The 111,541-nt window shown below is 65.4% G+C and carries 109 protein-coding genes, 1 tRNA gene, 1 other RNA gene, 1 pseudogene and 1 riboswitch (1 of these 113 only partly in view); of the genes and pseudogenes, 44 read left to right on the forward strand and 68 right to left on the reverse strand.

All coding sequences use genetic code 11. The features are described 5' to 3' along the window. A protein-coding gene (locus tag J2R76_RS30270; protein WP_076834886.1) for an MFS transporter crosses the window boundary here: on the reverse strand, positions 1-894 show its 5' portion. It extends 345 nt beyond the left edge of the window; 894 of the gene's 1,239 nt are visible here — the first part of the coding sequence; the start codon lies at positions 892-894; the stop codon falls past the left edge of the window. 226 nt (positions 895-1,120) lie between these two features. On the opposite strand from J2R76_RS30270, the gene J2R76_RS30275 reads away from it, so the two are divergent. Continuing rightward, entirely contained in the window at positions 1,121-2,368 is a 1,248-nt protein-coding gene (locus tag J2R76_RS30275; RefSeq protein WP_253625302.1) for a hypothetical protein, read from the forward strand. Between the two features lie 18 nt (positions 2,369-2,386). Here J2R76_RS30275 and J2R76_RS30280 read toward each other — a convergent pair whose 3' ends face one another. From J2R76_RS30280 to J2R76_RS30290, 3 genes are all read right to left on the reverse strand, one after another. Beyond that, the gene (locus J2R76_RS30280; protein WP_076834888.1) at positions 2,387-3,379 is read right to left on the reverse strand and encodes an ABC transporter substrate-binding protein; all 993 of its coding nucleotides are present in this window, start codon (positions 3,377-3,379) and stop codon (positions 2,387-2,389) included. A gap of 206 nt (positions 3,380-3,585) precedes the next feature. Then, positions 3,586-3,759: a hypothetical protein gene (locus J2R76_RS30285; RefSeq protein WP_194295436.1), complete on the reverse strand. Its 174-nt coding sequence runs from the start codon at positions 3,757-3,759 to the stop codon at positions 3,586-3,588. A 112-nt stretch (positions 3,760-3,871) separates the two neighbouring features. Next, complete coding sequence (locus J2R76_RS30290; RefSeq protein ID WP_076834889.1) at positions 3,872-6,136, reverse strand: TonB-dependent receptor; 2,265 nt, start codon at positions 6,134-6,136, stop codon at positions 3,872-3,874. 108 nt (positions 6,137-6,244) lie between these two features. Continuing rightward, a riboswitch (cobalamin riboswitch) is annotated at positions 6,245-6,443 on the reverse strand. Between the two features lie 112 nt (positions 6,444-6,555). Between J2R76_RS30290 and J2R76_RS30295 the strand changes: the two genes are divergently transcribed. The 3 genes from J2R76_RS30295 (at position 6,556) to J2R76_RS30305 (ending at position 9,385) form a co-directional block, all read left to right on the forward strand. Further along, positions 6,556-7,599: an iron ABC transporter permease gene (locus J2R76_RS30295; RefSeq protein WP_076834952.1), complete on the forward strand. Its 1,044-nt coding sequence runs from the start codon at positions 6,556-6,558 to the stop codon at positions 7,597-7,599. Next, positions 7,596-8,369: an ABC transporter ATP-binding protein gene (locus tag J2R76_RS30300; protein WP_076834890.1), complete on the forward strand. Its 774-nt coding sequence runs from the start codon at positions 7,596-7,598 to the stop codon at positions 8,367-8,369. Before J2R76_RS30295 ends, J2R76_RS30300 begins: the two co-directional genes overlap by 4 nt. A 200-nt stretch (positions 8,370-8,569) precedes the next feature. Beyond that, positions 8,570-9,385 (forward strand): ABC transporter substrate-binding protein, encoded by an 816-nt coding sequence (locus J2R76_RS30305; protein WP_076834891.1) that lies wholly within the window; start codon positions 8,570-8,572, stop codon positions 9,383-9,385. Between the two features lie 168 nt (positions 9,386-9,553). On the opposite strand, the gene J2R76_RS30310 is transcribed toward J2R76_RS30305, so the two are convergent. From J2R76_RS30310 to soxX, 8 genes are all read right to left on the reverse strand, one after another. Continuing rightward, complete coding sequence (locus tag J2R76_RS30310; protein ID WP_076834892.1) at positions 9,554-10,594, reverse strand: MBL fold metallo-hydrolase; 1,041 nt, start codon at positions 10,592-10,594, stop codon at positions 9,554-9,556. A 338-nt stretch (positions 10,595-10,932) separates the two neighbouring features. Beyond that, positions 10,933-11,388 carry a hypothetical protein gene (locus J2R76_RS30315; RefSeq protein ID WP_076834893.1) on the reverse strand — a complete coding sequence of 152 codons (456 nt, stop codon included), beginning with the start codon at positions 11,386-11,388 and terminating at the stop codon, positions 10,933-10,935. Continuing rightward, the gene (soxB, locus tag J2R76_RS30320; protein ID WP_076834894.1) at positions 11,385-13,133 is read right to left on the reverse strand and encodes a thiosulfohydrolase SoxB; all 1,749 of its coding nucleotides are present in this window, start codon (positions 13,131-13,133) and stop codon (positions 11,385-11,387) included. The genes J2R76_RS30315 and soxB overlap by 4 nt, the downstream gene beginning before the upstream one ends. Before the next feature lie 34 nt (positions 13,134-13,167). Then, on the reverse strand, positions 13,168-13,482 hold the full coding sequence (locus J2R76_RS30325; RefSeq protein ID WP_083715237.1) for a hypothetical protein: 315 nt from the start codon (positions 13,480-13,482) through the stop codon (positions 13,168-13,170). After that, positions 13,479-14,402: a sulfur oxidation c-type cytochrome SoxA gene (soxA, locus tag J2R76_RS30330; RefSeq protein ID WP_371852194.1), complete on the reverse strand. Its 924-nt coding sequence runs from the start codon at positions 14,400-14,402 to the stop codon at positions 13,479-13,481. The genes J2R76_RS30325 and soxA overlap by 4 nt, the downstream gene beginning before the upstream one ends. After that, a complete protein-coding gene (gene soxZ / locus J2R76_RS30335; protein ID WP_057021236.1) occupies positions 14,399-14,710 on the reverse strand; it encodes a thiosulfate oxidation carrier complex protein SoxZ in 312 nt (103 codons plus the stop codon). Before soxZ ends, soxA begins: the two co-directional genes overlap by 4 nt. Before the next feature lie 70 nt (positions 14,711-14,780). Beyond that, the gene (gene soxY / locus J2R76_RS30340; RefSeq protein WP_057021237.1) at positions 14,781-15,275 is read right to left on the reverse strand and encodes a thiosulfate oxidation carrier protein SoxY; all 495 of its coding nucleotides are present in this window, start codon (positions 15,273-15,275) and stop codon (positions 14,781-14,783) included. A 33-nt stretch (positions 15,276-15,308) separates the two neighbouring features. Continuing rightward, positions 15,309-15,599 (reverse strand): sulfur oxidation c-type cytochrome SoxX, encoded by a 291-nt coding sequence (soxX, locus tag J2R76_RS30345; RefSeq protein WP_076834955.1) that lies wholly within the window; start codon positions 15,597-15,599, stop codon positions 15,309-15,311. A gap of 265 nt (positions 15,600-15,864) precedes the next feature. Between soxX and J2R76_RS30350 the strand changes: the two genes are divergently transcribed. Next, positions 15,865-16,539: a DUF938 domain-containing protein gene (locus J2R76_RS30350; RefSeq protein ID WP_076834895.1), complete on the forward strand. Its 675-nt coding sequence runs from the start codon at positions 15,865-15,867 to the stop codon at positions 16,537-16,539. A 6-nt stretch (positions 16,540-16,545) separates the two neighbouring features. On the opposite strand, the gene J2R76_RS30355 is transcribed toward J2R76_RS30350, so the two are convergent. Continuing rightward, entirely contained in the window at positions 16,546-17,418 is an 873-nt protein-coding gene (locus tag J2R76_RS30355; RefSeq protein ID WP_076834896.1) for a protein-L-isoaspartate O-methyltransferase, read from the reverse strand. Positions 17,419-17,504: 86 nt separating this feature from the next. On the opposite strand from J2R76_RS30355, the gene J2R76_RS30360 reads away from it, so the two are divergent. The 3 genes from J2R76_RS30360 (at position 17,505) to J2R76_RS30370 (ending at position 20,932) form a co-directional block, all read left to right on the forward strand. Next, positions 17,505-17,996: a type II toxin-antitoxin system HicB family antitoxin gene (locus J2R76_RS30360; RefSeq protein ID WP_076834897.1), complete on the forward strand. Its 492-nt coding sequence runs from the start codon at positions 17,505-17,507 to the stop codon at positions 17,994-17,996. Between the two features lie 304 nt (positions 17,997-18,300). Beyond that, entirely contained in the window at positions 18,301-19,545 is a 1,245-nt protein-coding gene (locus J2R76_RS30365; protein ID WP_076834898.1) for an MFS transporter, read from the forward strand. A gap of 172 nt (positions 19,546-19,717) precedes the next feature. Further along, on the forward strand, positions 19,718-20,932 hold the full coding sequence (locus J2R76_RS30370) for an MFS transporter (protein WP_076834899.1): 1,215 nt from the start codon (positions 19,718-19,720) through the stop codon (positions 20,930-20,932). 180 nt (positions 20,933-21,112) lie between these two features. Here the strand turns inward: J2R76_RS30370 and J2R76_RS30375 are convergent, their stop codons facing one another. After that, positions 21,113-21,547 (reverse strand): helix-turn-helix domain-containing protein, encoded by a 435-nt coding sequence (locus J2R76_RS30375; RefSeq protein ID WP_057019001.1) that lies wholly within the window; start codon positions 21,545-21,547, stop codon positions 21,113-21,115. Positions 21,548-21,630: 83 nt separating this feature from the next. Between J2R76_RS30375 and J2R76_RS30380 the strand changes: the two genes are divergently transcribed. Continuing rightward, entirely contained in the window at positions 21,631-22,494 is an 864-nt protein-coding gene (locus J2R76_RS30380) for a class I SAM-dependent methyltransferase (RefSeq protein ID WP_076834900.1), read from the forward strand. Next, a complete protein-coding gene (locus tag J2R76_RS30385) occupies positions 22,487-22,990 on the forward strand; it encodes a DUF2938 domain-containing protein (protein WP_076834901.1) in 504 nt (167 codons plus the stop codon). Before J2R76_RS30380 ends, J2R76_RS30385 begins: the two co-directional genes overlap by 8 nt. A 366-nt stretch (positions 22,991-23,356) precedes the next feature. Here J2R76_RS30385 and J2R76_RS30390 read toward each other — a convergent pair whose 3' ends face one another. Together J2R76_RS30390 and J2R76_RS30395 are read right to left on the reverse strand one after the other, a co-directional pair. Then, positions 23,357-23,851 carry a VOC family protein gene (locus J2R76_RS30390; RefSeq protein WP_076834902.1) on the reverse strand — a complete coding sequence of 165 codons (495 nt, stop codon included), beginning with the start codon at positions 23,849-23,851 and terminating at the stop codon, positions 23,357-23,359. A 137-nt stretch (positions 23,852-23,988) separates the two neighbouring features. Beyond that, positions 23,989-24,534 carry a carboxymuconolactone decarboxylase family protein gene (locus J2R76_RS30395; RefSeq protein ID WP_038385649.1) on the reverse strand — a complete coding sequence of 182 codons (546 nt, stop codon included), beginning with the start codon at positions 24,532-24,534 and terminating at the stop codon, positions 23,989-23,991. A 170-nt stretch (positions 24,535-24,704) separates the two neighbouring features. Here J2R76_RS30395 and J2R76_RS30400 point away from each other — a divergent pair, with 170 nt between their 5' ends. Together J2R76_RS30400 and J2R76_RS30405 are read left to right on the forward strand one after the other, a co-directional pair. Beyond that, the gene (locus tag J2R76_RS30400; RefSeq protein WP_076834903.1) at positions 24,705-25,889 is read left to right on the forward strand and encodes an acyl-CoA dehydrogenase family protein; all 1,185 of its coding nucleotides are present in this window, start codon (positions 24,705-24,707) and stop codon (positions 25,887-25,889) included. Positions 25,890-26,041: 152 nt separating this feature from the next. Beyond that, positions 26,042-27,181: an acyl-CoA dehydrogenase family protein gene (locus J2R76_RS30405; RefSeq protein WP_253625303.1), complete on the forward strand. Its 1,140-nt coding sequence runs from the start codon at positions 26,042-26,044 to the stop codon at positions 27,179-27,181. 355 nt (positions 27,182-27,536) lie between these two features. Here J2R76_RS30405 and J2R76_RS30410 read toward each other — a convergent pair whose 3' ends face one another. The 9 genes from J2R76_RS30410 to J2R76_RS30450 form a co-directional block, all read right to left on the reverse strand. Further along, entirely contained in the window at positions 27,537-28,574 is a 1,038-nt protein-coding gene (locus J2R76_RS30410; protein ID WP_141339963.1) for an amino acid ABC transporter substrate-binding protein, read from the reverse strand. A 58-nt stretch (positions 28,575-28,632) separates the two neighbouring features. After that, complete coding sequence (locus J2R76_RS30415; protein WP_057018994.1) at positions 28,633-29,226, reverse strand: L,D-transpeptidase; 594 nt, start codon at positions 29,224-29,226, stop codon at positions 28,633-28,635. A 170-nt stretch (positions 29,227-29,396) separates the two neighbouring features. Next, positions 29,397-29,525, reverse strand: coding sequence for a DUF2474 domain-containing protein (locus J2R76_RS30420; protein WP_141339964.1), 129 nt, complete (start codon positions 29,523-29,525; stop codon positions 29,397-29,399). Continuing rightward, positions 29,525-30,526 (reverse strand): cytochrome d ubiquinol oxidase subunit II, encoded by a 1,002-nt coding sequence (gene cydB, locus J2R76_RS30425; RefSeq protein ID WP_057018993.1) that lies wholly within the window; start codon positions 30,524-30,526, stop codon positions 29,525-29,527. The genes J2R76_RS30420 and cydB overlap by 1 nt, the downstream gene beginning before the upstream one ends. After that, positions 30,523-31,929 (reverse strand): cytochrome ubiquinol oxidase subunit I, encoded by a 1,407-nt coding sequence (locus J2R76_RS30430; RefSeq protein ID WP_057018992.1) that lies wholly within the window; start codon positions 31,927-31,929, stop codon positions 30,523-30,525. Before J2R76_RS30430 ends, cydB begins: the two co-directional genes overlap by 4 nt. Before the next feature lie 191 nt (positions 31,930-32,120). Further along, a complete protein-coding gene (locus J2R76_RS30435; RefSeq protein WP_076834906.1) occupies positions 32,121-32,699 on the reverse strand; it encodes a thioredoxin family protein in 579 nt (192 codons plus the stop codon). Positions 32,700-32,715: 16 nt separating this feature from the next. Then, entirely contained in the window at positions 32,716-33,471 is a 756-nt protein-coding gene (locus J2R76_RS30440) for a cytochrome c biogenesis CcdA family protein (RefSeq protein ID WP_076834956.1), read from the reverse strand. Between the two features lie 411 nt (positions 33,472-33,882). Beyond that, positions 33,883-34,494, reverse strand: a complete 612-nt coding sequence (locus tag J2R76_RS30445) for a sigma-70 family RNA polymerase sigma factor (RefSeq protein WP_057018990.1) — start codon at positions 34,492-34,494, stop codon at positions 33,883-33,885. 246 nt (positions 34,495-34,740) lie between these two features. After that, a complete protein-coding gene (locus J2R76_RS30450) occupies positions 34,741-35,808 on the reverse strand; it encodes an acyltransferase family protein (RefSeq protein WP_076834907.1) in 1,068 nt (355 codons plus the stop codon). 211 nt (positions 35,809-36,019) lie between these two features. Here J2R76_RS30450 and hrpB point away from each other — a divergent pair, with 211 nt between their 5' ends. The 3 genes from hrpB to J2R76_RS30465 all read left to right on the forward strand — a co-directional run bounded on the left by hrpB (position 36,020) and on the right by J2R76_RS30465 (position 40,860). Further along, positions 36,020-38,488 (forward strand): ATP-dependent helicase HrpB, encoded by a 2,469-nt coding sequence (gene hrpB / locus J2R76_RS30455; RefSeq protein WP_076834908.1) that lies wholly within the window; start codon positions 36,020-36,022, stop codon positions 38,486-38,488. A gap of 219 nt (positions 38,489-38,707) precedes the next feature. Continuing rightward, complete coding sequence (locus J2R76_RS30460) at positions 38,708-40,159, forward strand: NCS1 family nucleobase:cation symporter-1 (RefSeq protein WP_057018987.1); 1,452 nt, start codon at positions 38,708-38,710, stop codon at positions 40,157-40,159. Positions 40,160-40,359: 200 nt separating this feature from the next. Then, the gene (locus J2R76_RS30465) at positions 40,360-40,860 is read left to right on the forward strand and encodes a TIGR02281 family clan AA aspartic protease (RefSeq protein WP_076834957.1); all 501 of its coding nucleotides are present in this window, start codon (positions 40,360-40,362) and stop codon (positions 40,858-40,860) included. A 276-nt stretch (positions 40,861-41,136) separates the two neighbouring features. On the opposite strand, the gene J2R76_RS30470 is transcribed toward J2R76_RS30465, so the two are convergent. Together J2R76_RS30470 and J2R76_RS30475 are read right to left on the reverse strand one after the other, a co-directional pair. Then, positions 41,137-41,526, reverse strand: a complete 390-nt coding sequence (locus tag J2R76_RS30470; RefSeq protein ID WP_141339966.1) for a hypothetical protein — start codon at positions 41,524-41,526, stop codon at positions 41,137-41,139. Between the two features lie 355 nt (positions 41,527-41,881). Next, complete coding sequence (locus J2R76_RS30475; RefSeq protein WP_076834910.1) at positions 41,882-42,373, reverse strand: hypothetical protein; 492 nt, start codon at positions 42,371-42,373, stop codon at positions 41,882-41,884. Positions 42,374-42,814: 441 nt separating this feature from the next. Between J2R76_RS30475 and J2R76_RS30480 the strand changes: the two genes are divergently transcribed. After that, positions 42,815-44,314 (forward strand): phosphomannomutase/phosphoglucomutase, encoded by a 1,500-nt coding sequence (locus tag J2R76_RS30480; RefSeq protein WP_076834911.1) that lies wholly within the window; start codon positions 42,815-42,817, stop codon positions 44,312-44,314. 120 nt (positions 44,315-44,434) lie between these two features. Here the strand turns inward: J2R76_RS30480 and J2R76_RS30485 are convergent, their stop codons facing one another. The 6 genes from J2R76_RS30485 to J2R76_RS30510 all read right to left on the reverse strand — a co-directional run bounded on the left by J2R76_RS30485 (position 44,435) and on the right by J2R76_RS30510 (position 49,334). After that, positions 44,435-45,901: a methyl-accepting chemotaxis protein gene (locus tag J2R76_RS30485; protein WP_076834912.1), complete on the reverse strand. Its 1,467-nt coding sequence runs from the start codon at positions 45,899-45,901 to the stop codon at positions 44,435-44,437. Further along, positions 45,882-46,193: a hypothetical protein gene (locus J2R76_RS30490; RefSeq protein ID WP_244559030.1), complete on the reverse strand. Its 312-nt coding sequence runs from the start codon at positions 46,191-46,193 to the stop codon at positions 45,882-45,884. The genes J2R76_RS30485 and J2R76_RS30490 overlap by 20 nt, the downstream gene beginning before the upstream one ends. 160 nt (positions 46,194-46,353) lie before the next feature. Then, positions 46,354-46,854 (reverse strand): Lrp/AsnC family transcriptional regulator, encoded by a 501-nt coding sequence (locus J2R76_RS30495; protein ID WP_016848075.1) that lies wholly within the window; start codon positions 46,852-46,854, stop codon positions 46,354-46,356. A gap of 76 nt (positions 46,855-46,930) precedes the next feature. Then, positions 46,931-47,878 (reverse strand): sugar kinase, encoded by a 948-nt coding sequence (locus tag J2R76_RS30500; RefSeq protein WP_057018982.1) that lies wholly within the window; start codon positions 47,876-47,878, stop codon positions 46,931-46,933. A 78-nt stretch (positions 47,879-47,956) separates the two neighbouring features. Continuing rightward, positions 47,957-48,907 carry an NAD(+) diphosphatase gene (gene nudC, locus J2R76_RS30505; protein ID WP_076834914.1) on the reverse strand — a complete coding sequence of 317 codons (951 nt, stop codon included), beginning with the start codon at positions 48,905-48,907 and terminating at the stop codon, positions 47,957-47,959. A 7-nt stretch (positions 48,908-48,914) separates the two neighbouring features. Further along, positions 48,915-49,334 carry an HIT domain-containing protein gene (locus tag J2R76_RS30510; RefSeq protein WP_028344138.1) on the reverse strand — a complete coding sequence of 140 codons (420 nt, stop codon included), beginning with the start codon at positions 49,332-49,334 and terminating at the stop codon, positions 48,915-48,917. A gap of 111 nt (positions 49,335-49,445) precedes the next feature. Here J2R76_RS30510 and ffs point away from each other — a divergent pair. The 5 genes from ffs (at position 49,446) to J2R76_RS30535 (ending at position 53,049) form a co-directional block, all read left to right on the forward strand. Further along, positions 49,446-49,542, forward strand: an RNA gene (gene ffs / locus J2R76_RS30515) — signal recognition particle sRNA small type. Positions 49,543-49,654: 112 nt separating this feature from the next. Continuing rightward, the gene (locus J2R76_RS30520; RefSeq protein ID WP_076834915.1) at positions 49,655-51,508 is read left to right on the forward strand and encodes a DNA polymerase III subunit gamma/tau; all 1,854 of its coding nucleotides are present in this window, start codon (positions 49,655-49,657) and stop codon (positions 51,506-51,508) included. A 23-nt stretch (positions 51,509-51,531) separates the two neighbouring features. Further along, on the forward strand, positions 51,532-51,852 hold the full coding sequence (locus J2R76_RS30525) for a YbaB/EbfC family nucleoid-associated protein (RefSeq protein WP_028335943.1): 321 nt from the start codon (positions 51,532-51,534) through the stop codon (positions 51,850-51,852). Continuing rightward, the gene (gene recR, locus J2R76_RS30530; protein ID WP_028335942.1) at positions 51,853-52,458 is read left to right on the forward strand and encodes a recombination mediator RecR; all 606 of its coding nucleotides are present in this window, start codon (positions 51,853-51,855) and stop codon (positions 52,456-52,458) included. Between the two features lie 147 nt (positions 52,459-52,605). Beyond that, positions 52,606-53,049, forward strand: a complete 444-nt coding sequence (locus tag J2R76_RS30535) for a hypothetical protein (RefSeq protein WP_371852196.1) — start codon at positions 52,606-52,608, stop codon at positions 53,047-53,049. Positions 53,050-53,348: 299 nt separating this feature from the next. On the opposite strand, the gene J2R76_RS30540 is transcribed toward J2R76_RS30535, so the two are convergent. Together J2R76_RS30540 and J2R76_RS30545 are read right to left on the reverse strand one after the other, a co-directional pair. Next, positions 53,349-54,719 carry an AmpG family muropeptide MFS transporter gene (locus J2R76_RS30540; protein ID WP_076834916.1) on the reverse strand — a complete coding sequence of 457 codons (1,371 nt, stop codon included), beginning with the start codon at positions 54,717-54,719 and terminating at the stop codon, positions 53,349-53,351. A 187-nt stretch (positions 54,720-54,906) separates the two neighbouring features. Next, positions 54,907-56,124: a DNA recombination protein RmuC gene (locus tag J2R76_RS30545; RefSeq protein WP_076834917.1), complete on the reverse strand. Its 1,218-nt coding sequence runs from the start codon at positions 56,122-56,124 to the stop codon at positions 54,907-54,909. 170 nt (positions 56,125-56,294) lie between these two features. On the opposite strand from J2R76_RS30545, the gene def reads away from it, so the two are divergent. From def to truA, 3 genes are all read left to right on the forward strand, one after another. After that, positions 56,295-56,822, forward strand: coding sequence for a peptide deformylase (def, locus tag J2R76_RS30550; RefSeq protein WP_038385628.1), 528 nt, complete (start codon positions 56,295-56,297; stop codon positions 56,820-56,822). 150 nt (positions 56,823-56,972) lie between these two features. Next, complete coding sequence (gene fmt / locus J2R76_RS30555; RefSeq protein WP_076834918.1) at positions 56,973-57,908, forward strand: methionyl-tRNA formyltransferase; 936 nt, start codon at positions 56,973-56,975, stop codon at positions 57,906-57,908. Next, positions 57,908-58,645, forward strand: coding sequence for a tRNA pseudouridine(38-40) synthase TruA (truA, locus tag J2R76_RS30560; protein ID WP_076834919.1), 738 nt, complete (start codon positions 57,908-57,910; stop codon positions 58,643-58,645). Before fmt ends, truA begins: the two co-directional genes overlap by 1 nt. 249 nt (positions 58,646-58,894) lie before the next feature. On the opposite strand, the gene dapE is transcribed toward truA, so the two are convergent. The 11 genes from dapE to rpmH form a co-directional block, all read right to left on the reverse strand. After that, the gene (gene dapE / locus J2R76_RS30565) at positions 58,895-60,061 is read right to left on the reverse strand and encodes a succinyl-diaminopimelate desuccinylase (RefSeq protein ID WP_076834920.1); all 1,167 of its coding nucleotides are present in this window, start codon (positions 60,059-60,061) and stop codon (positions 58,895-58,897) included. 17 nt (positions 60,062-60,078) lie between these two features. Next, positions 60,079-60,690: a DUF805 domain-containing protein gene (locus tag J2R76_RS30570; RefSeq protein WP_076834921.1), complete on the reverse strand. Its 612-nt coding sequence runs from the start codon at positions 60,688-60,690 to the stop codon at positions 60,079-60,081. A 241-nt stretch (positions 60,691-60,931) separates the two neighbouring features. Beyond that, the gene (dapD, locus tag J2R76_RS30575; protein ID WP_076834922.1) at positions 60,932-61,777 is read right to left on the reverse strand and encodes a 2,3,4,5-tetrahydropyridine-2,6-dicarboxylate N-succinyltransferase; all 846 of its coding nucleotides are present in this window, start codon (positions 61,775-61,777) and stop codon (positions 60,932-60,934) included. 255 nt (positions 61,778-62,032) lie between these two features. Next, positions 62,033-62,722 carry a pyrimidine 5'-nucleotidase gene (locus J2R76_RS30580; RefSeq protein ID WP_076834923.1) on the reverse strand — a complete coding sequence of 230 codons (690 nt, stop codon included), beginning with the start codon at positions 62,720-62,722 and terminating at the stop codon, positions 62,033-62,035. A 190-nt stretch (positions 62,723-62,912) separates the two neighbouring features. Further along, on the reverse strand, positions 62,913-63,899 hold the full coding sequence (locus J2R76_RS30585) for a DUF1036 domain-containing protein (RefSeq protein ID WP_076834924.1): 987 nt from the start codon (positions 63,897-63,899) through the stop codon (positions 62,913-62,915). Positions 63,900-63,958: 59 nt separating this feature from the next. Continuing rightward, positions 63,959-64,852, reverse strand: a complete 894-nt coding sequence (gene argB / locus J2R76_RS30590; RefSeq protein ID WP_016848093.1) for an acetylglutamate kinase — start codon at positions 64,850-64,852, stop codon at positions 63,959-63,961. A gap of 224 nt (positions 64,853-65,076) precedes the next feature. After that, a complete protein-coding gene (locus tag J2R76_RS30595) occupies positions 65,077-65,445 on the reverse strand; it encodes a DUF423 domain-containing protein (protein WP_141340928.1) in 369 nt (122 codons plus the stop codon). Continuing rightward, complete coding sequence (yihA, locus tag J2R76_RS30600; protein ID WP_028335928.1) at positions 65,442-66,095, reverse strand: ribosome biogenesis GTP-binding protein YihA/YsxC; 654 nt, start codon at positions 66,093-66,095, stop codon at positions 65,442-65,444. Before yihA ends, J2R76_RS30595 begins: the two co-directional genes overlap by 4 nt. Before the next feature lie 173 nt (positions 66,096-66,268). Beyond that, positions 66,269-68,164 (reverse strand): membrane protein insertase YidC, encoded by a 1,896-nt coding sequence (yidC, locus tag J2R76_RS30605; protein ID WP_076834926.1) that lies wholly within the window; start codon positions 68,162-68,164, stop codon positions 66,269-66,271. Positions 68,165-68,167: 3 nt separating this feature from the next. Next, positions 68,168-68,578: a ribonuclease P protein component gene (gene rnpA / locus J2R76_RS30610; RefSeq protein WP_057018968.1), complete on the reverse strand. Its 411-nt coding sequence runs from the start codon at positions 68,576-68,578 to the stop codon at positions 68,168-68,170. Positions 68,579-68,610: 32 nt separating this feature from the next. Continuing rightward, positions 68,611-68,745, reverse strand: coding sequence for a 50S ribosomal protein L34 (gene rpmH / locus J2R76_RS30615; RefSeq protein WP_008542748.1), 135 nt, complete (start codon positions 68,743-68,745; stop codon positions 68,611-68,613). Positions 68,746-69,110: 365 nt separating this feature from the next. Between rpmH and J2R76_RS30620 the strand changes: the two genes are divergently transcribed. Both J2R76_RS30620 and J2R76_RS30625 read left to right on the forward strand, forming a co-directional pair. Then, a complete protein-coding gene (locus tag J2R76_RS30620; protein WP_076834927.1) occupies positions 69,111-70,589 on the forward strand; it encodes a sensor histidine kinase in 1,479 nt (492 codons plus the stop codon). A 152-nt stretch (positions 70,590-70,741) separates the two neighbouring features. Further along, positions 70,742-70,818, forward strand: a tRNA-Arg gene (locus tag J2R76_RS30625). Positions 70,819-70,866: 48 nt separating this feature from the next. Here J2R76_RS30625 and J2R76_RS30630 read toward each other — a convergent pair. After that, entirely contained in the window at positions 70,867-71,388 is a 522-nt protein-coding gene (locus J2R76_RS30630; RefSeq protein ID WP_076834958.1) for an isoprenylcysteine carboxylmethyltransferase family protein, read from the reverse strand. Between the two features lie 259 nt (positions 71,389-71,647). Further along, positions 71,648-71,968, reverse strand: a pseudogene (locus tag J2R76_RS30635) (recombinase family protein); the annotation flags it as partial. A 230-nt stretch (positions 71,969-72,198) separates the two neighbouring features. On the opposite strand from J2R76_RS30635, the gene J2R76_RS30640 reads away from it, so the two are divergent. Genes J2R76_RS30640 through J2R76_RS30650 form a run of 3 tightly spaced genes read left to right on the forward strand, consistent with a single transcriptional unit; the run spans position 72,199 to position 73,707 of the window. Further along, entirely contained in the window at positions 72,199-73,008 is an 810-nt protein-coding gene (locus tag J2R76_RS30640) for a sterol desaturase family protein (protein ID WP_253625304.1), read from the forward strand. Beyond that, on the forward strand, positions 72,995-73,282 hold the full coding sequence (locus J2R76_RS30645; RefSeq protein WP_225161514.1) for a DUF5658 family protein: 288 nt from the start codon (positions 72,995-72,997) through the stop codon (positions 73,280-73,282). Before J2R76_RS30640 ends, J2R76_RS30645 begins: the two co-directional genes overlap by 14 nt. Before the next feature lie 50 nt (positions 73,283-73,332). Further along, the gene (locus J2R76_RS30650) at positions 73,333-73,707 is read left to right on the forward strand and encodes a hypothetical protein (protein WP_057018949.1); all 375 of its coding nucleotides are present in this window, start codon (positions 73,333-73,335) and stop codon (positions 73,705-73,707) included. Between the two features lie 116 nt (positions 73,708-73,823). On the opposite strand, the gene J2R76_RS30655 is transcribed toward J2R76_RS30650, so the two are convergent. From J2R76_RS30655 to J2R76_RS30680, 6 genes are all read right to left on the reverse strand, one after another. Further along, a complete protein-coding gene (locus J2R76_RS30655; RefSeq protein ID WP_076834928.1) occupies positions 73,824-75,320 on the reverse strand; it encodes a sugar ABC transporter ATP-binding protein in 1,497 nt (498 codons plus the stop codon). Then, the gene (locus J2R76_RS30660) at positions 75,317-76,414 is read right to left on the reverse strand and encodes a hypothetical protein (protein ID WP_076834929.1); all 1,098 of its coding nucleotides are present in this window, start codon (positions 76,412-76,414) and stop codon (positions 75,317-75,319) included. Before J2R76_RS30660 ends, J2R76_RS30655 begins: the two co-directional genes overlap by 4 nt. Then, positions 76,411-78,534 (reverse strand): SMP-30/gluconolactonase/LRE family protein, encoded by a 2,124-nt coding sequence (locus J2R76_RS30665; RefSeq protein ID WP_076834930.1) that lies wholly within the window; start codon positions 78,532-78,534, stop codon positions 76,411-76,413. Before J2R76_RS30665 ends, J2R76_RS30660 begins: the two co-directional genes overlap by 4 nt. 76 nt (positions 78,535-78,610) lie before the next feature. Further along, entirely contained in the window at positions 78,611-79,627 is a 1,017-nt protein-coding gene (locus J2R76_RS30670) for a sugar ABC transporter substrate-binding protein (protein ID WP_028340412.1), read from the reverse strand. Positions 79,628-79,669: 42 nt separating this feature from the next. Continuing rightward, on the reverse strand, positions 79,670-80,641 hold the full coding sequence (locus J2R76_RS30675) for an ABC transporter permease (RefSeq protein ID WP_076834931.1): 972 nt from the start codon (positions 80,639-80,641) through the stop codon (positions 79,670-79,672). Between the two features lie 20 nt (positions 80,642-80,661). Further along, positions 80,662-81,369 (reverse strand): TetR/AcrR family transcriptional regulator, encoded by a 708-nt coding sequence (locus J2R76_RS30680; RefSeq protein ID WP_076834932.1) that lies wholly within the window; start codon positions 81,367-81,369, stop codon positions 80,662-80,664. A 391-nt stretch (positions 81,370-81,760) separates the two neighbouring features. Between J2R76_RS30680 and J2R76_RS30685 the strand changes: the two genes are divergently transcribed. Next, complete coding sequence (locus J2R76_RS30685) at positions 81,761-81,937, forward strand: MJ0042-type zinc finger domain-containing protein (RefSeq protein ID WP_307720421.1); 177 nt, start codon at positions 81,761-81,763, stop codon at positions 81,935-81,937. Between the two features lie 68 nt (positions 81,938-82,005). On the opposite strand, the gene J2R76_RS30690 is transcribed toward J2R76_RS30685, so the two are convergent. The 5 genes from J2R76_RS30690 to J2R76_RS30710 all read right to left on the reverse strand — a co-directional run bounded on the left by J2R76_RS30690 (position 82,006) and on the right by J2R76_RS30710 (position 85,224). Next, a complete protein-coding gene (locus tag J2R76_RS30690) occupies positions 82,006-83,268 on the reverse strand; it encodes an MFS transporter (RefSeq protein ID WP_076834933.1) in 1,263 nt (420 codons plus the stop codon). Continuing rightward, complete coding sequence (locus J2R76_RS30695) at positions 83,265-83,594, reverse strand: hypothetical protein (RefSeq protein WP_016848133.1); 330 nt, start codon at positions 83,592-83,594, stop codon at positions 83,265-83,267. The genes J2R76_RS30690 and J2R76_RS30695 overlap by 4 nt, the downstream gene beginning before the upstream one ends. Next, positions 83,581-84,195, reverse strand: coding sequence for an isochorismatase family protein (locus tag J2R76_RS30700; protein ID WP_076834934.1), 615 nt, complete (start codon positions 84,193-84,195; stop codon positions 83,581-83,583). The genes J2R76_RS30695 and J2R76_RS30700 overlap by 14 nt, the downstream gene beginning before the upstream one ends. 41 nt (positions 84,196-84,236) lie before the next feature. Next, positions 84,237-84,689, reverse strand: a complete 453-nt coding sequence (locus tag J2R76_RS30705) for a MarR family winged helix-turn-helix transcriptional regulator (RefSeq protein WP_076834935.1) — start codon at positions 84,687-84,689, stop codon at positions 84,237-84,239. Between the two features lie 220 nt (positions 84,690-84,909). Continuing rightward, a complete protein-coding gene (locus J2R76_RS30710) occupies positions 84,910-85,224 on the reverse strand; it encodes a hypothetical protein (RefSeq protein WP_244559031.1) in 315 nt (104 codons plus the stop codon). Positions 85,225-85,472: 248 nt separating this feature from the next. Between J2R76_RS30710 and J2R76_RS30715 the strand changes: the two genes are divergently transcribed. The 9 genes from J2R76_RS30715 to J2R76_RS30755 all read left to right on the forward strand — a co-directional run bounded on the left by J2R76_RS30715 (position 85,473) and on the right by J2R76_RS30755 (position 91,790). Next, a complete protein-coding gene (locus J2R76_RS30715) occupies positions 85,473-86,543 on the forward strand; it encodes a histidine kinase (protein WP_076834937.1) in 1,071 nt (356 codons plus the stop codon). A 49-nt stretch (positions 86,544-86,592) separates the two neighbouring features. Continuing rightward, the gene (locus J2R76_RS30720; protein WP_028335911.1) at positions 86,593-87,249 is read left to right on the forward strand and encodes a response regulator transcription factor; all 657 of its coding nucleotides are present in this window, start codon (positions 86,593-86,595) and stop codon (positions 87,247-87,249) included. A gap of 139 nt (positions 87,250-87,388) precedes the next feature. Then, a complete protein-coding gene (locus tag J2R76_RS30725) occupies positions 87,389-87,775 on the forward strand; it encodes a hypothetical protein (protein ID WP_229161741.1) in 387 nt (128 codons plus the stop codon). A 1-nt stretch (position 87,776) separates the two neighbouring features. After that, on the forward strand, positions 87,777-89,528 hold the full coding sequence (locus J2R76_RS30730; protein ID WP_057018934.1) for an OmpA family protein: 1,752 nt from the start codon (positions 87,777-87,779) through the stop codon (positions 89,526-89,528). Continuing rightward, positions 89,528-90,028 carry a GTP-binding protein gene (locus J2R76_RS30735; protein WP_076834938.1) on the forward strand — a complete coding sequence of 167 codons (501 nt, stop codon included), beginning with the start codon at positions 89,528-89,530 and terminating at the stop codon, positions 90,026-90,028. Before J2R76_RS30730 ends, J2R76_RS30735 begins: the two co-directional genes overlap by 1 nt. A 281-nt stretch (positions 90,029-90,309) precedes the next feature. Continuing rightward, a complete protein-coding gene (locus tag J2R76_RS30740) occupies positions 90,310-90,714 on the forward strand; it encodes a DUF3597 domain-containing protein (protein ID WP_076834939.1) in 405 nt (134 codons plus the stop codon). 77 nt (positions 90,715-90,791) lie between these two features. Next, complete coding sequence (locus J2R76_RS30745; protein WP_141340903.1) at positions 90,792-91,076, forward strand: hypothetical protein; 285 nt, start codon at positions 90,792-90,794, stop codon at positions 91,074-91,076. Positions 91,077-91,154: 78 nt separating this feature from the next. Beyond that, entirely contained in the window at positions 91,155-91,574 is a 420-nt protein-coding gene (mscL, locus tag J2R76_RS30750; RefSeq protein WP_076834941.1) for a large conductance mechanosensitive channel protein MscL, read from the forward strand. Positions 91,575-91,622: 48 nt separating this feature from the next. Next, the gene (locus J2R76_RS30755) at positions 91,623-91,790 is read left to right on the forward strand and encodes a hypothetical protein (protein ID WP_168857300.1); all 168 of its coding nucleotides are present in this window, start codon (positions 91,623-91,625) and stop codon (positions 91,788-91,790) included. Between the two features lie 40 nt (positions 91,791-91,830). On the opposite strand, the gene J2R76_RS30760 is transcribed toward J2R76_RS30755, so the two are convergent. After that, on the reverse strand, positions 91,831-92,649 hold the full coding sequence (locus J2R76_RS30760) for a class I SAM-dependent methyltransferase (protein ID WP_057018929.1): 819 nt from the start codon (positions 92,647-92,649) through the stop codon (positions 91,831-91,833). Beyond that, complete coding sequence (locus tag J2R76_RS30765) at positions 92,636-93,100, reverse strand: Rrf2 family transcriptional regulator (RefSeq protein WP_076834942.1); 465 nt, start codon at positions 93,098-93,100, stop codon at positions 92,636-92,638. Before J2R76_RS30765 ends, J2R76_RS30760 begins: the two co-directional genes overlap by 14 nt. A gap of 324 nt (positions 93,101-93,424) precedes the next feature. Between J2R76_RS30765 and J2R76_RS30770 the strand changes: the two genes are divergently transcribed. Next, positions 93,425-95,515 carry a tetratricopeptide repeat protein gene (locus tag J2R76_RS30770; RefSeq protein WP_076834960.1) on the forward strand — a complete coding sequence of 697 codons (2,091 nt, stop codon included), beginning with the start codon at positions 93,425-93,427 and terminating at the stop codon, positions 95,513-95,515. Positions 95,516-95,522: 7 nt separating this feature from the next. Here J2R76_RS30770 and J2R76_RS30775 read toward each other — a convergent pair whose 3' ends face one another. Beyond that, positions 95,523-97,253 (reverse strand): ATP-dependent Clp protease adaptor ClpS, encoded by a 1,731-nt coding sequence (locus J2R76_RS30775; protein WP_253625305.1) that lies wholly within the window; start codon positions 97,251-97,253, stop codon positions 95,523-95,525. Between the two features lie 310 nt (positions 97,254-97,563). On the opposite strand from J2R76_RS30775, the gene J2R76_RS30780 reads away from it, so the two are divergent. Further along, positions 97,564-99,909, forward strand: coding sequence for a mechanosensitive ion channel family protein (locus J2R76_RS30780; protein ID WP_076834943.1), 2,346 nt, complete (start codon positions 97,564-97,566; stop codon positions 99,907-99,909). Positions 99,910-99,962: 53 nt separating this feature from the next. Here J2R76_RS30780 and J2R76_RS30785 read toward each other — a convergent pair whose 3' ends face one another. Then, the gene (locus tag J2R76_RS30785) at positions 99,963-101,126 is read right to left on the reverse strand and encodes an IS4 family transposase (RefSeq protein WP_057015126.1); all 1,164 of its coding nucleotides are present in this window, start codon (positions 101,124-101,126) and stop codon (positions 99,963-99,965) included. Between the two features lie 426 nt (positions 101,127-101,552). On the opposite strand from J2R76_RS30785, the gene J2R76_RS30790 reads away from it, so the two are divergent. Further along, positions 101,553-102,653: an LLM class flavin-dependent oxidoreductase gene (locus J2R76_RS30790; RefSeq protein WP_076831185.1), complete on the forward strand. Its 1,101-nt coding sequence runs from the start codon at positions 101,553-101,555 to the stop codon at positions 102,651-102,653. A gap of 109 nt (positions 102,654-102,762) precedes the next feature. Next, positions 102,763-103,317, forward strand: a complete 555-nt coding sequence (locus tag J2R76_RS30795) for a flavin reductase family protein (RefSeq protein WP_057018925.1) — start codon at positions 102,763-102,765, stop codon at positions 103,315-103,317. Positions 103,318-103,530: 213 nt separating this feature from the next. Here J2R76_RS30795 and J2R76_RS30800 read toward each other — a convergent pair whose 3' ends face one another. Continuing rightward, positions 103,531-104,007 (reverse strand): hypothetical protein, encoded by a 477-nt coding sequence (locus J2R76_RS30800; protein ID WP_057018924.1) that lies wholly within the window; start codon positions 104,005-104,007, stop codon positions 103,531-103,533. A gap of 392 nt (positions 104,008-104,399) precedes the next feature. Here J2R76_RS30800 and J2R76_RS30805 point away from each other — a divergent pair, with 392 nt between their 5' ends. Continuing rightward, positions 104,400-105,155, forward strand: a complete 756-nt coding sequence (locus tag J2R76_RS30805; RefSeq protein ID WP_141342809.1) for an SDR family oxidoreductase — start codon at positions 104,400-104,402, stop codon at positions 105,153-105,155. A 9-nt stretch (positions 105,156-105,164) separates the two neighbouring features. Here the strand turns inward: J2R76_RS30805 and J2R76_RS30810 are convergent, their stop codons facing one another. The 4 genes from J2R76_RS30810 to glgX all read right to left on the reverse strand — a co-directional run bounded on the left by J2R76_RS30810 (position 105,165) and on the right by glgX (position 111,470). Next, positions 105,165-105,569 (reverse strand): hypothetical protein, encoded by a 405-nt coding sequence (locus J2R76_RS30810; RefSeq protein WP_076831180.1) that lies wholly within the window; start codon positions 105,567-105,569, stop codon positions 105,165-105,167. Beyond that, positions 105,569-107,152, reverse strand: coding sequence for a hypothetical protein (locus J2R76_RS30815; RefSeq protein WP_076831177.1), 1,584 nt, complete (start codon positions 107,150-107,152; stop codon positions 105,569-105,571). Before J2R76_RS30815 ends, J2R76_RS30810 begins: the two co-directional genes overlap by 1 nt. Before the next feature lie 83 nt (positions 107,153-107,235). After that, positions 107,236-109,101 carry a sigma-54-dependent Fis family transcriptional regulator gene (locus J2R76_RS30820; protein WP_076831175.1) on the reverse strand — a complete coding sequence of 622 codons (1,866 nt, stop codon included), beginning with the start codon at positions 109,099-109,101 and terminating at the stop codon, positions 107,236-107,238. Between the two features lie 245 nt (positions 109,102-109,346). Beyond that, positions 109,347-111,470, reverse strand: a complete 2,124-nt coding sequence (gene glgX / locus J2R76_RS30825) for a glycogen debranching protein GlgX (RefSeq protein ID WP_141342810.1) — start codon at positions 111,468-111,470, stop codon at positions 109,347-109,349. Between the last annotated feature and the right edge of the window lie 71 nt (positions 111,471-111,541).

The raw sequence follows: 111,541 nt of genomic DNA on the forward strand, positions 1-111,541 counted from the left end.
CACAAGGGCGGCATTGACCGCGAAGCAGCCCGCGGCGACCTGGCTGTGGCGGTGGGTCCAGTCGGCGAGGTAGCCGCCGGCGAGCACGCCGGCCGCGCTGGCGCCGAGGAATGCGGTCAGCGCGATATTGGCCGTCGAGAACGACGCGCCGTAGCCGCCCATCAGTGCGACCACGCCGAAATTGTTGATGCCCGAGGTCGACAGGCTGAGCAGCGTGAAGAAGGCCGTCAGCACCATCAGCGCCGGCGTGATCACGCTCGCCTTCGGCGCGGCGCCCTCCTTTGCCTTGTTCTTGTTGGCGCCGGCATCGGGAATGCCGAGCACGATCAGGAACAGCGCCACCAGCGGCCCGACCGCACCGGCGACGATCAGCGCGCCGAGGCCGCCGATCGAGGCCACGAGCGCCGCCATGATCGCGGGCGCCACCGCGCCGCCGAGGAATCCGGCGAAGGTGTGGATCGAGAAGGCGCGGCCCATCCGCGCCTCGTCCATATGCGCCGAGAGGATCGCGTAGTCGGCCGGATGATAGACGCTGTTGGCGAGGCCCAGCAGCACCGCGCAGACGATCAGCGACGTATAGCTGAGATGCAGGCCGAGCCCGATCAGCGCGCAACCGCCGACGGTCAGTCCGATCAACAGGATCTTGCGCGCGCCGAAATGGTCGGCGAGGTAACCGATCGGCGCCTGGGTCAGCCCGGAGACCGCCGCGAACACCGTCAGCGCCAGGCCGAGCTCGACATAGCCGACGCCGAGCTGCTGCTTCAGGAACGGGAACAGCATCGGCAGCACGAAGATATGGAAATGGCTGACCCAATGGGCGACCGAAATCCCCGTCAGCGTGCGCAGCGCACTGTCGGCTTTCGCTTGCTGCGGTGCGGCCAGAACGTCGACCATGTCGTCGAAAACCCCAGTTCCATAGCGTTTTCAAGCGAAGTGGGTACCGGTTCGCGTGAAGAAAACGCGTCAAACAAAATGCCCGGCAGGGCCCGCCGAAAATAGAGATCGGCCGCTAATTGTCTATGAACGCGGGCGCATGGCTGCCCCCGGCGCGGGCGTGCCGGATCGACACATGCGGCATTAAATGCGGCGACAAAGCACGGCGGCACGGCGATGATCGGCCATGATCGACGCCAAAAAGCAGCTCCGCGTGCTGGTGTCGGAGGGCTCCAGCACCTCCGGCCGCGAGGCGATCACGATCCTGGGCCTGGCCGGCCATCACGTCGAGGTTTGCGACCCCTCGCGCTGGTGCCTGGCGCGCTACTCGCGCTTTGTCCGCAAATACCACCATTGTCCGCCGCTGCGGTCGGATCCGGCCGGCTTCCTGCGCTTCGTCGAGCGCCTGTTGGCCTCGCGGCATTTCGATGTGCTGCTGCCGACCCATGAACAGGGATTTCTGTTCGCCCGCGCCGCGGCGGGGCTGGCCTCACGCACTGGCCTCGCGCTGCCGGATTTCGCCAGCTATCGCGCCGTGCACAGCAAGGCCGGGTTCAGCCGCCTGCTCGACCGGCTCGGCCTGCCGCAGCCGCCGACCCGGATCGTGAACTCGGCCGAGGAGCTGCGCGAGGCGGTGCGCTTTCCCTCCGTTGTCAAAACGTCGGTCGGCACCGCCAGCCGCGGTGTCTGGTTCGTGCGCGACGCTGGTGATCTCAATCGCGCGCTCTACGACCTCGAATCCTCAGGCGATTTTGCCGGCGAGGTGCTGGCGCAGGATCTGGTCACCGGCACGGTCGAGAAGGCGCAGTCGGTGTTCTGCCACGGCACGCTCGTCGGCTTCCATGCCTACCGCCAGATTGCGGCCGGTGTCGGCGGCGGCGAGGCGATCAAGGAGAGCGTGAGCCGGCTGGCGATCCGCGCCGGCCTCGAGACCATCGGCGCGCATCTTGGTTGGCACGGTGCGCTCTCGGTCGACGTCATCATGCCGCTCGACAGCGCGACGCCGCTGCTGATCGACTGCAACCCACGGCTGGTCGAGCCGATGAACGCCTTTCAGTCGGGCGTCGATCTGGTCGACCTGCTGCTGCGCGTCTCGCGCGGCGAAACGCCGGCGCCGCTGGCCGAGGGGCGCGCCGGGGTGCGGACGCATCTGGCGATGCAGGCGCTGCTCGGCAGTGCGTCGCGCGATGGTACGCGGCGTGACCTGATCCGGGAATGCGGCCGCATCGCCGCGGGCGAAGGGCACTATTGGGGAAGCAGCGAAGAGCTGACGCCGGTGCGGCTCGACTGGCTCAGCGCCGTGCCGCTTGCGATGACGACAGTGCTGCTGCTGGCATCACCGCAGATCGCCTCATCGCTGGCGCGCGGCGGCTTTGGCGCGCATCTGCTCGATCGCGGCAGCATCAAGGCGATCGAGAATGGCGATTTCCGCTAGTATCCCTCCAGCGCGAATTCACCGCACGATCTTGTCTGCGCGCTTCAAGAGCTCCGGTGGAATCTCGACGCCCACGGCCTGGGCCGCCTGGAGATTGAATATCAGCTCTCGCTTGGTGACGACGCCGACTGGCAGGTCGCCCGGCTTCGCGCCCTTGAAAATCTTGTCGGCGAATGTCGCAAACTCGCGCCATGTATCGGCGACGTTGGCCCCATAAGTAATCACCCCGCCGGCGTCCGCCTGGCCGCCGGGAAACATTGCCGGCAAGCGGTTCTTGATGGCCAGTTCACCGACTCGTTTTCGATTGCTCCAGGGCACCGGCACTTCAAGGACCAGCAGCGCCTGCGCGCGCTCCTTTGCCATCCCGGCAATCGCGGCCTCCAGATCGTCTGCACCCTTGACCTTCACGATTTGCGGCTCCACCCCCTGGGCCTTGGCTGCTGCCTCGTTGGCACGATCAATCGGGGCGAGCCCGCGTTCATCCGCGCCGGGGATCGTTTGATCACTGAGAATCGCAACGCGCGTGATCCCGGGGAATGCCTCCTTCAGAAGCTTGAACTGGTCGCTGGCCTGCTGCGGATCGAGGTTGGTGAGGCCCGTGACGTTGCCTCCCGGTTTTTCCATCGAGGCGACAAGCTTCAACGCGACCGGATCGGTCACGATCGCAAAGATCACCGGGATCGTCGACGTGGCTTTCTGCGACGCGACCGACGCCGGGCCGCCGAGTGCGAGGATGACATCCACATTCGCACCGACCAGCTCCGAGGCGAGGCCCGGAAGGCGCTCGAGCTTCGATTCGGCAAATCGCGGTTCGATGACGATGTCGCGTCCTTCGAGATAGCCGCGCTCGGCGAAGTCGCTCAGAAGGTTCTTCTTGATGGAGTCGAACAGCGGCGACGGGCTGCCGTTGACGAGGATTCCTACTTTCCTGGGGGCCTGTTGCGCATCGGACGGGTCGCACATCGACGCGATCATGCAGAAGACCGTGAGCACCGCCTTCGCAAACCTCATGGCACCGCCCCCAGCAAGGACCCAGCGTCCATGCGAAGCCTAGCATCCAGGGGGTGGGCAACCAATCCGGAAGGGTGGTCCGGCCGATGACCTCGCTGCGACCTAATGTCTGCTTGGCGACGACGAGCCGGGCTCGGTAGCTCGCGAGCTACGAGGCCGCCGCGCGCGACTGCGCGCAGGATCTGTGGATCGATATTCGCCGGGCCTCACAACGGCTCGTCATCATTGCCGTAGCGGTCGAGCTTCGGTGTGGCGATATCGCCGTCCTCGTAATAATCATCGTCCTGTAGCGCTGCGGCTGGCGGAGGTTTCTTCGCCTTGTCGTCGGTCTTGTCTTTGGTCTTCGTGCCGCCCTTGGTCTGCTTCCCGGCCTTGGCCATGCGTTTCCCCTGCGCGGGTCAAATCAGCTGCCGGAACTCTACCCCAGTTTCGGTGCGTTTGTAATGTTCGGGGACGGTGCGGCGGGGCAGACCCGCCCCACCGGTTCACGCTCTAGAACGTCGCGCCGGCCTTTACCATGTAGGTGCGGCCGGGCAGCGGATAGGCCGAGAAGCGGCCTTCGGTGAACGTGCTCGCGATGGCGTAGTCGTAATAGAGCGCGTTGAACAGGTTGTTCACGCTCAGTGACCAGAAGAAGCGGTCAACTTGCCCGCTCAGCTTGATATCGGCGGTGGCGTTTCCGGGAATCCGGCTCTGGGTGTTGGCCTGATCGTTGTCCATGATGCGCGAACTCCAGGCCCGCACCGTGGCGTCGAACACCAGATAGTTCTGCCAGATATTCCAGGTGACGCCGAGATTGCCGGTGTAGCGCGACACCAGCGGCACGTCGTTGCCGGCCCAGATGCCTTCGCGGAACACCGCGCGGGTGATCGCCATGCCGCCGCGCAGGGTCACCGTATCGCTGAACTTGAGCGAGGCACTGGTTTCCGAGCCATAGCGGCGGGTGGGGTCGAGGTTGGTGTTGAAGAACAGCACCGGGTTGAAATGGATTTCGTTCTCGAGATCCATCAGATAGACGCTGGTCTGGACCTGAAACAGGTTGGTCCTGACGCGAAAGCCGCCCTCGACATCCTGCGAGGTCTGGGTCTTGAGCTGGAAATTCTGCGGGATCGGGGCGAAGGTCAGCGGGTCGAATGACGGACCCGACGCGACGCGTTCGTCGACATCAGGCGTGCGGAATGCGCGTGCCGCGCGGCCGAACACCGAGAAGGTGTCGGTCAGGCGATGCTCGGCGCCGACATGCAGGGCGTATTGCGTCTCGTTGCTGTCGAGCGGTGCCGCCTGCGTGTCGAACGCGAACGGCGCATTCGGGTCGTAGCGATCGCGCGCCGAGATGCTGGTATTCTGGACGCGCGCGCCGTAGGAGATGTCGGTCGTTGGCAACAGGCCCAGCGTATGTTGCCAATAGCCGGCCACGCTCTGCTGCTCGATATTGTAGATGTGGAACGGGTCGACGCCCTGATAGGCGCCGCGCGCCTCGCGGAAGCTCGAATCGTAATAGTCGATGCCGGTCAGGATCGTCGACGGCACGCCCAGCATCACATTCTTGACGCTGAGCCGCGGCGTCAGCGACCAGGTCTGCAGCGCGGCGTCATTGTAGGTCGAGGCGAAGCTGATGGTCGGCACCGTGCCGAAGAAGCCGCTCTGCGTCTCGCGCTGCCGCCAGCCGCCGTCGACGATGAGGTCGACGCCGTTCATCAGCGTCTTGGTGAAGCCGGCGGTGACGCTGGCGGTCTGCTGGTTGGCATAGTCGAAGGGCGTCGCGGCGCCGCGGCGATCGGTGAGCAGCTCGTTCACGCCGATCGACGGATCGACCAGCCGTCCGCCGGGTAGGCCGAGCTTCTGGTCGCTGCCGGTGACGGTCAGGAAGGCGGTGAGATCAGGCGTCGTGTAGTTGATGTTGCCGACGGCGTTGCGCTGGTCGAGCGCATTGTTGACGCGGTAGCCGTCCGACTTGATGCCGTTGCCGTAGAACGAGGTGGACCACGGGCCGGAATTGAGCGCCGCGGAGACCGCGGCCATGCGGGTGTTGAACGAGCCAACTCCGGCCTCGGCCCGCATCGTCGTCGGCGGGCCGCCGACGCCGGTCTTGGTGATGATGTTGACGACGCCGCCCACCGCGTTGTCGCCGTAGAGCACCGCGCCGCTGTTGCCGCGCGTGATCTCGATGCGCTCGATCGAATCGAGCGGAATCGTGGTGAGGTCGAAGCCGGCCTTGTCGACGTCGTTGAGGCGGCGGCCGTTGAGCAGGAAAAGGGTATTGTCGGTCGCGAATGCGCCGAAGCCGCGCAGGTCGACCGACGTCTTGGCGCCGTTCGGTCCGCCATAGGGCGTTTGCAGCTGCACGCCCGGCACCTGCGCGAGGATCTCGGGTAACGACTGCACCGGCGAATGCGCGATGTCGTCGGCGGTGATCACGGCCGAGGAGGAGCCGACAATGCCGGCGAACTGGCGGCCGCCGGTGCCGCCCGTTCCGGTGGCCACGCCGGTCCCTGTCGTGCCCGATCCGGCTCCGCTGCCTGTATTGTTGCCTTGCGAGGTGCCCGGCGCCGGGCGTCGCGGCGCCGGCGCTTCGTCAGCGGCCGGCCTGGCGCGCGTGACGTTCTGGTCGCCCGGCTTGGTGACTTCGATCGCCGGCAGCTGATCGGGAGCGGGTGCCTGCTGCGCCCGCGCTGCGGAGACAAGGATCGCCGGCGCGATCATCGTCGACGCGAGCAGAAGCGCGCGGCGCCGCCGATGGAAAGGGAAGGAGAACATAAGCAAGGCCTCGGCAACGTCAGTGGCACGTCACCGCGAACCAGTCTCACCATCGTGCTCACAGCATCAGGTGAAGCTCATGCCTGTACTCCCCGACCGGCAGCATCGCGTGTGACCACGGCTGACGGCAGGTCTCCTGGCTCGCGGGTCGTTACCCTTCGTCGCCTTCCCAGGACCGAGATTCCCAGTGGCCTGTGACGAAGGATTCACCGCATACAGTTGCGGGGGCAGCCGCGGCGTTGGGGAAGTTTCCCCGTACCGCATTCCCTTTTCATCTCATGAAAGAACCGTCATGTTCATCTAGGGTTCGGCCGGGTAGCAAAGTCAATCCGGCGGAAGTCGGGCGGCGGCCGCGCGGCCACGGTTTTTGTCGAGTGTCGCTTGTCTGCCACGGCGATCGCTGTAAGAGCATGGATCCGATGAGCGCGCAGGATTTTGCCTTGGCGGCCGAGGTCGCGGCGCGGCGCCGGTGGGGCGCCACGGCGGCGCTGCTCGCGCTCGTGGTCCTGCTGTGTGTGCTCTCGCTCGGCATCGGGCCGGTGCGGCTGTCGCCGCTCGCGGTGATCGAGGCGCTGTTCGGCGGCGGCAGCGATGTGGCGCAGGTGATCGTGCGCGAGATCCGCCTGCCGCGCACCATCCTGGCATTTGCGATCGGCGGCATTCTCGGGCTGTCCGGTGCGGCGCTGCAAGGGCTGCTGCGCAATCCGCTGGCCTCGCCGTCGCTATTCGGCGCGCCGCAATCGGCGGCGTTCGGCGCGGTGCTGGTGATCGCGCTGGGCCTCGCCGATGTGCGCTCCTACGCGCTGCCGGTGGTGGCGATCATCGCCGCCTTCGGCTCGGTGTTCGCGCTGCTTGCGATCGCCGGCAGCAATGCCGGGCTGTTGATCCTGATCCTCGCTGGGCTCGCGATCTCGAGCTTTGCGGGAGCCGCGACCGCACTGGTGATGAATCTCTCGAGCAATCCGTTTGTGGTGCTGGAGATCGCGTTCTGGCTGCTCGGCTCGCTGGAGGACCGCAGCTTCCAGCACGTGGCGCTGGCGCTGCCCTTCATCGTCGCGGGCGCCGCCATCCTGCTCAGCCAGGCGAGCGCCTTCCGCGCGCTGACGCTTGGCGAGGAGGCGGCGCAGAGCCTCGGCGTCGACGTCGGGCGGTTGCGGCTCTTCGTGATCACGGGCGTGGCGCTTGGCGTCGGCGGCGCGGTCGCAGTCACCGGCACGATCGGCTTCATCGGCCTGGTTGCGCCGCATCTGATGCGTCCCGTGATCGGTCACGATCCGGCGCGGCTCTTGGTGCCCAGTGCGCTCACCGGCTCGGCGTTGCTGCTCGCGGCCGACATCGCGGTGCGCATCATTCCCTCGACCTCCGACATCAAGGTCGGCGTGCTGACCTCGATCATCGGCGTGCCGTTCTTCCTCTATCTGATCATGCGCGAACGCCGCGCGCTCGGCGGAGGCGTGGCATGACGCTGCTCTCCGCCGCCGCTCTCAATGCCTCGCTCGGCAGCCGCAAGGTGCTGCACGATGTCTCGCTGTCGTTGCCATCGGGCCATCTGGTCGCGCTGGTCGGGCCGAACGGCGCCGGCAAGACCACGCTGCTGCGCGCACTCTCCGGGCTGATTCCGTCGGGCGGCGAGATCCGGATCGGCGGCGATCCGCTGGCGTCGCTGCCGCTGCGCGAGCGTGCGAAACGTTTTGCCTACCTGCCGCAGGGGCACATGGTGCACTGGCCGCTGCCGGCGCGCGACATCGTCGCGCTCGGCCGCTATCCGCACGGCGCGACCGATCCGGCGCGGCTGTCGCAGACGGATATGGAGGCGGTGCTGCGCGCGATGCAGGCGGTCGACGTCACTGAGTTCAGCGATCGCCGCGTCACCGAACTCTCCGGCGGCGAGCGCAGCCGCGTCGCGCTGGCCCGGGTGCTCGCGGTGGAGGCGCCGGTGATCCTCGCCGACGAGCCGACCGCCTCGCTCGATCCACGCCACCAGATCGACGTGATGCAGAAGCTGCGCAACGTCGCCGATGCCGGTGTGCTGGTGATCGTGGTGACGCATGACCTGGGACTCGCCGCGCGCTTTGCCGATCATGTGCTGGTGCTCGCGGAGGGGCGGCTGGCAGCGCAAGGCGCGCCCGTCGAGGCACTGTCGGAGAGCGTCCTCGCCAGCGTGTTCCGGGTCAGCGCCTATCGCGCCGAATTTCAGCGCGAAGCCGTCATCGTGCCGTGGGCGGACGTCTGATGTGGCCACGGCCTCACCACAAGCTCAGTTCACCTCTCCCGCTTACGGGGGAGGTCGCTGCGCTCGACGAGCGCAGCGGGTGGGGGCTCTCTCCACGATATGGCTCGCGGCGAAACCCCCACCCCAACCCTCCCCCGCAAGCGGGAGAGGGGGCGCACCTTCAGCGTGGCAGCCATCTCGCTTCGCTTCATCTTGGTGCGGTGGTCGCGATACTGCTGTGGCTTATTTCCGCCGGCGCCGCGTTCGCCGCCGGACCGCGCATCGTCTCGATGAATGTCTGCAGCGACCAGCTCGTGCTGTCGCTGGCCGATCCGGACCAGATTATCGGCCTCAGCCGCTTCTCGCGCGATGCCTGGCAATCCTGGGCCGCGGAGAAGGCGCGAAACTTTCCGCGCCTGTCCGGCGAGGCCGAGGACGTGCTGCTGCTCAAGCCCGACCTCGTCGTGGTCAGCCTGTTCGACAAGCGCGCGACCCGCGATCTGTTGAAGGCCCACGGGCTGCACCTCGTCGAATTCACCGTGCCGCGCACGCTGGACGAGGTGAAGGACCAGATTCGCGCGATGGGCGATGTGGTGCAGCATCCCGATCGCGCGGAGGCCGAGATCGCGCGCCTCGATGCGACGATCGCGCATGCGCGGGCGGCGGCAAGCGCGCATCATTACCGCGTGCTGCCGCTGGAGCGGCGCGGCTTTGTCTCGGGCGACCATAGCCTGGTCAGCTCGCTGCTGGCGGCAGCCGGCCTCGCCAACGCCGCCGGCGAACTTGGCGTCGGCGCAGGCGGGTTTGCTTCGCTGGAGGCGATCGTAAAACTCCGGCCGGATTTCATCCTGGTGTCGGAAGCCGGCGACCGCGCCGAGGATGACGGTCGCGCCTTCCTGCTGCATCCGGCGCTGGAGCGCTTCTATCCGCAAAGCAAGCGCATCGTGCTGCCGGAGCGGCTCACGGTGTGCGGCGGCGTGATGCTGGCGGATGCGCTGGATCGCCTGACGGAAGAGTTGCAGCGAGTGACGCAGTGACCTTCCAAACCCGTCATCCTGAGGAGCGGCGAAGCCGCGTCTCGAAGGATGCACGGCCCGGATACTTCCAGGAGTTCGCGGAAGGAGTGTGGCCGTCGCCCTTCGAGGCTCGCTTCGCTCGCACCTCAGACGGTGAGATATTTGCGAGCGGGCTAAAGGGTTATGAGACTATCCCATCACCACCGGCCCGCCGGCCTTCTTCCACGCATCGATGCCGCCATCGATATGCGCGGTGTTGGCCAGTCCCGCCTTCTTCGCGGCGGCCACCGCCATCGCCGAGCGCTCGCCGAAGGCGCAGAAGAACACGACGCGGCGGCCGGTTGCGGCGGCGACCTCGCGCAGCATGCCGCCGGGCTGCAGGGTGGCGCAAATCCCCGGATAGGGCGCGTGCAGCGCGCCCGCGAGCGTGCCGTGCTTGGCCCGCTCGCCGCTCTCGCGCAAATCGACCAGAAGGATATCGGGGCGGCCGAGACTCGCGATGGCGTCGCGCGCGCTGAGGGAGAGGCCTTCCTTGGCGAGTTCGTCCTGGTGCAGGCCGACATGCATGTTGGCGGGCACCACGACGTCCATCAGCTTCGGGTTCGGCAAATTGAGGTTGTTCATCAGCTCGACATAGTCGTCGATCGATTTGACCTGCAGCCGCGGATTGTAGCGCTTCTCCTCGCCGATGGTGGAGACGGTGTCGCCCTTGTAATCATGCGCGGGGAACACCATGGTCTCCTCCGGCAGCTTCAGCAGCCGGTTGAAGATCGAATCGTACTGCGCCCGCGCGCTGCCGTTCTGGAAGTCGGTGCGGCCGGTGCCGCGGATCAGCAGCGTGTCGCCGGTGAAGACGCGGTCGCCCATCAGATAGCTGTAGGAATCGTCGGTGTGGCCGGGCGTGTACAGCGCCTCGAGGCAAAGGCCCTCGATCGTCACCTTGTCGCCGTCGGAGACGCGCATCGACACCACGTCGGCCTTGCTCTGCTCGCCCATGATGGTGATGCACTGGGTGCGGTCGCGCAGCTCGCCGAGGCCGGTGACATGATCGGCGTGCAGGTGCGTATCGACGGCCTTGACCAGCCTGAGGTCAAGTTCCTGGAGCAGCTTGCAGTAGCGATCGGCCTTCTCCAGCACCGGATCGAGGATCAGTGCCTCGCCGCCGGCGCGGCTCGCGAGCAGATAGCTGTAGGTTCCGGATACGCTGTCGAAGAGCTGGCGAAAGATCATGACGGCTTACCTATTCTCCGGGCCGAGTCACATGGAGGATATTATTCCATAGATAGGGTCCGTTCAAAGCAAATCCATCCCCACCCCAGCCGGATCCCGTCACCCTGAGGAGCGCGCTCTTGCGCGCGTCTCGAAGGGTGGACGGCCCGGGTCTTTCCGCGAATGGGACAAGGCATCTGGGCCGTGCATCCTTCGAGGCTCGCTCCGCTCGCGCCTCAGGATGACGGGATATGCATCGAGGTCGTGGAAGAGACGAAGTTACGGCCGCACGTAACTCCAGCCTGCTCCTGCGGGCGCGCGTTCGCGCGACCCGTTGGCTCGCAATGACGACGGGGCCGTTACGGCCGGACCAGCGTGTATCCGTTCTCGGTGAGCAGCAAGATCTGCGCGACGCCGACCTGCACGGGGGTGGCGACGGCGATGTAGTCCGGCCGCTTGCCGCTGTCGCGTTCGATCGTGTCGACGGTGTTGAGGCAGATGTCGACCCGCGCGCCCTGCGCGACCAGGCTCTCGACCAGCTTGCGGTTCGGGTTGTCGGGCTTGAGCAGGTCGATGCCCGGGCCGAAGGCGACGATCTCGACCGCGACCTTGTCGGGGTCGTAGTGCTTCATCAGATTGTTGGCGACGCTGATGACGAGGCCTTGCTTCCTCGGATCGTTGTCGGAGAGCTGCAGCACGACCTTGTGCTCGGCGAACGGCTTGTCCTGCAACGGCGCCTGCTGGGCACGCGCGAGCGGCGTCGCCAGCGCGAGCGCAGCAAGGCCGAATGCCGCGATCAGCGCGCGGCGCGTCATCCGTGCCTCGCGATGCCCGGGTTGTCCTCGACGCCTTTCAGCGTCACGCCGGGTTCGTCGCGGTTCGGCGGCCGGCCGGAGCGCAGGTGCCTGGCGACGACATCCCAGATCGGCGCGCCGCTCTGCTGGTTGACCGAGGCCCAGCCTGCGACCTTGTAGTGCTTGCCGGCTTCGAGACGCTTGCCGTTGCCAAGCTTCAACTCGGAAATGCGCTTGCCGACAGTCTCGGCCGGCGTGCAGGTGTAGGCGAGGCCGCCGACGCGGACCATGTCGCCGCCCTGCTGATAATAGGGATCGACGTTGAACAGATTGTCGCAAACGTCTTCCAGCACATCCTTGATCTGGCTACCCGTCATCTTGGCGACGTAGGTCTCCGGATAGGTGATCGCGGTTTCCGACAGCACGTCTTCCATGGTCAGCGGCTGGCCGGCGAGCGTGGTGATGCCCCAGCGGAAGCCCGGCGACAGCGCGATCTCGGCGTCGAGCTCGTTCAGCAGCGCATCGCAGATCAACTGGTCGACGGTGCCGGAGAAATTGCCGCGGCGGTAGAGCAGCCGGTCGGCCGAGGCCAGCTTGTTGTTCCATTCGTCGGCATGCGGATCGCGCATCTTGTCGATCAGCGTCTGCATCGCAGGATCGGGCTTCAGCAGTTCGGCGAACACCGGCAGCAGCCGGTAGCGGACATTGGCGACCTTGCCCTTGGCAAGGTCGAGATCGAGCACGCCGATGAATTTGCCGTTGGAGCCGGCATTGGTCACCAGCGTGACGCCGCCGGCATTGGTCACCGTGATCGGGATCGGGATCGCGTCGTGGGTGTGCCCGCCGAGGATGACGTCGATGCCGGTGACGCGGCTGGCGAGCTTGAGGTCGACATCCATGCCGTTATGCGACAGCAGGATCACCGCCTCGACCTTGTCGTTGTTGCGATGGCCGTCGACGAGCTTCTGCAGCTCCTCGTCGCGGATGCCGAACTTCCAGTCCGGCGTGAAGCGCTTCGGATGCGCGATCGGCACGTAGGGGAAGGCCTGGCCGATGATCGCAACGCGATGGCCGCCGATCTCCTTGATGAAGGACGGCTTGAACACCCGTCCCGAAGCCGGGTCGAACGCCTTGGCGTCGTTGAACGCGGCTTCCTCGGTCAGGAACACGTTCTGCGCCAGGAACTCGCCCTTGAAGCGGGAGAGGTTGTCGCGCAGCACCTGCTCGCCATAGGTGAATTCCCAGTGCCCGGTCATCGCCTCGATGCCGAGCAGATTGGCGGCCTCCACCATGTCGGCGCCGTTCATGGCGTTGGCGAGCGCCGAGCCCTGCCAGAGGTCGCCGCCGTCGAGCAGGATCGAACGCTTTTCGCCGACATCGGCGCGCAGCTTGTCGACCAGTGTCTTCAGGTGGGCGAAGCCGCCGAGCCGGCCGAAACGGCCGGCGGCCTTCTCGAATTCGACGCAGGTGAAGGCGTAGGCGTCGGCGCTGTCGGGCCGGATGCCGAAGCGGTCGAGGAACGCCTTGCCGACGAGGTGCGGCGGCTGGCCGGCCATCGCGCCGACGCCGAGATTGACGCCGGGCTCGCGGAAGAACACCGGCTTCAGCTGCGCATGCGTGTCGGTCATGTGCAGGATGCGGGCGTTGCCGAACCGCTCGAGGTCGTAGACGCTGGCGGTATCGGCGCTGCGCGCAAGGCGGGGCAGGCCGGCCGTCAGCGTTGCGGCGGCCGCAGCTTTCAGGAATTCCCGGCGGCGGATGATCATCATTCTCTCCGCGCGGCCCCTGGCCTGCGCGCTCTTAACGAACTTCCATGTCCTTCCAGCGTTCCTTTTCGCTGGTGGCCTGGAAGATCGAGGCCTTTGCCAGCGCCTCGGCCTCCTTGGCCCTGGCGACTGCGGTGTCGAAATCACCAGCCTCACCGGCCTTTTTTGCGGCAGATAGTGTCGAGGCGGTGGTGGTCCACTGGTTGCGCAGGTTGCCTGCTTCCTTGTTGGCGGCTTCGGCGGCGGCGTAGGCGGCCTTGTAGTCGGCTTCGGAGGCGGCGAGGGCACAGGTCGCCGCTGCGATCAGCAGGGCTGATGCTGCGAGGACAGTTTTGATGGCCGCGCTCATGGCCGTGCTCCCGGACCCGAAATCGGCAGCCCGTTGCTGACATAGGACAGATAGTATTCGAGGTTGCGGTACTCGTCGTCCTGCGGATTGAGCGGCACGCCGCGGATCTGGCTGTTGCAGGTGGTGAAGCGGCGGCTGGTCGTGCCCATGCCGCTCCATTCCGAGCGGTAGATCGGCATCGCGTTCAGGATGCCGAGCGCCGGCGCCAGCACCTCGGCGCGGATCCGCTCGCCCGGGCTCTGGATGTGGCAGGTGGCGCAGGAGAAATTGAGCTGGCCGCGGCGGGTGTAGAAATACTCCTTGCCCTTCTGATAGGCCTCGAGCGCGCGCGGATCGTTCGGGATCTTGATGTCCATCGGGTTGCCGCGCGAGGTGAAGGCCATGTAGGCGGTGAGCGCCGCCATGTCGTCCTTCAGATAGGAGAACGGCGCCTCGCCATTAGCTTCGCGGCAGCGGTTGAGCGCGAGCTCGAGCGTGACGACCTTGCCTTCCTTCTCGTCGAAATAGGGATAGTTCTGGCGGATACCGATGCCCTTGTTCGGGAAGCAGTCGGCGTAGGTCTTGCCGTTCTTGAACGGCGTCGCGAACATCTCCTTGCCGGCTTCGAGCGAGAACTCGTAGGGCGGAAACTGCTCCTTCTCCTCCCACTGCCTGTGCAGGTCCTCATTCATCGAATAGGGACCGTTGACGAAATCCTCGAGCTTCAGCTTGGGGAATTTGCTGGTGAAGAATTTCTGGAAAGCGGCCTTGTCGGCGGCGGGATCGACGGTGTCGGCCGCCCGCGCGACCGGCGCGAGCGCCAGCACGCCGAGCGCGAACGTGGCAATTAGATTTTTGTTTTGACGCGTTTTCTTCACGCGAACCGGCGCCCACTTCGCTCGAAAACGCTCTAGAGCACGGATTGCGAGGCGCCGCGTCATTGAATCTTCGCCGTGGCGGTGTCGGTCGCGCCCTTGTTGTCGACCCAGCTGACCTTCAGATCGTCGCCCTTCTTGCCGCCCTTGAAGGCGAACTTGACATAGGGATCCTTGGAGACGCCGCCGCCCCAGTCGGCGACGAACACCGGCTTGCCGTCATATTCGAAGGTGAGCTGCTGGATGAAATGCGGCGGAATGATCTCGCCCTTGGCGTCCTTGACGAAGCCGGAATCCATCGGATGCTGGATCAGAGCCTGCACCTCGGTGGTGTCGCCGTTTGACGTGGCGCGCACGCGAATGCTCGATGCCATCTGATTATCCCTATTGTTTGCGCATGTTCTTGTCGGAAAACCGGTTCCCACTTTTCCGGATCATGCGTACTCAGCCGCCGCAGCCGCCGACGGTGACCTTGATTTCCTTTTTGGCGCTGTAGAGCTTGCCGCCGGCCTCGACGATCGCGGTGACGTTGCTGGTCTTCGCCATCTTGATGCGGTTGGAGACGGTCGGCAGCGTGCCGGCCGGAATCCTGTATGAGGCGACCAGCGAGATCGGATTCTCGCTCACCAGAAACGAGATCGAGGTGACGTCGGCCAGCGTCGTGGTGGCGGAGATCGGCACCACCGCGCCGTTCTCGGCGATCTCCGGCGCATCCATCTTGATCTTGTCCGACGGCTCGGCGGTCTTGCCATAGAGCGCCTTGATCGCGTCGGCCTCGTTCTTCTGCTTGAATGCGTCTTCGGGATATTTGTCGTTGGCGGCGGCGAGCGCCTGCGGCACGTCGAACGGAATGACCCCGAGGCCGATCAGCGCGGCGACGCCGGCGCCCTTCAGCACCATGCGGCGCGCTTTGAAAAATTCGCTGGTCGTGATGTTCATCGAAAAAAATCTCCTCAAGCGACGGTCGCGGCGTCACAGCGTCTGCAGGAAGTCCACCACCGCGTCGATTTCCTTCTCGCTCAAAATCCGGTTTCGGCCGAACGGCGGCATCACCGTCTGCGGATTGCGCCTGGTTTCGTCGGTCACGATCGCGATCAGCTCGTCACGGCTGTATTTGGCCTTCAGGCCGCTCAGCTCGGGGCCGATCGTGCCGGGCAGGTCGCCGCCCTTGATGACGTGGCAGGTCAGGCAATTGCCCTTGCCGCGGTCGAAGGCGAGCTTTTGTCCCTCGGCGGCGGATTGGGCCTTGGCGGGCGCGGCCATGGCGGTGCCCGCCAGCAGCGCCAGGACGAAGGCTGGCTTGGAGAAAGTGGCGATCAAGGACGTTTCCCGGGCTTCAATCTCGATGATCCCATCGCAATATAAAGCGTGGAAAGCACAAAGGCCATCGGCTGGCAACACGGAGAATAGGCGCGTTGCGACGGGGTTAATGCCACAGGGGCAGTCCGGCACTGGAGCGCATGTCCTGCGCCTTCCGCCTGTCATGTTTGTGCGGTTGAGATGTGGCTGAGGCGTAGGGAGAAGCGCGGTGGCGGAATTCGTGGCGGAGTTTGGCAAGGACGGCCGGCCGGTCGAGGCGGACGGGCGGCTCGATGCGCCCGCGTTCCATCGCAACCATAAGCCGATCTGGGCAGTTCTGAAAGATCATCTCGCCGGCCAATCCGGCGACGTGCTGGAAGCCGGCAGCGGCACCGGCCAGCATGTCGTCTATTTCGCCGGTCAGACGCCCGACATCACTTGGTGGCCGAGCGACCTCCATGCGGCGCACCTGCGCAGCATCGAGGCCTGGCGCGCGCATGCCGCCCTTCCGAACATCCGGCCGCCGCAGCCGATCGATCTGTCCGACCCGGCTTGGTCGCCGGCGCCGCCGGACGGCAAAGGTCCGGACAAACTGCTCGCGATCTTCTGCGCCAATGTGATCCACATCGCGCCGTGGCGCGTGGCCGAGGGCCTGTTCGCCGGCGCCGCGCGGCACCTGCGCGCCGACGGCCGGCTGTTGCTCTACGGCCCGTTCAAGCGCGGCGGCAAGCACACCGCGCTCAGCAATGCCGTGTTCGACACGTCGCTGCGCGAGCGCGACGCCGAGTGGGGGGTGCGCGATATCGCCGATCTCGAGACGCTTGCGGAGCGCGTCGGGCTCAAGCTCGCCGGCAGCTTCGAGATGCCGGCCAACAACATGATTTTGGTCTTTGCCCGCAAGTAGCCGCGCTCAATCGTAAGCCAGGCACCAGCCTGGCCCACGCAGCCAGCAACGTTCATCGGGGATCCCGGCGTCGCGATAGAGCCGCGTCACTTTCTGCCAGCCGCCGCGGGCGAAGGCTTCGGCGAGCGTTTTTTCGGACGTCTCGTCCCGGCCGCCGTCGCAGGGAATGATCGCGACCGGTGATATCCAGTCCGCCTGGTACGCTGCCTCCTCGCGCCGGATCCGGAACACGGCGCCGGATCGCGCCACCTGATCCGGCGCGCCGCCCTTGAATCCCTCATCCGAAGTCAGCGGCAGGATCAGGCGGCCGCCGGCGGCGAGCCCGTCGAGCCATCGCGTGGCAGGCCGGGTGCAGCCGGCGTTGACATAGATCACGTCGGCGGACTCGAACGCAACCTGTGTGCCGTCGCCCTGGATGATCTCGACATTTGCGTAAGCGGCGAGATTGGCGCGAGCGTCTGCCGCAAGGTCCGGATCGTATTCGATGCCGGTCACGCGGCCGGACGGTCCGACCAGATGCGCGAGGATCGCGGTGTAGTACCCCGTGCCCGTACCGATATGCACCACGTGCTCGCCGGCGGTGGGTGCGGCCTGGTGCATGAGATAGGCATGCAGCGACGGCTGGCCGTTGTTGAGACGTCGCTCGGGTCGCAAGGCGACGAGATCGTTGGTGTAGAGATAGATCGGGTCGGCATCGGGCGTCGGCGCATAGTCGCGGCTCCACCAGCGCAGCATCATCCATGGTCCCGGGCCGACGAAGTCCTCGCGGCGAATGGCGGCGAAGGCCTCCGTCAGCCGCGGATTGATGGTGTTGGCGGCGGCCAGGATCTGCTTGGCATAGGCCGCGCGGACGATGCGGAGTTCGGCTTGCGGGTCCATTGCCGCGCGCTCCCACGATGTCGCGTGTTGTGTGATTTGACACACCGAGGTGTGTGAAATAGCATACTGCGGCGACGGAGGCCAGAATGAAGAGACGGCTTTATCCGGCCGTGCTGGAGCGCGGGCCGCGCGGCGCGTTCGGGGCGTGGTTCCCGGACTTTCCCGGCTGCGTCGCCGCGGGACGATCGCAGGAAGACGCGATCGAGCGCGCCGAGCAGACGCTGGCGCAAACCGTCGACGGCTGGGTCGAGCAGGGCAAGCCATTGCCGGAGCCGACCCCGATCGAGCGCATCGTGGCGCCGAAGGGCTCGGACGTCGCCGCCTTCTTCATGGTCGGCGTCGATCCGCCCGACCCGTCCGAGCGCGTCAACGTCTATTTGCCGAAGAGCCTCATCGCACGGATCGACAAGCATGCCGCCGGACTCGGCATGAGCCGTTCGAGCTTTTTTGGTTTCGCCGCGACGCTTGCGCTTGAATGGCACGTTCACAAGCCGCACCTCGTCGGGCCGCGCTCCAAGGTGCACAAGACCGGCGCGTTGCGCGCCGAGAAGCGGATGGGCAAGAAGCCGGCGCGGTAGGCGATCGATCATCGAGCGACAGCTCTCTCACCGTCACCCTGAGGAGGCCGCAGAGCGGCCGTCTCGAAGGGTCGACGGTCCGGCTGTTGGCCGTGCATCCTTCGAGACGCGCTACGCGCTCCTCAGGATGACGGTACTGATAGAAGTGCCGGGCTGCTGTGACGTCACTCTGTGAGAGCAAGCGATCCCCTCGTGCGCCTCCTGCATGGCGTACGTCCGTTTGCGCCGGTTGATCGGCCTCGACCCGCTCTCCATAGTGCGCCCGATTGGGGGCTCCCGCCGGGGCTTCGGGGCGGGACCACCGATGATTGACGTGACGGCTGCGGATGAGGCGAGCGACGACGCGCGGGCGCGCAGCAATGTGTGGCGGCTTGCGGCGGCGCAGGCGCTGACCGGCGCCAATTCGGCGGTGATCTTCGCCACCGGCTCGATCGTCGGCGCGACGCTGGCACCCGACGTCTCGCTCGCGACGGTGCCGCTCTCGATGTATGTGCTCGGGCTTGCCGCCGGCACGCTGCCGACCGGCGCGATCTCGCGCGCCTATGGCAGGCGCGTCGCCTTCATCATCGGCACCTTCTGCGGCACGCTCACCGGCGCGCTCGGCGCCTGGGCGATCCTGCATTCATCGTTCTGGCTGTTCTGCGGCGCGACCTTCCTCGGCGGGCTCTACGGCGCCGTCGCGCAGTCCTACCGCTTTGCCGCGGCCGATGGCGCCAGTGTCGCGTTCCGGCCCAAGGCGGTGTCCTGGGTGATGGCCGGCGGCGTGTTCGCCGGCGTGCTCGGGCCGCAGCTCGTGCAATGGACCATGGACATCTGGCCGCCCTATCTGTTCGCGTTCTCCTTCGTGATGCAGGCGCTGGTCGCGCTGGTGGCGATGGCGGTGCTCTCGGGCGTCGACGCGCCGAAGCCTGCGGCGGCGGACCTGCATGGCGGCCGCCCGCTGCTCGAGATCGCAAAGCAGCCGCGCTTCATCGCCGCGGCGCTGTGCGGCGTGATCGCCTATCCGATGATGAATCTGGTGATGACCTCGGCGCCGCTCGCCATGAAGATGTGCGGGCTGTCGGTCAGCGATTCCAATTTCGGCATCCAGTGGCACATCGTGGCGATGTACGGCCCGAGCTTCTTCACGGGCTCCTTGATCGCGCGGTTCGGCGCGCCCGTGATCGTCGCGCTCGGGCTGGCGCTCGAGGCGGTCGCCGCGATGATCGGACTGTCAGGCGTCACTGCGCCGCACTTCTGGGCGACGCTGTTCGTGCTCGGGATCGGCTGGAATTTTGCGTTCGTTGGCGCTTCCGCGCTGGTGCTGGAAACGCACCGGCCGCAGGAGCGCAACAAGGTGCAGGCGTTCAACGATTTCCTCGTGTTCGGCATGATGGCGATCGGCTCGTTCTCGTCGGGCCAGCTGCTCGCGCATTACGGCTGGAATGCCGTCAACTGGGTGGTGTTCCCGCCTGTGCTGCTCGGCCTTGCCGTGCTTTCGTTCGCTTCATTCGCCAAGCGACGCGCGAAATTGCGCGCGGTGGAAGAAATCCCGGATCCCAGCATCTAAAGCTTGTCGTTTGACCATGGTCTGTTCGGAAAACCGCTTCGCACTTTTCCGGACCATGCTGCTGCCAATTGCTGACACTTCGATCGGCTTCGAAATGATCCGCTTGCAACGCTGTTCACATCATGGGATCGGGTTGGTCCGGCCATGACGATGTGAGAAGCAAAAGCAAGAAATGGACGCATCCTCAGCCACGCTGCCTGATGAATCCTCGCTTGGCTACGAAGGCTGGCGCATCGTCGTCGTCTGCTTCCTGCTCGCGACCTTCGGCTGGGGACTGGGCTTCTACGGCCAGAGCGTCTATGTCGCCGAGCTGCAGCGGCTGCACGGTTGGCCGGCATCGCTGATCTCGTCGGGCACGACCTTCTTCTATTTGTTCGGCGCCGCGCTGGTCGCCTTCGTCAGCGAGGCGATCAAGGCGTTCGGCGCGCGCAGCTGCCTGATCGCCGGCACCTTTGGGATGGCGATCGCAGCGGTTGCGATCGGCGAGGTGCGCGAGCCCTGGCAGCTCTATCTCGCCGATGCGCTGCTGGCGTTCGGCTGGGCCGGCACCAGCCTCGGCATCATCACCAACACGCTCGGCCTGTGGTTCGACAAGAAACGCGGCATGGCGATCAGCCTGGCGCTGAACGGCGCGAGCTTCGGCGGCATCGTCGGCGTGCCGCTGCTGGTGGCGGGGATCGGCACGTTCGGCTTCTCCGGCGCGATGATCGCGGCCGCGGGGCTGCTGATCGTGGTGATGGTGCCTGTCATCCTGATCTTCGTCGGGCAACCGCCGGTGCATCTGCACGCGGTCACGGCCGCCGCTGCCGACGCGCCGTCAGCGACCCAGGTGCGCAGCCGGGCGCTGCGCGACATCCGCTTCCTCTCGGTCTCGATTGCCTTCGCGCTGGTGCTGTTCGCCCAGGTCGGCTTCATCGTGCATCTGATCGCCTATCTCGATCAGGTAATCGGCCGCGAGCGCGCGACGGTGGCGATGGCGCTCTTGACCGCGATGGCCGTGGTCGGGCGCGTCTCGTTCTCCTTCGTGATCGACCGGCTCAACCAGCGGCTGGCATCGGCGCTGTCTTTTATCAGCCAGGCGGTCGCGCTCGCCGTCATCATCAATGTGCACAATGACGTGGCGCAGATCGCCGCCTGCGCGCTGTTCGGCTTCTCGGTCGGCAATCTGATCACGCTGCCGGCGCTGATCGTGCAGCGCGAGTTCGATCCGCGTGCGTTCGGCGTGCTGGTCAGCCTGATCACCGCGATCAACCAGATCACCTACGCCTTCGGCCCCGGCGTGGTCGGGCTGCTGCGCGATCTCTCGGGCAGCTATTCGCTGCCGTTCTACGGCTGCATTGGCCTGGAGCTGATCGCGGCGGCGACGATCATGGCGAAAGGGAAGTAGCTTTCCACCTCCCCTTGAAAAGGGGAGGTCGCTTTGCTCACAGAGCAAAGCGGGTGGGGATCAGCTCTCTCCATGAGCAGCATCGCCTGCGGCTGACCCCCATCCCGACCTTCCCCCTTTCAGGGGGAAGGGGAATAAAGACCTGTCCCCGGATGTCGCTTCCCTCATCCGGGCTACGTTCTACGACTTGCGGCGTGACTTCCGCGCCTTCTTCTCGCCGATCTTGCCGGCCGCCGCGACCCGCAGCAGGCGGCGGAAGGTCGGGCATTCCATGTGGCTCGGAGCCGGGCAGACGGCGGCGTGGCGCAGGCCGTCGCGCATCGCGTTGAGCCTGCGGATGGTGCGGTCGAGCTCGTCGGCCTTGGCAGAAAGCATTTTCCGGTCGATGCGTGGTCTTCCATCGGGCGCGAACATCCTTGCGATCTCGTCGAGCGAGAAGCCGGAGGCGCGCCCGAGCGCGATCAGCGCCAGCCGGTCGAGCACGGCCGGATCGAACAGGCGGCGCAGCCCGCGCCGGCCATGCGAGGCGATCAGACCTTTCTCCTCGTAGAAGCGCAAGGTCGAGGCGCGCACGCCCGATAGCTCCGCCACCTCCGCGATATCGATGTCCCGCATGGCCCTTGACCTCAAGTTCACTTGAACTGGCAGTATCCAGCCCTATCGGTTGCGTAAGGCAAGCATCAACAAGGACGAGAATCATGGGTGTCGCAGCGCAAGTCGACGACGAGCAGGTCAAACTCTGGAACGGCGCCGCCGGCCGCGCCTGGGTCGAGACGCGCGAGGTGCTGGAAGGGATGTTCAGGCCGCTTGAAGAGCTGCTCCTTCAGGCGGTGTCCGATGCCGCGGCAAGCCGGGTGCTCGATATCGGTTGCGGCACGGGCGCCACGACTTTCGCTGTGGCCCGCGTGCTCGGCCGTCAAGGGCATTGCACCGGCATCGACATTTCCGAGCCGATGATCGCGGCGGCGCGCGCCCGCGCGGAGCGGGAGGGGCGGCCGGTCAGCTTCATCTGCGCCGACGCGCAGACCTATCCGTTCGCGCCCGCGAGCTTCGACATGATCATCTCGCGCCTCGGCGTGATGTTCTTTGCCGATCCGGTGCAGGCTTTCGCCAATCTGCGCCGCGCGGCCCGGCCGGATGCTGCGATCCGCTTCATCGCCTGGCGCGGCGCCGCCGAGAACCCGTTCATGACGACGGCGGAACAGGCAGCGAAGCCGTTGCTGCCGGATCTTCCGCCGCGGCGTCCCGATGCGCCGGGGCAGTTCGGCTTTGCCGACCGGAAGCGGGTCGAAACTATCCTGGAGGATAGCGGCTGGGACGCGATCGCGATCGAACCGGTCGATGTCGCCCTCGGCTTTCCGGCATCACAGCTGGCCTGCTATGTGAGCTGGCTCGGCCCGGTCGGGACGATGCTGCAGGCGATGGAGGAGCCGCGCCGCACGCGAGTGATCGAGACCGTGCGCGGTGCGTTCGATCGCTACATCCACGGGACCGAGATTCGCTTCACCGCCGCCTGCTGGATGGTCGCGGCACGAGCGCCGGCGGAGGCCGCGCATGGTTGAAGCCGCGGAATTTGTGGCGAGCGCGGTGCTGACCGGGATCGGTGCGACCGTCGTGATGGACATCTGGGGGATGGTTCGAAAGCGCCTGCTTGGCATCCCGTCGCTGGACTATGCCCTGGTCGGTCGCTGGCTCGGCCATCTCGTATCCGCTCGCCTGCGCCACGACCGCATCGCCGCGTCACCACAGGTCGTGGGCGAACGGGTCATCGGATGGACCGCGCATTATCTGATCGGGATCGGCTTTGCCGGCGTGCTGCTTGCGATCTTCGGCCTCGATTGGGCGCGGCAGCCCACCATCGCTCCGGCTCTGATGGTCGGGATCGGCAGCGTGGCCGCGCCGTTCCTGGTGATGCAGCCCGCGATGGGCGCCGGCATTGCCGCGAGCCGTACGCCCCATCCATGGGCGGCGCGGCTGCAGAGCCTCGTGACGCACACGGTGTTTGGGATTGGGCTTTATGCGGCCGGCTGGCTCGCGCACCCGTTCCTGAACTCGTAGCCCGGATGAGCGAAGCGCAATCCGGGAACAGTATCACCCCACGGCGCCAACCCCGGATTTCGCGGAGCCTGTCATCGGGCGCGCGTTCGCGCGACCCGTTGGCTCCATCCGAGCTACCTCTTCACCTCCCCTTGGAAAGGGGAGGTCGCTTTGCTCGCAGACCAAAGCGGGTGGGGATCTGCTCTCTCCACTTGCAGCAGAGCCCGCGGCTAACCCCCATCCCGACCTTCCCCCTTTCAGGGGGAAGGGGAAAGCATTCGTAGCCCGGATGGAGCGAAGCGTAATCCGGGAGCAGTATTACCTCATGGAGCGAACCCCGGATTTCGCTGCGCTTCATCCGGGCTACGAAATTATCGCCTTGCGGAATTACGTCGCGCGCTGCTTCAGCAGGTCGTCCAGGTCCAGCCGTCGCGTGAACATCGCGAGCTTGCCGTCCGCGCTGCGCGGCCATTCGGTCTCGGGGCGGTCCCAATAGAGCTCGACGCCGTTCTCGTCGGGATCGCGCAGGTACAGCGCCTGGCTGACGCCGTGGTCGCTGGCGCCGTCGAGCTGGATGCCGGCCGACAGCACCCGGTGCAGCGCATCGGCGAGCGCCGGGCGGGTGGGATAGAGGATGGCGGTGTGGAACAGGCCCGTGGTGCCCGGCGGCGGCGGATGGCCGCCCTTGCTCTCCCAGGTGTTGAGGCCGATGTGGTGGTGATAGCCGCCGGCCGAGATGAAGGCCGCGTCCGCGCCCAGGCGCTGCTGCAGCTCGAAGCCGAGCACGCCGCAATAGAAGCCGAGCGCGCGCTCGAGATCGGCCACCTTGAGGTGAACATGCCCGATCCGGGTGCCCGCGATGATGGGGGGATTCTCTGGCATGAGCGGACCCCGTTGACGTCAATGCCCCTGCCATCAGGGGCGAGGTTTCGCCGCCTGATATAGTCCGGATTTGCCGACGCCGGAGCGTTCGATCCGGAAACGCAAGGTTTTCGAAAGGCGCCACGGTCCGCCGGCGTCTAGCAGAGCTCCGACAGCTCGCCGCCGGGCAGCTGGAACTCGAACGTGTTCAGCGTCATCGACACCATGGTGTAGTAGCCGCAGAGGCCGATCACCTCGACCAGGCCGCGCTGGCTCAGCACCTCGACCGCCTCGTCATACAGTGCCTTCGGCAGGCCGTGACCTTCGTGCAGCGCCTTGGCGACGTCGTAGATCACCCTGGCCTTGGGATCGTCGAACGTCGGCGTCCGGCGCACGCGAATGTCCTCGATGATCTTCGGGTCGAGGCCGCCCTTCAGCGCCAGGCGCTTGTGGGCATACCATTCGTAATGCGCGGTCCAGTGCCGCGCGGTGACGAGGATCGCGATCTCCGACAGCTTTGGGGGAAAGATCGTGTCGAAGCGCAGCACCTCGCCGAGCCGCGTCGCATGCCGTGCCATCTCCGGGCTGTTCAGCCAGGCCATCATCGGCGCCGGTGGCGCGCCGCGCTTGCCGGCGATCGACTCGTCGTAGGTTTCTTTCTGGGCGGCGTTCATTTCGCTAGGCGAAAGCAGCTTCAGCCGCATGTCCGTTTCCTCTTGTTTTTCAAGCGTTACCCCATCTCGGCGATACACCCGATCGCGCGCAGTGAGTAGCGACGCCAGAGCATGGCGCGGCCGCGAGGCATATTGAATTCGGCGGCTGCGTAGGTCTAAGGTCGAATCCAATTCGACGATTTTTTGACTGGAAACGCACCATGGCCGACCTCGAGAAATTCCGCGCGGAGACCCGCGCCTGGCTGGAGCAGAATTGCCCGGCGGAGATGCGCAAACCGATGACCTCGGATGGCGACACCTTCTGGGGTGGCCGCAACACGAAATTCTCGTCCGAGGCGCAGCGCGTCTGGTTCGAGCGGATGCGCGACAAGGGCTGGACCGTGCCGCATTGGCCGAAGGAATATGGCGGCGGAGGCCTCGACGGCGAGGAGGCCAAGATCGTGCGCCAGGAGATGGCTGCGATCGGCGCGCGTCAGCCGCTGACCTCGTTCGGCATCTCCATGCTGGGACCGGCGCTGCTGAAATACGGCACCGAGGAGCAGAAGAAGGAGCATCTGCCGAAGATCACCGCGGGCCTGATCCGCTGGTGCCAGGGCTATTCCGAGCCGAATGCCGGCTCCGACCTCGCCTCGCTGCAGACCCGCGCGGTCGGCGACGGCGACGATTACATCATCAACGGCCAGAAGATCTGGACGTCCTACGCCAACTACGCCGACTGGATCTTCTGCCTGGTGCGCACCGATCCGGCGGCGAAGAAGCATGACGGCATCAGCTTCATCCTGTTCGACATGACCTCGAAGGGCGTGTCGACCAAGCCGATTCTCCTGATCTCGGGCTATTCGCCGTTCTGCGAAACCTTCTTTGACAATGTTCGCGTGCCGAAGTCGCATGTCGTCGGATCAGTCAATCGCGGCTGGGATGTCGCGAAATATCTGCTGCAGCACGAGCGCGCGATGATCTCCGGCATGGGCGAGCGCGGCGTCGGTCGTCCGCTCGGCCAGATCGCCGCCGACTCGGTCGGTGCGGACGCGCAGGGCAAGCTCGATGACGCGCAGCTGCGCAGCCAGATCGCGAGCTTCGAGGTCGACGAGGCCGCGCTCGCTGCCGCCGCCGAGCGCGCGGTCGATCTTGCCAAGGCCGGGCAATCGCATCCGGCGTTCTCCTCGGCGATGAAATATTACGGCACCGAGCTCAACAAGCGCCGCTATGAGATCCTGATGTCGGCCGGCGGCATCGACGCGCTGGAATGGGAGAGCGACAGCTCCAAAGGCGGCGCCCGCCCGCGCGCCTGGCTGCGCACCAAGGCCAATTCGATCGAGGGCGGCACCTCGGAGGTGATGCTCGGCATCGTCGCCAAGCGCATCCTCGATTTGCCGGGCGCGTGATCGCTGCACCGTCGTTCCGGGGCGTCGCGAAGCGGCGAACCCTAATGCGCAGTTGCGCATTGTGGAACCTCGAGATTCCGGGTTCGATGCTGTCGCATCGCCCCGGAATGACGAACTCAGACCGTTGCTTAGAACGTTAGATCGGATTTCCTATGGCCCTCGTCCTCACCGAAGAACAATCCATGCTGCGCGACAGTGCGCGCGGTCTCATCAGCGACAAGGCGCCGGTGGCGCATCTGCGCGGCCTGCGCGATGCCAAGGATGCCACCGGCTTCTCGCGCGATCTCTGGAAGACATTTGCGGAGATGGGCTTCTCCGGCCTGCTGGTGCCGGACCAGTTCGGCGGCAACGGGCTCGGTTGCGTCGAGGCCGGCATCGTCATGGAGGAGATCGGCCGCACCTTGATGCCGTCGCCGTTCCTCGCGACCTCGGTGCTCGCCGCCTCGGCGCTGTCGCGCGGCGGCAGCGAGGCGCAGAAGGCGCAGCATCTGCCGAAGATCGCCGACGGCTCGCTGCTGGCGGCGCTCGCGATCGATGAGGGCGCCAAGCATCGCCCGCTGCAGACCAAGTTGCAGGCCACGCGCTCCGGCAACGGCTTCAAGCTGTCGGGCGACAAGGCCTTCGTAGTCGACGGCCACACCGCCGACCTCCTGATTGTCGCCGCGCGCGGCGCGGGCAGCGCCGGCGACAGGAACGGGCTGACGCTGTTCCTGGTCGATCCGAAGGCGAAGGGGCTCGCGGTCGAGCGCACCGCGATGGTCGATTCGCACAACGCGGCGCGCATCGTGTTCGACAATGTCGAGGTCAACGCCGACAGCGTGCTCGGCGAAGTCGATCAGGGCTTTGGGCTGCTCGAGGGCGTGCTCAATATCGGCCGCGGCGCGGTGGCGTCCGAAATGGTCGGCCTCTCCGACGAGGTGTTCGGCCGCACCGTGGCCTATCTGAAGGAGCGCAAGCAGTTCGGCAAGGCGATCGGCGAATTCCAGGCGCTGCAGCACCGTGCCGCGCAGCTCTACATCGATATCGAGATTACGCGCGCCGCTGTGTTGAAGGCGCTGCAGGCGCTCGACACGGACATCGACAAGGCGGCCACCGCGGTCGCGGTGGCAAAGGCCCGCGCCGGCACCACTGCGACGCTGGCCGTGCAGGAGGGCGTGCAGATGCATGGCGGCATGGGCATGACCGACCAGTTCGACATCGGCTTCTTCATGAAGCGCGCCCGCGTCTGCCAGGAGCTGTTCGGCGACAGCAACTTCCACACCGACCAGCTGGCGAGCGGCAAGGGGTATTGATCTTCGCCGCGTCATTGTCGCTACGCAACACGCTGTCATCGCCCGGCTCGCCGCCTTCGCTCAAGCTTCGGCGCGCCTGAAAGCGAAAGCCTCGTCGAAGCCTTGGCGTAGACGGGACCGGGCGTTCCAGTATTCCAGAGACGTCGGCGCTTGAGCCGAGAAGCCGCGGCGTACTGGATCACCCGCTTTCGCGCGGGTGATGACAGCGGTGAGGGCGGCTTGGCATAGGCTCGTCATTGCGAGCGAAGCGAAGCAATCCATCTCTCCACTTGTGGCGAAATGGATTGCTTCGTCGCTTCAGCGCAAAATTGCTTTGCAATTTTGTCGCGACCTCCTCGCAATGACGATGGAGAGTCTACCGGATCGGCGGCGCGTACTGGACGCCGCCGGCGTTCCAGAGCTGGTTCATGCCGCGCGGGATCTTCAGCTTGGAGTCTGCGCCGACGTTGCGGTCGTAGACCTCGCCGTAATTGCCGACATGGCGGATGATGCGCACCGCCCAGTCCTTGGTCAGACCGAGATCCTCGCCATAGCTGCCCTCGGTGCCGACCAGCCGCATCACCTCCGGCTTCTTCGACTTCAGCGCCTCGTCGATGTTCTTCGAGGTGATGCCGAGCTCTTCGGCGTTGATCATGGCGTACAGCGTCCACTTCACGATCATCATCCAGTCGTCGTCGCGCAAGCGCACCACCGGCGCCAGCGGCTCCTTGGAGATGATGTCGGCGAGGATCGTGTGGTCGCTCGGCTTGGCGAGGTTGAGCCGCAGCGCATAGAGCTGCGAGGCGTCCGATGTTAGCGTATCGCACTGGCCGGAGTTGTAGGCGTTCACGACGTCGTCCAGCTTGTCGAACTTCATCTCCGTGTACTTCATGTTGTTGGCACGGAAATAGTCGGCGAGATTGAGCTGCGTCGTGGTGTTGGCCTGCACGCAGACCTTGCTGCCGTTCAGGTCGAGCGCGGAATCGATGTTGCGCGAGCGTGGCAGCATGAAGCCCTGGCCGTCATAATAGGCGACCGCGGGGAAATAGAGGTCGTAATTGGTCTCGCGCGACATGCTCCAGGTGGAGTTGCGCGAGAGGATGTCGACCTTGCGGTTCTGCAGCTCCTTGAAACGCTCGCTGGCGTCGAGCGGAACGAACTTCGCCTTCGACGGGTCGTCGAAGATCGCCGACGCGACCGCGCGGCAGAAGTCGACGTCGAAGCCGGTCCAGTTACCCTTGTCGTCCGGGATCGAGAAGCCCGGCAGGCCCTTGTTGACGCCGCACAGCACGTCGCCGCGGCGGACGGTGCGCTTCAGCGTGCGGGTGTCGTAACGCTCATAGGTGATGGCGGCGGCCGCAACCAGCGCGGCGATCGCGAGCCCGATCGTCAGGCCGCCTCGAAATGTACGCATGGGTTCTCTCTCGCGAAGGATCGGGGAAATCAGGACGGATATCGAAGGCGGGTAGAGATCAGAGTTCGGGCTTCTGCCGGATGATCACCTTGGTGCCGACCGGAACGCGGTTGTAGAGATCGGCGACGTCGTTGTTGACCAGGCGGAAGCAGCCGGAGGAAACGGCGGTGCCGATGGTGTCGGGCCGGTTGGTGCCGTGGATGCGGTAGACCGTGGTGCCGAGATACATCGCGCGTGCGCCGAGCGGATTGCCCGGGCCGCCCGCCATGAAGCGCGGCAGATAGGGCTGGCGCGCGATCATTTCCGGCGGCGGCACCCAGTCGGGCCACTCGGCCTTACGGGTGATGCTCACGAGGCCCTGCCATTGAAAGCCTTCGCGGCCGACGCCGATACCGTAGCGGAGCGCGCGGCCATTGCCCTGCACCAAATAAAGATGGCGCTCGGCGGTCGCGACGATGATGGTGCCCGGCGCCTCACTGGTCCGGTAATATACGACCTGCTTCTGCCATTCCGGGTCGAGCTCGTAGCCGTCGTCAGCAACAAGGCCGGGCTCGTCGGCGTCCGGGCGGTTCTGGGCGAAGCCCTGCGACGTCGACAGCACGAGCGCGCCCGTCGCGATCAACATCCAGACCAGGTGACGAAACTTCGTCATTGAAAGCTCTCCTTGTTGGCACGCGGCCAAATGGTTGCTCCACCCGCAAATCAGGCAGCATCAAATCTCAGCGGCAGCTTGATGGCAAGCTTAGGGCGGCATCACAGGTATATCCCTGTAATGCTTCTGTTTTTTGTCATTGATTGTCGCGGCACGTTGCGCGGGCCGCCTCATTTCGGCGCGATCCAGAGTCGCAAGGCGAACGAGATCAGCGCCACGGTGCCGACGCCGCCGAGCCAGAGCGCTGCGAACCACAGCAGGCGCTGGCCGAGCGGCCGCTGATTCGGGCTCTCGGGCATCAGTGGTATCCGTGGCCGGGGCGCACCTTGCCGCGGAACACCCAATAGGCCCAGGCGGTGTAGCCGAGGATCAGCGGCACCAGGATCGAGACGCCGACCAGCATGAAGACCTGGCTGTTGGTCGGTGCCGCCGCCTGCCAGATCGTGATGCTCTGCGGCACGATGTACGGATACATGCTGATGCCGAGTCCGGCATAGGACAGCGCGAACAGCCCGAGCGTCAGGAAGAACGGCTGGTGGTCGTTCTTGTTGCTCAGCGCGCGCAGCAGCAGTGCGGTGACGGCGGCGACCGCGATCGGCACCGGCGCGGTGAGGATGATGTTGGGCCAGGCGAACCAGCGCTGGGTGTACTGCACGCTGAGGAAAGGCGTCGCGATGCTGACGGCGCCGATTGCGCCCAGCATCGCGACCAACAACATCCAGCTCAGATGATAGGCGCGGTCGCGCAGCTCGCCCTCGGTCTTCATCACCAGCCAGGTCGCGCCGAGCAGCGCGTAGCCGATCACCAGCGCGACGCCGGTCAGGACGCTGAACGGCGTCAGCCAATCCCACCAGCCGCCGGCGTATTGGCGGCCCTCGACATGGATGCCCTGCAGGATGGCGCCGAGCGCGATCCCCTGCGCCAGTGTCGCAAGCAGCGAGCCGCCGGCGAAAGCGATATCCCATTTGTTGCGCGCCTTCTGGGTCCGCCAGCGGAATTCGAAGGCGACGCCGCGGAACACGAGGCCGAGCAGCATCGCGATCATCGGCGTGTAGAGCGCCGGCATCAGCACCGCATAGGCCAGCGGAAACGCCGCCATCATGCCGCCGCCGCCGAGCACCAGCCAGGTCTCGTTGCCGTCCCACACCGGCGCCACCGTGTTCATGATGACGTCGCGGTCGGTCTTTTGCGGAAACAGTGGGAACAGGATGCCGAGGCCGAGATCGAAGCCGTCCATCACGACATAGACGAACACGGCAAAGGCGATGATGAAGGCCCAGATCGTGGCGAGATCGATCATCGCGCGCCCTCCACGGCTGCGCCCGCCGCCGGCGTGATGCCGGCCGCGCGGGCCGGAAGATCCTTCGTCGGGCCTTGCTCGCCGGGATGCGGCGGCTGCGCCATCAGCCGCAGGATGTAGATCACGCCCGCGGTGAACACGGCGAAATAGACGATGATGAAGGCGATCAGCGACGAGCCCACCGCGGGCGCCGCCAGCGGCGACGCCGAATCGGCGGTCCGCAGCAGCCCGTAGACCGTGAACGGTTGCCGCCCGGTCTCCGTGGTGATCCAGCCCGCGAGCACCGCGATGAAGCCGGCGGGGCCCATCAGCACGGCGAAGCGATGCAGCAGCGACGACTGGTACATCATCCCCCGCCAGCGCATCAAAAGGCTGAGCAGGCCGAGCCCCATGATCAGGAAGCCGAGGCCGACCATGATGCGGAACGACCAGAAGGTGATCGGCACCGGCGGCCAGTTCTCGCGCGGCACGGTGTCGAGGCCGGCCAGCGGCGCGTCGAGCGAATGCTTCAGGATCAGCGACGACAGTTTCGGCACCTCGATCGCATACTTGACCTTCGCTTCACGCTGGTCGGGCCAGCCGAACAGGATCAGTGGCGCGCCGTCCTTGTGGCTCTGGTAATGCCCTTCCATCGCCATCACCTTGGCGGGCTGGTGCTCCAGCGTGTTGAGGCCGTGCTGGTCGCCGGCGAGGATCTGGATCGGCGCCACGAGGGTGGCCATCCACATCGCCATCGAGAACATCACGCGCGCTCCCGCCAGATGCTGGTCGCGCAGCAGATGCCAGGCGCCGACCGCGCCGACCACGAGCGAGGTGGTAAGGTACGCCGCCAGCACCATGTGCACGAGGCGATAGGGGAACGACGGATTGAAGATCACCTTGAGCCAGTCGGCGGCGACGAACTGGCCATCGGCGTTGACGGCGTGGCCGGTCGGTGTCTGCATCCAGGAATTGGCCGACAGAATCCAGAACGCCGAGATCAGCGTGCCGATCGCGACCATCAACGTCGCCACGAAGTGCAGCCTGGGGCCGACGCGCTCGAGCCCGAACAGCATCACGCCGAGGAAGCCGGCTTCCAGGAAGAATGCGGTCAGCACCTCATAGGCCATCATCGGGCCGATCACCGGCCCGGTCTTGTCGGCAAAGGACGACCAGTTGGTGCCGAACTGGTAGGACATCACGATGCCCGAGACCACGCCCATGCCGAACGCGACCGCGAAGATCTTCAGCCAGTAATTGAACAGGTTGATGTAGACCTCGCGCCTGGTGGCAAGCCACAGCGCTTCCAGCACCGCGAGATAGCTCGCAAGCCCGATCGAGAATGCGGGAAACACGATGTGGAACGACATCGTGAAAGCGAATTGCGCGCGGGCGAGTACGACCGCATCCCAGCCTTCGAACATTACGCACCATCCGTCGTCGACCTGGCGTGGACCTTACCACGTCAGCTGTGACGACAAAGAGGGCGGATTGTCCGACTGGAGCGGGTTGAGTTTTGGCTGGATCGGCTTGGCGCGGTCCCGGTTCACCTCTCCCCGTCGGGGAGAGGTGAGCTTTCGACGCCGTTCCAGCTCAACCTGATTTTCATCAGGCTTTAGCTGTTGGCGTTGAGCAGCCGCGCGACGGTGCGGTCGATCTCGTCGTACTGTCCCTCGCCGGCGTGCTGGAACACGATCTTGCCGTTCTGGTCGATCACGTATTGCGCCGGCCAATACTGGTTGCGGTAGGCGTTCCAGGTCTGCGAATTGTTGTCCTGCGCCACCGGATAGAGGATGCCGTGCCGCTTCAGCGCCGCCTGTACGTTGGAGGCCGAATGCTCGAACGGGAATTCCGGCGTGTGGACACCGATCACGACGAGGCCGCGATCCCGGTACTTCGAATAGAGCTGGGTGACGTGCGGCAGCGTGTTGACACAGTTGACGCAGCCATAGGTCCAGAAATCCACCAGCACGACCTTGCCGCGCAGGTCGGCGAGCCTGAGCGGCTGCGAATTGAACCAGTTGCTGATGCCGACGAATTCGGGCGCGGTCTGGCTCTGTCCGGTTGTCATGGCGATCGCCCGCGGCACTGGCTGTGCCGGCGCGTCTGACTCGGTGCAGAGGCCGGGAATGACGGCGCCGCCGAGGCCAAGGCCCGTAACCAGAGCGGATACGGCAATCAAGCGCAGGGACATCGATATCTCCTTTGGCTTACAGGCCGATCTGGCCGTTGGGATAGAACTGGGTCAGCCACGCCACGATCAGCGTGTCGTATTGCAGGTAGGACAGCGCGGCGAATGCGACGATCACGACGCCGAAGCCCTGCTGCAGGCGCGGCGCGATCCGCGCCATGCTGCGCGCGCGCGTGGTGACGGCCTGTCCGCCATAGGCAATCGCAAGCATCGGGATCGCGGCGCCGATCGCGTAGGTGACGAGCTGCAGGCTCGCCCACGCGGTGTCCTTCGAGGTCGCGACGATGGTCAGGATCGAGCCGAGCACGGGGCCGGCGCACGGCGTCCACACCAGGCCGAGCGTAGAGCCGAGCACGAAGCCGCCGAACAGGCTTTGCGACGGCGCGGCATGACCGAGGCTGCCCCCTTGTTTGGACGTGTTTTCTTGACGCGAACCGGTATCCACTTCGCTCGAAAACGCTTTGGTAGCGCCGGTGAGCCGGATCGACAGCCATTCGAACGGCGCCGGCCAGATCATCAGGAGGCCGAAGCCCGCGAGCAGCACGGCCGCGCCGGTCCGCAGCACGTTCGGATCGAAATCGAAGGCGCGCGTGATCGCGCTCAGCAGCAATGCCACCGCAGAGAATGACATCACGAAACCGAGCGCGATCATCGCGGGCCGCGCCTTGCCGGTCTGGCCTATCGATACCCCGAGCAGGATCGGCAGCATCGGCAGGGTGCAAGGGGCGGCGACGGTGGCGACACCGGCAAGCAGGGCAAGGGCAAGGCTGAGCATCGTCATCCGTCCATCAGAGTCCCGGCGCGCCAGAGGGCCGTGCCGGGTACGCCTGATGTTCTTCGCGAGGACGGTTTGGCCGTTACGGCGGGCCGGTCGCGGGCCGCGTCACGTCTGTGTGAGGCGAGGTGCACTCGGCTTCACGACGTCGCGCCAAATACAGAGCGACCCGGCTGGGGGGCATCCCGGCCGGGTCGTTGGAGGCTACTTGGGAGGTTAGAACGAAGAGGTATCGAAATCGGTTCAGTGGATTGGAGTTGGGGTTGCGTCGTTGGATATAGGTATAGAGGTCGCGTTTTTCCGGGTGATGTCGTCGATTGTTTCAATTGTTTCGTCGCCTGGTTTTTTCGGCTTCGTGGATAATTGCCCGGGTCGCGCGATTTCCCTTTAAGGTATTGAATTTGCAGTCTTTTATGCGGCGACGCTATCCACGCCGGCACCCCGCAGGAGGTCGGCGAGCTGCTTGCGGGCATAGAACATGCGGGTCTTCACCGTGCTCTGCGGGATCCCGATGATCTGCCCGGCCTCCTCGACCGACTTCTCATGGTAGTAGACCAGATTGATGATCTCGCGGTGAGCCGGCGACAGCTTGGCCACGCAGGCGCGGAGGATCTCGCTGGTGGTGGCGCGATCGAGCGAGGTTTCCGGCGTGTCGGCGCCGTCGGCGATCTCCAGCACGTCGTCCTGGTCGATGTCCTCATGCTTGCGCTGGCGTAGCGCGGTCAGCGCCTTGAAGCGGGCGATCGAGAGCAGCCAGGTCGAGACCTGCGAGCGGCCCTCGAATTGGGCCGCGGTGCGCCAGACGTCCAGGAACACCTGGCTCACCAGGTCCTCGGCCATCGTGGTGTCGCGCACCATGCGGAGCACGAAGCGGTAAACCCGGACGTTATGACGGGAATAGAGCGTGTGCATCGAGGTGCGGTTATTCTTGGCGATACGCGCGAGCAGCGTTTCATCCGAGGTCGCGCGAGCAGCGTCGATATGCTTCGTGGCTGCAGAGTTGATGGCGATGACGTTCGGCATGACAGGCTCCCAGTTCGCCGTTGGGCGGCGGTTCGTTGGGAGAATTGTTAGTTACGGCCCGTTTCCGGATGTCTGCGCGAAAAGCGGAAAATGGTTTCGTGAACGGGAGAATTGTTTCGTCGCCGGCCCGACGACGAAACATCCGGGACCAAAAAGCCAATAATTTCAATGCGAGGAAAATTCGAACGGCCGGATTCCCGCCGTCGGAACGAATCCGGCTGTTATGACTTCTGGCACTGTCGGGGCTTATTCGGCCGCCTGCAGCGAGGGCGCCGCCTTTTTCGGGGCAATCCAGAACGCATCGGGCCGTTCGAACAGGAAATTGGCCCGCGCCGCCAGCGCCAGCCGCCAGATCACGAGCGAGCCGGCGACGCCGACCGCGGTCACGATCAGCGAGATCAGGCCGATGTCGTGGATGACGCCGAAGCGCAGCAGAAGGGTGCGTGACGCCGCCATCGGCAGGAAGAAGGCGAGATAGATCACGATCGAATGCTCGCCGCAGAAGCGCAGGAAGCCAAGCCAGTGCGCGCGCGCCAGCAGCGTGCCGGTCACGATGATCGCGCAGGCGCCGGCAAAGCCGAGTGCCAGCGAGACGACCGGCCATTCGCTCACCTCGAGCGCAACCAGGCCGCCATTGATCAGCGCCCAGAGCCCAAGCCCGAGCAGGGCAAGCGCAGGCCGTGCCCGCGCGCGGTCCGAGAGCGCGAACACGTAATCGGCGAGGACATAGCCGGTGTAGAAGTAGACGAAGCGGGAGCAGAACTCGTCGATCACGGTCCAGCCGGTCGCGACATGCGCGGTCTCCAGCGCTGCTGCGATCAGCCAGATCACGAGCGGGTGGACGTTGCGCGCGAGCTTGGTGACGACGAAGAAGATCGGCAGCAGATAGATGAACCACAGCGTGCCGAACGGCTCGATGAAGGATTCGAGGTATTGCAGTCCAACCTGGGGCCAACCGGTCTCGGCGGCCAGCGACGGCGCCTTGAAGCCGAACTGGATCGTCACCCAGAGCACGTAGAAATAGGCGAAGTGCATCACCTTGCGGTCGAGATAGGTGCGCCAGTCGCGATCGATCACGACCGACAGGAACAGGCCCGAGATCAGGAAGAAGTCAGGCATCCGGAACGGCTTCGCGAACATCACGACGTAATGCATGAAGCCGGTCTGCTCGGCGGCCTTCTCGACCCCCAGCACCGAATGCATCATCACGACCATGATGATGCAGATGCCCTTGGCATAGTCGACCCAGTCGACGCGTCCGCTCGCGCCTGGGGCGGAACGATCTGTCGCAGCGGCTGTGCCGTTCGTGGTCATCTTTGTCTCGTTTCGGCGTGATCGGGCCTATCATCGGCCCGATCGGTTGCTTTCTCCTTTATTGATACAAATGGTGTGCCACCAAACCGGACCTTTCCGCGGGTTTCCCGTAGCCGGCGAATGGTCTAAGAGGCCGAGGAATCCAAGAGAAGAGACCATTTGTTAACCATGGGACGCACCGGCCCGAGCGCCACTGCGATGATGAAAGTCCTTGCCGCGCCAATTCGATAGTCCGCTGCCGATCGACGCCGTGCTCGACGAGCTCGATCGCGCGCTTGAGGGCCACAACGCCGCGGTGCTGGTGGCGCCGCCGGGCGCCGGCAAGACCACGCGCGTGCCGTTGGCGTTGCTCGATGCCCCCTGGGCGAAGGGCAAGAAGATCATCGTGCTGGAGCCGCGCCGCATCGCCGCGCGCGCCAGCGCGGAGCGGATGGCGAAGACGCTCGGCGAGCGTGCCGGCGAGACCGTCGGCTATCGCGTGCGCTTCGGCTCGAAGGTGTCGCGCGCGACGCGGATCGAGGTCGTCACCGAAGGCATCTTCTCGCGCCAGATCCTCGACGATCCCGAGCTCAACGGCGTCGCCGCGGTGCTGTTCGACGAATTCCACGAGCGCTCGCTCGATGCCGATCTCGGGCTGGCGCTGGCGCGCGACGCGCAGACCGGCCTGCGCGAGGATCTGCGGATCCTCGTGATGTCGGCAACGCTCGACGGTGCACGCGTCGGAAAACTGCTCGGCGACGCGCCGGTGGTCGAAAGCGAGGGGCGCGCCTTTCCGGTCGAGACCCGTTACGTCGGCCGCAAGGTCGACGCGCCGCTGGAGCGGCAGATGGCCGAGACGATCGCGACCGCGCTGCGTGCCGATGCCGGCTCGGTGCTTGCCTTCCTGCCGGGCGCCGCCGAGATCCGCCGCACCCAGACCTTCCTCACTGAGCGTGTGCACGACGCCTCTGTCGAGATCGTGCCGCTGTTCGGCGCGCTCGATGCCAGCGTGCAGGATCGCGCCATCGCGCCGGCGCCGAAGGGCACCCGCAAGGTGGTGCTGGCGACCTCGATCGCCGAGACCTCGCTGACCATCGAGGGCGTCCGCATTGTGGTGGACTCTGGCCTTGCGCGGGTGCCGCGCTACGAGCCAGACATTGCATTGACGCGGCTCGAGACCGTGCGGGCGTCGCGCGCCGCGGTCGATCAGCGGCGCGGCCGCGCCGGCCGCATCGAGCCCGGCGTCTGCTACCGGCTCTGGGACGAGCCGCAGACCGCGTCGCTGCCGGCCTACACCGCGCCCGAAATCCTCTCCGCCGATCTGTCCTCGCTGGTGCTCGACCTCGCGCAATGGGGCGTCAGCGATCCCGCGGGCCTTGCCTTCCTCGATCCACCGCCGGGACCGGCGCTGAAGGAAGCCAGATCGCTGCTGTCGGAGCTCGGGGCGCTCGACGGTGATGGCCGCATTACAGACGAAGGGCAGAGCCTGCGCGCGCTGGCGCTGCCGCCGCGGCTGGCGCGCATGATCGTGGATTCCGCTCGCTTCGGTATGGGCGAGGAGGCGGCCGAGATCGCCGCGGTTCTGACCGAGCGCGGGCTCGGCGGCGACAGTGTCGATCTCGACGTCAGGCTCGACCAGTTCCGCCGCGACCGTTCGCAGCGCGCATCGAGCGCTCGCAGCATGGCGGCGCGCTGGGCCGCGCAGGTGAAGTCGGCTGTCGGCGAAGCGAAGGATCTCTCCACCGGCGTCATGCTGGCCTTCGCATTCCCGGATCGGGTCGCCCGGAACCGCGGCAATGGCAGCTTCGTGCTGGCCAACGGCCGCGGCGCCGCCGTCGAGCAGACCGCGGCGCTGGCGCGGCTGCCTTATATCGCGGTCGCCGAACTGACCGGCACGGCCGCGAGCGGCCGCATCCTGCTGGCGGCGCCGATCACCCAGGAGGAGATCGAGCAGCGTTTCGCCGACCAGATCGAGAACGTGGAAGAGGTGACGTTCGACCGCGGCGCGATGGCGCTGCGCGCGCGGCGCCGGCGTTCGCTGCACGCGATCACGCTGTCGGAAGCACCGATGTCGCTGTCGCCCTCGGCCGAGACCGCGCGCGTCTTCGCCGACGGGCTCATCGCGGCCGGGCTCGACCGGTTGCCGTGGTCGAAGCACTCCAAGCAATGGCGCGACCGTGTCATGTTCCTGCGCAAGGCCGAGGACGAGAGCTGGCCCGATCTGTCCGACACCGCGCTCGCCGCGCGTGCCGACGACTGGCTGGTGCCGGCGCTCTACGACAAGACCGGGCTGAAGGACCTGTCCGCCGGCGACCTGTCGGACGCGCTGATGGCGTTGCTGCCGTGGGAATTGCGCGCGCGGCTCGATCGCGAGGCGCCGACGCATTTCGAGGCGCCGACCGGAACGCAGCTCGCGATCGATTACGAGGCCGAGCAGGGCCCGACCATCGCGGTGCGGCTGCAGGAGCTGTTCGGGCTCAACACCCATCCCTCGATCGCCAAGGGCGCGGTGCCGCTGGTGCTGGAACTGCTGTCGCCGGCACAGCGGCCGGTGCAGGTGACGCGCGATCTGCCCGGCTTCTGGCGCGGCAGTTACGCTGCGGTGCGTTCCGACCTGCGCGGCCGCTATCCGCGCCATCCCTGGCCGGAAGATCCCGCCAGCGCGATGCCGACCAGGCGCGTGAAACCGCGCGGCACGTGACGGGTCGCGAATCTCATGCATCGCCATCATTGCGAGGAGCGATAGCGACGAAGCAATCCATCGTTCCGCGCATGCCGCACGATGGATTGCTTCGCTTCGCTCGCAATGACGGGCATAGACCCGCACCATCCGGGACGTAACGCTGGCGAGCGTCCGCAAACGGTGGTTAGATTTGCACGCTGGGATGGGATCACGGGCTCGCAGTTTGGGGAGGTCACCGTGGAGATCAAGAACGCATCGCCGTCGCTGTACAACGAAGACCTGGCGCCGGCCAAGGAACGTAACTGGGGCGCCTTCAGCATCTTCAACGTCTGGACCTCGGACGTGCATAGCCTGTGGGGCTATTATCTCGCCGCCAGCCTGTTCCTGCTCTGCGGCAGCTTCGTCAATTTCATCCTCGCGATCGGCGTCGGGTCGCTGGTGATCTTCGTGCTGATGAGCCTGATCGGCAATGCCGGCGTGAGGACCGGCGTGCCCTATCCGGTGCTGGCGCGCGCCTCGTTCGGGGTCTGGGGCGCCAACATTCCGGCGCTGGTCCGCGCCGTCGTCGCCTGCTTCTGGTACGGGGCGCAGACCGCGGCGGCCTCGGGCGCGATCGTTGCGCTGCTGACGCGCATCGACAGCTTCAAGGCGTTCCACCAGTCCAGCCATATGCTCGGCCATTCCACGCTCGAGGTGATCTGCTTCGTCGTGATCTGGGCGCTGCAGCTCCTGATCATCCAGCGCGGCATGGAAACGGTGCGGCGCTTCCAGGACTGGGCGGGACCTGCGGTGTGGTTGATGATGCTGATCCTTGCGATCTATCTGTGCATCGCGGCCGGCGGCATCTCGCTCACCGCGCCGATCCCGCAGGACGTGCTGCTGGAGAAGACCAAGGAGGCTGGCGTACCCGGCGTGCCCGGCTCGTTCCCGGCGCTGTGCGCCGTCGCCGCGACCTGGATCACCTATTTCGCCGCGCTCTATCTCAACTTCTGCGACTTCTCGCGCTATGCGCCGGATGCAGCCGCGCTGCGCAAGGGCAATATCTGGGGCCTGCCGGTCAATCTGATCCTGTTCTCGCTGGTCGCCGGCGTCACCACGATCGCGGCGTTCAACGTCTATCACGAGGTGCTGCTGCATCCCGACCAGATTTCGGCGAAGTTCGACAGCTGGTTCCTGGCGCTGCTCGCGGCGGTCACCTTCGCGGTGGCGACGCTCGGCATCAACGTCGTCGCCAATTTCGTCTCGCCGGCGTTCGATTTCTCGAACGTGTTTCCGCGGCATATCGACTTCAAAAAGGGCGGCTACATCGCGGCGCTGATCGCGCTGGCGCTGTATCCGTTCGCGCCCTGGGAGGGCAGCGCCGCCTCGTTCGTCGGGCTGATCGGCGCGACGATGGGACCGATCTTCGGCGTCATGATGGTCGACTATTACCTGATCGCCAAAGGCCGTGTGAACGTGCCGGCGCTGTATCAGGAGAACGGCGAATATCGCTTCCAAAACGGCTGGAACGTCAGCGCGCTGATCGCCGCCGGCATCGGCGCGCTGTTCTCGTCGGTGCTGCCGAACTTCACCTCGATCCTGCCGGCGTGGTGGGCGGTCTATGGCTGGTTCTTCGGTGTCGGGATCGCGGGCGCGGTCTATTACGCGCTGCGCGTTGCGATGCCGAGCCCGGTCGCCAGGACGGCCTGAGAGACGGCCTGAGGGCCGGAAATTGCGGCCCTCGCGGGCGACCGACGTCATTCGGCCGCCCCTTGGGGCTCGCATTAACCCTTCGCTCATCCTTTTCGCCAAAATGGCAGGCTCGTGCCGCCGCCCTCGCTCGCGGCGGGGCGGGCGGCGTGGTGAAATTGCGTGTTCGGTTTTCCGAGTATGGTGTCATGCGTAACCTGATGATTTTCGCGGCCATCCTGATCGGGCTGGGCACCTTCATGGCTCAGATGGCCAGCAAGATGTCGCCCGCCGCCGCGACCACCACAAAGCAGACCATGGCCCCAGCCGTCACGGTGGCGCAGGCCAGCGCCCGCACGCTCAGTATTGCGCCCGATCCTCGCGGTCATTTCGCGACCGACGGCCGGATCGACGGCCAGCGCATCAACTTCATGGTCGACACCGGCGCCTCGGTGGTAGCCCTGAACGAAACGTCCGCGGCACGCTTCGGCCTGCGTCCGGTGCCGGGCGATTACACCTCGCGCGTCACCACTGCCAACGGCACCATCAAGGCCGCGCGCGCCCGCATCGCCATGATCGAGATCGGCGGCCTCACCGTGCGCGACGTCGATGCCCTGGTGCTGCCCGACGAGGCGCTGTCGGAAAACCTGCTCGGCCTGTCCTTCCTGTCGAAGCTGAAGCGCTTCGAATATGCCAACGGCAAATTGTTGCTGGAGCAGTAAGGCCGATTGGCATCAAAGCCTATCCAAGTCTTCCGCCGGATGTCTTCCTCCGTGATGCGCATCGTCTCCTCAGAACGGCAGAAATTCCGCCGAAACTGAGGAAGGCGGACACACGAGTCGCCGCGAGGGAATTCAGTGCGCTGCTTGTTCACATTTTGGGAATGAGAGCGTAGTCGAGTCGATCTTCGCGACGGCGCGGCATTTGCGCCAGACGTTCGCGGGCAACGTCAGACCTGAGGCGCTTTCGCAGAGCGTCGCGCCGATCTCCCGCCGTGCTCACTGTAAATCCCTACTGCACTCTCTGATATAGCCGGGCGGGTCGTCGACATTCGGGCAGCGCACGACCTGAACGCAAAAGACTTCATCACCGTGTTTGAATATCGAGACTTTTAAACGCTCGCCTCTCTCCGTCGGTTTCCCGGTAATAGCTATGCCTAGGCCGGCATCGTCACCCGATAGCGACACCTCATCTTCCCCAAAAGGAAAAACGGATAAACACTCTTTCGGCACATCAATCCATTGCCCATTGTGTTCAATGCGCATCGACCGTTCCAAGCCTACCCCAAACCCTTTCTTTTCCGGGTTTCGGTCGCAAACTGCCTTGAGGGTGCGAAGTTCGATCTTCGCAAGATCCCCGCCTTGTTGATTTTTGAAAGTCAAAGTCACGACACCGGCTTACACCAGGGGCCCGAGTTTGCCTTGCATACCGTTGAATTGGCGAGCAGAAGGCATAAGGCTCCGGCGAGCACGAACATTTTCATCGGCATGACTCAATATTTGTATCGATTCCAATCAGGCATTCTCGACCCCGTTGGCTTGCCGTGAAGCCAATACAAATAGCTCCCATCCCAAGATCCAACCCACGCTCGATAATCCGGAGTTTTCTGCGAATAAGCCTTCGCATTGTCTAGATCTCCATCAATCTCGTGCTGATCATCCCAGTGCATGTGCCGACGTGCCACCGCACCGCTGTCGCCAAACCCCACACCACCGCCCAGCGCTCCGTCTTGGAATCCGCGCGCTATCTGATCGTAGTAATTCCGCGCGCTATCTGATCGTAGTAATATAGTCCGCCGCGCTTATGAATTTCCACGCCCAGTTCCGGGATAAAGCCCCTGCTCTTGGTCTCTTCCGGGTAATATTGGGCACCAAGGTCTATCATTTCCTTACGGGCAGCGTCCCATGCGCGCTCCGCGCTCTCGAAACCGATCCCCGCATTGCGGCTCGGAAAGTCGCCACCTTCGGCGCCGCCAAAGCGCTTGATGCCAGCGACGCCACCCGATCCGCTGGGGCTGTTGCCAGTCGCCGGCCCGTTGACGCCGGGCTGACCGGCTGCTGTCGCGGGCTGCTGCGGCTGGGGTTGCGCTGGTTGAGTCGGTGTCGGCGGCTGCTGAATCTGCGCCTGTTGAGTTACGCCATCCGCGGCGAACGGGTCGTGGTCAACGGGAACGAGCGAGTAGTCATCGAAATCCGGCTGATGGTCCACCGGCACCAGAAAGTAATCAGGCATCATCAATCACCTACAGATATTGCGGACACCTTCGGGGGAGCCAGCGCGTGACCGCACCTCGCGGAGAGGGCTGGGTTGGCTTTAGATGTTTGAAGCCAAGTGCTTGAAGGATGGCTTGCGCAATGGCGCGGAAGTGTCGCTTCCGGTTCGGCTTGCAAATCGTCTTCGCCGGACGCCCGCCTGTCGGCGGGGGCGGCCTTGGCCGTCAGCCAGTTCGGCTCGCTGCGGTGGCCGATTTCGGCGCGCTGCTGGGTCGGAGCGATTAGCGGTCAAGCAGCGCGTAGGGCGCAACAGCGCGGCGTATTGCGCCGGCGTGCAAGTATTGGCCGACGCCAAATCTGGCGCAATTATTAGCCACCAGCCCCAGTCTCTGCTTTCGCCCGGCCCGCGCATTCGCTAAAGGCTGCGACGATGTTTTTCTGCATACGACCATAAGGCCGAACCATGTTTCCCAAGCCGAAATCCGCGCTGGTTCCGAACACCTATGCCTTCGAATCCGAGCCGATGGTGAAGCCGACCGGGTTTCGCGAGTACGATGCGCGCTGGCTGTTCAACAAGGAAATCAACCTGATGGGCGTGCAGGCGCTGGGCATGGGGCTCGGCGCGCTGATCGCGGAGCTCGGCGTCCGCCAGGAGATCGTCACCGGTCACGATTTCCGCGGCTATTCCGCCTCGATCAAATACGCGCTGATCTCGGGGCTGATGGCGGCGGGCTGCAAGGTGCATGACATCGGGCTCGCGGTGACGCCGATGGCCTATTTCGCGCAGTTCGATCTCGACGTGCCCTGCGTCGCCATGGTCACCGCCTCGCACAACGACAATGGCTGGACCGGCGTCAAGATGGGCGCCAACCGTCCGCTCACCTTCGGTCCTGACGAGATGTCGCGGCTGAAGGCAATCGTGCTCAACGCCGAATTCAACAACACGGCTGGCGGCTCCTATCAATTCCACGAGAATTATCCGGCGCGCTACATCGCCGACCTCACCAGCCGGCCGAAGCTGAAGCGCAGGCTGAAGGTCGTCGCGGCCTGCGGCAACGGCACCGCGGGCGCGTTCGCGCCGCAGGTGCTGGAGGCGATCGGTTGCGATGTGATCCCGCTCGACACCGAGCTCGATCACACCTTCCCGAAATACAATCCGAACCCCGAAGACATGGAGATGCTGCACGCGATCCGCGATGCGGTGCTGGCGCACAAGGCCGATGTCGGCCTCGGCTTCGACGGCGACGGTGACCGCTGCGGCGTGGTCGACAACACCGGCGAGGAGATCTTCGCCGACAAGGTCGGCGTCATGCTGGCGCGCGACATGTCGGCGATCAACGCCAACGCGCAGTTCGTCGTCGACGTGAAGTCGACCGGGCTGTTCGTGACCGATCCCGTCTTGCAGAAGCAGGGCGCGAAGACGGTCTACTGGAAGACCGGCCATTCCTACATGAAGCGGCGCACCAATGAGCTGGGCGCGCTCGCCGGCTTCGAGAAGTCGGGCCACTTCTTCTTCAACAAGCCGTTCGGCCGCGGTTATGACGACGGCCTGGTGTCGGCGATCGCGATCTGCGAAATGCTCGACCGCGCCCCCGGCAAGTCGATGGCCGACCTGAAGAACGCGCTGCCGAAGACCTGGTCGTCGCCGACCATGTCGCCGCATTGCGCCGACGAGGCGAAGTACGGCGTCGTCGACGCTGTCGTGAAGCACTTCGAGGCGTTGCAGCAGCACGGCGGGAAGGTCGCGGGCCAGAACATCCGCGACCTCGTCACCGTCAATGGCGTGCGCGTCACGGTCGAGGACGGCAGTTGGGGCCTGGTGCGCGCGTCCTCGAACAAGCCGGAGCTCGTGGTCGTGGTGGAAAGCCCGGTCAGCGAGCGGCGCATGCACGACATGTTCGAGGCGATGGATGCCGTGCTGCGCACGCATCCCGAGGTCGGCGAGTATAATCAGAAGATTTGAGCTGGGTGCTCCTGGGTCGTCATTGCCGGGCTTGACCCGGCAATCCATCTCGGAAAAGCTTTCTTGAAAATCGATGGGCACGCGGGTCAAGCCAGCGTGCGACGGTCGGTGTCCGCAGCTTCACGCCGCCCGCAGCGAGGCCAGGAAGCGGTCCAGCTCGGTCTTCAGCCACTCCGATTGCGACGACAGGCCGTTGGCCGCATCGAGCAGTTGTGCGGTCGCGCTGCCGGCCTGTTCGGAGGCGCGGTTGACGTTGAGGATGCCCTTGTTGACGTCCCGCGTGCGATCGGCGGCCTGCTGCAAATTGCTGGAAATCTCACGGGTCGCCGCGCCCTGCTGATCGACGGCGGCCGCGATCTCGCCGGAGACCTGGTCGATCTCCGCGATCGTGGACCCGATGGTCCCGATCGCGCTGACGGCCGCGCCGGTCGCGCTCTGGATATCCTGGATCTGGGCCGAAATCTCCTCGGTCGCCTTGGCGGTCTGGTTGGCCAGTGCCTTGACCTCGCTTGCGACCACGGCGAAACCGCGGCCATGCTCGCCGGCGCGCGCCGCTTCGATGGTGGCGTTCAGGGCGAGCAGATTGGTCTGGCTGGCGATGCTCTGGATCAACGTCACCACCTCGCCGATCTTCTGCGTGCCGGCGGCAAGGCCTTCGACGACGCTGTTGGTGCGGCGTGCCTCGTCGGCGGCCTTGGCGGCGATCCGCGCCGAGCGCGTCACCTGCTCGGCGATGTTGTTGATCGAGGCCGTCAGCTCTTCGGTCGCGGACGCGACGGTTTCCACATTGCTCGAGGCCAGCGTCGATGCGGAGGCGGCGGCGGTGGCCTGGCGGATGGTTTCCGCGTTGCTGCCGTTCATCGTTGCCGACAGGTCCTGCATCGCGCCGGCCGCCACCGCGACGGCCTCGACGACCTCGCCGATCTTGCGCTCGAAGCCGGCGGCGAGCTCGCGCCGCGCGGCATCGCGATCCTGCTTGGCGCGTTCGGCCTCGATGCGCTCGGCGTTGGCGCGCGCCTCGGCGGCACCGGCGGCCTCGGCCTCCGCCGCCTTCAGCGCCGACGTCCTGAACAGTTCGGCAAGCGTGTGCGCGAGCCAGATCAGCACGCCGGCCTCGATCAGCAGGATCACGGCGTGGAGAACGACGCGACCGAAATCGGCGCCGCCGGGATAGATCGCAGCCGGCAGGATGAAATTCAGCGTCAGGTGGTGCAGGGCAACCGCCAAAGTGCCGGCGACGATCGGCCGATAGTCGCAATAGGCGACGAGGCACGCCAGCGCGGCGAAGAAATACATGTGCATGTCGACCTGCCAGCGGTGGCCGGCAAACTGGTAGACCAGTATCGACACGCCGGCCATCAGGGCCACGGCAACGATCAGGCGGGTTGAAACGCCGTTCCCCGAGACGCGCCACGACAACGTCGCGGCCAGCGCCATCGCGACCGTGAAGCCGGCCGGCATCAGCCAGTCGGTGTGCAGTGTGATGCCGACGATGATCGCGATCGGAACGTGCAGCCACAGCACCACGAGCAGGATCTTGCTCGCCGTCTCGCGCAGCGCGGCCATTTCATCGCCTTCGAAGGTCATCCCCAACCCCCAGATCGTCATCCGCCGTGAAGCAGCCGGCGATCGCCTGCGGATCCATGGTCAGCAAGGCGCCGGCCTCGTACAGCCGGCCCAGCCCGCCATTGCGGTCAGGCCGCACCACCAGCAGGGCCGGGATCGCGGTCATCCGAACGATCGACGCATCGGCGGATGCGGCGGCCAGCAGCGCGCGCTCGGCGCGCCACCATGGCGGAAAGGCCACGGCCACCACATCGCTGCCCGCACGCACCTTTAGCGACAGCGTTGCGACCGCGATCCAGCTCGCGATCAACAATGCGGCCGCGCCCAGCCAGGCAGGCCGTCGTCTCGCTGGGATGATCTCCCCCGGCTCCATCGCAGCATGATACCGCTGCCGGCGCTAACTTCAGGTAAATACCGAACCGGCGAACTACCTGGGAGCGTATCGACCTATCGTGTGGGGTGTGCGGCGGCGCTTACGCCGCGGGCACCGGCAGCGCCGTCACCGACTTGATCTTCTCCATCGCGAAGCGCGAGGTGACGTTCTTCAGCGGCACGGCACTGATCAGCTTCTTGTAGAAGACGTCGTAGGCCTGCATGTCCGCGACCACGACGCGCAGCATGTAGTCGACGTCGCCGGCCATCCGGTAGAACTCCATCACCTCGGGCATGGCGCTGACGGCGTCGGCGAATTTGCGCAGCCAGGCTTCCGAATGGTCGGCGCTCTCGACCGAGACGAACACCGAAATCCCGAGGCCGATCTTGTTCTGGTCGACCAGCGCCACGCGGCGCAGGATCACGCCGTCGGCCTCCAGCCGCTGGATGCGCTTCCAGCACGGCGTCGACGACAGGCCGACCCGGTCGCCGATCTCGGCGACGGAGAGCGACGCATCCTCCTGCAGCACGGTTAGAATCTTGCGATCGATCGCATCGAGGCGGCGGCTGTTGTCATGAAGCTGAATGGCGACATCGGTCATAGAAGAAAGTTCCATATGAGGGTTCAATATCCCTCATATAGAGAAGAATCTTCCAAATCAAGCGATTCGTGGCGGCTCAGGCCGGCCTGGCGTCGGCGTGTTGACCCAAAAACTCTTCAACTTCAGTACGTTGCGGTGCGGCATAAGCACCCCCGAAGCGGGTGCATTTCAGCGCTGCAGCGGCCGAGGCGAAGCGGAGCGCGTCCCGTAGCGGCTGTTTCTCGGTGATGGCGAGGGCGAAGGCCCCGTGGAAGACGTCGCCGGCCCCGAGCGTGTCGACGGTATGGACCGGGAAGGCCGGGGTTTCCTCGAGCTCGCCGTTCTCGTTGAGCCAGATCGTGCCCATCGGCCCGCGGGTGCCGGCCAGGAAGGAGGGGGTGAGCTTGGCGAGCTTGTGCAGCGCCTGGCCGTCGTCGGTGACGTCGGCGGTCTCCTGCAGCGGCTCGCTGGAGAACACCAGGTGGGAGGAGGCGGTGAGCAGCCCCTCCCGCATCGACATCGCGCGGTCGACGTCGACCACCACGGGGATACCGCGCTTGACCGCCTCGGCGCAAAGCTCGGTGCAGAACGGCGCGCAGCGGCTCTCGGTCAGGATCGCCGCGCAATCCTCCAGCAAGAGTTCGGTCGGCGGCAGCTTGACCTTCCAGAGCTCCGGATCGCGGAAGGTGACGATGGTGCGTTCGCCGCTGTCGTCGATCATGATCGCCGAGATCGGGGTGACCAGGTTCGGCATGTGGATCAGATGATTGGTCTCGATGCCTTCCTGGGCGAGCTTGTCGAAGATGTAGCGGCTCGAGGTCTCCTGCGAATCGCCCATCGGTCCGCAGATCGAAGCGCGCCCGCCCAGCCGGACGATGCCGATGGCGGCGTTCAGCGCATTGCCGCCGCAGATCTCGTCGAAATGCGTCGCATTCTCCTTGGAGCCGCGCGCCGGGACGCTGACCCGAAAGGTCAGGTCGCGCACCGGCAGGCCGATGCAGAGGATGCGGGGCGGGACTTTCGGGGCGCCGTTCTGAAAATTCATGCGGGGATCCGTCGCGGTGGTTCCGTTACTGCCAGAACTGTGTCCAGCTTTAATCGGCAGAACGATGTCCGGTTCCCGCTATTTGTCCAACGGGTTCTGGTGATGCACCCAGCGGCCGAGCAGATGATGGGCAATCGCGAACGGATGCGGGCCGGCGAGCCCTTCGGGATGCTGGCGCTTCAGCATCAGCGACGCCTCGGCATGGTCGAACCAGCGCGCATCTTCCAGCTCGGTGCGGTCGACCACGATGTCCTCGTTGGTCGCGCGCGCGGTGCAGCCGATCATCAGCGATGACGGATAGGGCCAGGGCTGCGTCATGTAGTAATTGACGTCGGTGCAGCGGATGCCGGACTCCTCGAAAATCTCGCGCCGCACGGCGTCCTCGATGGTCTCCGCGGCTTCCACGAACCCGGCGAGGCAGGAATACATGCCGGGCATGAACTGCTTCTGCCGTCCCAACAGCACCTTATCGCCATACGTGACCAGCATGATCACCACCGGATCGGTGCGCGGAAAGTGCTCGGCCTTGCAGCTCGGGCATTCGCGCTTCCAGCCGCCGTCCTTCATCGCCGTGCGGGTGCCGCAGTTCGCGCAGAAGCCGTGGCGCTGATGCCAGGTCACCATCGATTTCGCCATCGCGATGGCCGAGAGCTGCTCGGGCGGCACCACGCCCTGCATCGCCATGCCGCGCAATTCGGTGATCGCGACGTCGGCGCGTCCGACCAGCTTCTCGGCCGCCTGCGGCGCGATCCCCATGCCGAAGATCGGCGCGGCGTCGCGCAGCCCCAGGAAGATCGTGCCGGGATTGGCGCCGTAGCTGCGGGCTTCCTCCAGCGACAGCAGCGCGCGGGCGCCGCCGTCCTCCTGCTTCACGACCAGCGAGTCGCGATAGATCACATAGGCTCTAGCCTCGCGGTGGCCTTCCAGCGCGAACAGCTTCTCGTCGTTGGTGCGCAGATGCGCGGCGCGGTCCAGCACGTGGGTGACGAAGGCCGGCTGGCCGAGCGGAAATGAATCGAATGCAGACATTGAATGTTCAACCCAACCAGATCTTGCGGCGAAGCGCGCTGATGAAATTCTGCACTTCCTCGGCGTCATGCGCCAGCGGCGGCATCACGCCCCAAACGGGACGCGGCCATGCAGCGTCGCTGGTGCGGCGCGCGATGACGTGGACGTGCAGCTGCGGGACGAGGTTGCCGAGCGCGGCGACATTCAGCTTGTCGCACTTGGTGACCTCTTTCAGGGCCCGCGAGACGCGGGTGATTTCCGTCATCAGCTGCGCCTGCGCGACCTCGTCGAGGTCGATGATCTCGACCGCGCCGTCGCGCCGCGGCACCAGCAGCAGCCACGGATAATGCGCATCCTTGATGACGAGCACCTTGCACAGCGGCAGGTCGCCGATGTCGATGGTGTCTTTCTTGAGCTGCGAATGCAGCGACCAATTGGAGGCGGGCATGGGGGGCAAATAATGCCTTTCCGTGTTCCCAGACAAGCCCCGCAAAGCCAGCCTTACAAAGCCGGGTCAGGCCGCTTGCTTTCCGGCGGTTTTGGCCCCAAATAGGGACCGGGAGATTGGCGGTGGACGAGCCACTCGCCAACCGGGTCAGGTCCGGAAGGAAGCAGCCCTAACGAGGTCCGGATCGGGTCGCTCGTCAGTCTCCTACCTGTTTTTCCGAGCGAATCGCGCTGGAATGGCGGTCTCCGCGCCCGGCGCTCGATTTTGGCTCCTATCCGCACGCCGGCTGAAGAGACAATTCCCAAGTTGCGGATCGATGCATGAATGACGCTGGCGACCCCTCCCATCCGTCCGACGGCGCAGGCAAAGGGAGCCTTGACGGCGGTTTCGATCTCGGCGGCGCGCCGGACGCCGCAAAACCCTACCGCGTTCTTGCCCGCAAATACCGCCCCTCCAGCTTCGAGGACCTGATCGGCCAGGAGGCCATGGTGCGCACCGTCTCGAACGCGTTCGAGACCGGGCGAATTCCGCAGGCCTGGATTCTCACCGGCGTCCGCGGGGTTGGCAAGACCACCACCGCGCGCATCCTCGCCCGCGCCTTGAACTACGCCAAGCCGGACGGCTCGGTGCAGGGGCCGACCATCCACATGCCGGACCTCGGCATCCACTGCCAGGCGATCATGGAAAGCCGGCACATGGACGTGCTGGAGATGGACGCCGCGTCCCACACCGGGGTCGACGATGTCCGCCAGATCAATGACAGCGTGCGCTACGCGCCGGCCAGCGCGCGCTACAAGGTCTATATCATCGACGAAGTCCACATGCTGTCGACGGCGGCCTTCAACGCCTTCCTGAAGACGCTGGAGGAGCCGCCGGAGCACGCCAAATTCGTGTTCGCCACCACCGAAATCCGCAAGGTTCCGATCACGGTGCTGTCGCGCTGCCAGCGCTTCGACCTGCGCCGCGTCGAAGCCGACGTGCTGATGAAGCATCTCGGCAATATCGCGACCAAGGAAGGCGTCGAGGTCGAGCCCGAGGCGCTCGGCATCATCGCGCGGGCGGCCGAGGGATCGGTGCGCGACTCGCTGTCGCTGTTCGACCAGGCGATTGCGCATGCCGCCGGCAATGTGAAGGCCGACGCGGTCAGGCAGATGCTCGGCCTCGCCGACCGCACCCGCGTGATCGATCTGTTCGAACAGCTGGCGCGCGGCGATATCGCCGCCGCCTTCGCCGAATTCCGCGCGCAATATGACGTCGGCGCCGATCCGGTCGTGGTGCTGTCCGACCTTGCCGAGTTCGTCAATTTCGTCACCCGCGTGAAGTTCGTGCCGGGGACGGCCGACAATGTCGCGTTCGGCGAGACCGAGCGGGTGCGGGCGCGTGAATTCGCCGCCAAGCTGTCGATGCGGGTGCTGTCGCGGATGTGGCAGATGCTGCTCAAGGGCATCGCCGAGGTGCAGACCGCGACACGCCCGGCCGCTGCCGCCGAAATGGTGCTGGTGCGGATTGCCTATGTCGCCGATCTGCCGACGCCGGATGAGGCGATCCGGATGATCGAGCAGAATGGCGGTGGCGCTGCGCCCGCGACGTCGGGTTCCGCCGCGTCGTCACCGTCACGCGGCGCACCGAGCTCGGCGATGTCGGCCATGCCGTCGGCGCCGGTGCGCACGCCGCAGGCCGCGCCGCGCGGCGATCTCGCCGCGCGTCCGCAGATGGCAGCGCCGGTCGCCGATGCCGCGCCGGCGCTGCGGATATCAAGCTTTCCGCAACTGATCGCGCTCGCCGGCGAGAAGCGCGACATCATGATGAAGAGTGCGCTGGAAGCCGATGTGCGGCTGGTGCGCATCGAGGACGGCCAGCTCGAGATCGCCCTCGAGCCGAAGGCGCAGCGCGCGCTGGTCACCGATCTGTCGCGCAAGCTCGAACTATGGACCGGGCGGCGCTGGACCGTGATCATCTCCAACGAGGCCGGCCAGCCCACGGTGCGCTCGCAGAACGAACTGGCGCGCAGCGAGCACCAGCGCGCCGCCGAGGCCGATCCGCGCGTGCAGGAGGTGCTGGCGCGCTTCCCCGGCACCAAGGTGGTCGAGGTTCGCCGCCTTGCCGCCGAGGTTCCGGTTTCGGATGCGTCAGGCGAAGACCCGATTGAAACTTCCGACAGCGACGACGATTGATATTTGGCTATAGGGACGCACGCATGGCTGATTTTCTCGGCATGATGAAGCAGGCAGCGCAGCTGCAATCCAAGATGCAGGAGATGCAGGAACAGCTCGGCAATGTCGAGGTCGAAGGCATCTCCGGCGGCGGCCTGGTCACGGTGCGCATGACCGCCAAGATGGAAGTGAAGGGCATCAAGATCGATCCGTCGCTGATGAAGCCGGAGGAACGCGAGGTGCTCGAGGATCTCCTGGTCACCGCGCATGGCGATGCACGCCGCAAGGCCGAGACCGCGATGCAGGAGAAGATGATGGCGCTCACCGGCGGGCTCGGCCTGCCGCCGGGATTTGGTCCGACTTAAATGGCTGCAAGCGTTGCCGGCCCCGAGATTGAACGCCTGATCCAGTTGCTGGCGCGGCTGCCGGGCCTCGGGCCCCGTTCGGCGCGGCGCGCGGCGCTGCATCTGATCAAGAAGCGCGAAGCCCTGATGACGCCGCTGACCGCGGCGCTGCAGGTCGCGATCGACAAGATCCAGGTCTGCAAGACCTGCGGAAACATCGATACACAAAACCCCTGCACCGTGTGCACCGATCCGCGCCGCGATCCCTCGATCATCGTCGTGGTCGCTGACGTCGCCGACCTCTGGGCGCTGGAACGCGCCAATGCGACCAATGGCCGCTATCACGTGCTCGGCGCAACGCTGTCGCCGCTCGACGGCGTCGGTCCGCAGGATCTCACCATCGATCAGCTGGTGGCACGCGCGCATGCGCCTGAGGTCAGCGAGATCATTTTGGCGCTCAATGCGACCGTCGACGGCCAGACCACCGCGCATTACATCACCGACCTGTTGTCGGAGGCCAATGTGCGGGTGACGCGGCTGGCGCATGGCGTGCCGGTCGGCGGAGAGCTTGATTACCTCGATGAAGGTACGCTATCTGCAGCCATGCGGCAGCGGACGCTGTTCTAGCGCGCGATGCTGGCGCCGAGCACGCGTCAGGCGCCAAGCGATCGGTCACAATCCGAAAAGATCGCACCAAAACAAAATGGTAGGGTGGATGCCGATTCGGGGACGGTCATTCACGCTCTGACGAATCAAGATACGGAACCACTGACAATGACGGCACACCGATTCGGCGTACGCTTGTTCGGCGTACGTTTGGGCTTTGCGCTTCTGACGGCAACGTTCGCCGCGCCTTGCGCGCTCGCGCAGCAGGCCGACGCCCCGCAGAAGCCCGGCAAGATGATCCACGCCGGCGACGTGCTGTCGGGAGAGCTCGGCGTCATGAAGGTGCGTGACGCCAAGAACCGCGGCAAGCGCGTCGCGACCTACCAGATCACCAGCGAGCCGCGCCGCCTGCCGCCGCCGAACGGTCTGTGCAATCTCGAGACCGGGCCGGAAACCTTCCAGCTGATTCCGACCAACGACGCCCAGGCCGCGCAACTCAAAAGCCTCTCCGGCAAGGAAATCTCGGTGAAGGTCGACGAAGTCGCCTGCGCCAAGGACGCCGGCGAGATGAGCGAAGCCATCGTCACAAAGTGGAGCGTGGTGGCGAAGTAGGATCGTGCCTCGGTTACGGTGTCATCGCCTGGATGCGCGGGTAATGACACCGCGCTGTTTCTTGAGTTGCGACCCATCCTCATCGTCGTCCTGGCGAAGGCCAGGACCCATAATCACTGGCCTTGCTTGTCGGATGGATCGTGGCCTCGACATCGCGCAACAATTCGCATTTGGGGTAATGGGTCCTGGCTTTCGCCAGGACGACGCGCGGAGAGAGTGGTTCCGCCGCTTCCCCGCTGAATTACGAACGCCTCTGGAATACAGGGCGGATTCACCCGGTCAAGCCGGGCTACAGGCGACTAAACCCTGACCGGCCCCAGCTCGTCGAAATGCCCGCGCCGCTGCAGCCAGGCGAGCAGGATCAGGCTCGGGATCGCGACCAGCACGCAGATCACGAAGAACATCTGCCAGCCGACGGCCTTGGCGACATAACCGGCGCCTGACGACAGATAGGTGCGGCCGACCGCGGCGAGCGCCGTGAGCAGCGCGTACTGGGTCGCGGTGTGCAGCGGATTGCGGCACAGCGCCGACAAATAGGCGACGAAGATCACGGTGCCGATCGCGCTGGTGAAATTCTCCGCGGTGATCGCAAGCGCGAGCGCCCATTGATCGACGCCGACATGGGCGAGCCAGGAGAATGAGAGATTGGCGACCGCCTGCAGCACGCCGCCGATCCAGAGGCTAGTCGCGAGCGAATAGCGCCGCGCCACGAAGCCGCCGGCAAAGCCGCCGATCAGGGTCGCGGCAAGGCCGACGCCTTTCACGATCGCCGCGTAATCGACCTTGGAAAAGCCGATGTCGATCACGAACGGCGCGGTCATGGTGCCTGAAAACGCGTCGGTGAACTTGAACAGCACCACAAAGGCGAGCGCCGCGAAGGCGTCCTTGCGGCTGAGGAACTCGGAGAACGCGCCGAGCGCGGCATGTAGCACGCGTTCGGCCGGGTTCTGCGCATGCGTCGCCGCCTCCGCGCCCTTCGATTGCGTCGGCTCGGTCGCCGCAAGCGCGGTGACGATGCCGATCACGACCAGCGCGGCCATCACCACGTAGCCCCACATCCAGGCCGACAGGCGCACGAGGCCAGCGGACTCGAAGCCGCTGACGATGAACAGCGCGCCTGCGGTCGAGACCAGCATGCCGACGCGGTACGCCGCGACATAGGACGCCATGCCGGCGGCCTGCTCGCTTTCAGGCAGGCTTTCGACGCGGAAGGCATCGACCACGATGTCCTGCGTCGACGATGCGGTTGCGACCAGCAGCGCGGCGAAGGCCGCGAACCACGGCGATCGCGCCGGATCGGCCATCGCCAGCACCAGGATCGCCGCGATCAGCAGCAGCTGCGAGAACAGCAGCCAGCCGCGGCGGCGGCCGAACATCTGCGTGAACAGCGGAACATGCAGCGCGTCGACCAGCGGCGCCCAGAGGAATTTCAGCGTGTAGGGCGTGCCGATCAGCGCCAGCAGCCCGATGGTGCCGAGATCGACCCCGGCCTCCTTCATCCAGACCTGCAGCGTCGAGCCCGACAGTGCCAGCGGCAGCCCCGAGGAGAAGCCCAGCAGCAGCACGATCAGCACCCGCGGCTGCAGATACACCGCAAAACTGTCGCGCCAGGAGGTGGCGGCGGGGGGATTCTTTTCCGATTGGGTCGCGGTCACTTCGGGCGCGGTCATGTCCCTCTGTTAGCAGATTCGACCGCAGCTGCCTTGGCTCCCTCTCCCCGCTCTTTCGCGGGGAGAGGGTTGGGGTGAGGGGCTTTCTCAGCGAATTATGACGGGTGCAATGTGCGGAAGCTCCCCCTCACCCGAAATTCGCGCGATGCGCGAATTTCGACCTCTCCCCGCAAGCGGGGCGAGGTGGCTACTCCCCTGCCTGCAGCTTGCGCGGGGCGGGGAACAGGTCGGGGGCGGGCTTGACGAAGCGGGGGACCTCGATCGGGGTCTCGGACTTGCTGAAGTCGAGTTCCTCGATCCGGCCGGCGCGTTTCTCGATCTTGTCGGCGGAGATCAGGATCTGCCTGACGTCCTCGTTCACCTGGCCGAAATGGGTCTGCAGCTTGAGCACGCGATCGCGCAGGCGGCCGAGGTCGTCGCCGAGATGCATCACCTCGTTGCGGATCTGGTCGGCGGCGTCGCGGATGCGGGCGTCCTTCAGGATCTGCTGCATCACCTGGATCGCCAGCATCAAGAGCGAGGGCGATACCAGCACGACGCGCGCGCGATAGGCCTTCTGGATCACGTCGTCGAAGCCGTCATGGATCTCGGCATAGACCGATTCCGACGGCACGAACATCAGCGCGGTGTCCTGGGTCTCGCCAGGGATCAGGTACTTCTCCGCGATGTCGCTGACATGCTTCAGCACGTCGGCGCGCAGCCGCTGGCTGGCGAATTTGCGCTCCTCGTCGCTGCGCGCATCGTGCAGCGCGGTCATGGCCTCGAGCGGGAATTTCGCGTCGATGCAGAGCGGGCGCTGGTCGGGCAGAAACACCACGCAGTCCGGCCGCTTGCCCGACGTCAGCGTGTACTGGAACTCGAACGAGCCCTTCGGCATGCCGTCCTGGACGATCGCCTCCATCCGCGCCTGGCCGAAGGCGCCGCGCGATTGCTTGTTGGCGAGCACGTCGCGCAGCGTCGTCACCTGGGTGGTGAGCTCGTTGAGGTTCTTGTGGGCGTGGTCGATGATGCCGAGCCGCTCGTGCAGCACGCGCAGCGAATCCATCGTGTTGCGGGTCGATTGCTCCATCGACTGGCCGACCCGGTGGGTCACCGAATCGAGCCGCTCGTTGACGGCGCGGGCCATCTCGGCCTGGCGGCCGGCCAGCGCCTGCGCCATAGTATCAACCTTGGCATCGACCCGCCCGGAGGATTCGCTCTGGGCCCGCAGCATGTCGGCGAGGCGCTCCTCCAGTTCGTCGGCGCGGATGGCCTGGGCCATTGCGAGTTCCGCGCCGCGCCGGCTGGCGCGTGCGATCACCACCGCAATGGCGAACAGCAGGATCAGCGCCAGCGCCCCAAGGCCGATCAAGGCGTCGGAGACACGGACGGGAAGGTCGCCAATCGTGAGGAGAATCTCGTTCATGCCGGCAGTTGTAGCCGATTCGCGGCCAGGTGCGAACGAAGAGGGAACGTTTAAGGCAAATGCATTCCTGATTTTCCGGGTTAATGCGGGGTGAAGAAACGTGGTTAAGGTTGTCCTAACGGGTTCCTGAGCGCATTGACCCCATGAAGTCAGCAGCTTAAATCGCCGCCATGGCATTAAGAGAAATTATCATCCTGCCGGACAAGCAGTTGCGGCTGGTGTCGAAACCGATCGAGAAGGTGACGCCGGAGATCCGCAAGCTGGCCGACGACATGCTCGAGACCATGTATGACGCGCCCGGCATTGGGCTCGCGGCGATTCAGGTCGCGCAGCCGCTGCGGCTGATCACCATGGATCTCGCCAAGCGCGACGAGAACGGCGAGACCACGGCGAAGCCGCGCGTCTTCATCAATCCGGAGATCATTGCGCGTTCGGAAGAACTGTCGGTGTACGAAGAGGGCTGCCTGTCGATCCCCGAATATTACGAGGAGGTCGAGCGGCCGGCGCGGGTGCGCGTGCGATTCACCGATCTCGACGGCACGGTGCATGAGGAGGATGCGGAAGGGCTCTACGCCACCTGCATCCAGCACGAAATCGATCATCTCAACGGCGTGCTGTTCGTGGATTATCTGTCGAAACTGAAGCGCGACCGCGTGTTCAAGAAATTCGAGAAGGCCGCCAAGCGCGCGGCGGAGTAGGCGCGGTCGCTTTCCCGGACGCGTCATGGCCGGGCTTGACCCGGCCATCCACGTCTTGCTTCGCTGTCGCCGAAAACGTGGATGCCCGGGGCTTCTTGTGCGAAGACGCGCTTCGCGCTTAAGCACTCCAACTGCTACCGAGCCTGTCTAATGCCTCTCCGCCTGATCTTCATGGGCACGCCCGATTTCGCGGTGCCGACGCTGCTGGAGCTCGTAGCCCATGGCCATGAGGTCGTGGCGGTCTACACCCGCGGGCCGAAGCCGGGCGGGCGGCGCGGCCTGCAATTGCAGCCGACGCCGGTCGAGCAGGAGGCGCGCCGCCTCGGCATTCCCGTGCTGACGCCGAAGACCCTCAAGACCTCGGAAGCGCTCGAGGAGTTTCGCGCGCATGACGCGGATGCCGCCGTCGTCGTCGCCTATGGCATGATCCTGCCGCAAGCCATTCTCGACGCGCCGAAGCTCGGCTGCTTCAACCTGCATGCCTCGCTGCTGCCGCGCTGGCGCGGCGCCGCGCCGATCAACCGCGCCATCATGGCTGGCGATGCCGCGAGCGGCGTGATGGTGATGAAGATGGATGTCGGCCTCGACACCGGGGACGTCGCGATGGCCGAGCGGTTGCCGATATCGGACAGCATGACGGCATCCGATCTGCACGACGCGCTGGCGCCGCTCGGTGCCGACCTGATGGTGCGCGCGATGGCGGCGCTCGGGCGCGGCGGCTTGCAACTGACGAAGCAGAGCGAGGACGGCGTCACCTATGCGGCCAAGATCGAGAAGGCCGAGGCGCGGATCGACTGGACACAGCCGGCGCATATGGTGCTGCGGCACATTCACGGGCTCTCGCCGTTTCCCGGCGCCTGGTGCGAGCTTGCCGGCGAAGGCGAGCCGGTGCGGCTGAAGATCCTGCGCTGCGAGCTGGCGAAAGGCTCGGGCGCACCGGGCGATGTGCTCGACGACAATTTCGCGATCGCCTGCGGCGACGGCGCGATCCGGATCCTCGAACTGCAGCGCGCCGGCAAGGCGCCGATGAAGGCAGCGGATTTCTTGCGCGGCACGCCGTTGAAGCCGCCTGCGCGGCTCGGCTGATGCCCCGCTACAAGCTCACCATCGAATATGACGGCACGCCGTTCTCCGGCTGGCAGATCCAGGACACCGCGCCGACCGTGCAGGGCGCGCTGGAGGCGGCGGTCAAGGCGATCTGCGGCGAGGACGTGCGCGTCCACGGCGCAGGGCGTACCGATGCCGGAGTGCATGCGCGCGGCCAGGTCGCGCATTGCGACATCGCCAAGCATTTTCCGCCCGGCCGCTTTCGCGACGGGCTGAATGCGCATCTGCGGCCCAATCCGATCGGCGTGCTCGCGGCTGACATCGTGCCCGACGATTTCGAGGCGCGGTTCTCCGCGACCAGGCGGCACTATCTCTATCGCATCACCAACACGCGCGCGAACCTCGCGCTCGACATCGGCCGCGTCTGGCGCGTGCCGCGCGCGCTCGATGCTGACGCGATGCACGCCGCCGCGCAGCGCCTGCTCGGCAAGCACGACTTCACCACCTTCCGCGACACCGAGTGCCAGGCCAAATCGCCGGAGAAGACGCTCGATCAGCTCGATGTCACCCGTGACGGCGCCGCCGTCAACATCGTGACGTCGGCGCGCTCGTTCCTGCACAGCCAGGTGCGTTCGATGGTGGGCTCGCTGGTCTGGGTCGGCGAGGGTCGCTGGAGCGCCGACGATCTTGCCGGTGCGCTCGCCGCCCGCAACCGCGCCGCCTGCGGCCCCGTGGCGCCGCCGGACGGGCTCTACCTGATGCGGGTGGATTACTAGGCGGGAATGATCTCGTAGGATGGGTGAAGCCAACGGGTCCGCGCAACGCGCGGCCCGATGATAAACTCCGCGAAACCCATCACTTCGAATCCGCGGCGCCCATGATGGGTTTCGCTGCGCTCTACCCATTCTACGGATGTGAGTACCCGAAATACCACGCTGTATCTGGTGCGGGTGGATAACTCGGAGCCCCAACCCCTACTGTGCATGGGGTTGTTTTCGATGTTTTTGTCCAGCCGGGCGGCTGGCCTACCCGAAATACCGCTCCAGCACGCCCCGATAGATCCGCGTCAGCTTCTCCAGATCGGCCACCGGCGTGCGCTCGTCGACCTGGTGCATGGTCTGACCGACCAGGCCGAACTCGATCACCGGGCAATAGCTCGAGATGAAGCGCGCGTCCGAGGTGCCGCCGGAGGTCGATAGCTCCGGCCTGCGGCCGGTGATCTCCTCGATCGCGGCGACCGCGAGGTCGGTGAACGGGCCGGGCTGGGTGACGAACACGTTCGAGTTCGACGGTTGCCAATCGATATGGGCGCGGATCCGGTTGCCGCAGGCTTTCGCCAGCCGCTCATCGACCATCTGCCGCAGGCTCTCCTGGGTGTGGTTGTCGTTGTAGCGGATGTTGAACTTCGCCCGTGCCTGGCCGGGGATCACGTTGGTCGCGGTGTTGCCGACATCGACGGTGGTGAATTCGAGGTTGCTGGCCTGGAACTGCGCGCTGCCGTGATCGAGCGGCTCGTCACTCAGCGCCACGATCAGCCGCGAGATATCAGGCACCGGGTTGGAGGCGCGGTGCGGATAGGCGACATGGCCCTGCACGCCGTCGACCACCAGCGTGCCGGACTGCGAGCCGCGCCGGCCGATCTTGATCATGTCGCCCAGCACTTCGACATTCGAGGGCTCGCCGAGCACGCAATGATCGAATGTCTCGCCACGCTCGGCGCACCATTTCAACAGCTTGACGGTGCCGTTGATCGAGACGTCTTCCTCGTCGCCGGTGATCAGGAAGGAGATCGAGCCGTTGCCATTCTCTTGTGGCTTGCCGCCACGGTCCTGCAGATATTGCAGCACCGCGGCGACGCTGCAGGCGATGCCGCCCTTCATGTCGACGGCGCCGCGGCCATAGAGATAACCGTCCTTCACCTCGCCGGAGAACGCGCCGAGCGTCCACGCCGCTTCATCGCCGGGCGGCACCACGTCGGTGTGGCCAGCGAAGGTGATATGCGGCGCCGAGGTGCCGATGCGCGCATAGAGGTTGTCGATATCGGCGGTGCCGGGCTCGGAGAAGGTCACGCGGTGGACTTCGAAGCCTGCGGCTTTCAGCAGGTTTTCGAGAACGCCAAGCGCGCCGGCGTCGGCCGGGGTGACGGAGGGGCAGCGAACGAGATCGCGGGTAATCGAGACGGCATCACTCATGCGCCTCGCTTAACACGTCACACGGCGGGTGGACCAGCTTTGTGCGGCACGATATCGATCTCGCTCTGCTGATCCCAGCCGCGCGCGGAGCGCGACCCGCTGTCGCGGCCTTGCCGCACATGGGTTTTCCCAAGCGGATTGGGGCCGTAGCGATTGGGGTAGCTGGTGCCGCGCAGAAAGGCGAGCTCGACGAAGCCCCAGACATAAAGCACGAAGACGATCAGGCCCGCGGCCGTCACCCAATAGGATTCATCGGAGAGCCGGTCCGAGAACTGGCTCATGAGACCCGGGATCGCGAAGAACGGGACCATCCACCAGCCGCTCTTGTCGCGGTCGTGCAGTCGCTTGATCGAGACAGCGACATAGACCCAAACGAACAAGAACGTTCCGCAGGCCTTGACCAGCAATGCCGGCAATCCGGCCCAGCTCAGCGATTTGTAGCTGTCGGGGTCGAAGGCCCGGAAGATGTCGTCGACATTGAAGCTGAACCCGTTCTTGCCGCCGAGGCCGGCCGAGACCGCGAGTAAAGCTAGGAACATCATCCAGCAGACGATGATCAGCCCTGCGAGCCAGAATTTGGCCCGGTTGACGCGGCCCTTGAAGCCGAACAGGTAGTTGGCCCAGTCCATGAAAATAAGCTCCGGGCTGCGGCAATTCTTCGCAGCCCGGAGATATGTCGGCGTCGGATCGAAATTGGTTCGATCAGTCCAGACCCGTCGTCCTGAGGTGCGAGCCTTGCGGCGCAATTGCGCCGCTGGGCGAGCCTCGAAGGATGCACGGCCCCGCTGGTGGCCGTCGACCCTTCGAGACGCCTGCTTCGCAGGCTCCTCAGGGTGACGGTGATGGACTGATCTCGCGGCGGAAAAGCGATCAATCCCGCAGCAGCTCGTTGATGCTGGTCTTGGCGCGGGTGCGCTCGTCGACCCGCTTGACGATCACGGCGCAGGCGGTGGCAGGTCCCGGCTGGCCGTTCTTCAGCGGCTTGGCCGGCAGGGTGCCGGGCACCACGACGGCATATTCCGGGACCTCGCCGACGAAGATTTCGCCGGTCTCGCGGTCGACGATCTTGGTCGAGGCGCCGAGGAACACGCCCATCGACAGCACCGCGCCCTTGCGCACGATCACGCCCTCGGCGACCTCCGAGCGCGCGCCGATGAAGCAGTCGTCCTCGACGATCACGGGCTCGGCCTGCAGCGGCTCGAGCACGCCGCCGATGCCGACGCCGCCGGAGATGTGCACGCGCTTGCCGATCTGGGCGCAGGAGCCGACCGTCGACCAGGTGTCGATCATGGTGGCTTCATCGACATGGGCGCCGAGATTGACGAAGGAGGGCATCAGCACGACGTTGCGGGCGATGAAGGCCGAGCGGCGCACGATCGCGCCCGGCACGGCGCGGAAGCCGGCGTCGCGGAAACGGTTCTCGCCCCAGCCCTCGAACTTCGACGGCACCTTGTCCCACCACGATGCCTTGCCCGGGCCACCCGCGATCTGACCCATGTCGTTGAGGCGGAACGACAGCAGCACGGCCTTCTTCAGCCACTGATTGACCTTCCACTTGCCGCTCGTCTCGCGCTCGGCGACACGGGCCTCGCCCTTGTCGAGCAGCTCCAGCGCGTGGTCGACCGCCTCGCGGACCTCGCCCTTGGTCGAGGTCGAAATGCCTTCGCGGGCGTCGAACGCGGTGTTGACGGTGGTTTCGAGGGCGGACAGCGACATCGGGACAATCCTTGGCGTATCGGGGATTATGACGGGATTTTGCGGGGCTTTTTCGGAATTTGGGGCCGCGGAGTCAAGGCAAACTCCTCCGTCGCCGAGTGGTCTCTCTTCCGTCGTCCCGGCCAAGCGAAGCGCGAGCCGGGACCCATAACCACAAATGCCCGTGTTGCGGCACGCTGGTGCCACGGCGCGTAGCCAAGCGCAGATTGGTGGTTATGGGTTCCGGCTTTCGCCGGGACGACACCTGTTGAGAGGCTACGGCTTCAGCTGCTGCAGGAAGCCGGTGAGATCATCCGTGACATGGTCGACATGGGCGGCGTCGCGGCCTTCGAGCTCCCAGGTCTCGCGCACCACCTCCTGGCTGCCGTCGGGCACGACGAGCACGGTGGTCATGCCGAGCTCATGCGGCACCACCAAATTGCGCGCGAGGTCCTCGAACATCGCAGCCCTCGCCGGATCGACGTCGTGGAGCCTGAGGAACTTCTGGTAGGTCTGCGGTGCCGGCTTCGGCTCGAGATCGGCGGCGATGATGTCGAACACGCCGTCGAAATGGTTGCCGATGCCGAGCCGGCCCAGCACCGCATCGACATGGTCGACCGAGCCGTTGGTCAGGATCAGCTTGCGCCCCGGCAGTTTTGCGATCGCGGCTCCCATCGCCGGATTCGGCTGCAGCGGCGAGTGGTCGATCTTGTGCACATAAGCGAGATAGTCGTCGGCCTGCACGCCGTGCTCGGTCATCATACCGCGCATCGTGGTGCCGTAGCGCAGGTAGTAGTCCTTCTGCAGCCGCCGTGCTTCCTCGGGAGAGATCTTCAGCCAGTTGCTGACGAACTCGCCGATCCGCGCATCGACCTGCTGCCACAGGTTGACGTGATGCGGGTACAGCGTGTTGTCGAGGTCGAACACCCAGGTCTCGACATGGCTGAAGCTGCGGGGAGTATTCATTGTGGCTCTCCACTTGTCAGCGTGAACGTCGTTCCGCCCTCCGCCGTCGTCCTGGCGAAAGCCAGGACCCATACCGCGGAATCTATCAATGTGGCACGGTGCTCGTCGTTCTTCGCCAAACGCAGTCTTGTGGTAATGGGTCCTGGCCTTCGCCAGGACGACATCGATGTTTGCGGCCTCATTATCTTCATCACGGCATCGCAAAGCGCAGCGTCTTGCCGCCGCTGGTCATGTCGACGGTGGTGAAGCCGAGTGCGGCGAGGCCGCGGGTGCTGCAGTCGCCCTGTTCGTTGATCTCGAACTTGCTTTCGCGGGTGCAGAGCTGGACCCCGCCGCCCCAGTTCAGCGGCTTGTCCTTGATGCGGATGGCCCGGTTGTCGTTGTCGACCGCTTCAGCAAACGAATAGATCTGCTTCGGCGTGCCTGACACGTCCGGATGCAGGCACTTGCCGGGGTCGATGCGATACCAGCCGCGGCTGGTCACCACCTTGCCGTCGTCGGTTGCAACCGCGGCCATCACCTTGTGCGGCGTGTCGTTGCACCAGGTCAGCCCCGATGGCGACGGCTTCTGCACGGCATCGATCATGGTGGCGAAGAAATTCGGCGACTGCACGATGTCGCTGGCGAGCCCGCGACTCCTGAGGAATGCCGCCAGCGCACTCTGGGTCTTCGGCCCGTCGACGCCGTCGATCGGCGCGGCATCGTAGCCCGCGATCACCAAGAGGCGCTGGATGCCGGCGAGGCGCGCCTGCTCGTCGTCATATTCGCTGTCTTCGGCGAGATAGGCGACCAGATGGCCGTCGTCGGTCTTGGTCGGCGTGATCTGGGTGAATTGCGCGGGCATCTGGCCGGAACGGCATTGTCGCGCGGCGGCGATCACGAAATTGTCCTGCGCCACGCAGAGCGTGTCGGTGCCGTTCTGCGGGATCGGCGAGGCGCCGTAGACGCCGAGCGCCCGCGCATTGAGCAGCACGCGGTCGGCGGTGAGCGCGCCCTGCACCACGACCCGGCAGGTCGCGGGATCGATGCGGAACCAGCCGCGTGTCGCGGTCGCGGCCTTGTCGTCGATGCCGATCGCGGCCTCGATCACATAGCTCATGCGGTTGCAGAGCTTGAGATCGGCATGCGCCGGCGCCGACGAGAACAGGAACGACACCAGCGCGGCCGGCAGCGACATCGCGAGCCGCGCCGGCAGCGACCGGCGAGGAATCCTCGCCGTGTGTCCCGCGTCTGCCATTACTTGTGGATCAGCGTGCCGGTGCCCTGGTTGGTGAAGAGCTCGAGCAGCACCGCGTGCTGCGTCTTGCCGTCGATGATCACGACGCCCTGCACGCCCTGTTCGAGCGCGTAAATGCAGGTCTCGACCTTCGGGATCATGCCGCCGGAAATCGTGCCGTCGGCGATCAGCTTGCGGGCTTCCTTGATCGACAGGTCCGGAATCAGCTTCTTGGACTTGTCGAGCACGCCCGGCACGTCCGTCAGCAGCAACAGGCGCTTGGCCTTGAGCGCGCCCGCGATTGCGCCGGCGAAGGTGTCGGCGTTGATGTTCAGTGTCTGGCCGTCCTGCGAGGTCGCCAGCGGCGCCAGCACCGGGATCAGCTCATAGCCGATCAGCTGATTGAGCAGCGTGAGGTCGACCTTTTCGGGGTCGCCGACGAAGCCGAGATCGATGGCCTTCTCGATGTTGGAATCCGGATCGACCATGGTGCGCGTCGTCTTCGACGCCTTCACCATGTTGCCGTCCTTGCCGGAGAGGCCCACGGCCTTGCCGCCCGCCTCGTTGATGTAGCCGACGATCTGCTTGTTGACCGAGCCCGCCAGTACCATCTCGACGATCTCGATGGTCGCGGCGTCGGTGATGCGCAGGCCCGCGGCGAATTCCGACTGGATGCCGAGGCGCTTCAGCATGGTCGCGATCTGCGGCCCACCGCCATGCACGACCACCGGATTGATCGCGGTCTGCTCGAGCAGCACGATGTCGCGCGCGAACGCCTTCGCGGTGTCCTCGGCGCCCATGGCATGGCCGCCATATTTAATGACGATGGTTTCCTCGTCATATTCCTGCATGTGCGGCAGCGCCTCGGACAGAATGCGGGCCTGATCGAGCGGGCTGATGTGCTGGTCGGTCATGGGGCTGGTCTCGTCGTCAGCGGAGGGGTGGCGCGGTTCTATCTGATTGGCGGGCAGGGCGCAAAGCGGTCTTGACCCTCTCCCCTTGTGGGAGAGGGTGGCTTCGATGCGACGGCATCGAAGCCGGGTGAGGGGTCTGTCTCCGCGGATAGAGACCCCTCATCCGGCGCGGATTGCATCCGCGCCACCTTCTCCCACAAGGGGAGAAGGAAGTATGGCGGTCATCACCGCTTCGGCCACACCGCCGCGACCGCCAGTACCAGCCAGCTCAGGATCAAGAGCGTTCCGCCGGTCGGCGCAGCCATCGGAAACAATCCATGGCCGGCATATTGGCGCAGCACGAGGTCGCCCGCGAACAATGACGCCGCGATGACGAAGCCGGCCGCCGCCACGACTGCGAGCTTCGCATGGATGATCGCGCGATCCGTGACCGCGATGGTCGCGACTACGGCGGGTGCATGGAACAGCAGCATCGAGGATGCCGCCGCCAGCCGCGTGGCGTCAGGCAGATGGGCTGCGGCCGCCGCCAGCATCACGCCGCAAGCGCCCATGATGGCGGCAAGGCCGATCAGGAAGCGGGATGCGCCGCTCATCGGCGCCGTTCCTCGATCAGGCGCACCATGGCGGCACGCAGCTCCGGCATGCCGTCGCCGGTGCGCGACGAGGTCACCAGCACTTCGGGGAAGGCGGCGGGATGTTTTGCGAGCGTTGCTGACGTGTCGGCGATGACGGTCTTGAGTTCGCCGGCCTTCACCTGGTCGGCCTTGGTCAGCACGACCTGATAGCTCACCGCGGACTTGTCCAGCGTCTTCAGCACGTCGAGATCGACGTCCTTGATGCCGTGGCGCGCGTCGATCAGCACGTAGACCCGCGCCAGTGTCGCGCGCCCGAGCAGGAATTTGTGGATCAGCGCCGTCCACGACGCCACCTTGGTCTTGGGCGCCGAGGCGTAGCCGTAGCCGGGCATGTCGACCAGGCGGAAGCCCGCCTTCTCCGGCCCCTCGAAGAAGATCAGCTCCTGGGTGCGCCCGGGCGTGTGCGAGGTGCGAGCCAGGTTGCTGCGGCCGGTCAGCGCGTTGATCAGGCTCGACTTGCCGACATTGGAGCGGCCGGCAAAGGCGACCTCGAGGCCGGCCATCGGCGGCAGCGTCTCGATCGAGGGCGAGGCCCAGATGAAGCGCCAGTCGCCGGCGAACAGTTTCCGGCCTTGCTCAATTAGCGCCGCATCGGGTTCGGTGCTCATGCGAAGGATTCCATCTCGTCGCGGCCAGACAAAGGCCCAAGGCGGGTCCTTGGCGTAGGACGACCCGGCCATCCAGGTCAACGTCCAGAGCCTCGGTTCTGGCCGTCCTCCAATATGTCGATGCCCGGCACAAGGCCGGGCATGACGTGGTGACGAAGCGCCGTTGCTGGAAGCTACGTCGCCTTCTTTGTCTCAGTCGTCACGCTTTTTTTTTGAAACGTCGACTTCAGATTGTCGAACAGCTCCACCTTCACGCCGTTGCGCCGCATGATGTAGCTCTGCTGCAGCACCGACAGCAGGTTGTTCCAGGCCCAGTAGATCACGAGACCCGCCGGGAAGCCGGCCAGCATGAAGGTGAAGATCAGCGGCATCCAGTCGAAGATCATCTTCTGGGTCGGATCTGGCGGCGCCGGATTGAGCTTCATCTGGACCCACATCGTGATGCCCATGATGATCGGCCAGATACCCATCACCAGATAGGCGCCGAAATGCGGTCCGAGCAGCGCGATCGGATCGAACGGAATGAGGCCGAACAGCGTGAACAGGTTGGTCGGATCGGGCGCCGAGAGGTCCTTGATCCAGCCGAAGAACGGCGCGTGCCGCATTTCGATGGTGATGAACAGCACCTTGTAGAGCGAGAAGAACACCGGGATCTGCAAGGCGACGGGAAGACAGCCCGCGATCGGGTTGATCTTCTCCTTCTTGTAGATCTCCATCATCTCCTGCTGCTGCTTCACGCGGTCATCAGGATAACGTTCCTTCAGCGCCTGCAGCTGCGGCTGCACCGACTTCATCTTCGCCATCGAGGCGTAGGACTTGTTGGCGAGCGGGAAGAACAACAGCTTCACGATCACGGTCACCAAGAGGATCGCGATGCCGAAATTGCCGACCAGGCGATAGAACCAGTCGAGCGCCAGGAACATCGGCTTGGTGATGAAGTAGAAATGGCCCCAGTCGATCAGGAGATCGAAATGGTTGAGGCCGAGCTGCTTGTTGTAGCCGCCGAAGCCGACCAGCGGGAAGTTGAGGCCGACCGTGGCGGCCTCCTTCGCGCCGGCGAACAGCCGCCCGTTGGCAACGCCGGTGCCGCCGATCGGAATGGTCTGCGCGCCGAGCATGTAGTCGGTCTGGTAGCGCTTGTCGCCGGTGGTGAAGCGGGCGCTTTCGAGCGTTGCGGTGGTCTCCGGCAGCAGTGCCGTGGCCCAGTATTTGTCGGTGATGCCGAGCCAGCCGTCGGTGACCTTCGTGAACACGATGCCGCGCGAATTGCCGCCGGTTGAGGTCTTGGCCTCGTCGATGTTCTTGTAGCTGAATTCCTGCAGGCCGTGTTCGCCGAGATAGCCGATCGGGCCTTCATGCAGAATCGCGTAGCCGGAGACCGGCGGCTTGCCACCGCGCGAGATCAGACCGAACGGATACAGCGTCACCGGCGCGCTGCCTTGATTGATGACCTCGTCCCTGATGCTGAAGAGGTAGCGATCGTCGATCGAGATGGTGCGGCGGAAGGTCAGGCCCTGGCCGTTCTCGTATTTCAGAATCACCGGGGTGCTCGGCGACAGGGTGTTCGATCCCTCCTGCTGCCAGACGGTTTCGGCGTTCGGCGTCTTCACCGATGAGCCGTTGGCGGTCAGCCACAGGAACTCGGCGTAATAAGGCTCGGCCGTGCCCGACGGGGAAAGCAGCACGACAGCCGGCGATTTGGGATCGACCGTCTCGCGGAACTGAACCAGCGCCAGGTCGTCGATCCGGGCGCCCTTCAGCGCGATGCTGCCGGTGACGCGCGGGGTCTCGATCTTGATGCGCGGGCCGGAGGCAAGCACCGTCTCGCGGCTCGCGACCGGAGCGTCAGCAGCAGGCGCGCCGGGAGCCGGAGAGGGAGTCGCCGAGGTACCCGGAGCGGTGCCGGGAGCAGCACCCGGAGTCGCCTGCGGCGCCGGCTTCTGCAACTCCGCCTGGCGCTGCGCCTCGCGCTGCTTCTCCATCTGCGGCACATTGTAGAAATATTGCCAGGCGATCAGGACGAGGCCGGACAGAATGACGGCAAGGATCGTGTTGCGGTTGTCGGACATCTCTTAGGGTCTCGTCATTCCATTCGGATTGGGCGCGCTCTTGTTACCCGCCTTGTTGGTACCCGTCTTGTTATTACCCGTGTTGGGCGCAGGCCGGTCGAGGCGGCGCAGCGCCGACCGCAGGTCGTCAAGCATGGTCGCAAAGTCGCGGGTCAGCGCGTCACGACGGCCCACTAGCACATAATCATGGTGCGGCCGCATGAATACGGCGTCGACCTGTCTCATCACTTCGCGAAGCCGGCGGCGGATGCGGTTGCGCTCGGTCGCGGTGCCGTTCTTCTTGGTGACGGTATAGCCGACGCGGATCGGGCCCTGATCGTCGCGGCGGCGGCCCTGCAGCACAAAAGCTGTGGTATTCGCCCGTGCGCCATTGGCAACGGCGAGGAAATCCGCCCGCTGCCTCAGCCGATCCATAATGGGTATCTCCGGAGAGGAGACGTCCGGGCTCAGGCGCTCAGGCGCTTGCGGCCACGCGCGCGGCGCGCAGCGAGGACCTTGCGGCCGCCGGCCGTGGCGAGACGGGCGCGGAAGCCGTGACGGCGCTTGCGCACCAGTTTGCTGGGTTGATAAGTCCGCTTCACGGGTAATTCTCCGCTGACCGGGCAATTTGCCGTTGTATTGAGATGGAGTCCGGTGATGCTGGCGGGCCCAAACGAGCCGTTGACGGCCCCAAAGAGCCGCCCCCGGGTCAAGAACCGGGCCATCGCGGACAGTTGGCGCGGCTTATAAGGGAGCGCCCTGTTTTCGTCAATGTCACAGGCCGTCGCAAAAAGGGTTCTTCGAAACGTCGTAATTGGGGCGAATATATCTGATTTCGCGGGGTATTTGACGGTATGGAGACGCTTTGGGGCGTTCGGGGAACCGTCCACATTAGCGATCCGTAATTTGACCGGCTTGGGGGCCGGGCCGCATCTTCTGACCCCTAAGCCAAACAAGGCCTTATCTTGTGGCTCTAACTGACGATCAGGCGACCGCGCAGAAGCAGCGGCCCAAGCCGTCCCCCCGGCTCGGGCTGTCGGGCAAGCTTTTGCTGCTGACGATTCCCCTGGTGATGATCGCCGGGCTCCTGATCTACGTCCCGGCCATCGCCAACTTCCGGATGAACCGGCTCAATGACCGCCTGGCCGCCGCCAATACCGCGGCGCTGGTGCTCGATGCCGCCCCGTCCGGCCTGGTGCCGGATTCGCTGGCGCGGCAGATCCTGACCAGCATCGGCGCCCGTGCCGTCGCCATCAAATTGGGACAGCAGCGCCGGCTGCTCGCCAGCGCCGATTTGCCGGCGGCGATCGACCATGACGTCGACATGCGGACCATGACGGTATGGTCGGCGATCGTCGATGCCTTCGAGATCATGCTGGAGCACGGTGACCAGACCATCCGCGTGGTCGGACCCGCGCCGGGCCAGGCGCAATTCATCGAGGTCGTGATCGACGAGAAGCCGCTGCGGCAGGCGATGTACCGCTTCTCGCGCAACGTTTTGGTCGTTGCATTGTTGATCGCCGGCCTGACCGCCGGTCTGGTCTATCTGGCGCTGCATTATCTGTTCGTGCGCCCGATGCGGCGGCTGACCGCGAGCCTGGTCGGCTTCCATGAGAATCCGGAGAGTTCGGCGCGAATCATCGTGCCGAGCCAGCGCGGCGACGAGATCGGCGTTGCCGAGCGCGAGCTGTCCGACATGCAGCGCGACCTCGTCTCGATGCTGCATCAGAAGAGCCGGCTTGCCGCGCTCGGGCTCGCCGTCTCCAAGATCAACCATGATCTGCGCAATCTGCTGGCGTCCTCGCAATTGCTGTCGGACCAGCTCGCCAGCGTGCCCGACCCGCGGGTGCAACGCTTTGCGCCGAAATTGTTGCGCTCGCTGGAGCGCGCCATCGCCTTCTGCCAGTCGACACTGTCTTATGGCCGCGCGCAGGAGGCGGCGCCTGATCGCCGCGTCATCATGGTTGAGCCCGCGGTCGCCGAGGTGCGGGAGTCGGCCGGGCTTGCCACCGATGTCGCGATCACCTGGATCAGCGCGATCGAGCGCGGCCTGACCATCGACGCCGACCCGGACCAGCTGTTCCGCGTGCTGCTCAATCTGGTGCGCAACGCGGCGCAGGCGTTGGAAACCCGGCCCGCAGGTGACGGCGGCGCGCAGCAGATCCGCATCACCGGCCGCCGCGAGGGGACGGTTGCGATCATCGAGGTCTCCGACACCGGTCCGGGCGTCCCGACCAAGGCGCGCGAGCATCTGTTCGAGGCATTCCAGACCTCCGGCCGCCCCGGCGGAAGCGGACTCGGCCTTGCCATTGCCGCCGAGCTGATCCGGGCCCACGGCGGCCACATCCATCTGGTCGAGGGCACGATCGGCGCCACCTTCCGGATTTCGATCCCGGATCGTCCGGTGGAACTGCTGTCGGTCCGCAGCGAGCGGGCGAGGGCCTGAGGCCGTTCCGGTATTCCGGGGCGGCCAAAACTGCGGCCGAAATTGGCGTTTCCAGACCTTGCCAACCGGACCCGGAGCCTGTAGCTAGAGCGCTCTTTCGCGACGTTCCGGGCCTCCCGGGACCATGCGGGCTCAAGCCCACCCGCGAAAATGCGCCCGTAGCTCAGCTGGATAGAGCATCAGACTACGAATCTGAGGGTCGGACGTTCGAATCGTTCCGGGCGCGCCATTTTACGACAGGGCGCGGTACCACGCCCTTCCCGCGGTGGCGCCCGCGTCACGAATGATTCCGGCGTCGTGCGGCTCGCCAGGCCGTGAGCCGCGGAATCCAGCGCGGGACATTGGCCCGGAAATCCTCGTACTCCGTTCCGAACATACGAACGAGCGCCGGCTCCTCGTACCCCACGACAAACGCGTGGAAGGCGAGCCACACCAACACACCGTACCCAAGAAGGCGCTGGTCGCCGAACAAGACCGCTTGGCCCAGAATGACGGCGACAAGGGCAACGTAAATAGGATTGCGCACATAGCGATAGAGACCCGTCACCACGAGGTTCTGCGTCGGTGCGACCGGCGCCGGCGTGCCCAATCCTTGCAGCGCAAAGCGTGCAAACGAGTCGACAAGCGCGGGTAGACCGGCGACGATCAACAGGATCCCGACGGCGCGCGTCGCGTCGAGATCGAAGAAGGGCGGCCGAAACTCCCAACGCGTAATCCACCAGGGAACGAGCCCCGCCACCGAGCTGGGCGCAACCGCAAAGAAGAGGGCAGAGCCCAATACCGCGATCGTTTTCGGCATGGGCACCTCCTTTCCGTCCTGTCGCAAGGCGGTCGGCAAAATTGAACCGTTGCATCATGGCGCCACGGCGAACACGTAGTGCCCATCTTCATCGGCCACGGCGCGCCATTCACGCAAGCTCCCATTGGTTCGGGCAGCTGATGCGTGCTCGTCTTCAGTAGAGCATCCCCAGACACTTCTGGATCGATTGCGTTCCACTGCACTCACACAGCCCGTGGTCACAGTTGGAGGGCGCTGTGGGTGTCATTGGCTTCCCTCCTCAATCCTCAAGAGCCCGGTAAACCGACGCGCGGCCAATCTTGAGCGCCTTCGCGATAGCGGACGCTCCCATGCCTTCAGCCTTAAGCGCCTTCACTTTGGCGGTGTCGATGGACGCTTTGTGGTCTTGGTAGACCCCGCGTGCCTTGGCCTCCGCGATACTCTCAAGCTGCCGCTCTTTGCGGAGGTTGGTCTCGAACTCGGTGAACACACCGAGCATGTCCAGGAAGCGCTTGCCCGCTGCTGTGCTGGTGTCGATGGGTTGCTCTGTATAGCCCCTCAGGGATGCACCACGCGCCTTCACGGTGCGCACAATGTCCCGCGGGCGGGCGCGGGGTTCGCTTCAGCGGGCTATCGCCGCACCGGATCGGAGACCGGCCCGGAAAAAATGCGCCCGCGCGGGCCAGAATCGGGCCGAAGACGAGGGCCGCCCCGTAAAAACCCTGCTTGCCCCCGCCGGAGCGTTGAGAAAAAATAAGCTTTTTTAGCTTATAGGCACAGCAATGTTTTTATTCTTATTGTCTGTCCTTTTGAACCGGCGAGTCATCCCTCATGCAGAGTGACATCGCAAACGCCATATTTTATGCGGCCGTGTTTCTGGGCATCGTCTACACCAGCCGCATCCTGGAAAAAAGATGGCCGATTGCGGACGTTCCCTACGCCGAGTTTCGTGATGATTGGCTCGCGGTGATCGTGAGCCTCGGGTTGTCGTCCATGCTCGCTCCGATCGCGGCGATCACCGCGGGCAAGATTGCGAGCTATACCGGTCTCGGTTGGATCAAGCTGCCGACCGACGGTTACTGGTGGTACGTCTCACTCGCAATCATCGTGGTTGCATTCGATCTCTACAAGTACACGTATCATCGTCTCCAACATGCGATCCCCTTTCTATGGGCGATGCACTCGTTCCATCACAGCGCGAACGGCGTCACGTTCATTACCGGCGGCCGGCATTTCTGGCTGGAGCGGGTGTTGTCCGACGCCTTTCTTCCGATCATGGCGATCCTGTTCCGCATCCCGCCGGACATGGTGATCGCGGTGGGATTTATCTTCTTCATGCCCGATGCGTGTGCCCATCTCAACGTCCGCATTCCGCTCGGTCGGTATGTGACATGGATCAACAATCCGCAATGGCACCGGATCCATCATTCGGTCCTTCCCGAGCACAGGGACAAAAATTTCGCTGCCTGCTTTCCGTTTCTCGACATTCTGTTCGGCACGGCCTGGATACCGAAGCCGGACGAATATCCTGCAACGGGCCTCGTGCCTGCCGAGCGCGTGGACATCATCAATAGTGTGATCTGGCCAATCCGGCATCTTCGGCATTACTGGCATCGGGAGTCTCGGAATGAATTGGGTTAAGGGTCTTTTGGTGCTCCTCGCGCTGCTGCTGGGTTACGCCGACCTTGAGTCGACGAATGTGATCCTGAGTCTCGGATTGGGTGAGTTGAACCCGTTCATGCATCTGGCGCAGACATGGTTCGGCGTCTGGTGGCTGGTGCCCAAGCTTGGCTTGACGTTCGTGGTCACGTGGCTGCTTTGGCGGAGCAACAACGTTTACAACATCGCTCTCGTCGTCGCGTTCTGCTCCACGCCTGTCCTGAACAATCTCGTCATCATCGCGGGCACGAACTGAATCAATCCCTTCGCCGGTTGCCGCAATCGGCGACGTCAGGAGGATCAGCGATGTCGGACAGGTTCGTTGTCGCCTGCATGGTCTGCTGTGCCCTGATCCTGGGGGCTCCGGGGGCGACCGTGCACGCGCAGACGCCGTCGAACTGCAAGGAGCCGCAGACCGGCACCAGCCGCGTCCCGATGCTGTCGCCGCCGCTGGCCAATGTGGTGACGGGCACGGGACGGCTGCAATTCTACTCCGCACCGAATCTGCACTGTCCGATCCGCGGCGTGTTCGTCATTCCGAATGACGCACTGATCGCGTATGCGCAAACCAGGGATGGCTGGTCGTCGGTGATGTATCTCAATCCGGGGACGGGCAACGACGTCTCGGGTTGGGTGAGATCGGCGAGACTGAAGGTGACCGGAACCGTCGGACCGAAGTAGCGTTCGACCAGGATCGCGGCAGGCGGGCGGCTACCCGCACCGAACCTGCTTGAGCGAGGCCTGCACGAGTGCGCTGCGTGCGGCGAGCCGGCCGTGAAGCACGTCCGTTGCGGCGATCAATGAATCGCCGCGTACATGATCTTCTCCTCGGTGGCTTCGAGCGCGGAGAATTCCTCGACCACCTTGCCCTGACGCGAGACCAGGATGCGGTCGGACAGCGCCATGATCTCGGGCAGATAGGACGAGATCACCACCACCGCCTTGCCTTCGTCGGCGAGCTGGTTGATCAGCTCGTGGATCTCGACGATGGCGCCGACGTCGACGCCGCGGGTCGGTTCGTCGAAGATGATCAGCTCGGGCTCCTGCACCAGCGATTTGGCGATCACCACCTTCTGCTGGTTGCCGCCTGACAGCTCGACCACCTTGGCCTCGTCGCCGATGGCGCGAACCTTGAGGCGCTGAGTCCAGGTCTTGCCGACCGAATTGGCCTCGCGTAGCGACAACATCATGCGGCCCCCGGGAAACTTCGAAAGCAGGCCGAGATAGATGTTGCGGGCGATCGAGGCGGTTTCGAAGAAGCCCTCGACCTTGCGATCCTCGGTCACATAGGCGATGCCGGCCTTGACCGCCGGCGCCGGAACCCGGTAGCGCACCGGCTTGTCGTGCAGCATGATTTCGCCGCCGTGGAAGAAGTCGCGCTTCAACACGCCGGAGACGATCTTGAAGGTCTCGGTGCGGCCCGCGCCGACCAGGCCGAACACGCCGGTGATCTGCCCGGCGAACACCGACAGCGAATTGTTCTTCACCATCGGCGCCATCTTGAGGTTCTGCACCGCGAGCACGCGCGCACCGGCCGGCCGGACGCTGGTCTTCCGCGCGCCATACAGCGTGTTGGAGAGGTCGCGGCCGACCATCGCCTGCACGATCGCCGCCCGGTCGAACTTCGCGGCGTCGTCGGTGATGACGTGCTTGCCGTCGCGCAGCACGGTGATGCGGTCGGCGAGCAGCAGCGCCTCTTCCAGCGCGTGCGAGATGAAGATGATCGAGACGCCGCGCTTCTTGAGGTCACGGACCAGGTCGAAGAAATATTTCTTCTCTTCCGGCGTCAGCGACGCGGTCGGCTCGTCGAAGATGATGACCTTGGCCTTGTGCAGAACCGCGCGCGCGATCTCCACCATCTGCTTCTTGGCGGCGCCGAGCCCGCTCACGGTGGCGGTCGGCGTCACGTCGAAATTCAGCGATTGCAGGAACTGCTGGGCGGCGATGTAGATGCCGCGCAGCCGGTTGTAGAATTTCTCCTGCCCGAGGAACAGGTTTTGCGCGACCGTCATGGTCGGCACCAGGCTGTTCTCCTGGAACACCATGGCGATGCCGAGATTGCGCGCCTCCAGCGGCGTCCGCGGCGCGACCTCCGCGCCATCGACACTCATGCCGCCGGACGTCAAGGTCACGACGCCGGCCATCACCTTGGTCAGCGTCGACTTGCCGGCGCCATTCTCGCCGACCAGCGCGTGAATCTCACCGCGGCGCAGATCGAAGTCGACGCCCTCGATGGCGGGCACGCCCGCGTAAAGCTTGGTGGCCTTGCGCAGGGACAACACGGTGTCGCTCATGAGCCTGTCTCCTCGGCGAGCCCGGCGAGGGGCAGTTTCAGCACGCGGCCCGGTCCCTTGGCGATCAGCACAAGATCGCCGCCCAGCTCCAGCGCCGCGACGACGCCGTGATTGACGCCGTCGACCCGGCTGTGCAGCGAATACTTTGGCTTGCCGTCCTCGCTCAGCCGGATGACGAGGCCATAGGAGCGCGGCGGCGCCCACGGCTTGATGACGCCCATCGTCTTGATGTGCGCGCCCTGCATCGGCTCCTTGAACGAGAACCCCGAGCGCAGCCGCGGCGCCACCCAATAGGCTGGGTCGATCTCGGCCATCATGCGGCGCCGGTAGGCCGGCTCGCGCAGCACGAACTCGATCAGCTGGGTGCGTGCGGTGAATGCGGTGAGCCAATAGCCGCCGCCCGCGGCCTTCGACAGCCGCGACGGATAGACGGGCAGGTGACCGAGCACGACCTGCGGCGGCCTTCCGTTCGAGACGAGGACGAGGCGATGCCGCCAGCTCTCGCTGACGAGCACGCCGTTGCCCCGCGCGCAGGCGCCGAAGGCGTAGCCGAGCTTCGACGCCAGCAGCTGCACCGATCTGGTCCTGGGGTCGAGCCGGAACACGCGGCCGCTTCGGTTCAGCTCCATCAGGTCGCGCGCCCAATCATCGATGCCGCAGGTCGCCGAGCCGTCGGTTGCGATCAGGGTGCCATCGCCGGCCTGCGTCAGCGCGTTGATCGCGTTGAAGGCGGCGTCGTTGAACGTCACGCTCGGCTCGCCCGACGAGGGGTCGGCGTAGAGCCGCACCTCGCGGCCGCCGAGCGCGACCGCGATGCCGCCGCCGGTGAGCGCGCAGAGCGCCGAAATCGGCTGCTCGAAGCTGCGCAGCTCGGCCGCTCCGCCGCCGTCGAGGCGCAGCAGACGCCGGCCGTCGGCGACATAGAGGTTGCGGCCATCGGTTGCGAGATCCTCGGGCGCCTCGCATTCCAGCAAGGTGGTCGCAGATTCCAGTTTCTGGTTCGGTTTGAGTGCGCCGTCGAACGACGGCACGGTGATGGTGGCCTCGCCACGGCCGAGAAAGCGGTTGGAGAATTCCCTGACGGCCGCGATCACGACAGCTTCCCCCAGCGCTTGTCATACTGCACGAAGTTCGGGTCGGCGTTCTCCAGCTTGTAGCGGCCGATCCGGTTGTTCATGATGCCGCCGAGATAGAGATAACCGCGATGCTCACGCATCGAGGTGATCATCGGATGGTTCTCGCCGTGCAGGTCCCAGAACGATTCGAGGATCTTGCCCTGCTCGTTGAACTTGACCACGCAGCCGGTGTTGATGTTCGGGAACAGCCATTCGTCGACCGGGACGCGCTTGGCCATGCGGCGGCGGAAGCCCGGCATCTTCCAGGCGAGGTCGAGCGAGGGGCTGCGCATGCCGACCAGCGCCAGCCAGTAATTGCCGTCGGAGGCGAGATTGATGTTGTCGGGATAGCCCGGCAGATTGTCCATCACCACCTCGACCTGACCCTTCTTCGGCCCCGCGAACCACAGCCGCTTGATCGAGCAGCCGAAGGTCTCGGCGAACAGGATCGACTGGCCGTCGCTGGCGACGCAGATGCCGTTGGGGAATTTGAGGCCGCGCAGTGCCGTATGCGTGGCGCCGGTCTTGGTGTCGTAGCAGATGATGCGGCCGTTGCCGCGCGCCTCGAGGCCGTCGATCGGCCATTCGTCCATCTCGTAGCGCACGGTGGCTTCCGAGAAGAAGATCAGGCCGTCATCGGTGATGTCGAGGTCGTCGGCCAGCCGCAGGCGGCTGTCGTCGTTCACCGAATGCATGCTGCGGTTGGTTTCGTCGGTCGCCTTTTCCACGGTGCCGTCGGGCGTGATGCGGTAAAGGCCCATGCCGCCGATACAGACATAGAGATTGTCCTGCCGGTCGAACGCCATGCCGAGCGGCTGACCGCCGATATGGGCGAACACCTCCATCCGCTGATAATCGGGCGCATGGAAGCGGATGATGTCGCCATGGCGCGAGCCGGCGTAGAGATTGTTGTTGCGATCGAGGATCACGTCCTCCGGCGCCTCGATGCGGCCGAGGCCGATCAATTCGACGTCGCGCAGCTTGTCGTTCTGCTCGAACGGGCCACCCTGGCCGATCTCGGTGGCCGGAGGCGGCGGCAGCGCATGATAGGTCGGCGCGACATAGACCTTGCTGATGATGCGGGTGCGGTTCTTCTGCCAGCGGATGTCGACCATCGCGGCGACCAGCAGGATGCCCGCCAGCGCCATGCGGTTGATACCGCCCCGTGCATTGAGCGTGGTCAGGCCGTTGGTGATCAGGAGCACGATCAGCACGCCGACCAGCGATTTGGCGACCGAGCCCTTGCCGCCGCCGAGCGTGATGCCGCCGAGCACGGTCGCGGTCAGCACGATCACCTCGAGGCCGACGCCGATGTCGCCGCCGACGGTGCCGAGCCGGGCCGCGAAGAACAGCGCTGCGATGCTGGTCAGCACGCCGCTTGCGACATAGCAGAGCGCGATGGTGCGGCGGACCGGAATGCCGGAATTGTAGGCGGAACGGCGCGAGCCGCCGATCGCGGTGATGTGCCAGCCGGGACGCAGCCGGGTCATGAAGATATGGCCGAAGATGGCGATCGCGATGTAGACGATTGCGACGCTCGGAATGCCGAACACGTCGCCGCCGCCGATGAAATTCCAGGACGGGATGTCGGGGAAGGCCGCGGCGATCGAATTGGAGTAGCGTTGGATCAGCAGATCGAACGCCGAGCGGTAGATGATCAGGGTGATCAGCGTGGTGATGAAGGCGCGCAGCCTTAAGTAGCCGATCAGGACGCCATTGACGGCGCCGAGCAGTGCACCGCAGACGAGGGTGGCGACGACCACCGCGGGCACCGGCCAGTTCAGCACGTCGAGCAGATAGAGCGCGCAGAAATCCGTCAGCGCGAAGATCGAGCCGACCGACAGATCGATGCCGCCGACGATGACGACCAGCGCCATGCCGAGGCCGATAAAGCCGATTTCGCCGGCCTGCCGCGCGGTGTCGGCAAGGCTCGACGGCGACAGGAAGTGATCGATGGAACGGCTGAGCGCGAAGCCGACGATCAAAAGCAGGATCACCGGTATTGCGGTCTCGGTCCAACGCTTGGACAGGATCTCGCCGAGGAGATGATCCGGCCAGTAGCGGTAACGCAGGCTCGTCAGGGTGTCGCGCATCGGCATTCCAGCAAGGCGTTCGATTTGGGAAAATCGACGTCCCGGGTGAGATCGCCCGGGACGTCGAGCGGGAATGGTTCGACTATTTTTTCAGGTCACTGAGATTCCAGCACGCGGTCTGGCTGTCCGCGTTCTCTTTGGTGATCGGAATCAGCGTCGTGTATTCCGACCCCTTGATCGAGCCGGCCTTGGCGCCCGACGACAGCAGCCATTTGATCGTGCCGGCCATCTGCGCGGCCTGGGTGGGCACGTCGTAGCTCATGTTGAGATCGAACGCGCCGGACTTCACCAGCTCGCAGGCGCCCTTGCGCTCGCCGCCGCCAGAGGTCGCGACGAACACCTTGCCGGTCAGGCCGGCTTCCTTCACCGCAGCGGCGGTGCCGATGTCCATGCCGTCCCAGAAGCCGACGATGCCGCAAAGATCAGGATTCTGCTTCAGCACCGTCTGGGTGATCGCCTTGGCCTTCGCGGCATCCCAGTCGGCCGCCTGGCTCGAGACCACCTTGATCTCCGGATGCTTGGCGAGCACGTTCTCGACGCCCTTGAGCGTGTAGGCGCTGGCGGCCGCCGAGAGCGCGCCCTGCACGATTGCGATCTTGTTCGACTTGCCCTGGCAGGCCTTCACCACGGCTTCGGTGTCGCGCTCGCCGATCTCGATCCAGTTGGCGCCGACAAAGGCCGACGAGCGATAGGCCGATCCCATGTTGATCTGGATGACGTAGATGCCTTCGTTCTCGGCGCGCTGCAGCAACTTGGCGTAGGTCTGCACGTCCGGATTGTGGATCACCATCACGGCGGGCTTCTCCGAGATCAGCGAGGTCACTGCCTGCGCGCCGGCATTGGTGTTCCAGTTGGGATCGCGGATCTCGAACTTCACGCCGAAGGGCTCGAGCTCCTTCTTCATGCCGGCGTACCAGCCTTCGGTGAGGTCGAAGTTCATGGCGACCGGAACGTAGGCCACCGTCTTGCCGGCGAGGGCTTCCCTGAACGGCTTCTGGAACGGCTCGTCCAGGCCCTGCTGGGCCAGAGCCGGGGCGGCGATGGCGGCAAGCCCAAGCGCCGCGGCGATCACCTTTGCAGTCCTGACAGCGTATTTCATTGCTTCCTCCTTGGTCGTGATTGAATGTTCTTGTGGCTTGGTTCAGATGTCGCCCTGCTGTGCCGTTTCTTCGTTGCGCGGATTCAGGAATGAATCCGTGATGACGGCGAGCAGCAGGACGACACCCTTGACGAGATTTTGTCCGGCGTAGGAAATGTCCATGATGGTCATGCCGTTCAGCATGGTGCCGATCAGCAGCGTGCCGATGACGACGTTGAGCACGCCGCCGCGGCCGCCCGACAGGCCGATGCCGCCGAGCACGACGACGAGGATGACGTCGTAGATCAGGGTCGAATTGAAGATGCGGGTCGGCATCGAGTTGACCGATGCCGCCATCACGAGGCCCGCGAAGCAGCCGATCAGCGCCGCGACGACGTATTGCAGCACGATGATCGGGCGCGAGGGGATGCCGGTGACGCGGGCGGCGTAGGGATTATCGCCGATCGCGTAGATATAGGCGCCCCAGCGCGTCTGGCGCAGCAGGAACGCGACCACGACGCAGGCGATCGCGAACATCACGATCGAGGTCGGAATGCCGAGGATGGTGCCTTGTCCGAGCCGCTCGAAGCCCTTCATGCCGTCGCTCCACTGCACGACGTCGAGCTGAAACAGCGCGGCCTGCCCAAGGCCGGCGAGCAGCAGGCCGGTCGCCAGCGTCGCAAACAGCGAAGGGACCTCGGCATAGGCGATCAGCCAGCCATTGACCAGGCCGAACGCGATCGTGAGCAGCACGGCCGTCACCAGCGCGGTCGGCAGCGAGTGGCCGTTCTGCACCATCTGCAGCACAAGCCCCGGCGGCACCGCGAGCGCTGCGATCAGGGAGATGTCGATGCCGCGCCCGATCACGACGATCGCCATCGCAAGCCCGAGGATGCCGAGCACCGCGACGTTCTGCAGCAGCGTCAGCATGTTCTCCGGCGTCAGGAAGCCGCGCAGGAAGATCGAGAACGCCAGGAACAGCACGGCAAAGACGGCGAAGACGATCTCCTGTTGATTGAACCGCAAGCGCTTCATTGCCTCGCCCTTCCTTGCGTCTATAGGTGCGCCGTCTGCCTGGATCTGGTGCGGGAGCCGGTCGCGACGCGGCCGGGCCGCGTCCTGGCTGCGACCGCAGCGTCGACGAATGCGCCGACGGTGTTGATGTAGGCCTCGATCGAGGTGCCACGTCTGCGGTACTTGGCGCGCTTGACGTACCAGTCCTGCAGCAGCGGCTTGATCAGCGATGCCGTCAGCGTGACCTGGTCGATCGTGAAGACGCCGCTGGCGACGCCCTGCTTGAGGACGCCGGCGATGATCTTCTCGGTCATCACCTCCATCTCGATGGCGCGCTGGCGCTCCGCCGGCGGAAACGACTTCGCTTCCATGAAGCAGAACACGAACCAGGGCTGCATCGCCTCGCTCATCCGGACATGGGTCGCGATGATCCAGTGCAGATGCTTGCGCGCATCCTGCTTCACGTCCGCGGGCGGCGAGTTGAGGACCTCCGCCACCGTCTCGGCGACCTCGCCGAGGATCATCGACAGCAGCGTCGGCTTGCTGTCGAAATACGTATAAAGGCCGCCCATGCTGAGGCCCGAGGCCTCCGCGAGCTGGCGCAGCGTGGTGGCGTGAAAGCCGTGCTTGTTGGAAAGCGTGAGCGTGGCGCCGATGATGCGCGTGAGATTCGGAACGGCGAGATGGGTTTTCTGGACCCGGATGGAATCCCGATGACGTTCGAGGATGCGCGCGCAAAGCACGTCCATCGCGAACGCATTCGCCGTCCCCGGTCGCTGACGCGCGAGACCCACGTTGCCTCCCTGGCTATGCTCCGGGACCATTTCATTTTGTTGCTGGTCCGAGCCGGGCTTTACGCCCTTGTCTAATTCCTAGCCCACGAAACGGCGCCCGGAAAAGGGGGATGATGAAATTTTCTGAGAGAGCGCTCGCTCGTTTTTTGGGTCCGCGGCCGTGTTGCCGGCCTGGGCGCGTCGTCGTTCTGGCCATCGTCGGGAACTTTTCGCGCTGAAAGCACAGCACAAATTCCAGGTAGTCTGGTCGACCAGCACGCCGGTTAGACGGGCGTCACATTCCGATGATGGGCGTGTGGGAAGCTCAAGAGCGCAACGGCTTGCTGATTCGATGCGAAAATCTGACGTGACGTGCCCCCATTGCCAGGCCGGCTATCGCCGGATCGAATTGACGTCGAAGGGCGGCGTCGCGGGTGAGTTTCGCTGTCTGGTGTGCGACCACATCATCGAGCTGATGGATGGTTCGACCGATGTCGCCTTTCGGCTGACCGTGCGGCCGGGCAAGACGTCCTACGCCTACTAGCGTTTTCAGTTCGGGTGAAAGGACACGCGTCCGAAACAGGGTAGCAGCGCCGGTCGGTGGCGCCACGCTCAACGCTGCTGCGGCAGGTTGACCTCGCTCCTTCGCGCCTCCTGGCTGCGGCGCTCGGCTTCGCCGCCCGATCGGGACAGCATGCCGATCGCCACGATCGCTGCGGCAAAGCCGGCGGCGGCGCCGACGCCGAGGGCCCAGCGCGGGCCGAGGTGATCGGCGACCCAGCCGACGATCGGCGCGCCGATCGGCGTGCCGCCGAGCGCAACGCCGAGCCGCAGCGCCATCACCCGTCCGCGCATCGCCGGCTCGGTCGAGAGCTGCATCAGCGCGTTCGAGGTGCTGGTGACGGTCAGCGCGGCGACGCCGATCACGACCAGCGCCGCGGCAAACAGCCAATAGCTCGGCGCCAATGCGGCGAGCGTGCAGCCCAGCCCGAAGATCGCGGCACCCAGCATCAGCGAGCCGAAGCGCGGCTCCTCGCGGCTCGCTGCCAGCAGCGCGCCCGACATCGTTCCGAGCGCCATTATCGACGACAGCAGGCCGAAGCCGCGCGCATCGGTGTGGAAAACGCCAACCGCCATGGTGGAAATGAAGATCGGAAAGTTCAGTCCGAAGGTCCCGATCAGAAACAGCATGATCAGCGTCGCCCTGAGATCGGGCCGCGACCAGACATAGTGGAAGCCCTGCATCACGCTGCCCTTGGTGCGATGGGCGCGCGCGTTCGGGCGCAGCTCGGAGGTGCGCAGCAGGGTCAGCGAGGTCAGCACCGCCAGGAACGATGCGCCGTTGAACAGGAATGCCCAGCCGGTGCCGACGGAGGCGATAATCAGGCCGGCGACGGCGGGGCCGATCATGCGCGCGGCGTTGAACGAGGTCGAGTTCAGCGCGATCGCATTCGACAGATTGGTATCGCTGACCAGTTCGGCGACGAAGGTCTGTCGCACCGGGGCATCGAGCGCCGCCGCGCAGCCGAACAGGAACGCGAAGGTGTAGACGTGCCAGAGCTGCACCAGCCCGGTGACGGTGAGAATGCCGAGGATGAGTGCGAGCGCGCCCATCGTCGCCTGGGTCGCCATCAGCAGTTTGCGCTGGTTGAAGTGATCGGCGGCAAAGCCGGTCCACGGCATCAATAATAGTTGTGGCCCGAATTGCAGCGCCATCACGATGCCGACGGCGGACGCGCTGTGATTTGTCAGCTGGGTGAGAACCAGCCAGTCCTGCGCCGCGCGCTGCATCCAGGTGCCGACGTTGGATACCAGCGCGCCGGCCGCCCAGACCCGGTAGTTGAAGCTCGCGAGCGATCGAAAGACGCGTCTCATGTTCTCTGAGGTTCATTCCCGCCGTGAAACCGCCCGAACCGCCGCGCCAGGAACAGGCCGATCAGAAGACCGCCGAGACCGAGCGCTGCGACGTCGCTGGTGGTTCGCAAGCCGAAGTCGCCGACGCGGCAGACCAGGAGATATCCGACCGCGAGGTTGAAGAAGCCCCACACGATGTTGACGGTCGATGAGGACAGGCCTTCGCCGGGCGGTTTGGCGAACGGGCTCTGGAACGCTTCGCCCATCATGCCGGCGACGACGTGGGGGATCGCATTGGTGAGAAAGGCGCCGCCGAAGAAATAGGCGACGAGATCAAGCCAGTTCATGCGCGTTGGTCCTTTCAACGAGATCGATGATCGCCTGCGTCGAGCCGGTTTCGCCAAGCCGCGGGAACACGTGCTCGATGCTGTATTCATGTGCGTGCGACCGCGCATCGGTCATGGCGTCGATTGCGAGCGTGACGTTGAAGCCCGCCTCATAGGCCTGTCTCGCCGTCGATTCGACGCCGCCCGCGGTGGCGACGCCGGCGATCACGACTTGCGTGACGCCACGCGCTCTCAGCAGGCTTTCGAGGTCGGTGCTGGCAAATGCGCCTCGCGTTCGCTTGGTCACAACGATGTCGCCGGGCTGTCGGTCGAGCTCCGGAATGAGATCGGTCCATCCGTCGGGAAGCGGGCCGCCAAATGGATTTCCAATGGGATTTCCAATTGGATTTCCATGGCGCGGCGCCTGCTCGGTTCGTCCCGGCGAGCTGCCGTCGACATTGACCAGCGCGACCGGCAGACCGTGCCGCCGGAACGCAGCGCCAAGCGCGGCGGCGCGAGCCACGATGTCGCCGATCGGATGGGCGAAGGGCCAGCCCATGAGGCCGCTTTGCAGATCGATGACGATCAATGCGGTGATCGGATCGAGCGTGGTCAGGGCCATAGTCGTTACCTTTCTCGCAAGCTGTCGCAGCGCAGCCGGCCTCAATCCTCGACCAGCCGCTTCAGCAAGCCGACGGCGGCGGCGAGTTCGTCCTGCTCCCGCGCCGACAGCCGCGCGGCGATGGTGCGCGACAGCCAGTCCTGCCGTGCGGCGCGGCCGGTGCGAAGCCGCTCGCGGCAGCTATCGGTGAGCGACATGATGGTCTGCCGGCCGTCGTCCGGATCCGGCGCGCCGCGGACCAGGCCCGCAGCCTCGAGCGCCGATATCGCCGAGCTCATCGATTGCGGACGCATACCCTCCGATCGCGCGAGGCTGGACACGGTCGCGGGGCCATCCTTTTCGAGGCGAAGCAGCACCGCGACCTGGGAAGGCGGGAGGTCCTCGCGTTGACCCTGCTCGCGAAGCCGCCGCTTCAGCCTTCCAATCAACAGGCGAAGATCTTCGGCCAGCGCGGATGTGCGCGCCGAGCCGGGGCGGGCCGGTCCATTGCTCATGCCGGATCGGATAGCATATATGAAGGTAAACTGTAAAGATTATCTTCGCAGTTTATCTGCATACGTGTCCTGCTGTAGCCAGCCGGCTGGTCTGACGCTGCTCGCGGCCGGAATCGGCGCGGCACGCGAGAGCGTCCGCGCACATGTGACGTCGGCCAAGCTTCAACGGAGAAATGCTGGACGGTGAGGGCTTCGAGCGCCTCAGCGTAATGGCGCGCGCTTACTCGGGCGCAGGGTCGCTGCTTGCCGCGGCCTCGTACATCTCGCGCGCGCGCCTGGTCACGGCCGCATAGCGCGCCGTCGCGCTGAGGCTCATCAGGCCGGCGCGCACCAGTCCGAGAATGGCGCGTCGGGAGTGGAACGGCCCCGTCTTGCTCGCGGCATATCCGCGCGGATAGAGCTGCAGGCGGCCGGCGAGCGCTTCCTGCAATGCCATCTTCTGGGTTGCGCTCAGGCGCCGGCGCCGCGCGGGCTTGCTTGCTTCCGCCAGCATGCGCAGCTCGATGCCCGACGGTTTCCGTGGTGCGCCCTTCATTGTCAGCTCACATTCCGGCCGACTGGCGCGACCTTTCGCGAGGCCCGGCGCCCGGCCGGCATCGCCATGGACGCCGGCATGTGGCACATCATGGCTTGCGCTGTTGCTCATTCGTGAGACAGAACCGCATTTCGAGCAGCCGCGGCATCTGACGAAGGTCAGGACCGGTTGTGACGAAAGTCATATTCGTTTGCGACCGCTGCCGGCTTACGCCAGAGTGGGCTGCTCGCTGAGCTGATGGGCAACGCATGATCGATCTGAGCGCGGATTTGCTTGCGGCCGCAGAAGCCGACGTCATCGGTCTCGCCGTCATCGGCGCCGATCGAAGCATGCAGCGGAAGATCGGCCGGCTGGTCGAGTGGCTTCCGGCAACCGGCGTCGATTGCTGCGAGTGTGTGTTGCTGGTCGGCATGGAAGCCGAGTTGGCGGCGCTTGCCGGAGGCCAGCGGGACATGATCGCGCTGGCCGGTGTGCGTGGCGCGTCGCCTGACATCACGCAACCGATGACGGCGGTCGTGCTGTGGAACGGCGCGCAGTCGCATTACTTCGTCATCGCCATGCCGGATTTTGCCGGCCGTCAGGTCGAAACGCTGCTCGGCAGCGAGCGTCGCGCCCGGCGCCTGATGGAGCAGCAGCTCGAGGCGGCGAGCGCGGAGGTGCGCTTTGCCTCGCTGGCGCGGACGCGGTTGCGGCTGGCCCGCGATCTGCACGATACGCTGGTGCACTCGATCGTGGCGCTGCTGACCCAGATCCGGCTGATCCGGCATTATTTGTCGGCCGATCCCGCCCGTGTGGCGGACAGCCTCGCGACCGCTGAAGATGCGGCCGCGAGCGGCCTGAACCGCGCCCGCGAAGCCATCGATCGCCTGCGCACGCCCGACGATCTGAAGCTTGATCCCGACGTCGAGGGGCTGCTCAGCGACTTCGCCGCGCGCAGCGGTGTCAGGGTGTCGATCCAGATCGACGAAGCGGCGCGCCCCGGCTTGCGCGATTGCGGCTTGACGGTTCAGCGCATCCTCAGCGAGGCACTGCGCAATGTTCAGACGCATGCGCAGGCGCGCCGCGTCTCCTTTCACGCCTTCGACGAACCGGCCGCGGTCGGCCGCAAGCTGATTGTCGAGATCCGCGATGACGGCCGCGGCTTCGATCTCGCGGTCCCGACGCCAGGACATTTCGGATTGATTGGCATGGCCGAATTTGCTGAACTTGTCGGCGGCAGCTGCGCGGTGGAGAGCGCGCCCGGGCAGGGAACGCTGGTCCGGATCTCGCTCCCCGTGGCGGTGCCGCCGGCGGCGTCTGCCGGCGTGCTGGCCGATTGAATTCGTTGCCGCGCATGCAACGCGTTTTCGAGAGGATGACGGAAAGCCCGTGAGCAGAATTGAGAAGATACGGGTGCTGATCGCCGAGGATCAGACGCTGATCAGGGAAGGTATCGCCACGCTGCTCGCCCAGCAGAACGACGATTTCGAGATCCTTCCCGGCGCGGCCGACGGCGAGCAGGCCATCGAATTCGCGCGGCGCTATCGGCCGGATGTCATCCTGATGGATCTGCAGATGCCGCGGGTCGACGGCATCGCCGCGACCCAGCGGATTCTCCGCGAATTGCCGCAGACCCATATCGTGGTGCTGACGACGTTCGAGACCAACGACCTGATCTTCGAGGCGGTGAGCGCAGGCGCCAAGGCTTATCTCTTGAAGGACGCCAGGATGGAGGAGATCGCCTCGACCATCCGCGCGGTCATCAACGGCCAGTCCGGGCTTTCGCCCGGCGTCGCCGCGCGCATCCTCGATGAGTTCAAGCGGCTGCGCGGCCCGCGCGTCTCGGCGAAGCTGCCGGTTCGCGATGGGCTGACGGCGCGGGAGAATGAAATTCTTACGCTGATCGTCGAGGGCAAGAGCAACACCGAGATCGGCGAGCAGCTGCATTTGGCCGAAGGAACCGTGAAGAACTATGTCAGCACGATTCTGGAGAAATGCCAGGTCAAGAACCGTACAGAACTCGCAATAAAGGCAATAACTTACTAGAAATAATTGGCCGTGATCGCACAACCACGCGGTTGATCCGGCTGAGATTGCTCGCCTTTCTCTGGGCCGCGCCCGCAAAATTGGCTATAGGTTTGTTTCGGATTTGCTTTTTGACACCGCAGGTCCGGATTGCACGGCTATGAGTAAGCGGGAAATGACCATGAAGGGTATCGAGCGCCAGACCAAAGGTACGGACGGACCGGCGGACGCTGCGGCGGCCGGCAACGGCGTGGATCCGGCGGCGCATGGCATGGCGGCGATCGATCAGGTTCGCGACCTGCTGTTCGGCGGCGCGCAACGTTCGCTCGAGACCAACCTCTCGGGTCTGCGCGAGGAGATGCAGGCATCGCTCAAGCAGATGCAGGCGGACTTCACTAACGAGCTCACCGCGCTTTCGGCGCGGCTCTCCGACCTCGAGCGGGATACCGAGCAGAAGCGGCTCGACTCGCTGAAGGATGTCGGCGCGGCGATCACCCAGCTCGGCTCGGTCATCAGCGGATTGGGATCCGGCCGCACGGGCAAATAGCATGGCAGCTGCTGCCGGCCAGAACCGCGAGATCGAGCAGCTCAAGACATTGCTGTTTCAGCCCGAGGCGACGCGCCTGACGTCGCTGGAGGCCGACCTCGACTCGCTGCAGCGCTATGTCGGCAACGCCGACCGCCTGGAGACGGCAACCGCGGGCATCCTGGTCGAGGCGCTGGAGCGCGCCGAGGTCAACCGGCCGCGCGAGCTCGCCAGCGCGATTGCGCCGGTCGTGGTCTCGGCGATCCGCAGCGAGATCAAGAACTCGCGCGAGCAGATGATCGAGGCGCTCTATCCGATCGTCGGCCGGCTGGTCAGCGCCGCGGTGGCGAATTCGTTCAGGGAGCTGGTTGCCTCGCTCGAGCAGCGCATCAATGCGTTGACCTCGGCGCAATTGTGGGTCGGCCGCGTCAAATCGCTGGTGACGGGACGCCCGATCAGCGAATTCGTGCTCGCCGATCAGCCGCCGCAGATCAACCGGCTCCTGATCATCGAACGCGGCAATGGCCGCCTGATCGCGGACTGGAAGCGCGATGCGACCGCCGACGAACGCGCCGACCTGCTCAGCGCGATGGTCGCGGCGATCCTGGAATTCTCGGTGCAGGCGCTCGCCGGCGAAGGCAATCTGCAGACGCTCGATTTCGGCGGACGACAGCTCGCGCTGCGCGCCTCGCCCCGCTTCATTCTGGCGGCGGAGTGCCTGGGACCGTTGCGGCCAGCCGACAATGCCAGGATCAACTCGCTGTTCTTCGATGCGATCGAGCGCATCGACCGCGGCGCGGATTGCGACGGGCCGATGCTGGCGTCGCTGGCAGCCGCGATCGAGACCGACGATACGCCACGGCGGATCGCGAGCCGGCGCGGCAAGGTGATCCTGTTCGCCTTGCTCGCGGCCGTGGCCGCGCTGCTGCTCTGGCTTGCCGCGACATCGGTGACGCGCGGCCTGTTGGAGCGGCGGACCCAGGCGGCGCTGGAACAGCTCGCCGCAAAGCAGCCGTTGCTGGCCTCGTTCCCGCTGCGGCTCGACTTCGATCACGGCAGCCGAAGCGTGGCCGTTTCAGGCATCGAGCCGAGCCAGCTGGAAACCGCGCCGTTGATCGATGCGCTCGCTGCGGCCGCGGCACCGTACAAGATCGTCAACCACATCGGTCTGGTGTCCGCACCCGAGCAAATCGCGGCATCGCAGGCCGGCATCGCGGGCCTGCAGCAGAGCCTGACGCGCCTGCAGGCGAGCCTCGACCAGATGCGCGAGGCGATCGGTGCGCAGGCGAAGTCGGGCGACCAGAAATATGTCGCCCTGACCGAGCAATATGACAGGCTCGGCGAGCAGTATGCCAAATTGGCCGAGCAATATTCGAAGCTGCAAGCCGTCGCCGACGGTCCGGCGGCGCGGCTCGACCGCTTCATCGCCACCACCGCGATCTTCTTCGCGAACAATTCAGACGAAGTCCTCGACAACGACCAGGCCGAGCAGCAGCTGCGCGAACTCGCCGGACTAATGGCGAACAACGATCTCAGGCTGCGCATCGTCGGCTATGCCGATCAGAGCGGCACGGAAGGCACCAACCGGACGCTGGCGCGCAAGCGGGCCGAGCAGGTCCAGCGCAGGCTGACCGCGCTCGGGGTCGATTCGTCGCGGCTGATTTTGGTTTCGCGCGCGGCGACGATGCCGATCACCGACCGGGTCGACTCCACCGTCGGCGGTAATCGCCGCGTGGCGTTCGAGACGGTCTATCGAGGCGAAGTGGCCCGCTGATGCTCACCGCGAAAGTCATGCTGCTCGGCGATATGGGGGTCGGCAAGACGTCGATCCTCTATCGGCTGATCTACAACCGGTTCGAGGGCCAGTACAAATCGACGCTGGGCGTCGAGATCCTGAGCCACGACGTGGCGCCGGCGGGTGGCAGCGATCCGACGCGCCTCGTGCTGTGGGACACCGACGGCGATTTCGGCACGCAGATCTTCGACACCGTCTACGTCACCGGCGCGTCCGCCGCCATCATCGTGTCCGACGTCACGCGGCCGCAGACGGTGACCCGCATGGTGGAACTGGTCCGCGGCTTCGAGGAGCGCTTCCCCGGCCGGCCCTACCGGGCGCTGCTGAACAAGATCGATCTGCCGGAAGCCGCGGGCAGCGCGGGCGCGATTGCCGGGCTTGCGAAGTCGAGCGTCAAATCGGTCAGCGCCAAGACCGGCGTCGGCATCGCCGAGAGCTTTGTCGAACTCGCCCAGACCATCCGCCGCCGCCAGCTCTAGTAGCGACAACGCGCACACGTCTGTGTCAGCCGCCCCGACTTCTCGGGGCTGGCGAATCGGGCCGGGACGGCTGACTTCATCGCACGTGGGGCGTACGATGAAAGGCTCTCGCGCGGCCGCAGAAAGCCGCACGCTTTCTCCGCCGACAGCACCACGCCGTCCCACACTCCGATAGTGACGATGGTCATCTTCCGCTCGGCCAATGGCCTGCCTATCGTCCGCCCCGTCACCGGAAACAGCCACGGGACGAACGGTGTCTCGGGCGCACGGAGCGAGAGATCATGAGCATTTTTGGAAGCATCATGGGTGCAATCTTCGGCCACGGCGCCCAGGCCAAAACCGCTGAGAGCACAACGGCGGCCGCGCCCGGCGCAGCGCCTTCGACGTCGACGGCTGCATCCGCTGCGCCCGGCACGGCGGCGGCACAATCCGTCGTCGTCGCCGCGATCGTCGACAAGGCGGCCGCGGCCACCGGCGAGAAGCTCGACTGGCGCAGCTCGATCGTCGACCTGATGAAGGCGCTCGGCCTCGACAGCAGCCTTGCGGCGCGCAAGGAGCTCGCGAAGGAGCTGCACTACACCGGCGACACCAGCAACACCGCCACCATGAATGTCTGGCTGCATCAGCAGGTGATGGCGAAGCTCGCCGCCAATGGCGGCAAGCTGCCGGACGACATCAAGACCTGACGTCCCGCCTCGAGCCGTGCGCGGCGCTCGCGCCCGAGCGGTTCCGAACGATGTCTATTGCGTGAGGAGCAGTTGCGATGACCTCATCTCATCCTGCCATCCTGAACAGGCCGCGCGCTGGTGTGGTGCGGTCCGTCGCATTGGTCGGCGCGGCACTCGGATCCGTCGCGCTGACGCTCGGCATCCTTGTCGCCACCGCCCGCGCGGATAACGCCCGCGACGAGCCGCGGTCGGAAAATGCGAATGTGCAGCGCGCCGCGCAGAACCCGCCGCCGGCGCGGGTCATCCTGCCGGCGCCATGGGAGCAGGCCGCGCCTGCGCAGCCAGTCGCGGCGCCCGCGAAGCCGGCCGATCGCAAATAGTCTTTCGCCCCCTTGGAGCGGCCGGCGATCCAGTCGCCGGGGCGTGCCACCGCATTCATTTGGAAAACAGGAGATCAGATGCTGAAGGAATTCAGGGAATTCGCCATGAAGGGCAACGTCGTCGATCTCGCCGTCGGCGTGATCATCGGCGCGGCATTCGGCGCGATCGTCTCGTCGATGGTGGCCGATGTCATCATGCCGATCATCGGCGCGATCAGCGGCGGGCTCGACTTCTCCAACTATTTCACCGCGCTGTCGAAGTCGGTGACGGCGACCAACCTGGCCGATGCCAAGAAGCAGGGCGCGGTGCTGGCCTGGGGCAACTTCCTGACCCTCACGCTCAACTTCCTGATCGTCGCCTTCGTGCTGTTCATCGTGGTCCGCCTCATGAACCAGCTCAAGCGCGAAGCGCCCGCGGCGCCGGCCGAACCGCCGAAGCCGACCAAGGATCAGGAGCTGCTCACCGAGATTCGCGATCTCCTCAAGTCGCGCGCGTAGCGATCGCGCCTCGTATCGCGCGTACAGCCCCAGCTCTGGAGCCTAGCCATGCCAGATCAGGTCAAGCTGCCCCGAAAATTATCGCAAGAGCCCGGTGGTGCAGAGCCGCTGCGGCCGAGCCATCGGCGGGTGATCGAGGAACTCGACCGCTGGGCCAACAGTCCCGGCCTGCAGCCGCCGAGCGATGAAGAAAAACCGGACGACGACAAGCGCTAGGCGGCCGTGACCTCGCATGGCCGGATCGCGGCCGTTTCGGTCAAGCCCGCCGGGCCGTCGCGATCAGCGCGGTCGACGGAATCGCGAAGCTGTCGCCGACCCGCCTGCGCTCAATCTCGGCGCGGAAGGCGCGCGCGACTGCGGCGCTCTGGTCTGCATCGAGCCCGCTCCAATGCGGCATGAACTCGAACAATTTGTCGACGTCGGCGGGATTGGCGACATTGAGCTTGAAGTCGTGGGTGATCTCGGCAATCGCCGGATCGGAGAAGCCGGCGGCGATGAGCGCAGCGGCGAGGCGGCCGGGGTCGGCGAGCTCGGCGAGGCCCGTGCACGGCATCGGCGTGACATTGTCGGGATAGAGCCGCCGGATGATCTGCGAGAGCAGGAGATGCACGGCGGCGCCATCGGCGCTCTTCCAGACCGCAATCGCCGCCGATCCGCCCGGTCGCGTCACCCGTGCCATCTCGCAGAGGCCGGCGCGCCAGTCCGGAAACAGCATCACGCCGAACACCGACACTGCCGCGTCGAAGGCGGCATCCGGCAGATCGAGCGCCTGGCCGTCCATCTGCCGCGCCTCGATATTCGCCACACCATGCGCGCGGACACGTGCCACCATGCCGGCGGAGAAATCGATCGCGGTGACCTCGGCTCCGGTGCGGGCGGCGGCCAGCGCCGCGGCGCCCGTGCCGGTGGCGACGTCGATCACCCTGGATGACGGGTCGATCGGAAGCGTTGCGACCGCGGCGTCGGCGAACAATGTCGTGAACGGCTGCGACTGCGCCTCATAGGCGGCGACCATTTTGTCCCAATGCGCGGGATCGTTGTACGGCAGAGGTTTCGCCTGCTCACTTGACTGCATGAATCTGGTCCTCGAGATTTTGCTTGTGTTTGGCGAGCCGGCGCTTGAAATCCTTCGCGAGCGCTTCGAGCGTCACCGCGCCGAGCCGCTTCAGGAACAGCGCTTCGACCTCGCGAAACGTGTCTCCGAGCGCGTCGTTGACGGCCTGTTCGACCAGGCAGCCGGGATTTTCCGAGCGATGGCCCATCGCAACGATCGTGGGCGCGCCGACCGCGCGATAGATGTCCGCGAGCGTGATGTCGGCCGGATCGCGCGCCAGCGTCCAGCCGCCGCCATGGCCCTTCTCCGAATGCACCAGACCCTGCTCGCGCAGCCCCGCCATCACGCGGCGTACCACCACCGGGTTGGTGGCCATCGCCTGCGCAAGTTGCTCCGACGTGACCGGCTCGCCGGCCCCGATCATGTGGAGCAGGCCATGCAGGACGCTCGACAGGCGGCTATCACGTATCATGTAACTTCATATGTTACATGAAGCGGCGGCCGTCAAGGGGGCGGTGGTCTGTGGCCCTCCTACCTCCCCTTGAAAAGGGGAGGTCGCTTTGCTCGTCAGAGCAAAGCGGGTGGGGATCAGCTCGCTCCACTTGCAGCGTCGTCTGCGGCTGACCCCCATCCCGACCTTCCCCCTTTCAGGGGAAGGAGAAGAGATCAAGGACCTGCACCTGGGCTTTGATTGTTCAACCGAGATTCGCGTGCCGGATTTCGCGGCGTCGCCCGTTTAATCCGCATCGGGGTCGTTGGCAGGGGCGGTATCGTGGGCAGCGTGGCGGTCGATCGGATGTTGCGGGATGCGGTGGCGCATTATGGCGCGGGCCGCGCGGCGGAGGCCGGCACGCTGTGCGGCGACATCCTCACCGCCGATCCCGACCATGTTCCGGCGCTGCATCTGTCCGCCGTCATCGCCTTCGTGACCGATCGTGTCGCGGAAGGTGCTATGCTGCTGAACCGGGTCTTCAACCTCGATCCGGACCATGCACCGGCCTTCGCCACGCTCGGCGATGCGCTCGCCGTGAAGGGCGAGCACGAAGGCGCGGTGGCGGCGTTCGAGCGCGGCGTGACGCTGCGGCCGCAGGATGCCGGCCTGCACATCAAGCTCGGCGTCGCATTGTGCGATCTGTCGCGCTTCGATGAGGCCGAGACCGCGTTCCGCCGCGCGATCGCACTCGATGGCGGCCTGACGCGGGCGCGGTTCAACCTCGCCGTCGCGCTGGCCGGGCAGCAGCGGCCGGTCGAGGCGGAGCAGGCCTATCGCGAGGTGATCGCGCGCGATCCGGTCTACCGCGGCGTTTGGCTCAACCTCGGCAATGTGCTGAGCGATCAGAAAAGGCACGAAGCGGCCGCCACGGCCTATCGCCGTGGACTTGCCACGGATCCCGACAATGCCGGACTGCATTGCGGCCTTGGCGCGGCGCTCTATCGCCAGGGCTTGCTGGAGGACGCAATCCTGCACTACCGCCGCGCGATTGCACTCGATCCCGACAACATCGCGCCGCAGCGCCTGCTGGCGATGGTGCTGCACGAAGCGGGCGAGCGCGCGGAGGCCGTCCGCATCTATCGCCAGGTCTCGGCCCGCGACCCGTCCGATCACGTCATCCTCAACAATCTCGGCGCCTGCCTGTTCGAGCTCGGACAGCTCGACGACGCCATCGCCTGCGCCGAGCTCGCGCTGGCGCTGAAGCCGGACTACGCCGCCGCGCACACCAATCTCGGGATCATCTTCGAGGCGCAGAACCTGGTCGAGGCCGCGGTCGCCGCGCATCGGCGCGCCATCGAGCTCGAGCCGCTCTATGCCAAGGGTCACGCCAACCTCGCGGTCGCGCTGCGCAATGCCGGCGAGATCGATGCGGCGCTGATGGCCTCGCGCCGGGCGATTGCACTCGATCCCGAGCAGCCGCTCGCGCACTACAATCACGCGCATTTCCTCCTGATGAACGGCGAGTTCGAGGAGGGCTTTGAGGAGTATCAGTGGCGCCGCAAGACCAGGATGCTCAGCGACGGCGATCCCGTGTTCGAAGAGCCGGAATGGCAGGGCGAGCCGCTCGCTGGACGCACGCTGCTGCTGTTTGCCGAATATGGACTCGGCGACGCCATCAATTTCGTCCGCTATGTGCCGATGCTGGAGGGCAGGGGCGGTCGGATCATTCTGCAGGTGCAGCCGGGGCTGGTCGCGCTGCTGCGGCCGATGCTGCCCGATGTCGCGGTGTTCGCGCGCGGCGAGCCGCTGCCGCCGTTCGATCTGCAACTGCCGCTGCTGAGCCTGCCGCGGATCTTCCGCACCACCGTCGAGACCATTCCTGCAGCGATATCCTATCTGCGGGCGGATGTCGTCAAGCTCGCGCGCTGGCGCGAGGCGCTCGCCGGCGTGACCGCGCTGAAGGTCGGCGTGGTCTGGGCCGGCAATCCCAGGCACAAGGGTGACCGCCAGCGCTCGCTGCCGGCGGACGCCGTGCTGCCGCGGCTGGTCACATCGGGCGTGCAGCTGTACAGCCTGCAGAAGGAGCCGCGGCCGGACGATGCTCCGGTGCTGCGGGGCCTTGGCGCCGACATCATCGACCTCGCGCCGACGCTCGGCGATTTCGCCGACACCGCGGCGGCCGTCTGCGCGCTCGATCTCGTCATCGCCGTCGACACCTCGGTGGCGCATCTCGCCGGCGCGCTCGGCCGCCCGGTCTGGATGCTGTGTCCCTATGCGCTCGACTGGCGCTGGCTGCGCGATCGCGCCGACACGCCCTGGTATCCGACCATGCGGCTGTTCCGCCAGGACAGACCGCAGGCCTGGGATCGCGCGCTGGCGCGCGTGTCGGACGAACTCGCGCGGCTCGCCGGCGGCGAGCGCGAGTTGCTGTTGCCGGCACGTTTAGTGCGTTGACCGGCCATCACCCCGCACTCATCCCCTGCGCGCCGCCGAGCAGCTTCACGTTGAGCCGGCCGCCGTCGAACAGCATCTCGTTCAGCGCTGCGCCGATGTCGTCAGCAGTGACATCCTGGCCTCCCCCGCGGGCGATGCTGGCCTGAGCGATGCGGCGCATCAGCTCCTTGATGAATGCGGCGCTGACCCCGGCGGTGCGCTGCACCGCTGCGTCAACCACGGGCGGTTCGAGCGGCAGGCCCTTGCCGTACAGTCGGATCAGCTTGCCGCGCCCGGTCTCGTCGGGCACCGGCACCTCGATGGCCTGGTCGATGCGGCCGGGCCGGCCGGCCAGCGCGCCTTCCAGCTCCTCGGGCCGGTTGGTGGTCAGCACGAACAGGATGTCGCAGTCCTCCTTCAGGCCGTCCATCTCGTTGAGCAGCTTGTTGAGCAGCGATTCCTCGCACGGTCCGCCCATGTCCTCGCGGTCGCGCGCGATCAGGTCGACATCCTCGATCACGACCATGGTCGGCTGCAGCAGCCGCGCGAGGCTCATATAGGCGCCGAGCAGGCCGACCTGCTCGGCGGTGATGATCAGCGTGGTGTGATCCGGCAGGTTGGTGGCGAGATAGCGAATGGTGTGGGTCTTGCCGGTGCCGGGCGGGCCGTAGAGCAGGATGCCCTTGCGGGTCGACTGCCCGAGCTTGCGCAACAGATCGCGGCTTTCGACGAAGTCGAGCACGTTGCGGTCGAGCAGCCGCAGCGTCCGGTCCGGCAGGATCACGTCATCGCGCGCGACCGTCGGCAGGCGATGCACGGTCACGCCGCGGGCGCGGCCGCGATAGTCGGCGGCATCCTCGAGCGACAGGATCTTGCCGCGATAGGATCGTGCCGCGTGCACGGCCGCTTCCAGCTCGGCAAAGGTCCGCTGCACCAAGGCGTTTCCGGCGACGCCTGCGGGCACCGCGAGCTCGATCCGCAAGCCCGGCTCGGTCTGATAATCACGATGGTAGCTGAGCAGCACCGCGTAGCGCAGCTCTCCGGTTTGGCATAGCCACAAGCCATTGGTCAGGCATTTCACCGACTCAGGCTCGCCAACGTCGACGTCGTGATACTGCGGCGGCGCGATCGGCGGCGCGTTGCGGCTGTTCTCCATCAGCGAGGCAATCGCGAGGGTCTCATAGCGGTGCTGCTCATGAATGCCGAAGAAATGGATCGGCACATCGAACAACCTGTCGATCGCGATCTGAACGTCCGCTCGCATGTGACCGGGAAATTGTCGCGACCGGGTCATGATCTGATTGCGCGGCGTCCCGGCAAAATGCCAATCGAGCGCCATGAAGGCATATCTGAACTCCTCGCTCGGTAGATTTTCCGAGCTTGCCCGCGCGGCGATCAGGCAGTTGCCGCACAGGCAGACTGTCCGGCGGATGAGAAACACGTCGGTGACGGGCTCCAGCGCGCCACAGAGATCGCACGGCCGGTCCGCGTCGGCGGCCGATGCGGTGATCAGCAATGGATGCCCGTTGTTGCGGATCAGCTGTTGGGCGGACTCCAGCAGTGCCTTGGCCACCGTCGCGGGATAGGGGCCGCATGCGAATCCGTTCTGGGCCTCGATTCGCGCGGTGACGGCAACAGCCTCTTTCCGGGACTTGCCGAATACCGTGCGCAGCAGGTTGCGCATGAATTCTATCGGTGTCTCGTCGTCATCATGGATGAAGAGCCTGACCGGACCGTTCTCGGCAAAAACGTCGTGCATGAAACCCCCGAAACGCAATTGGGAACAAAAGAACAAAGTAAGAACATCACGGCGGCTCCTGCGCGTCAAGCGAAAGATTCTGCGGTCTCACCCCTGACGTGTAGTGAGCCGGCCGGGAACGCGCACTGGAAGTGTAAACGCGGCTCAACGCCTGTGACGATTGTGTTGCGGCAAATGCCAAGAGATGGCCGTCACAGCGGCAAACTTCCGACACACCATCGGGGCGAAAAGGAGTATCCGACATGGCGCGAGCGCGAGAGCAGATTCCTCCCAAGGGTTTGCGGTCGCGCAGTTATTTTATGAGGCCCTCGTGTCGCACAAACTTCGCCTTGCGCTGCTTCTCGTCTTCACTTTGTTCGTCTCTCCCGCGCTGGCGCAGCCGGCCGCCAAGCCGGCGCCGCCGCAACCCGCTACCGGCGACGCGCTGACGCCCGAGCAGGCGAAACGTGCGCTCGACACGCTGCAGGACGACAAGAAGCGCGGCGAGATCATCAACACGCTGCGCGCCATCGCCAATGCCTCGCCGCAGGCGGCGGCCCAGCCGGCGCCTGCGCCGGAGCAGCATTCGCCGATCCCGCTCACCGCCGACAGCCTCGGCGCACAGCTGTTGCTGATGGTGTCCGAGCAGGTCGGCGAGATGTCGCGCGAGGTCGCCGACGTCGCGCGCACGCTGACGCATTTCCCGGCGTTCTACTACTGGTTCGTGCGTACCGCCAACGATCCGGTCGCCTATGGCCTCTTGATCGATATCGCCTGGAAGCTGGCGCTGGTGTTCGGCTGCGCGCTGGCCGCCGAATGGGTGGTGTTCCGCCTGATCAAGCGGCCGGTCGCGTTCCTGGAAGCGCGGCTGCCGCAGACCGCGCGCATGCCGGTGCAGACGCTCGCCATCGTCGATCCGCCGTCGTCGGTTGCCGACGTCACGCCGGCGCCCGAGTTGCAGCGGCGCCGGCTCAGCCTGGCGCGGGCCTGGCAGTCGCTGGTCCGGCTGCCCTTCGTGCTTGGGCGCCTTTTGCTCGAATTGCTGCCGGTCGTCGTGTTCGGCGGCATCGCCACCGCGCTGCTCGGCACCGAGATCGGCGATCAATCGACCACGCGGCTCGTGATCCTGGCCGTCGTCAACGCCTATGTGTTCTCGCGCGTCTTGATTTGCGCGGTGCGCGCGCTGGCGGGGCCGTTCGGCCTGTTCCGCGTCCGTGCCGAGACCGCGGCCTATATCGAGATCTGGGCCCGGCGCATCGTCGCCGTCGGCGTCTCCGGCATCGCCTTTGCCAATGTCGCGCTGCTGCTCGGGCTGCATCGCGCCGGCTATGCCGCGCTGATCCGGCTCGTGATGTTGGTCGTGCATCTGTTCGTCGTCGTCATCATCCTGCAGTGCCGCCGCCAGGTCGCCGACGCCATCCGCGCGCCGGCCGATCGCACCGGGCTTGCGGCGCGAACGCGCAACCGTCTCGCGGCGCTCTGGCATGTGCTGGCGATCGCGCTCGACCTCGCGCTGTGGGCAGTGTGGGCGCTCAACATCCGCAACGGCTATTCGCTGCTCCTGCAGTATTTCGTCGGCACTGTCGCGGTGCTGCTGGTTACCCGCCTCGTCACCATGGTGGTGCTGAGCCTGATCGATCGCGGCTTCCGCATCAGCCCGGAGTTGATCCAGCGCTTCCCGGGGCTCGAGACCCGCGCCAACCGCTATCTGCCGCTGCTGCGCAAGGTGGTCACGGCGGTGATCGCCTTCATTGGCTTCGTCGCGCTGCTCGAGGTCTGGGGCGTCGATGCCATCGTCTGGTTCTATGGCGGCCAGATCGGAAGCCGCCTGATCTCGGCGCTGGTGACGATCGGCATTGCCGCGCTGGCCGCGGCCGTGATCTGGGAAGTCGCCAATGCGCTGATGGACCGGCAGATCGACACCCTGTCGCGCGACGGGCATTACGCCCGCGCCGCGCGCCTGCGCACCTTCCAGCCGATGCTGCGCACCGCGCTGTTCTGCATGATCGTCGCGGTGGTCGGCCTCACGGCGCTCAGCGAGATCGGCGTCAATGTCGCGCCGCTGCTCGCCGGCGCCGGCATCGTCGGCATCGCGATCGGCTTCGGCTCGCAGAAGCTGGTGCAGGACCTCATCACCGGGCTGTTCCTCTTGATCGAGAACACCGTGCAGGTCGGTGACAACGTCACGGTGTCGGGCCTCTCGGGCGTGGTCGAGAACGTCTCGATCCGCACCATGCGGCTGCGCGCCGGCGACGGTTCGGTGCACGTCGTGCCGTTCAGCGCGGTGACGACGATCACCAATTCCAGCCGCGGCGCCGGCAATGCCGCGGTCAGCGTCAACGTGTCCTACAAGGAGGACACCGACCGCGCCGGCGAGGTGCTGAAGGACATCGTCGCCCAAATGCGCCAGGAGACAGCGTATCGCGCATTCATCCGAGGCGACCTCGAATTGTGGGGCGTCGACAAGGTCGACGGCTCGGTCGTGACCATCGTCGGCCAGATCCGCTGCACCGATAGCGGACGCTGGGCGGTGCAACGCGAGTTCAACCGCCGCATGAAACGGCGCTTCCAGGAGGAGGGCATCGAGATCGCCTCGATGGGCCAGACCATCCTGATGCAGCTTCCTCCATCCTCCGAGCCCGATACCAACGCCCAGCCGCGCCGCGCGGCGGGCTGATCCGGCGCTCCGCTTCACCTCGCCCCGCGCGCGGCAGGGGTGTCCGGGGAAATTCAGGCATAGCGGAGCTCCATCTGGTCAGGTGAGATGGTTGATTTCCGACGGCTGGGGTTGATGGGCGGAGGTTTGTCGATGGCAGCGAGGGATCGACGCGTGAGCAGGAGCTGGCCGACGAGTTCGGCGAACCTGAGCGGGAGCATTTTGATGCAGTTGGTGTGAGCGGCGATGCGCAGCAGCAGGTAGGCAATCATCGCAGCGAGCACCTGAAGGCGGATCGCGTTGTCGTTGGCGCCGAGGAACTTGCGAATATCGAGATGCTGCTTGATCCAGCGGAACAGCAGCTCGATTTGCCATCGGCTCTTGTAGAGGGCGGCGATCTCGACGGCGCTACGGGCAAGGTCGTTGGTCAGGAGTGTGATCTTGCCGCCTTTCTCGCGTCTGATCTTGATGCGGCGGAGCGGGATTGGAAGGCGCGAATCGCCCTTGCTGGTGAGCTTCACCTCGTCATCGGCAAGGATTTCGAAGCCATCCCCGTTACGCTTGCGGATGGCGCGATGCCTGAGCGAGCGAAGACGGATGCTCGTCTTCGCCCGGGTAACGAAGAAAGCCTTGCTATCATTGATCTTCTGCCACCAGTCGAAACGGCAATAGCCCTTGTCAAACACATAGGTGGTGGCGGGCTGGATTGGGGTCTGTCGGCCGATCTCGATGTCATTGACGTTCGCGGCCGTCATCTCGACGCAGGTCGGGACATCGCTCCTTGGGTCGTAGACGACATGCAGCTTCATGCCGCGGATGCGGCCGTTCCACGTCGCCCAACTGCAGACCTTGCCGAGCGGGATCGGACTGGCGTCGATCAGACGCACCATCTCCATGCCTTCACTCCGCAGCTGGCGACGCGCCATCGCCGACAGCGCCGCAAAGGTTTGCGCGAAAATGCCGATCGGACGGCGGGCATTGGCATCGGACAACGTCGAGCGCGACAGCTTGCCGGTTCCCAAGTGATAGTGATGCTGCGAATTGGCGTTGAAGCCAGTCACCACCCCGCGCAGACTGCTGTTGCCGCTAAGCTGGGCATAGATCAGCGCCACCAGATGATCCCAGCTCCTGAACGACTTGTCGTAGGCATCCCCGTCCAGACGATCCACAACCGTCTGAAACTGCCGTCGATTGATCGGTTCAAGCAGCCTTCCAAAAATGCTACCGCGATATCGCATGCTCGGCCCTCTGTGTCTCGACAACCAGAAAAGACCGATTTGCCTCGGTCCTGCCGAGCATGCACCGCGACACAGTGAATCATTCCCCGGACACCCCTGCCGCTTGCGGGGAGAGGTCGAATTCGAGCGAAGCTCGAATTCGGGTGAGGGGGAGTCTCCGCGAGAGTATCTGCTTCCGTGTGTGCGAAGGCAGCCCGAGCCAGCGGGAATGCTTGCCGGCGCGTCTCATGGTTGCGACACGTCTCGCGACGGTGAGACGCCGCCAGCCTTGCCAAGCCCGCTGACCGGCGCGCAGCCGGCCGAAATCCGGCCGTTCTCACCCATTCCCTGCGACTTCCTCCGCTGGCACAGCGCTTGCTGATCGTCATGCAATGCGCGGCAAGACGCATTGCACGACTGAACCCAACGCGAAGGAAGGAAACGCACATGGAGCTTGGATACTTCACCATGCCCTCGCACCCGCCGGAGTGCGGATTGAAGGAGGGCCACGACTGGGACCTGCAGACGCTGCGCTGGCTCGACGAGCTCGGCTACCAGGAAGCCTGGATCGGCGAGCATCACACCGCACCCTGGGAGCCGCACCCGTCGCCCGACCTGCTGGTGGCGCAGGCGCTGCTGCAGACCAAGAATCTGCGCATCGGGCCCGGCGGCTTCCTGCTGCCGTATCATCATCCCGCCGAGCTCGCGAACCGCGTTGCGATGCTCGATCATCTCTCGAACGGGCGCCTCAACTTCGGCGTCGCGGCCTCGGGCCTGCCCAGCGACTGGGCGATGTTCAATGTCGACGGCATGTCGGGCCAGAACCGCGACATGACCCGCGAGGCGCTCGAGATCATCCTGAAGATGTGGTCCGAGCCGGGACCCTGGACGCACAAGGGCAAGTACTGGACAGTGAGCAAGCCGGACACGATGTTCGACTTCCTCAAGCCGCACATCAAGCCGTTGCAGGGGCCGCATCCGCCGATCGGCGTCGCCGGCCTGTCGAAGAATTCGGACACCTTGAAGCTCGCCGGCGAGCGCGGCTTCATCCCGATGAGCCTCAACCTCAACCCGGCCTATGTCGGCAGCCACTGGGATTCGGTCGAGGCCGGCGCCGCCAAGACCGGCCGCAAGCCGAGCCGCAAGGACTGGCGGCTGGTGCGCGAGGTGTTCGTGGCGGATACCGATGAGGAGGCGTGGAAGCTGTCGACCGGCGACATGATGGGCCGGATGATGGGCGAGTACTTCCTGCCGCTGCTCGGCCATTTCGGCTTCAAGGACTATCTGAAGCACGCGCCCGACGTGCCCGACAGCGACGTCACCGTCGAATATTGCGCACGCCGGAATTGGATCGTCGGCTCGCCCGCGACCGTCACCGAGAGGATCGAGAAGATCTACCGGGAGGTCGGCGGCTTCGGCGTCCTCTGTGTGTTCGGCTTCGACTACAAGCACAAGCCGGAAGCCTGGCGGCACTCGCTGGACCTGCTCAAGAACGAGGTGATGCCGCGGCTCAAGCATCTCGGAGCCGAGTTCGAGAAGGCTGCATGACAGCTGCGCGGGGTGCGGGGCTTGCCTCGCACCCCGCCTCGCATATCTTGAACGAAGTGTTTTTACCGAAGCATGATCCGGCGGATCATGCTCAAACAGGGTTTGCGGCATGACGGTCGACGCACAGAGTTTCAAGCAGGCGATGCGCCATTGCGCGGGCGCCGTCGCGCTGGTGACGGTCGGCTCCGAGACCGGGCAGCGCACCGGCCTGACCGTGACCTCGGCCTGCTCGCTGTCAGACAATCCGCCCTCGGTGCTGGTCTGCGTTAACCGTAACGCCAGCGCGCATCAGCGCATCCGCGAGGAGCGCCATTTCGTCATCAACTTCCTGAACGAGGACCACGCGCTGCTGGCCCTGACCTTCTCCGGCCAGAAGGGCGTCAACGGCGACGACCGTTTTGCGTTTGGGCGCTGGACCACCGGCGCCACCGGCGCCCCGGTGCTGGAGGATGCCGTCGCGGCGTTCGACTGCGTGCTGGCGCAGGAGCTCGAGACCAAGACCCATTCGATCTTCATCGGCGAGGTCCAGCACGTCCGCGCCGCGACCACAGTCGACCCGCTGATCTATCTGCGCTCCGGCTTCCAGAGCGTGCGCAACATCCATGATCCGGTCGAGCTCGGCGACGTCGATGCGCGGCGTGTGAGCTGGAACGAATTTTCCTGAAACGTACTGACATCTGCGAGGCGGACGGGTCCAGGTACCCGATCCTCTCTCAATCGTTTGAGAGCTGTCGGGCTGCGTCGCCTTGAGGGCGCAATGCTGACGACCCGTCTTGCACGCGTTTGATGGCTTTGGCCCGGCCGTGCGACCGCTGGCCGAGCCAACGCTCATGTGAGGCGTCGCTGTCCTTGCCGTGGTCCCGCGGACGCTGCGCTGCTATGACCCCGGCGTTCTCACGACCAGTTTGATGTTCAGAAGATTGACCCCCTTGAAGGGGTTCGGCGCGCTTTCGATCGTTCCTGTGCCCGTTGCATTCGCATAAGCGCCCGTGCCCGAAAGGATCGTATATTCGCCGTTTGATTTTCCGTCCTTGATCGCGCCGGTGTAACGCGCGGTGATCGCGCCTTCCTCGAACGTGTAGGTGCTGTAACCGTAATAGGAGCCCGAGCCCTTCAGCATGTCTCCTGAATGGACGAACTCCTTCACCCCGATATGGCCATCACTGAAGATGGCGACACCAAAGAACTTGCCGGAAACGACCGTCTGCCCCTCGACGTTTGCTGCCTCGATGACCTTGACGTCGACAGGCTTGGTGACGAGCTTGAACTCGAGCACCTTCTCACCCGCTAACGCGGTCGACCCCGCAACGACGATTGCCACGCTGGAAACGAAAAAGGTGATAAAATTCCGCATAGACTCCTCCTGCGTTTGCTTGAAATCAAATCAAGGAGTGCACAGCGGGCTAAACGTCATGCCCAGCATTTGCGTTGCAGCACGAAAGAGAGCCCGCGGTGATATCCCGGCAGCGGCCGAAGCTTTCGGTACCCCAGCACGCTGGCTGGAACGCACGCATTAGTCTACGTGACGGTAAGAGGTTCAGCAAGCGTAGCCACCAACGTCTCATGCTCGTCAGACGACGCATCGGATGACAGGTTCCGCGACATCAGAACAGCCGTGGCATGCTATAGTGTGGTTGCTTGCGGGAGAGCGATCGAGGAGGTAGCGCGACGTACCCATGACGATTTCCGCCGGCAAATCCGGCAAGCATGTCTCAAGAAACCTCGTTACCGACAAGGAGCATCACCATGAAGATCGTTGTGATCGGCGGTACCGGACTGATCGGCTCAAAGACCGTTGCCATTCTGCGCCAGCGCAGCCATGACGTCGTCGCCGCCTCGCCGAAGAACGGCATCAACGCCATCACCGGCGAGGGGCTGAAGGAGGCGCTGGCCGGCGCGGCCGTGGTGATCGATCTCGCCAATTCGCCATCGTTCGAGAACAAGGCCGTGATGGAGTTCTTCGAGACCTCCGGCCGCAACCTGCTGGCGGCGGAGAAGCCGGCCGGCGTCAGGCACCATGTCGCGCTGTCGATCGTCGGCACCGACCGGACGCCCGAGAACGGCTACTTCCGCGCCAAGGTGGCGCAGGAGAAGCTGATCGAGGCGTCCGGGATTCCCTACACCATCATCCGCGCGACCCAGTTCATGGAATTCGTCGGCGCGATCGCCGATGCGGGCGCGGTTGGAAACACCGTCAGGCTCTCGCCCGGCCTGTTCCAGCCGATCGCGGCGGAGGACGTGTCCGCGCTCGTCGCCGATATCGCGCTCGAGCCGCCGCGCAACGGCATCGTCGAGATCGCAGGTCCCGACCGCGCGCCGTTCAACGAGATCGTGGCGCGCTATCTGAAGGCAAAGGGCGACCCGCGCGAGGTGGTGAAAGACCCTGACGCGCTTTACTGGGGCGGCCGGGTCGAGCAGCACTCGCTGGTGCCGCTCGGCGAGGCGCGCCTCGGCCGCATCGATTTGAACGAATGGCTGCGCCGCGCGCGGCCGGCGGCGTGACGGTATCGGCTATTTGAGCCAAACCAGCAGCGGGACGGGCGCGCGTCCTTCGCAGGACAGCGTGCCCTCGTAATTGCGCGTCTTGCGCGCGCTGTAGGTGCAGGGCGCGCCGTCCAGCACCAGCTCGGCGGTGACCTGCGAATCCGCGCCCGTGATTTGCAGCTTGATTTCTCCGGCGCGTTCGTCCGGCCCGTCTTGCGTGCAGATGCCCACATGCTTCATCTTGAGCGGTCCGGAGAACTGCCTCGGCGCGTCCGGCGCGCTTTCGGTGAGATGTCCGGTCAGCTCCCATTCGCCGAGCACGCCGGCCTGGCCGAGGATCTCCATCGCGCCAAGCGGCAGGGTATGGCAAAGCGATAGCGCAACGGCGCCGAGCAGCGCCGCTCCACCGTTGCGCCATGTCGCCCGTGGCATCACAGCTTGCTTCCGGTCGTCTGGCGCAATTCGATCAGCTCCGGCCGCGACAGATCGGCATCCGCGGTGAGCCGGGCAATCTGATCAGCGCATTCCCGGATCTTGGCCTGATCGCCGGCCGCCTTGGCGCTCTTGATCATGCCGAGATAAGTCGCCAGCCGGTTGGGCTCCTTCTTGAGCACGGCCTCATAGGCGGCGAGCGCCTCCCTGGCCATGCCGCGATCGAGCAGCATCGCCGCGTAGAGCTCGCGCGCCGGCGCCAGCGGTCCCGGCGTGACGGGGTGCTTCTCGGTCTTGTCTTCCGCCTCCGCGGCGGCATTCATCGCGCTGAGCGCATCGTCGTATTTGCCTTCCGCGTACAGCACCCAGGCGCTCGCGATCTGCTGCTGGATGTCGACGATGTTGGACCAGTAGGCGTCCTTGGCGTCCCTGAGCTTGTCGCGCAACTCGACGAGCTTGGCGACATCGGCCTTGGCGGCGGCGGGGTCACCCGAGCGCGCGGCGCCGACCGCGCGGGCGAAATAGGTGATGGCATCCGCATAGGCGTATTTGGTGGGATGCACTTCAAGCGCGGCGGCACCCTTCCAGTCGCCGCGTTCGAAGACATAGCGGGCCTGGCTTGCCGCCACCGCGAAGGGGCCTGCGAACCGGTCGAGCTTGAACTGAAGCTTGCCGAGCTCGTCGATCACCGCACGCGCTTCCTTGTCTTGGCCGAGCTGGAGATAGGCATACACCAGATAGTCCATCGCGTGCGCCTGGTCCTGCTGCTCGCCGTCTTCCCTGGCGATGCGTGCGGATTCCTTGTTCGAGGCGATCGACTCCTTCCAGTAGCCGACGCGCGTGAAGATGTGCGACGGCATGTGCTGGGCATGCGGCGCGTGTTCGGCGATCTTGGCATAGCGCATCGCCGCGGGGAGGCCCTTCTCCGCGAGCGCCGGGTAGTCGTAGAGATGGATCAGATAGTGGGCGATGCCGGGGTGCTCGGGCTGGCGCTTGAAGATCGGTTCGAGCAGCGCCGCGCCCTTCAGCTGGTTGGCATAGGTCTTGTCGCCCGGCGAGGCCGCGACGTTGAGCGTGATCGCATAGGCGATCTGCGCCTCGTCATCGTCGGCATAGTGCGTCGCGACCTGCTCTTCGGCGGCGAGGAATCGCTGCACGCGGGTGCGGTGATCGACCTTGTCGTAGTCGACATACATCGCCGCGATCGCATCGATGTATTCCCGCTCGCGCGGGGTGCCGGCATTCAGCGCCTGGCCTTTTTTCGCTGCTTCAAGGCCGAGCGGAAGGTTTTCCGGCGGCGGAGGCGCGTGCGGATTGTAGAGATAGCTGAGCGCGATGCCCCAATAGGCGATGGCGCATTGCGGGTCGGCCTCCAGCGCCTCCTCGAAGGTGCGCCGCGACGCGCTGTACCAGAACGAATGCTGATACAGCATGGCGCGATCGAACAGCTCCTGCGCTTCGGGCTTGCAGGATGTCACGAAATGGACTTTGCCCAATCGTTGCTCGGTGGAATCCGAGGCGGCAGGCTGCGAAATGGTCGCGGCAATGAGGCCAACGACCACAGCGAGGGGAAACCGTGTCATGGGACCCGCTCCGTGGCGTTGAAGGCGAAAACCGTACGATATCACCTTTCCCGCACCGCCGGAACAGCAGGGGCCGTTCTGGTCTAGCTGTCCAGCGCGATCCCTAACGCTTTGATCTTTCGGTACAACGTCGCGCGGCTGAGCCCGAGCGCCGTGGCCGCGTCCGTCACTCTTCCGTCATTGGCTCGCAATGCATCGACGATCGCGGTGCGCTCGCCCGCTGTGTGATCGGCCTCCGCGCCGCGTGCGCTGAACGGCGGCAGATCGAGATCGGCCTCGGTGATAAGGCCGTGCTCCGCGGTGGCGCCGGCGAGCCGCAGCACGTGGCGAAGCTGGCGCATGTTGCCGGGAAACGGATAGGCCATCAGCTGCGCCCAGGCGTCGGCCGCGATGCGGCAGTGCGGCGCTTCCTCGTCGGCGATCTGCGCGATGACGTCCTTGCGGTCGGCGCGCTCGCGCAACGCGGGCAGGCGGATCTCCATGCCGCGCAGCCGGTAATACAGATCGGAGCGGAAGCTGCCGTCCTCCGCCATCCGCGCCAGATCACGGTGCGTGGCGCTGATCAGGCGGATGTCGACCGCGACAGGCTTCAGCGCACCGAGCGGCCAGACCTCGCGGTTTTCCAGCACGCGCAGCAGCCTGGTTTGCAGCGAAAGCGGCATGTCGCCGATCTCGTCGAGGAACAACGTGCCGCCGCTGGCTTGCACGATCAGCCCCTTCGATCCCTCGCGCCGCGCGCCGGTGAAGGCGCCGGCTTCGTAGCCGAACAGCTCGGCATCGATCAGGCTCTCCGGCATCGCCGCGCAGTTCAGCGCGACGTAGTTGCGGCCGGCGCGATTGCTCGCCGCATGGATGGCGCGCGCGAACACGTCCTTGCCGGCGCCGGTCTCGCCATGCAACAGGATCGGCAGATCGAGATTGCCGACCGTCATCAGCCGCTTCACGCCCTTGATCAGCACGGGATCGCGGCCCGCCAGCCGGTGCAGGCCGGAAAACTGTCCGGCCGGCTTTTCGCGCGGCGGTGTGGATGGTGGACGCGGCGAACGCGCCCGCACCGGCGGCGCCAGACGGCCGCGTCCCCACGGCGTGCCGTCGGCGCGACGCAGCGCGACCTGCTCGTCCGCGGCGCGTGCCGCGCGATCGTCGAGTTGAACGAGATGCGACAGGTCGATGCCGTCCTCGATCATCGCATCGGTCAGGCCGAACGCGGCGCGCGCGGTGCGGCAGGCGCCGACGACACGGCGGTCGTCGTCATAGGCCAGCATGCCATGCCCGTCGCCGGGCAGCATCGCGATCCAGGAGGCGCGGTAGCGCCGGCGGAAGAACGACTGCTCGATCCGCCGCGTCGCCTCCGTAGTGACGGCGAGCGCCAGCTCATGCGCGCTGCGGCCGAGATCGCTGCGGCACGAGGTGATGTTGACGGCGCCGGCGAGCCGCCCGGCATGATCGAACAGCGGCGACACCGCGCAGGTGAACATGTGCCACTGCTCGCGGAAATGCTCGTCGCCATGCACCAGGATGGGCCGCTGCTCGGCGAGCGCGGTGCCGAGCCCGTTAGTGCCCTCGAAAGTCTCGGCGAAGTTCGAGCCGGTGTAGATCTTCCATTCCAGGAACATCCGCGCGTAGTCGCCGCCGGGCAGCCGGCTCACCAGCATGGTGGCGTTGGGATCGGCGAGATTGACGCAGTAGCCGGAATCGTGGAGCACGCGGGCGAGGTCCTCGAGCTCGGGGATCGCGACCTGGATCAAATCCTCCATCGGCTCGGCGATGTGCCGGATCTCCGCCTCGGTCAGGGTCTGCGGCGGCCCGCGCCGGGCCGGATCGAGGTTGTGATTGACCAGGCAGCGCCGCCAGGACGCGGCGATCCGCGTCTCGGTGTCGACGCCGGCCACCTGGTTGGCCGCCGACAGAACACGGGCGACGTGATTTGAGGCCGAAAGATTGGCCATCCAGAGGTCTCCACCCCTAATTTTCCGCGAAGTCTGGCAGTCCGCGGCCGAATGTCAATTGGCCGACGGCGTCGCGGGACCCTTACCTCCCCTTGCAAAGGGGAGGTCGCTTTGCTCGTGAGAGCAAAGCGGGTGGGGATCTGCTCTCTCGGCTTGCAGCATCGCCTGCGGCTGACCCCCATCCCGACCTTCCCCCTTTCAGGGGGAAGGAGAAGGCGGATCGCAGCCCGAGTGGAGCCAACGGGCTACGGGGATGACTTCACCTCGCCAGCGGTGAAGAGCACGAACGAACGCCCCACCGCCTTGTACGTGCCGTCGAACGCAAACTGCGCGCCTGCCGGCTGTTCCGGCGCGTTGGTGTCGAGCAGCCGCGACCAGCGCGGTCCGGCTGACGTCGGCGGCAGCTTGAAGTCGACCTCGCCCTCGTAGCTGTTGAGGATGACAAGCACAGTGTCGTCCTCGCCCTCACGCGCGATCGCGGTCTTGCGCGCGCGGCCGTCGAGCACGACGCCGAAGCATTTGATCCAGCCGGTGCTCCAGTCGGCCTGCGTCATCTCGACGCCCGAGGTGCTGATCCAGACCACGTCGCGGATCTCGAGCTGCGGATCGCGATCGCCGGAGAGGAAGCGGCTGCGGCGCAGGATCGGATAGTCGCGCCGCAGCTTGATCATCCGCTTGGTGAAGGCGAGCAGCTTCCCGGCGTCGTCGGAAAAATTCCAGTCGAACCACGAGATGTCGTTGTCCTGGCAGTACGCATTGTTGTTGCCGCGCTGGGTGCGGCCGAACTCGTCGCCGCCGAGCAGCATCGGCGTGCCCTGCGAGGCGAGCAGCGTCGCCAGCATGTTGCGCTTCTGCCGTTCGCGCAAAGTGCGGATATCCGGATTGTCGGTAGGGCCCTCGGTGCCGCAATTCCAGGAGTGGTTGTCCGACGAGCCGTCGTTGTTGTGCTCGCCGTTGGCCTCGTTGTGCTTGTTGTTGTAGCTCGCCCAGTCGTTCAGCGTGAAGCCGTCATGGGCGGTGATGAAGTTGACGCTGGCCCAGGTGCGGCGGCCCTCGCGGTTGAACACGTCGTGCGAGCCGAGCAGCCGCGGTGCCAGGCTGCCTGGCGCCGCCTCGCCGCGCCAGAAATCGCGCACAACGTTGCGGTATTTGTCGTTCCACTCCGCCCAGCCCGCCGGGAAGCCGCCGACCTGGTAACCGCCGGGGCCGCAATCCCAGGGTTCGGCGATCAGCTTGACGGTCGCGAGCAGCGGGTCCTGGTTCATCGCCTTGAGGAAGCCGGACTGCTCGTCGAAGCCGTAAACCTCACGTGCCAGGATGGTGCCGAGATCGAAGCGGAAGCCGTCGACATGCATGTGGCCGGCCCAGTAGCGCAGGCTGTCCATCACCATCTGGATCACCCGCGGATGCGACAGGTTCACCGTGTTGCCGGTGCCGGTGTCGTTGATGTAGTAGCGTCGCTTGTCCGGCAGCAGGCGGTAATAGCTCGCATTGTCGATGCCCTTGAACGACAGCGTCGGGCCGCGCTCGTTGCCTTCGGCGGTGTGGTTGTAGACGACGTCGAGAATGACTTCGAGGCCGGCGCCATGCAGCCGCGACACCATCTCCTTGAATTCGCGCAGGCTGTTCGGCACGTCGGCGGCGTAGCGCGGATCCGGCGCGAAGAAGCCGATGGTGTTGTAGCCCCAGTAATTGGTGAGGTGCTTGTCCAGCAGGTTGCTGTCGTTGATGAAGGAATGCACCGGCAGCAGCTCGACCGAGGTGATGCCGAGCGCCTTGAGATGGTCGATCGCAGCGTTCGAGCCGAAGCCGGCATAGGTGCCGCGCAAATGTTCGTCGATGCCCGGGTGCTGTTTGGTGAACCCCTTGACGTGGGTCTCGTAGACCACGGTCTCGTCCCAATGCACGTCCTGCCGCTGCGCCTCCTGGACCCAGTCGAAATTGGGATCGACCACCACGCATTTCGGCATGAACGGCGCGCTGTCGCGCTCGTCGAAGGTGAGGTCGTCGCCGCTCTCCATCTTGTAGCCGAACACCGCCGGATTCCAGGTCAGGCTGCCGGCATGGGCGCAGGCGTAGGGATCGAGCAGCAGCTTGTTCGGGTTGAAGCGGTGGCCGCCGTCCGGCTGGTAGGGACCGTAAACGCGATAGCCGTAGAACGTCCCCGGCTGCACGCCATTGATGAAGCCGTGAAACACCTGGTCGGTATATTCGGGCAGCTCGAAGCGGTGCGTCTCGCGCTCGCCGTCGAACAGGCAGACCTCGACCTTGGTCGCGTTGGCGGAAAACACCGCGAAATTGGTGCCGTGGCCGCTCCAGTGGGCGCCCAGCGGATAGGGCAGCCCCTCCTCAATGACGTAATCGGACATCGGTCCCCCAAGGCCCCTGACAGGCCGTCAGATCAATCTGCAACAAACGCCGCCGCGCGGGAAACGTTGCA

The organism is Bradyrhizobium sp. USDA 4532 (assembly GCF_024171315.1).
In the GTDB taxonomy this organism is placed as follows: domain Bacteria; phylum Pseudomonadota; class Alphaproteobacteria; order Rhizobiales; family Xanthobacteraceae; genus Bradyrhizobium; species Bradyrhizobium australafricanum.

Bases quoted from the DNA above. Each gene is read 5' to 3' on its own strand.
- J2R76_RS30275 (WP_253625302.1), top strand. From the start codon at position 1,121: ATGATCGACGCCAAAAAGCAGCTCCGCGTGCTGGTGTCGGAGGGCTCC.
- J2R76_RS30280 (WP_076834888.1), bottom strand. From the start codon at position 3,379: ATGAGGTTTGCGAAGGCGGTGCTCACGGTCTTCTGCATGATCGCGTCG.
- J2R76_RS30285 (WP_194295436.1), bottom strand. From the start codon at position 3,759: ATGGCCAAGGCCGGGAAGCAGACCAAGGGCGGCACGAAGACCAAAGAC.
- J2R76_RS30290 (WP_076834889.1), bottom strand. From the start codon at position 6,136: ATGTTCTCCTTCCCTTTCCATCGGCGGCGCCGCGCGCTTCTGCTCGCG.
- J2R76_RS30295 (WP_076834952.1), top strand. From the start codon at position 6,556: ATGAGCGCGCAGGATTTTGCCTTGGCGGCCGAGGTCGCGGCGCGGCGC.
- J2R76_RS30300 (WP_076834890.1), top strand. From the start codon at position 7,596: ATGACGCTGCTCTCCGCCGCCGCTCTCAATGCCTCGCTCGGCAGCCGC.
- J2R76_RS30310 (WP_076834892.1), bottom strand. From the start codon at position 10,594: ATGATCTTTCGCCAGCTCTTCGACAGCGTATCCGGAACCTACAGCTAT.
- J2R76_RS30315 (WP_076834893.1), bottom strand. From the start codon at position 11,388: ATGACGCGCCGCGCGCTGATCGCGGCATTCGGCCTTGCTGCGCTCGCG.
- soxB (WP_076834894.1), bottom strand. From the start codon at position 13,133: ATGATCATCCGCCGCCGGGAATTCCTGAAAGCTGCGGCCGCCGCAACG.
- J2R76_RS30325 (WP_083715237.1), bottom strand. From the start codon at position 13,482: ATGAGCGCGGCCATCAAAACTGTCCTCGCAGCATCAGCCCTGCTGATC.
- soxA (WP_371852194.1), bottom strand. From the start codon at position 14,402: ATGACGCGGCGCCTCGCAATCCGTGCTCTAGAGCGTTTTCGAGCGAAG.
- soxZ (WP_057021236.1), bottom strand. From the start codon at position 14,710: ATGGCATCGAGCATTCGCGTGCGCGCCACGTCAAACGGCGACACCACC.
- soxY (WP_057021237.1), bottom strand. From the start codon at position 15,275: ATGAACATCACGACCAGCGAATTTTTCAAAGCGCGCCGCATGGTGCTG.
- soxX (WP_076834955.1), bottom strand. From the start codon at position 15,599: ATGGCCGCGCCCGCCAAGGCCCAATCCGCCGCCGAGGGACAAAAGCTC.
- J2R76_RS30355 (WP_076834896.1), bottom strand. From the start codon at position 17,418: ATGGACCCGCAAGCCGAACTCCGCATCGTCCGCGCGGCCTATGCCAAG.
- J2R76_RS30360 (WP_076834897.1), top strand. From the start codon at position 17,505: ATGAAGAGACGGCTTTATCCGGCCGTGCTGGAGCGCGGGCCGCGCGGC.
- J2R76_RS30365 (WP_076834898.1), top strand. From the start codon at position 18,301: ATGATTGACGTGACGGCTGCGGATGAGGCGAGCGACGACGCGCGGGCG.
- J2R76_RS30370 (WP_076834899.1), top strand. From the start codon at position 19,718: ATGGACGCATCCTCAGCCACGCTGCCTGATGAATCCTCGCTTGGCTAC.
- J2R76_RS30375 (WP_057019001.1), bottom strand. From the start codon at position 21,547: ATGCGGGACATCGATATCGCGGAGGTGGCGGAGCTATCGGGCGTGCGC.
- J2R76_RS30380 (WP_076834900.1), top strand. From the start codon at position 21,631: ATGGGTGTCGCAGCGCAAGTCGACGACGAGCAGGTCAAACTCTGGAAC.
- J2R76_RS30385 (WP_076834901.1), top strand. From the start codon at position 22,487: ATGGTTGAAGCCGCGGAATTTGTGGCGAGCGCGGTGCTGACCGGGATC.
- J2R76_RS30390 (WP_076834902.1), bottom strand. From the start codon at position 23,851: ATGCCAGAGAATCCCCCCATCATCGCGGGCACCCGGATCGGGCATGTT.
- J2R76_RS30395 (WP_038385649.1), bottom strand. From the start codon at position 24,534: ATGCGGCTGAAGCTGCTTTCGCCTAGCGAAATGAACGCCGCCCAGAAA.
- J2R76_RS30400 (WP_076834903.1), top strand. From the start codon at position 24,705: ATGGCCGACCTCGAGAAATTCCGCGCGGAGACCCGCGCCTGGCTGGAG.
- J2R76_RS30405 (WP_253625303.1), top strand. From the start codon at position 26,042: ATGGCCCTCGTCCTCACCGAAGAACAATCCATGCTGCGCGACAGTGCG.
- J2R76_RS30410 (WP_141339963.1), bottom strand. From the start codon at position 28,574: ATGCGTACATTTCGAGGCGGCCTGACGATCGGGCTCGCGATCGCCGCG.
- J2R76_RS30415 (WP_057018994.1), bottom strand. From the start codon at position 29,226: ATGACGAAGTTTCGTCACCTGGTCTGGATGTTGATCGCGACGGGCGCG.
- J2R76_RS30420 (WP_141339964.1), bottom strand. From the start codon at position 29,525: ATGCCCGAGAGCCCGAATCAGCGGCCGCTCGGCCAGCGCCTGCTGTGG.
- cydB (WP_057018993.1), bottom strand. From the start codon at position 30,526: ATGATCGATCTCGCCACGATCTGGGCCTTCATCATCGCCTTTGCCGTG.
- J2R76_RS30430 (WP_057018992.1), bottom strand. From the start codon at position 31,929: ATGTTCGAAGGCTGGGATGCGGTCGTACTCGCCCGCGCGCAATTCGCT.
- J2R76_RS30435 (WP_076834906.1), bottom strand. From the start codon at position 32,699: ATGTCCCTGCGCTTGATTGCCGTATCCGCTCTGGTTACGGGCCTTGGC.
- J2R76_RS30440 (WP_076834956.1), bottom strand. From the start codon at position 33,471: ATGCTCAGCCTTGCCCTTGCCCTGCTTGCCGGTGTCGCCACCGTCGCC.
- J2R76_RS30445 (WP_057018990.1), bottom strand. From the start codon at position 34,494: ATGCCGAACGTCATCGCCATCAACTCTGCAGCCACGAAGCATATCGAC.
- J2R76_RS30450 (WP_076834907.1), bottom strand. From the start codon at position 35,808: ATGACCACGAACGGCACAGCCGCTGCGACAGATCGTTCCGCCCCAGGC.
- J2R76_RS30465 (WP_076834957.1), top strand. From the start codon at position 40,360: ATGATTTTCGCGGCCATCCTGATCGGGCTGGGCACCTTCATGGCTCAG.
- J2R76_RS30475 (WP_076834910.1), bottom strand. From the start codon at position 42,373: ATGATGCCTGATTACTTTCTGGTGCCGGTGGACCATCAGCCGGATTTC.
- J2R76_RS30480 (WP_076834911.1), top strand. From the start codon at position 42,815: ATGTTTCCCAAGCCGAAATCCGCGCTGGTTCCGAACACCTATGCCTTC.
- J2R76_RS30485 (WP_076834912.1), bottom strand. From the start codon at position 45,901: ATGACCTTCGAAGGCGATGAAATGGCCGCGCTGCGCGAGACGGCGAGC.
- J2R76_RS30495 (WP_016848075.1), bottom strand. From the start codon at position 46,854: ATGACCGATGTCGCCATTCAGCTTCATGACAACAGCCGCCGCCTCGAT.
- J2R76_RS30500 (WP_057018982.1), bottom strand. From the start codon at position 47,878: ATGAATTTTCAGAACGGCGCCCCGAAAGTCCCGCCCCGCATCCTCTGC.
- nudC (WP_076834914.1), bottom strand. From the start codon at position 48,907: ATGTCTGCATTCGATTCATTTCCGCTCGGCCAGCCGGCCTTCGTCACC.
- J2R76_RS30510 (WP_028344138.1), bottom strand. From the start codon at position 49,334: ATGCCCGCCTCCAATTGGTCGCTGCATTCGCAGCTCAAGAAAGACACC.
- J2R76_RS30520 (WP_076834915.1), top strand. From the start codon at position 49,655: ATGAATGACGCTGGCGACCCCTCCCATCCGTCCGACGGCGCAGGCAAA.
- J2R76_RS30525 (WP_028335943.1), top strand. From the start codon at position 51,532: ATGGCTGATTTTCTCGGCATGATGAAGCAGGCAGCGCAGCTGCAATCC.
- recR (WP_028335942.1), top strand. From the start codon at position 51,853: ATGGCTGCAAGCGTTGCCGGCCCCGAGATTGAACGCCTGATCCAGTTG.
- J2R76_RS30535 (WP_371852196.1), top strand. From the start codon at position 52,606: ATGACGGCACACCGATTCGGCGTACGCTTGTTCGGCGTACGTTTGGGC.
- J2R76_RS30540 (WP_076834916.1), bottom strand. From the start codon at position 54,719: ATGACCGCGCCCGAAGTGACCGCGACCCAATCGGAAAAGAATCCCCCC.
- J2R76_RS30545 (WP_076834917.1), bottom strand. From the start codon at position 56,124: ATGAACGAGATTCTCCTCACGATTGGCGACCTTCCCGTCCGTGTCTCC.
- def (WP_038385628.1), top strand. From the start codon at position 56,295: ATGGCATTAAGAGAAATTATCATCCTGCCGGACAAGCAGTTGCGGCTG.
- fmt (WP_076834918.1), top strand. From the start codon at position 56,973: ATGCCTCTCCGCCTGATCTTCATGGGCACGCCCGATTTCGCGGTGCCG.
- truA (WP_076834919.1), top strand. From the start codon at position 57,908: ATGCCCCGCTACAAGCTCACCATCGAATATGACGGCACGCCGTTCTCC.
- dapE (WP_076834920.1), bottom strand. From the start codon at position 60,061: ATGAGTGATGCCGTCTCGATTACCCGCGATCTCGTTCGCTGCCCCTCC.
- J2R76_RS30570 (WP_076834921.1), bottom strand. From the start codon at position 60,690: ATGGACTGGGCCAACTACCTGTTCGGCTTCAAGGGCCGCGTCAACCGG.
- dapD (WP_076834922.1), bottom strand. From the start codon at position 61,777: ATGTCGCTGTCCGCCCTCGAAACCACCGTCAACACCGCGTTCGACGCC.
- J2R76_RS30580 (WP_076834923.1), bottom strand. From the start codon at position 62,722: ATGAATACTCCCCGCAGCTTCAGCCATGTCGAGACCTGGGTGTTCGAC.
- J2R76_RS30585 (WP_076834924.1), bottom strand. From the start codon at position 63,899: ATGTCGCTGCCGGCCGCGCTGGTGTCGTTCCTGTTCTCGTCGGCGCCG.
- argB (WP_016848093.1), bottom strand. From the start codon at position 64,852: ATGACCGACCAGCACATCAGCCCGCTCGATCAGGCCCGCATTCTGTCC.
- J2R76_RS30595 (WP_141340928.1), bottom strand. From the start codon at position 65,445: ATGAGCGGCGCATCCCGCTTCCTGATCGGCCTTGCCGCCATCATGGGC.
- yihA (WP_028335928.1), bottom strand. From the start codon at position 66,095: ATGAGCACCGAACCCGATGCGGCGCTAATTGAGCAAGGCCGGAAACTG.
- yidC (WP_076834926.1), bottom strand. From the start codon at position 68,164: ATGTCCGACAACCGCAACACGATCCTTGCCGTCATTCTGTCCGGCCTC.
- rnpA (WP_057018968.1), bottom strand. From the start codon at position 68,578: ATGGATCGGCTGAGGCAGCGGGCGGATTTCCTCGCCGTTGCCAATGGC.
- J2R76_RS30630 (WP_076834958.1), bottom strand. From the start codon at position 71,388: ATGCCGAAAACGATCGCGGTATTGGGCTCTGCCCTCTTCTTTGCGGTT.
- J2R76_RS30640 (WP_253625304.1), top strand. From the start codon at position 72,199: ATGCAGAGTGACATCGCAAACGCCATATTTTATGCGGCCGTGTTTCTG.
- J2R76_RS30645 (WP_225161514.1), top strand. From the start codon at position 72,995: ATGAATTGGGTTAAGGGTCTTTTGGTGCTCCTCGCGCTGCTGCTGGGT.
- J2R76_RS30650 (WP_057018949.1), top strand. From the start codon at position 73,333: ATGTCGGACAGGTTCGTTGTCGCCTGCATGGTCTGCTGTGCCCTGATC.
- J2R76_RS30655 (WP_076834928.1), bottom strand. From the start codon at position 75,320: ATGAGCGACACCGTGTTGTCCCTGCGCAAGGCCACCAAGCTTTACGCG.
- J2R76_RS30665 (WP_076834930.1), bottom strand. From the start codon at position 78,534: ATGCCGATGCGCGACACCCTGACGAGCCTGCGTTACCGCTACTGGCCG.
- J2R76_RS30670 (WP_028340412.1), bottom strand. From the start codon at position 79,627: ATGAAATACGCTGTCAGGACTGCAAAGGTGATCGCCGCGGCGCTTGGG.
- J2R76_RS30675 (WP_076834931.1), bottom strand. From the start codon at position 80,641: ATGAAGCGCTTGCGGTTCAATCAACAGGAGATCGTCTTCGCCGTCTTT.
- J2R76_RS30680 (WP_076834932.1), bottom strand. From the start codon at position 81,369: ATGGACGTGCTTTGCGCGCGCATCCTCGAACGTCATCGGGATTCCATC.
- J2R76_RS30690 (WP_076834933.1), bottom strand. From the start codon at position 83,268: ATGAGACGCGTCTTTCGATCGCTCGCGAGCTTCAACTACCGGGTCTGG.
- J2R76_RS30695 (WP_016848133.1), bottom strand. From the start codon at position 83,594: ATGAACTGGCTTGATCTCGTCGCCTATTTCTTCGGCGGCGCCTTTCTC.
- J2R76_RS30700 (WP_076834934.1), bottom strand. From the start codon at position 84,195: ATGGCCCTGACCACGCTCGATCCGATCACCGCATTGATCGTCATCGAT.
- J2R76_RS30705 (WP_076834935.1), bottom strand. From the start codon at position 84,689: ATGAGCAATGGACCGGCCCGCCCCGGCTCGGCGCGCACATCCGCGCTG.
- J2R76_RS30710 (WP_244559031.1), bottom strand. From the start codon at position 85,224: ATGAAGGGCGCACCACGGAAACCGTCGGGCATCGAGCTGCGCATGCTG.
- J2R76_RS30715 (WP_076834937.1), top strand. From the start codon at position 85,473: ATGATCGATCTGAGCGCGGATTTGCTTGCGGCCGCAGAAGCCGACGTC.
- J2R76_RS30725 (WP_229161741.1), top strand. From the start codon at position 87,389: ATGAGTAAGCGGGAAATGACCATGAAGGGTATCGAGCGCCAGACCAAA.
- J2R76_RS30730 (WP_057018934.1), top strand. From the start codon at position 87,777: ATGGCAGCTGCTGCCGGCCAGAACCGCGAGATCGAGCAGCTCAAGACA.
- J2R76_RS30735 (WP_076834938.1), top strand. From the start codon at position 89,528: ATGCTCACCGCGAAAGTCATGCTGCTCGGCGATATGGGGGTCGGCAAG.
- J2R76_RS30740 (WP_076834939.1), top strand. From the start codon at position 90,310: ATGAGCATTTTTGGAAGCATCATGGGTGCAATCTTCGGCCACGGCGCC.
- J2R76_RS30745 (WP_141340903.1), top strand. From the start codon at position 90,792: ATGACCTCATCTCATCCTGCCATCCTGAACAGGCCGCGCGCTGGTGTG.
- mscL (WP_076834941.1), top strand. From the start codon at position 91,155: ATGCTGAAGGAATTCAGGGAATTCGCCATGAAGGGCAACGTCGTCGAT.
- J2R76_RS30755 (WP_168857300.1), top strand. From the start codon at position 91,623: ATGCCAGATCAGGTCAAGCTGCCCCGAAAATTATCGCAAGAGCCCGGT.
- J2R76_RS30760 (WP_057018929.1), bottom strand. From the start codon at position 92,649: ATGCAGTCAAGTGAGCAGGCGAAACCTCTGCCGTACAACGATCCCGCG.
- J2R76_RS30765 (WP_076834942.1), bottom strand. From the start codon at position 93,100: ATGATACGTGATAGCCGCCTGTCGAGCGTCCTGCATGGCCTGCTCCAC.
- J2R76_RS30770 (WP_076834960.1), top strand. From the start codon at position 93,425: ATGTTGCGGGATGCGGTGGCGCATTATGGCGCGGGCCGCGCGGCGGAG.
- J2R76_RS30775 (WP_253625305.1), bottom strand. From the start codon at position 97,253: ATGCACGACGTTTTTGCCGAGAACGGTCCGGTCAGGCTCTTCATCCAT.
- J2R76_RS30785 (WP_057015126.1), bottom strand. From the start codon at position 101,126: ATGCGATATCGCGGTAGCATTTTTGGAAGGCTGCTTGAACCGATCAAT.
- J2R76_RS30790 (WP_076831185.1), top strand. From the start codon at position 101,553: ATGGAGCTTGGATACTTCACCATGCCCTCGCACCCGCCGGAGTGCGGA.
- J2R76_RS30795 (WP_057018925.1), top strand. From the start codon at position 102,763: ATGACGGTCGACGCACAGAGTTTCAAGCAGGCGATGCGCCATTGCGCG.
- J2R76_RS30800 (WP_057018924.1), bottom strand. From the start codon at position 104,007: ATGCGGAATTTTATCACCTTTTTCGTTTCCAGCGTGGCAATCGTCGTT.
- J2R76_RS30805 (WP_141342809.1), top strand. From the start codon at position 104,400: ATGAAGATCGTTGTGATCGGCGGTACCGGACTGATCGGCTCAAAGACC.
- J2R76_RS30810 (WP_076831180.1), bottom strand. From the start codon at position 105,569: ATGCCACGGGCGACATGGCGCAACGGTGGAGCGGCGCTGCTCGGCGCC.
- J2R76_RS30815 (WP_076831177.1), bottom strand. From the start codon at position 107,152: ATGACACGGTTTCCCCTCGCTGTGGTCGTTGGCCTCATTGCCGCGACC.
- J2R76_RS30820 (WP_076831175.1), bottom strand. From the start codon at position 109,101: ATGGCCAATCTTTCGGCCTCAAATCACGTCGCCCGTGTTCTGTCGGCG.
- glgX (WP_141342810.1), bottom strand. From the start codon at position 111,470: ATGTCCGATTACGTCATTGAGGAGGGGCTGCCCTATCCGCTGGGCGCC.